The sequence below is a fragment of the Rhodovulum sulfidophilum DSM 1374 genome, assembly GCF_001633165.1.
GTDB classification, from domain to species: Bacteria; Pseudomonadota; Alphaproteobacteria; order Rhodobacterales; family Rhodobacteraceae; genus Rhodovulum; species Rhodovulum sulfidophilum.
In genome coordinates this window covers 3,350,001-3,463,866 of the sequence record NZ_CP015418.1, presented here as the reverse complement: position 1 = coordinate 3,463,866, position 113,866 = coordinate 3,350,001, and the positions used below count along the sequence as shown (strand labels likewise).

General features: G+C 67.9%; 100 protein-coding genes, 1 tRNA gene, 5 pseudogenes and 1 riboswitch (2 of these 107 only partly in view). Of the genes and pseudogenes, 55 read left to right on the top strand and 51 right to left on the bottom strand.

The window, feature by feature from the left end:
• The 5 genes from A6W98_RS16215 to ectA form a co-directional block, all read right to left on the bottom strand.
• Positions 1-565: the start of an ABC transporter substrate-binding protein gene (locus A6W98_RS16215; protein ID WP_042463240.1), read on the bottom strand. The gene continues 641 nt to the left of window position 1, outside the view; 565 of the gene's 1,206 nt are visible here — the first part of the coding sequence; it begins with the start codon at positions 563-565; its stop codon lies off the left edge, out of view.
• A 1,134-nt stretch (positions 566-1,699) separates the two neighbouring features.
• Positions 1,700-3,130: an aspartate kinase gene (locus A6W98_RS16210; RefSeq protein ID WP_231098295.1), complete on the bottom strand. Its 1,431-nt coding sequence runs from the start codon at positions 3,128-3,130 to the stop codon at positions 1,700-1,702.
• A 109-nt stretch (positions 3,131-3,239) separates the two neighbouring features.
• Positions 3,240-3,635 (bottom strand): ectoine synthase, encoded by a 396-nt coding sequence (locus A6W98_RS16205; RefSeq protein WP_042463237.1) that lies wholly within the window; start codon positions 3,633-3,635, stop codon positions 3,240-3,242.
• Between the two features lie 4 nt (positions 3,636-3,639).
• Positions 3,640-4,938: a diaminobutyrate--2-oxoglutarate transaminase gene (gene ectB, locus A6W98_RS16200; protein ID WP_042463235.1), complete on the bottom strand. Its 1,299-nt coding sequence runs from the start codon at positions 4,936-4,938 to the stop codon at positions 3,640-3,642.
• A 55-nt stretch (positions 4,939-4,993) separates the two neighbouring features.
• Positions 4,994-5,533, bottom strand: coding sequence for a diaminobutyrate acetyltransferase (gene ectA / locus A6W98_RS16195; RefSeq protein WP_042463233.1), 540 nt, complete (start codon positions 5,531-5,533; stop codon positions 4,994-4,996).
• Between the two features lie 262 nt (positions 5,534-5,795).
• Here ectA and A6W98_RS16190 point away from each other — a divergent pair, with 262 nt between their 5' ends.
• The 4 genes from A6W98_RS16190 (at position 5,796) to A6W98_RS16175 (ending at position 8,997) form a co-directional block, all read left to right on the top strand.
• The gene (locus A6W98_RS16190) at positions 5,796-6,278 is read left to right on the top strand and encodes a MarR family winged helix-turn-helix transcriptional regulator (RefSeq protein ID WP_042463232.1); all 483 of its coding nucleotides are present in this window, start codon (positions 5,796-5,798) and stop codon (positions 6,276-6,278) included.
• 268 nt (positions 6,279-6,546) lie between these two features.
• Complete coding sequence (locus tag A6W98_RS16185; RefSeq protein WP_042463230.1) at positions 6,547-7,176, top strand: ATP-dependent Clp protease proteolytic subunit; 630 nt, start codon at positions 6,547-6,549, stop codon at positions 7,174-7,176.
• Between the two features lie 169 nt (positions 7,177-7,345).
• On the top strand, positions 7,346-8,611 hold the full coding sequence (gene clpX, locus A6W98_RS16180; protein WP_042463228.1) for an ATP-dependent Clp protease ATP-binding subunit ClpX: 1,266 nt from the start codon (positions 7,346-7,348) through the stop codon (positions 8,609-8,611).
• A gap of 2 nt (positions 8,612-8,613) precedes the next feature.
• Positions 8,614-8,997, top strand: a complete 384-nt coding sequence (locus A6W98_RS16175) for a RidA family protein (RefSeq protein ID WP_042463225.1) — start codon at positions 8,614-8,616, stop codon at positions 8,995-8,997.
• Positions 8,998-9,383: 386 nt separating this feature from the next.
• Here the strand turns inward: A6W98_RS16175 and A6W98_RS16170 are convergent, their stop codons facing one another.
• A complete protein-coding gene (locus A6W98_RS16170; protein ID WP_042463222.1) occupies positions 9,384-9,659 on the bottom strand; it encodes a hypothetical protein in 276 nt (91 codons plus the stop codon).
• 214 nt (positions 9,660-9,873) lie between these two features.
• On the opposite strand from A6W98_RS16170, the gene A6W98_RS16165 reads away from it, so the two are divergent.
• Together A6W98_RS16165 and A6W98_RS16160 are read left to right on the top strand one after the other, a co-directional pair.
• Positions 9,874-10,332 carry a DsrE family protein gene (locus A6W98_RS16165; protein WP_042463220.1) on the top strand — a complete coding sequence of 153 codons (459 nt, stop codon included), beginning with the start codon at positions 9,874-9,876 and terminating at the stop codon, positions 10,330-10,332.
• A gap of 233 nt (positions 10,333-10,565) precedes the next feature.
• Entirely contained in the window at positions 10,566-11,030 is a 465-nt protein-coding gene (locus A6W98_RS16160) for a cytochrome b (RefSeq protein ID WP_168161836.1), read from the top strand.
• Here the strand turns inward: A6W98_RS16160 and A6W98_RS16155 are convergent.
• Entirely contained in the window at positions 11,014-11,799 is a 786-nt protein-coding gene (locus tag A6W98_RS16155) for an alpha/beta fold hydrolase (protein ID WP_042465288.1), read from the bottom strand. The two genes, A6W98_RS16160 and A6W98_RS16155, sit on opposite strands and share 17 nt — an antisense overlap.
• Before the next feature lie 501 nt (positions 11,800-12,300).
• On the bottom strand, positions 12,301-13,596 hold the full coding sequence (gene glyA, locus A6W98_RS16150; RefSeq protein ID WP_042463214.1) for a serine hydroxymethyltransferase: 1,296 nt from the start codon (positions 13,594-13,596) through the stop codon (positions 12,301-12,303).
• A 174-nt stretch (positions 13,597-13,770) separates the two neighbouring features.
• On the opposite strand from glyA, the gene A6W98_RS16145 reads away from it, so the two are divergent.
• On the top strand, positions 13,771-14,538 hold the full coding sequence (locus A6W98_RS16145; RefSeq protein WP_042465285.1) for an NAD kinase: 768 nt from the start codon (positions 13,771-13,773) through the stop codon (positions 14,536-14,538).
• Between the two features lie 149 nt (positions 14,539-14,687).
• Here A6W98_RS16145 and A6W98_RS16140 read toward each other — a convergent pair whose 3' ends face one another.
• The 3 genes from A6W98_RS16140 to prpE form a co-directional block, all read right to left on the bottom strand.
• Entirely contained in the window at positions 14,688-16,142 is a 1,455-nt protein-coding gene (locus A6W98_RS16140) for a sigma-54-dependent transcriptional regulator (protein ID WP_042463211.1), read from the bottom strand.
• Positions 16,139-17,668 (bottom strand): hybrid sensor histidine kinase/response regulator, encoded by a 1,530-nt coding sequence (locus A6W98_RS16135; protein ID WP_042463209.1) that lies wholly within the window; start codon positions 17,666-17,668, stop codon positions 16,139-16,141. The genes A6W98_RS16140 and A6W98_RS16135 overlap by 4 nt, the downstream gene beginning before the upstream one ends.
• 271 nt (positions 17,669-17,939) lie before the next feature.
• Positions 17,940-19,835: a propionate-CoA ligase PrpE gene (prpE, locus tag A6W98_RS16130; protein ID WP_042463206.1), complete on the bottom strand. Its 1,896-nt coding sequence runs from the start codon at positions 19,833-19,835 to the stop codon at positions 17,940-17,942.
• 189 nt (positions 19,836-20,024) lie between these two features.
• Between prpE and A6W98_RS16125 the strand changes: the two genes are divergently transcribed.
• The 6 genes from A6W98_RS16125 to A6W98_RS16100 all read left to right on the top strand — a co-directional run bounded on the left by A6W98_RS16125 (position 20,025) and on the right by A6W98_RS16100 (position 25,126).
• Positions 20,025-20,414: a cytidine deaminase gene (locus A6W98_RS16125; protein ID WP_042463202.1), complete on the top strand. Its 390-nt coding sequence runs from the start codon at positions 20,025-20,027 to the stop codon at positions 20,412-20,414.
• 1 nt (position 20,415) lies between these two features.
• Entirely contained in the window at positions 20,416-21,726 is a 1,311-nt protein-coding gene (locus A6W98_RS16120) for a thymidine phosphorylase (protein WP_042463198.1), read from the top strand.
• Complete coding sequence (locus A6W98_RS16115; protein WP_042463197.1) at positions 21,723-22,934, top strand: phosphopentomutase; 1,212 nt, start codon at positions 21,723-21,725, stop codon at positions 22,932-22,934. Before A6W98_RS16120 ends, A6W98_RS16115 begins: the two co-directional genes overlap by 4 nt.
• The gene (locus tag A6W98_RS16110; RefSeq protein WP_042463194.1) at positions 22,931-23,914 is read left to right on the top strand and encodes an adenosine deaminase; all 984 of its coding nucleotides are present in this window, start codon (positions 22,931-22,933) and stop codon (positions 23,912-23,914) included. The genes A6W98_RS16115 and A6W98_RS16110 overlap by 4 nt, the downstream gene beginning before the upstream one ends.
• The gene (upp, locus tag A6W98_RS16105; protein ID WP_042463192.1) at positions 23,907-24,539 is read left to right on the top strand and encodes a uracil phosphoribosyltransferase; all 633 of its coding nucleotides are present in this window, start codon (positions 23,907-23,909) and stop codon (positions 24,537-24,539) included. Before A6W98_RS16110 ends, upp begins: the two co-directional genes overlap by 8 nt.
• 65 nt (positions 24,540-24,604) lie before the next feature.
• Positions 24,605-25,126, top strand: a complete 522-nt coding sequence (locus A6W98_RS16100; RefSeq protein ID WP_042463189.1) for an SPOR domain-containing protein — start codon at positions 24,605-24,607, stop codon at positions 25,124-25,126.
• Between the two features lie 455 nt (positions 25,127-25,581).
• Here A6W98_RS16100 and A6W98_RS16095 read toward each other — a convergent pair whose 3' ends face one another.
• Together A6W98_RS16095 and A6W98_RS16090 are read right to left on the bottom strand one after the other, a co-directional pair.
• A complete protein-coding gene (locus tag A6W98_RS16095; RefSeq protein WP_042463187.1) occupies positions 25,582-26,598 on the bottom strand; it encodes a hypothetical protein in 1,017 nt (338 codons plus the stop codon).
• A 113-nt stretch (positions 26,599-26,711) separates the two neighbouring features.
• On the bottom strand, positions 26,712-28,343 hold the full coding sequence (locus tag A6W98_RS16090) for an AMP-binding protein (RefSeq protein WP_042463185.1): 1,632 nt from the start codon (positions 28,341-28,343) through the stop codon (positions 26,712-26,714).
• A gap of 320 nt (positions 28,344-28,663) precedes the next feature.
• Here A6W98_RS16090 and A6W98_RS16085 point away from each other — a divergent pair, with 320 nt between their 5' ends.
• The gene (locus A6W98_RS16085; protein WP_052678098.1) at positions 28,664-29,398 is read left to right on the top strand and encodes a Hint domain-containing protein; all 735 of its coding nucleotides are present in this window, start codon (positions 28,664-28,666) and stop codon (positions 29,396-29,398) included.
• On the opposite strand, the gene A6W98_RS16080 is transcribed toward A6W98_RS16085, so the two are convergent.
• From A6W98_RS16080 to A6W98_RS16055, 6 genes are all read right to left on the bottom strand, one after another.
• Positions 29,386-31,575 carry a 3-hydroxyacyl-CoA dehydrogenase NAD-binding domain-containing protein gene (locus A6W98_RS16080; protein ID WP_042463182.1) on the bottom strand — a complete coding sequence of 730 codons (2,190 nt, stop codon included), beginning with the start codon at positions 31,573-31,575 and terminating at the stop codon, positions 29,386-29,388. The two genes, A6W98_RS16085 and A6W98_RS16080, sit on opposite strands and share 13 nt — an antisense overlap.
• A gap of 11 nt (positions 31,576-31,586) precedes the next feature.
• Positions 31,587-32,798: an acetyl-CoA C-acetyltransferase gene (locus tag A6W98_RS16075; protein ID WP_042463180.1), complete on the bottom strand. Its 1,212-nt coding sequence runs from the start codon at positions 32,796-32,798 to the stop codon at positions 31,587-31,589.
• Positions 32,799-32,818: 20 nt separating this feature from the next.
• A complete protein-coding gene (locus A6W98_RS16070) occupies positions 32,819-33,454 on the bottom strand; it encodes a glutathione S-transferase family protein (RefSeq protein WP_042463178.1) in 636 nt (211 codons plus the stop codon).
• A gap of 422 nt (positions 33,455-33,876) precedes the next feature.
• Complete coding sequence (locus A6W98_RS16065) at positions 33,877-35,655, bottom strand: acyl-CoA dehydrogenase C-terminal domain-containing protein (protein WP_042463175.1); 1,779 nt, start codon at positions 35,653-35,655, stop codon at positions 33,877-33,879.
• 36 nt (positions 35,656-35,691) lie between these two features.
• Positions 35,692-36,093 (bottom strand): MerR family transcriptional regulator, encoded by a 402-nt coding sequence (locus A6W98_RS16060; RefSeq protein ID WP_042463173.1) that lies wholly within the window; start codon positions 36,091-36,093, stop codon positions 35,692-35,694.
• A 118-nt stretch (positions 36,094-36,211) separates the two neighbouring features.
• Positions 36,212-36,580, bottom strand: coding sequence for a MerR family transcriptional regulator (locus A6W98_RS16055; RefSeq protein ID WP_042463170.1), 369 nt, complete (start codon positions 36,578-36,580; stop codon positions 36,212-36,214).
• A gap of 341 nt (positions 36,581-36,921) precedes the next feature.
• On the opposite strand from A6W98_RS16055, the gene A6W98_RS16050 reads away from it, so the two are divergent.
• From A6W98_RS16050 to A6W98_RS16040, 3 genes are read left to right on the top strand one after another with little or no spacing between them, the layout of a single operon-like run.
• Positions 36,922-37,350, top strand: a complete 429-nt coding sequence (locus A6W98_RS16050; RefSeq protein WP_042463167.1) for a PaaI family thioesterase — start codon at positions 36,922-36,924, stop codon at positions 37,348-37,350.
• Entirely contained in the window at positions 37,347-37,847 is a 501-nt protein-coding gene (locus A6W98_RS16045; protein WP_042463165.1) for a PaaI family thioesterase, read from the top strand. The genes A6W98_RS16050 and A6W98_RS16045 overlap by 4 nt, the downstream gene beginning before the upstream one ends.
• A 1-nt stretch (position 37,848) precedes the next feature.
• Positions 37,849-39,204 (top strand): MATE family efflux transporter, encoded by a 1,356-nt coding sequence (locus A6W98_RS16040; RefSeq protein ID WP_042463162.1) that lies wholly within the window; start codon positions 37,849-37,851, stop codon positions 39,202-39,204.
• A gap of 36 nt (positions 39,205-39,240) precedes the next feature.
• On the opposite strand, the gene A6W98_RS16035 is transcribed toward A6W98_RS16040, so the two are convergent.
• A complete protein-coding gene (locus A6W98_RS16035; protein ID WP_042463159.1) occupies positions 39,241-40,284 on the bottom strand; it encodes a succinylglutamate desuccinylase/aspartoacylase family protein in 1,044 nt (347 codons plus the stop codon).
• Between the two features lie 98 nt (positions 40,285-40,382).
• A riboswitch (cobalamin riboswitch) is annotated at positions 40,383-40,579 on the top strand.
• A 156-nt stretch (positions 40,580-40,735) separates the two neighbouring features.
• On the opposite strand from A6W98_RS16035, the gene A6W98_RS16030 reads away from it, so the two are divergent.
• Positions 40,736-41,131 (top strand): cysteine-rich small domain-containing protein, encoded by a 396-nt coding sequence (locus A6W98_RS16030; protein ID WP_042463156.1) that lies wholly within the window; start codon positions 40,736-40,738, stop codon positions 41,129-41,131.
• Between the two features lie 12 nt (positions 41,132-41,143).
• On the opposite strand, the gene A6W98_RS16025 is transcribed toward A6W98_RS16030, so the two are convergent.
• Positions 41,144-42,004 (bottom strand): universal stress protein, encoded by an 861-nt coding sequence (locus A6W98_RS16025; protein ID WP_042463153.1) that lies wholly within the window; start codon positions 42,002-42,004, stop codon positions 41,144-41,146.
• A gap of 266 nt (positions 42,005-42,270) precedes the next feature.
• Here A6W98_RS16025 and A6W98_RS16020 point away from each other — a divergent pair, with 266 nt between their 5' ends.
• The 3 genes from A6W98_RS16020 (at position 42,271) to A6W98_RS16010 (ending at position 47,892) form a co-directional block, all read left to right on the top strand.
• Positions 42,271-43,995, top strand: a complete 1,725-nt coding sequence (locus A6W98_RS16020) for a cation:proton antiporter (protein ID WP_042463151.1) — start codon at positions 42,271-42,273, stop codon at positions 43,993-43,995.
• 86 nt (positions 43,996-44,081) lie between these two features.
• Positions 44,082-46,805 (top strand): HAD-IC family P-type ATPase, encoded by a 2,724-nt coding sequence (locus A6W98_RS16015; protein WP_042463148.1) that lies wholly within the window; start codon positions 44,082-44,084, stop codon positions 46,803-46,805.
• A gap of 160 nt (positions 46,806-46,965) precedes the next feature.
• Positions 46,966-47,892 carry an alpha/beta hydrolase gene (locus A6W98_RS16010; RefSeq protein WP_042463146.1) on the top strand — a complete coding sequence of 309 codons (927 nt, stop codon included), beginning with the start codon at positions 46,966-46,968 and terminating at the stop codon, positions 47,890-47,892.
• Positions 47,893-47,902: 10 nt separating this feature from the next.
• Here the strand turns inward: A6W98_RS16010 and A6W98_RS16005 are convergent, their stop codons facing one another.
• The 11 genes from A6W98_RS16005 to hutI form a co-directional block, all read right to left on the bottom strand.
• Positions 47,903-48,703, bottom strand: coding sequence for an amino acid ABC transporter ATP-binding protein (locus tag A6W98_RS16005; RefSeq protein ID WP_042463143.1), 801 nt, complete (start codon positions 48,701-48,703; stop codon positions 47,903-47,905).
• Between the two features lie 3 nt (positions 48,704-48,706).
• The gene (locus A6W98_RS16000) at positions 48,707-49,369 is read right to left on the bottom strand and encodes an amino acid ABC transporter permease (protein WP_042463141.1); all 663 of its coding nucleotides are present in this window, start codon (positions 49,367-49,369) and stop codon (positions 48,707-48,709) included.
• The gene (locus A6W98_RS15995) at positions 49,369-50,016 is read right to left on the bottom strand and encodes an amino acid ABC transporter permease (RefSeq protein ID WP_042463139.1); all 648 of its coding nucleotides are present in this window, start codon (positions 50,014-50,016) and stop codon (positions 49,369-49,371) included. Before A6W98_RS15995 ends, A6W98_RS16000 begins: the two co-directional genes overlap by 1 nt.
• 76 nt (positions 50,017-50,092) lie before the next feature.
• Positions 50,093-50,905: a transporter substrate-binding domain-containing protein gene (locus tag A6W98_RS15990; protein WP_042463136.1), complete on the bottom strand. Its 813-nt coding sequence runs from the start codon at positions 50,903-50,905 to the stop codon at positions 50,093-50,095.
• Positions 50,906-51,019: 114 nt separating this feature from the next.
• Entirely contained in the window at positions 51,020-51,568 is a 549-nt protein-coding gene (locus tag A6W98_RS15985; RefSeq protein ID WP_052678097.1) for a HutD/Ves family protein, read from the bottom strand.
• On the bottom strand, positions 51,565-53,259 hold the full coding sequence (gene hutU / locus A6W98_RS15980) for a urocanate hydratase (RefSeq protein WP_042463133.1): 1,695 nt from the start codon (positions 53,257-53,259) through the stop codon (positions 51,565-51,567). Before hutU ends, A6W98_RS15985 begins: the two co-directional genes overlap by 4 nt.
• A 21-nt stretch (positions 53,260-53,280) precedes the next feature.
• Complete coding sequence (locus A6W98_RS15975) at positions 53,281-54,423, bottom strand: acyl-CoA dehydrogenase family protein (protein WP_042463130.1); 1,143 nt, start codon at positions 54,421-54,423, stop codon at positions 53,281-53,283.
• Positions 54,416-55,612 (bottom strand): CaiB/BaiF CoA transferase family protein, encoded by a 1,197-nt coding sequence (locus tag A6W98_RS15970; protein WP_042463128.1) that lies wholly within the window; start codon positions 55,610-55,612, stop codon positions 54,416-54,418. Before A6W98_RS15970 ends, A6W98_RS15975 begins: the two co-directional genes overlap by 8 nt.
• Positions 55,609-56,403, bottom strand: a complete 795-nt coding sequence (gene hutG / locus A6W98_RS15965) for an N-formylglutamate deformylase (protein ID WP_042463125.1) — start codon at positions 56,401-56,403, stop codon at positions 55,609-55,611. Before hutG ends, A6W98_RS15970 begins: the two co-directional genes overlap by 4 nt.
• Complete coding sequence (hutH, locus tag A6W98_RS15960) at positions 56,400-57,920, bottom strand: histidine ammonia-lyase (RefSeq protein ID WP_155734829.1); 1,521 nt, start codon at positions 57,918-57,920, stop codon at positions 56,400-56,402. Before hutH ends, hutG begins: the two co-directional genes overlap by 4 nt.
• Positions 57,914-59,104: an imidazolonepropionase gene (gene hutI / locus A6W98_RS15955; protein ID WP_042463120.1), complete on the bottom strand. Its 1,191-nt coding sequence runs from the start codon at positions 59,102-59,104 to the stop codon at positions 57,914-57,916. Before hutI ends, hutH begins: the two co-directional genes overlap by 7 nt.
• Positions 59,105-59,177: 73 nt before the next feature.
• Here hutI and A6W98_RS15950 point away from each other — a divergent pair, with 73 nt between their 5' ends.
• Both A6W98_RS15950 and hutC read left to right on the top strand, forming a co-directional pair.
• A complete protein-coding gene (locus A6W98_RS15950) occupies positions 59,178-60,548 on the top strand; it encodes a formimidoylglutamate deiminase (protein ID WP_042463117.1) in 1,371 nt (456 codons plus the stop codon).
• 2 nt (positions 60,549-60,550) lie between these two features.
• Entirely contained in the window at positions 60,551-61,252 is a 702-nt protein-coding gene (gene hutC / locus A6W98_RS15945) for a histidine utilization transcriptional repressor HutC (protein ID WP_042463115.1), read from the top strand.
• A gap of 37 nt (positions 61,253-61,289) precedes the next feature.
• Here hutC and A6W98_RS15940 read toward each other — a convergent pair whose 3' ends face one another.
• From A6W98_RS15940 to A6W98_RS15915, 6 genes are all read right to left on the bottom strand, one after another.
• A complete protein-coding gene (locus A6W98_RS15940; RefSeq protein WP_042463113.1) occupies positions 61,290-61,727 on the bottom strand; it encodes a universal stress protein in 438 nt (145 codons plus the stop codon).
• 19 nt (positions 61,728-61,746) lie between these two features.
• A complete protein-coding gene (locus A6W98_RS15935; protein ID WP_042463110.1) occupies positions 61,747-63,042 on the bottom strand; it encodes a TRAP transporter large permease in 1,296 nt (431 codons plus the stop codon).
• A gap of 3 nt (positions 63,043-63,045) precedes the next feature.
• The gene (locus A6W98_RS15930; protein WP_042463109.1) at positions 63,046-63,708 is read right to left on the bottom strand and encodes a TRAP transporter small permease; all 663 of its coding nucleotides are present in this window, start codon (positions 63,706-63,708) and stop codon (positions 63,046-63,048) included.
• Between the two features lie 145 nt (positions 63,709-63,853).
• Entirely contained in the window at positions 63,854-64,876 is a 1,023-nt protein-coding gene (locus A6W98_RS15925; protein WP_042463106.1) for a TRAP transporter substrate-binding protein, read from the bottom strand.
• 358 nt (positions 64,877-65,234) lie between these two features.
• The gene (locus tag A6W98_RS15920) at positions 65,235-65,843 is read right to left on the bottom strand and encodes a TetR/AcrR family transcriptional regulator (protein WP_042463105.1); all 609 of its coding nucleotides are present in this window, start codon (positions 65,841-65,843) and stop codon (positions 65,235-65,237) included.
• A gap of 901 nt (positions 65,844-66,744) precedes the next feature.
• Positions 66,745-68,463 (bottom strand): FAD/NAD(P)-binding protein, encoded by a 1,719-nt coding sequence (locus tag A6W98_RS15915; protein WP_081251970.1) that lies wholly within the window; start codon positions 68,461-68,463, stop codon positions 66,745-66,747.
• Positions 68,464-68,717: 254 nt separating this feature from the next.
• Here A6W98_RS15915 and A6W98_RS15910 point away from each other — a divergent pair, with 254 nt between their 5' ends.
• The 7 genes from A6W98_RS15910 (at position 68,718) to A6W98_RS15880 (ending at position 80,826) form a co-directional block, all read left to right on the top strand.
• Complete coding sequence (locus A6W98_RS15910; protein WP_042463102.1) at positions 68,718-70,994, top strand: mechanosensitive ion channel domain-containing protein; 2,277 nt, start codon at positions 68,718-68,720, stop codon at positions 70,992-70,994.
• A 29-nt stretch (positions 70,995-71,023) separates the two neighbouring features.
• The gene (locus A6W98_RS15905; protein ID WP_042463101.1) at positions 71,024-72,016 is read left to right on the top strand and encodes a zinc-binding metallopeptidase family protein; all 993 of its coding nucleotides are present in this window, start codon (positions 71,024-71,026) and stop codon (positions 72,014-72,016) included.
• A 66-nt stretch (positions 72,017-72,082) separates the two neighbouring features.
• Positions 72,083-73,918: a c-type cytochrome gene (locus tag A6W98_RS15900; protein ID WP_052678096.1), complete on the top strand. Its 1,836-nt coding sequence runs from the start codon at positions 72,083-72,085 to the stop codon at positions 73,916-73,918.
• A gap of 159 nt (positions 73,919-74,077) precedes the next feature.
• On the top strand, positions 74,078-75,703 hold the full coding sequence (locus tag A6W98_RS15895; protein ID WP_042463099.1) for an MFS transporter: 1,626 nt from the start codon (positions 74,078-74,080) through the stop codon (positions 75,701-75,703).
• 211 nt (positions 75,704-75,914) lie between these two features.
• Positions 75,915-76,979 carry an HlyD family secretion protein gene (locus A6W98_RS15890; protein ID WP_042465272.1) on the top strand — a complete coding sequence of 355 codons (1,065 nt, stop codon included), beginning with the start codon at positions 75,915-75,917 and terminating at the stop codon, positions 76,977-76,979.
• A gap of 3 nt (positions 76,980-76,982) precedes the next feature.
• Complete coding sequence (gene rbbA / locus A6W98_RS15885) at positions 76,983-79,703, top strand: ribosome-associated ATPase/putative transporter RbbA (RefSeq protein ID WP_042463097.1); 2,721 nt, start codon at positions 76,983-76,985, stop codon at positions 79,701-79,703.
• Between the two features lie 4 nt (positions 79,704-79,707).
• Positions 79,708-80,826: an ABC transporter permease gene (locus tag A6W98_RS15880; RefSeq protein WP_042463094.1), complete on the top strand. Its 1,119-nt coding sequence runs from the start codon at positions 79,708-79,710 to the stop codon at positions 80,824-80,826.
• Between the two features lie 635 nt (positions 80,827-81,461).
• On the opposite strand, the gene glmS is transcribed toward A6W98_RS15880, so the two are convergent.
• Both glmS and glmU read right to left on the bottom strand, forming a co-directional pair.
• Positions 81,462-83,285: a glutamine--fructose-6-phosphate transaminase (isomerizing) gene (gene glmS / locus A6W98_RS15870; protein WP_042463089.1), complete on the bottom strand. Its 1,824-nt coding sequence runs from the start codon at positions 83,283-83,285 to the stop codon at positions 81,462-81,464.
• A gap of 36 nt (positions 83,286-83,321) precedes the next feature.
• Entirely contained in the window at positions 83,322-84,668 is a 1,347-nt protein-coding gene (gene glmU / locus A6W98_RS15865; protein ID WP_042463086.1) for a bifunctional UDP-N-acetylglucosamine diphosphorylase/glucosamine-1-phosphate N-acetyltransferase GlmU, read from the bottom strand.
• Positions 84,669-84,796: 128 nt separating this feature from the next.
• On the opposite strand from glmU, the gene A6W98_RS15860 reads away from it, so the two are divergent.
• Positions 84,797-85,468 (top strand): HAD-IA family hydrolase, encoded by a 672-nt coding sequence (locus A6W98_RS15860; protein WP_042463083.1) that lies wholly within the window; start codon positions 84,797-84,799, stop codon positions 85,466-85,468.
• Between the two features lie 3 nt (positions 85,469-85,471).
• Complete coding sequence (locus A6W98_RS15855) at positions 85,472-86,665, top strand: DegT/DnrJ/EryC1/StrS family aminotransferase (protein WP_042463080.1); 1,194 nt, start codon at positions 85,472-85,474, stop codon at positions 86,663-86,665.
• A gap of 352 nt (positions 86,666-87,017) precedes the next feature.
• On the opposite strand, the gene A6W98_RS15850 is transcribed toward A6W98_RS15855, so the two are convergent.
• Positions 87,018-87,368, bottom strand: a complete 351-nt coding sequence (locus A6W98_RS15850; protein WP_052678095.1) for a Rha family transcriptional regulator — start codon at positions 87,366-87,368, stop codon at positions 87,018-87,020.
• A gap of 328 nt (positions 87,369-87,696) precedes the next feature.
• Between A6W98_RS15850 and A6W98_RS20490 the strand changes: the two are divergent.
• Both A6W98_RS20490 and A6W98_RS22390 read left to right on the top strand, forming a co-directional pair.
• A pseudogene (locus tag A6W98_RS20490) lies at positions 87,697-88,115 on the top strand (transposase); the annotation flags it as partial.
• A gap of 1 nt (position 88,116) precedes the next feature.
• Positions 88,117-88,299, top strand: a pseudogene (locus A6W98_RS22390) (IS3 family transposase); the annotation flags it as partial.
• Positions 88,300-88,384: 85 nt separating this feature from the next.
• Here A6W98_RS22390 and A6W98_RS15835 read toward each other — a convergent pair.
• On the bottom strand, positions 88,385-89,869 hold the full coding sequence (locus tag A6W98_RS15835; RefSeq protein ID WP_042463072.1) for a DHA2 family efflux MFS transporter permease subunit: 1,485 nt from the start codon (positions 89,867-89,869) through the stop codon (positions 88,385-88,387).
• A gap of 223 nt (positions 89,870-90,092) precedes the next feature.
• Between A6W98_RS15835 and A6W98_RS15830 the strand changes: the two genes are divergently transcribed.
• From A6W98_RS15830 to A6W98_RS22385, 5 genes are all read left to right on the top strand, one after another.
• Positions 90,093-92,324 (top strand): TonB-dependent siderophore receptor, encoded by a 2,232-nt coding sequence (locus tag A6W98_RS15830; RefSeq protein WP_042463069.1) that lies wholly within the window; start codon positions 90,093-90,095, stop codon positions 92,322-92,324.
• A 4-nt stretch (positions 92,325-92,328) separates the two neighbouring features.
• Entirely contained in the window at positions 92,329-93,501 is a 1,173-nt protein-coding gene (locus A6W98_RS15825; protein ID WP_081251968.1) for an ABC transporter substrate-binding protein, read from the top strand.
• A complete protein-coding gene (locus tag A6W98_RS15820) occupies positions 93,498-94,565 on the top strand; it encodes a FecCD family ABC transporter permease (protein WP_231098294.1) in 1,068 nt (355 codons plus the stop codon). The genes A6W98_RS15825 and A6W98_RS15820 overlap by 4 nt, the downstream gene beginning before the upstream one ends.
• Positions 94,562-95,362 (top strand): ABC transporter ATP-binding protein, encoded by an 801-nt coding sequence (locus A6W98_RS15815; protein WP_042463062.1) that lies wholly within the window; start codon positions 94,562-94,564, stop codon positions 95,360-95,362. The genes A6W98_RS15820 and A6W98_RS15815 overlap by 4 nt, the downstream gene beginning before the upstream one ends.
• 225 nt (positions 95,363-95,587) lie before the next feature.
• Entirely contained in the window at positions 95,588-95,791 is a 204-nt protein-coding gene (locus tag A6W98_RS22385; RefSeq protein ID WP_072071710.1) for an N-6 DNA methylase, read from the top strand.
• Here A6W98_RS22385 and A6W98_RS15810 read toward each other — a convergent pair.
• A pseudogene (locus tag A6W98_RS15810) lies at positions 95,786-96,148 on the bottom strand (helix-turn-helix domain-containing protein); the annotation flags it as partial. The gene A6W98_RS22385 and the pseudogene A6W98_RS15810 overlap by 6 nt on opposite strands.
• A gap of 196 nt (positions 96,149-96,344) precedes the next feature.
• Between A6W98_RS15810 and A6W98_RS15805 the strand changes: the two are divergent.
• From A6W98_RS15805 to A6W98_RS21230, 4 genes and pseudogenes are all read left to right on the top strand, one after another.
• Positions 96,345-97,491, top strand: a pseudogene (locus A6W98_RS15805) (transposase).
• 394 nt (positions 97,492-97,885) lie between these two features.
• Positions 97,886-98,524 carry a TetR/AcrR family transcriptional regulator gene (locus tag A6W98_RS15800; protein WP_063491336.1) on the top strand — a complete coding sequence of 213 codons (639 nt, stop codon included), beginning with the start codon at positions 97,886-97,888 and terminating at the stop codon, positions 98,522-98,524.
• A 45-nt stretch (positions 98,525-98,569) separates the two neighbouring features.
• A pseudogene (locus A6W98_RS21235) lies at positions 98,570-98,686 on the top strand (IS5/IS1182 family transposase); the annotation flags it as partial.
• A gap of 98 nt (positions 98,687-98,784) precedes the next feature.
• A complete protein-coding gene (locus A6W98_RS21230; protein ID WP_042463060.1) occupies positions 98,785-98,991 on the top strand; it encodes a hypothetical protein in 207 nt (68 codons plus the stop codon).
• A 523-nt stretch (positions 98,992-99,514) separates the two neighbouring features.
• On the opposite strand, the gene A6W98_RS15790 is transcribed toward A6W98_RS21230, so the two are convergent.
• A tRNA-Ser gene (locus tag A6W98_RS15790) sits at positions 99,515-99,602 on the bottom strand.
• Between the two features lie 289 nt (positions 99,603-99,891).
• Between A6W98_RS15790 and A6W98_RS15785 the strand changes: the two genes are divergently transcribed.
• The 7 genes from A6W98_RS15785 to A6W98_RS15755 are packed head-to-tail and all read left to right on the top strand — an operon-like array spanning position 99,892 to position 106,111.
• Positions 99,892-100,611, top strand: a complete 720-nt coding sequence (locus tag A6W98_RS15785; RefSeq protein WP_042463058.1) for an SPOR domain-containing protein — start codon at positions 99,892-99,894, stop codon at positions 100,609-100,611.
• Between the two features lie 39 nt (positions 100,612-100,650).
• On the top strand, positions 100,651-101,814 hold the full coding sequence (locus A6W98_RS15780; protein WP_168161835.1) for a D-alanyl-D-alanine carboxypeptidase family protein: 1,164 nt from the start codon (positions 100,651-100,653) through the stop codon (positions 101,812-101,814).
• Position 101,815: 1 nt separating this feature from the next.
• The gene (tmk, locus tag A6W98_RS15775) at positions 101,816-102,442 is read left to right on the top strand and encodes a dTMP kinase (protein WP_042463056.1); all 627 of its coding nucleotides are present in this window, start codon (positions 101,816-101,818) and stop codon (positions 102,440-102,442) included.
• Positions 102,439-103,566: a DNA polymerase III subunit delta' gene (locus A6W98_RS15770; protein ID WP_042463053.1), complete on the top strand. Its 1,128-nt coding sequence runs from the start codon at positions 102,439-102,441 to the stop codon at positions 103,564-103,566. Before tmk ends, A6W98_RS15770 begins: the two co-directional genes overlap by 4 nt.
• Positions 103,567-103,572: 6 nt before the next feature.
• Positions 103,573-104,385: a TatD family hydrolase gene (locus A6W98_RS15765; protein ID WP_042463051.1), complete on the top strand. Its 813-nt coding sequence runs from the start codon at positions 103,573-103,575 to the stop codon at positions 104,383-104,385.
• Positions 104,382-105,182 carry an MBL fold metallo-hydrolase gene (locus A6W98_RS15760; protein ID WP_042463048.1) on the top strand — a complete coding sequence of 267 codons (801 nt, stop codon included), beginning with the start codon at positions 104,382-104,384 and terminating at the stop codon, positions 105,180-105,182. Before A6W98_RS15765 ends, A6W98_RS15760 begins: the two co-directional genes overlap by 4 nt.
• The gene (locus A6W98_RS15755; RefSeq protein WP_042463047.1) at positions 105,182-106,111 is read left to right on the top strand and encodes an AEC family transporter; all 930 of its coding nucleotides are present in this window, start codon (positions 105,182-105,184) and stop codon (positions 106,109-106,111) included. The genes A6W98_RS15760 and A6W98_RS15755 overlap by 1 nt, the downstream gene beginning before the upstream one ends.
• Positions 106,112-106,142: 31 nt before the next feature.
• Here A6W98_RS15755 and A6W98_RS15750 read toward each other — a convergent pair whose 3' ends face one another.
• The 3 genes from A6W98_RS15750 to A6W98_RS15740 form a co-directional block, all read right to left on the bottom strand.
• Positions 106,143-107,165, bottom strand: a complete 1,023-nt coding sequence (locus A6W98_RS15750; RefSeq protein WP_042463045.1) for an ankyrin repeat domain-containing protein — start codon at positions 107,163-107,165, stop codon at positions 106,143-106,145.
• Positions 107,166-107,331: 166 nt separating this feature from the next.
• Complete coding sequence (gene rpoH, locus A6W98_RS15745) at positions 107,332-108,228, bottom strand: RNA polymerase sigma factor RpoH (RefSeq protein WP_042463042.1); 897 nt, start codon at positions 108,226-108,228, stop codon at positions 107,332-107,334.
• Positions 108,229-108,384: 156 nt separating this feature from the next.
• Positions 108,385-109,425 (bottom strand): RluA family pseudouridine synthase, encoded by a 1,041-nt coding sequence (locus tag A6W98_RS15740; protein WP_042463040.1) that lies wholly within the window; start codon positions 109,423-109,425, stop codon positions 108,385-108,387.
• Here A6W98_RS15740 and A6W98_RS15735 point away from each other — a divergent pair.
• Positions 109,424-109,729: a DUF6476 family protein gene (locus A6W98_RS15735; RefSeq protein ID WP_042463039.1), complete on the top strand. Its 306-nt coding sequence runs from the start codon at positions 109,424-109,426 to the stop codon at positions 109,727-109,729. The genes A6W98_RS15740 and A6W98_RS15735 overlap by 2 nt on opposite strands.
• A gap of 19 nt (positions 109,730-109,748) precedes the next feature.
• Here A6W98_RS15735 and A6W98_RS15730 read toward each other — a convergent pair whose 3' ends face one another.
• Entirely contained in the window at positions 109,749-110,138 is a 390-nt protein-coding gene (locus tag A6W98_RS15730) for a DUF2147 domain-containing protein (RefSeq protein WP_042463036.1), read from the bottom strand.
• 154 nt (positions 110,139-110,292) lie between these two features.
• Between A6W98_RS15730 and hisA the strand changes: the two genes are divergently transcribed.
• From hisA to A6W98_RS15710, 4 genes are all read left to right on the top strand, one after another.
• Positions 110,293-111,012: a 1-(5-phosphoribosyl)-5-[(5-phosphoribosylamino)methylideneamino]imidazole-4-carboxamide isomerase gene (gene hisA, locus A6W98_RS15725; RefSeq protein ID WP_042463033.1), complete on the top strand. Its 720-nt coding sequence runs from the start codon at positions 110,293-110,295 to the stop codon at positions 111,010-111,012.
• 178 nt (positions 111,013-111,190) lie between these two features.
• Positions 111,191-111,952: an imidazole glycerol phosphate synthase subunit HisF gene (hisF, locus tag A6W98_RS15720; protein ID WP_042463031.1), complete on the top strand. Its 762-nt coding sequence runs from the start codon at positions 111,191-111,193 to the stop codon at positions 111,950-111,952.
• Complete coding sequence (locus A6W98_RS15715; RefSeq protein WP_042463029.1) at positions 111,949-112,272, top strand: phosphoribosyl-ATP diphosphatase; 324 nt, start codon at positions 111,949-111,951, stop codon at positions 112,270-112,272. The genes hisF and A6W98_RS15715 overlap by 4 nt, the downstream gene beginning before the upstream one ends.
• A gap of 80 nt (positions 112,273-112,352) precedes the next feature.
• On the top strand, positions 112,353-112,577 hold the full coding sequence (locus tag A6W98_RS15710; protein ID WP_042463027.1) for a hypothetical protein: 225 nt from the start codon (positions 112,353-112,355) through the stop codon (positions 112,575-112,577).
• Between the two features lie 27 nt (positions 112,578-112,604).
• On the opposite strand, the gene A6W98_RS15705 is transcribed toward A6W98_RS15710, so the two are convergent.
• The 3 genes from A6W98_RS15705 to A6W98_RS15695 all read right to left on the bottom strand — a co-directional run.
• On the bottom strand, positions 112,605-112,847 hold the full coding sequence (locus A6W98_RS15705) for an FmdB family zinc ribbon protein (RefSeq protein WP_042463026.1): 243 nt from the start codon (positions 112,845-112,847) through the stop codon (positions 112,605-112,607).
• A gap of 89 nt (positions 112,848-112,936) precedes the next feature.
• On the bottom strand, positions 112,937-113,419 hold the full coding sequence (locus tag A6W98_RS15700; protein ID WP_042463024.1) for an aminoacyl-tRNA deacylase: 483 nt from the start codon (positions 113,417-113,419) through the stop codon (positions 112,937-112,939).
• Positions 113,416-113,866, bottom strand: the final stretch of a protein-coding gene (locus A6W98_RS15695) for an aminotransferase (protein ID WP_042463022.1). The gene runs 926 nt beyond the window's last position; only the last 451 of its 1,377 coding nucleotides appear in the window; its start codon lies off the right edge, out of view — the gene reads right to left on this strand; its stop codon occupies positions 113,416-113,418. Before A6W98_RS15695 ends, A6W98_RS15700 begins: the two co-directional genes overlap by 4 nt.

The window sequence follows — 113,866 nt, the reverse complement described above, 5'->3', positions numbered from 1 at the left end:
TGAAGCGGCCCGGATGGGCACGGGCCCAGTCCAGGAGCGCGGGCATGGTCCGGGGCGGCTCGGCCAGCCGGGCGCCATCGTAATAGAACACCACCTGCGCCATCGCCCAGGGCGCCTCGAAGCCCTCGGTCGGGACGGTGAAATCGGCGGTGACGGCGGGCTTGCCCTCGGTATCGACGAAGCGCCAGTTGGGCAGATCCTCGGCCCACGGACCGTAAAGCAGCCCCGCCTCCTTCATCGCCGCGAAATTGGGACCGTTGAGCCAGATCAGGTCGATGGCGCCGCCGGTATCCTTGCCGGCGGTCTTTTCGGCCAGCACCCGGCTGACCGCATCGGCGGTATCGGCCAGCTTCACATGTTCGACCGTCACGCCGTAGCGCTCTCCGACCTCGCTGGCGGCCCAGCGGATGAAATCATTGGTGGCCGCGGCCCCGCCCCAGGCGTTCCAGTAGACGGTCTGCCCCTGCGCTTCGGACAGCAGGGCGGGCCAGTCGGCCGGGTCGGATGCGACGGCAGGGGCCGCCAGCAGGCCCAGCGTGACGGCAAGGGGGACGAAGCGGCGCATGCGGGGGTCTCCTCCAGGATGTCCGGGGCCTTGCGGATGTCCCGGCCGGTTATTTCTGACAGGGCAGGCGGCACGAACAGGCGCGTTCCCTGGGCCCCGTATCGACCGGCCCGCGATGAGGGGGCCGACTTTCCTCTGTCAGGGTAAGCGGACAGCGATGCATGACAAGGGGAGAGCGGGAGAGAGGGGAGGGGGCGACCAGCGGCGAACGCTTTCCCGGCGCGCGGATCTGGGTGGTTTCCCCAACTTGCGCCGAATTTGGCCCGACGCTAGAATTGTTCCAGAAAAGGGATCGTCGGCCGGGGTGCAGTCGTTCTTTCTGGGGTGTTTTGTCGAGTTTGGTGCGGTTTTTGCACAGCTTCGCCCGACGATTCCTTTTCTTTATTTCCCTTTTTTCCGATGCTCGCCGGGGTCTCTTTCCTGGGGGGACTGGCTTGGGGCCGGGACCACTGTTTTCGACCGGGGCGCGCGACTTGCCGTTCGGAAACGAGCGGTGACATGTCTGATCTCTTCCGGTTGAGCGACGCTTGGAGGGCACGTCTTGCCCTGATTGGCAAGGTCGCAGGGCAGGCCGCGCGCCGATTGGCAGCACGGTGTCCGTAGGGTTATATTAAATAAGGACAATAGGTTAGGCGTCTACTTGTCCCGAAGGCGCATGGCATGCGCGGAACAGTCAGTAGCCGATGAAAGCGCGGACTGCCGGAACATGAAGCCGCAGGCCATCTGCGACAGCATGGGGCGCCCGTGTCTTCCCGTCCGGAGGGTAGGTCGGCGATGAGATCTTGGCGCGGGCGTGGTTGAGCCGCCTGCCAAAGATGGACTGGCGGCTCGCGAACCGGGCTGCGACGCTGACCGGTTCCGGGGCACGCTACAGGACAAAGGGATACGCGCCTGCAGTCCGGGCTGAAAGCCCCCCAAGACAACCGCGACAGAGGGATTGCGGGGCGACCAAGGCCGCAACCGCATCGGGATTATCTTCGAAAGGCTAAGCAGGCCAAGGGACTGCATGATCGAGGGCTGGCGGCCCGTCGCGCACGGGTATGACCGCGCGGCCCAAAGGCCTGCCTCCGCCGGCGCTTTCGCCGCAGCCGCCCTCTATTGGCCATGAGGCCCGCCCGACCCCGGGCAGCCGGGTCAGGCGGCCATCGCCTCCTGCCGGCTGTCTTCTTCGACCAATGCGGCATGCAGGGCCCGGATCGCGGGCTCCATGTCCTCGCGCGGGACCACGAACTGGGCATCGACATCGCGCGTGGTCTGCTGCACGGCCACCGGCTCGATCCCGGCGGCATCGAGCGCCGCCAGACCGCGGGCCAGCACCTTGAGCCCCTTCAGGTCGCGCCCGATCGCCGCCACCACCCCCAGGTTGCGCGCGGTCAGCGTCGCGCCCGGGAACCGCGCCTCGAGGTCGTTCTCGACCCGGCGCACCAGCTTCAGCGGCGCATCGAGGTAATGGGTGATGGTATTGGCATTCGAGGTCTTGGCGACGATCCGCACCTGGTGCCGGGTCAGCACGTCGAGAATGGCGCTGTCATAGCCTTTCACGCCGACCATGTCCTGCTCGAACAGCTCCAGCGCATAGACGCCGAGCCCGGTCACCATCTCGACCCGCGGCGCCTCGCCCTCGGCATCGTCGATCAGCGTGCCCGGATCCTCGGGCTCGAAGGCGTTGGTGACGCGCAGCGGGATGCCCGCCTGCCGCAGCATCTTAGCGGCCTTCGGATGCACCGCCTCCATGCCCATGTTCGACAGCTGGTCGGCCACGTCGTAATTGGTGTGGCCCATCTTCACCACCGCGCCCTCGCCGACCAGTTTCGGATCGGCCGAGGAAAGATGGAACTCCTTGTGGATGATCGCCTCGCCCGCGCCGGTCAGGGCCGCGATCCGGGCGAAGGTGACCTCGGAATAACCGCGGTCGAATTCGGCCATCAGCCCCTCGGAGCATTGCGCATAGCCGGTCACGATCGGCATCTCGTGGAAGATGTCGACATCGCGCAGCCCTTCGACAATGCGTTCCTCGAGGGTGCATTCGGTCTCGTCGCGCCAGCCCGACAGGTCGACGAAGCGCGCATCGATCCCGCGGCGGCGCAGGAGCGCCGCGGTCACGAAGGCCGATTGCGCCTCGCCCAGCCCGGACAGCAGCTCGCGGATCAGCCCCATGTGATGGGCGAGCCGGAAATGGCCGTAGGAACAGAGCCTCTGCAGGTCGATCAGGCAGGAGCGCGCGCCCTCGATCCGTTCGCGCACGAAATCGTCGGCGGCGGCGATGTCGGCGGGATGGTCGAGCACCTTGCCATGGGCCTCGCGCATGGCGCCCGCCACGCGGTTCAGCGCGTCCGACCAAGCATGGTCGTTATCGGCATTGGCAAAGAGCCCGTAGACCCCGGGCTCGCCGGTTTTCTTCTGTTCAAGCAGCAGATCGGTGATGCCGCCGAAGGCCGAGACCACGAAGATGCGGCCGTAATCCGGGGCCTCGCGGCCGCGGGTGAAAAGCGTGTCCACGAGGTCGTGGACGCGGGCCATGGATGTGCCGCCGATCTTCTCGACGGTATGATGTCGCTTGGTCACTGTGGTTGCGCCCGCCGGGTTGCCCCGGGGGCGTCCTGTCATTGGGGCCGGTCTTGGGCCGACCTGCTGGTCGGCCCGGGGGGCCAACCTTGGGCCAGCCCCTGCGGGGTCAGTCGGCAAGCTCTTCCACGGGGGCATAGGAGCCGTCCTCGCGGTGAACCTCGGTGCCGGTGACCGGCGGGTTGAAACAGCAGGCCATCACCAGTTCCTCTTCGGCGCGCAGGGTGTGATGGTCGTGCTGGTCGAGCGCGTACATCACGCCCGGGCGGATCTGATAGGTCTCGCCCGAGGCCAGGTCGGTGATCGAGCCCTTGCCCGAGATGCAGTAGACGCTTTCGAAATGGTGCTTGTAGTGGAACGTGTGTTCCGAACCGGCCTGCAGGACCGTGATATGGAAGGAAAAGCCCATTCCGTCATCGGCCAGCAGCATGCGCACAGAGGTCCAGCGCGCATCCGAGACCGCGCGGTCGGTATCCTTGAGTTTGTGAAAATCGCGAACAATCATTGTCTTACTCCGCTGCCATGGCGAAAGGGACGCAGGCCTCCACGGCCGCGTCGAGAATATCAAGTCCCTTGCGGAACTGCTCCATCGGGATGGTCAGCGGTGCCAGCACCTTGACCACCTCGTCATGCGCGCCCGAGGTCTCGATGATCAGACCGCGCCGGAAGCATTCGGCGCAGATCCGTCCGGCGAGGGCGCCGTCGCCCAGATCGATGCCACGCATCATGCCGCGACCCTTGAGCGTCGCGCCGCCGATCCGGTTGCCGATCTGGCTCAGCCGCTCTTCGAGAACCTGCGATTTCAGCGCGACCTCGTTGCGCAGATCGTCATCGGCCCAGAATTTTTCCAGCGCGACGCGGGCGGTCACGAAGGCATGGCTGTTGCCGCGGAAGGTGCCGTTATGTTCGGCCGGCTTCCAGATGTCGTGTTCGGGGCGGATCAGCGCGCAGGCGAAGGGCAGCCCGAAGCCGGAAAGCGACTTGGCCAGGGTCACCATGTCGGGCTCGATGCCCATATGGTCGAAGCTGAAGAAGCTGCCGGTGCGGCCGATCCCGGCCTGGATGTCGTCGACGATGAAGAGCGCGCCGTGTTTCTTTGCCAGCCGCTCCAGCCCCTGGGCCCATTCGCAGGAGGCGGCATTCAGCCCGCCTTCGCCCTGAACCAGCTCGACGATGAAGGCGGCGGGGGCGTCGATGCCCGAGGAGGGATTCGACAGCATGGCGTCGAGATGCTCGAGCGTGTCGAGATCGCCCATCGAATTCTCGAACGGCATGTGGGTCACGTCGGGCAGGGGCACGCCGGCGCCGCCGCGCTTGCCGCCATTCCCGGTCAGCGCCAGCGCGCCCAGGGTCATGCCGTGAAAGCCGTTGGTGAAGGCGATCACATTGCGCCGCCCGGTCACCTTCCGCGCAAGCTTCAGCGCCGCCTCGACCGCATTGGTCCCGGTCGGGCCGGTCATCATCACCCGATGCTCCATGCCGCGGGGATGCAGGATGTGGTGTTCGAAGGCGGTCAGGAAGGCGGCCTTCTCCTCGGTATGAAGATCGAGCGCATGGGCGAGGCCGTTACCCTCCAGATGCGCGATCAGCGCGGCCTTCATGTCGGGATCGTTATGGCCGTAATTCAGCGACGAGCAGCCAGCCAGAAAGTCGATATAGGTATTGCCGTCGGCATCGGTCAGGGTCGCGCCCTCGGCGCGGGTGAAGCTGACGGGGAAATTGCGGCAATAGGAGCGGACCTCCGATTCGCGTCGGTCGTAAATGGTGGTCTCGGCAATGGTGGTTTCGGCTGTCTCAACAGTCGACATGGGAACGTCCTCGGGTTTCTGAAAAGGGAAAAAGGCGAAAGACGGAAAACAGGGGTCACGCGGCCCGGGACAGCGCCTCGACCAGACGGATCGTCACCATGTGCTCGGTGGCGTGGCGGCCGTCGAAATGCTCGCTCCGGGTGAAATGGGGCGTGTCCTCGATCCGGGCCCCGAGCCTGCGGGCAAAGCCGCGGAACAGTCCCCAGGAGGCGTCGTTGTCGCGGGTGATGGTGGTTTGCAGCCGCATCACGCCGTCGCAGGCATCGCGCTCCAGCAGGTCGAACAGCATCCGCCGCCCGAGCCCGCGACCGCGCGCCTTGTCCGACACCGCGACCTGCCAGACGAACAGCGTCTCGGGATCGTCCGGCAGCCTGTAGGCCGAGATCCAGCCCACCGCTTCGCCGTCCATTTCCGCCAGGATGCAGGTATCGGCGAAGTGGTCGCACTGGATCAGATTGCAGTACATCGAATTCTCGTCGAGCGGCTTGCAGGCGCGGACCAGAGCCCAGACCGCGGCCCCGTCCTCGCCGGTCGGCGGCCGGAAGGTAATGGGCGCGCTGGCGCGCCGGGAGCTGGACTGGATTGTGATAGCCATGGTTCTGCTGTCCTCCTTGTGGCTCGGGTTTCTGAATATAGTTAGTCTTGCGAAATTTCAACATGCCGATGCAAAAGGCACAAAATTTGGTAGAAAGCCGCTAAAATGAGCTAAGCAATGCGGATCATGTTTGGTTCCATCAACTCTTGATTGTGGTATTTGTCCCGGATCATTTTGTCATGCGAAGCTCATTGCCCTTGCGCCCGCCCGCGATTGGTGAAAATCGTTCCCCGTCAGTGGGCTGCCGGAATATGGAGGGGGCGTGAAAAGGTCCGAACTGAGCCTTGTTGCGTTGCGGCGCATCCTGAGGGCAACCGAGCTTTACGGCCGGGAGTTGGCGCGTGCCGCGGGTCTGACCGCGGTACAGATTCGTGTGTTGCAGATCGTGGCCGAGACCGGACAGAGCACGCCGAAGACCATCGCAACCCGGATGGGGGTGTCGCAGGCGACGATGACCACCCTGATCGACCGGCTGGTCGCCAAGGGTCTGGTCGACCGGCGGCGCTCCGAGGCCGACCGGCGGCAGATGATCATCGCCATCACCGCGCTTGGCCGCGAGTCGATCGACCGGGCGCCGGATCCGCTGCATGATCGCTACGTCATCGCCTTCGAGAAGCTGCCGGACTGGGAGCAGGCGATGCTGGTGGCCGCGCTCGAGCGGGTGGCGGCGCTGCTGGATGCAGGCAATCTCGATGCGGCGCCGGTTCTCGATCTGGGCGATATCCGGAAGACTCTGCCTGAATAATAGGCGCCGGCCCGGTCTGACCCGCGTCGCGATGTTGCAGCGCCCCGATCCCCGTGCTTTTCCCGGCCGTCCGTTTCGCCTGAATGCGCAGGCCGACACGGCGCGTATCGGGGCCGGTGGCAGCCGGGGCGCGGAAAGGAAAAGCGGCCATGGCCCTTGCAGGGGGTCTGGTGCGAAACTAAGACTCTTCCGACACGCGGGCTGACATGCCGGACACCTCCGGACCGGTCAGCACCCAACGGCCGAACGTACCCAGAGGCAGGCAACTATGACCGACATGATCGAGCATTACATGAACAACCTGGTGCCCATGGTGGTCGAGCAGACCTCTCGGGGCGAACGGGCCTATGACATCTTCTCGCGCCTCCTGAAGGAGCGGATCATCTTCATCACCGGCCCGGTCCATGACGGCATGTCGAGCCTGATCGTGGCCCAGCTTCTGCATCTGGAAGCCGAGAACCCGACCAAGGAAATCTCGATGTACATCAACAGCCCGGGCGGCGTGGTGACCTCGGGCCTGTCGATCTACGACACCATGCAGTACATCAAGCCCAAGGTCTCGACCCTGGTGGTGGGGCAGGCGGCCTCGATGGGGTCGCTGCTGCTGACCGCGGGCGCCGAGGGCATGCGCTTCTCGCTGCCCAATTCGCGCATCATGGTGCACCAGCCCTCGGGCGGCTATCAGGGCCAGGCGACCGATATCATGATCCATGCCCGCGAAACCCAGAAGCTGAAGGACCGGCTCAACCAGATCTATGTCAAGCATACCGGGCAGGATCTGGAGACCGTGATCGACGCGCTCGAGCGCGACAACTTCATGGATGCCGAGACCGCGAAGGAGTGGGGCCTGATCGACGAGATCGTCGAAAGCCGCAGCGCCCTCGAGGATGCGAAGTAACCGCCCTCACCCTGCGCGGGGCCCGACCGGCCCCGTTGCAAGGTGCGGAATTTGACATTGTGCCCCGCTGCGCCTTGCCCTACCCTGACGTGAGGCCGAGGCGACCGGGGGAGGCCAGGCGCTCCTGCCCGGTGCAGGACCGCACAGACGACGACCGCAGAGGACCGACATGGCGACGAATTCCGGCAGCGACTCGAAGAACACGCTTTACTGCTCGTTCTGCGGCAAGAGCCAGCATGAAGTGCGCAAGCTCATCGCCGGGCCGACCGTGTTCATCTGCGACGAATGCGTCGAGCTGTGCATGGACATCATCCGTGAGGAGACCAAGTCCTCGGGGCTGAAATCGACCGACGGCGTGCCCACGCCCCGCGACATCTGCGAGGTGCTGGACGATTACGTGATCGGCCAGATGCATGCCAAGCGGGTGCTTTCGGTCGCGGTGCACAACCACTACAAGCGGCTCAATCACGGCGCCAAATCCGCCGATATCGAGCTGGCGAAATCCAACATCCTGCTGATCGGCCCGACCGGTTGCGGCAAGACCCTGCTGGCCCAGACGCTGGCCCGCATCCTCGACGTGCCCTTCACCATGGCCGATGCGACCACGCTGACCGAGGCCGGCTATGTCGGCGAGGATGTCGAGAACATCATTCTCAAGCTGCTGCAGGCCTCTGAATACAATGTCGAGCGGGCGCAGCGCGGCATCGTCTATATCGACGAGGTCGACAAGATCACCCGCAAGTCCGACAATCCCTCGATAACCCGCGACGTGTCGGGCGAGGGTGTGCAGCAGGCCCTGCTGAAGATCATGGAAGGCACCGTTGCCTCGGTGCCGCCGCAGGGCGGGCGCAAGCATCCGCAACAGGAATTCCTGCAGGTCGATACCACCAATATCCTCTTCATCTGCGGCGGTGCCTTTGCGGGTCTTGAAAAGATCATCGCGCAACGCGGCAAGGGCTCGGCCATCGGCTTCGGCGCCGATGTGAAGGACAATGATTCGCGCGGCATCGGCGAGGTGTTCACCGAACTCGAACCCGAGGACCTGCTGAAATTCGGCCTGATCCCCGAATTCGTCGGCCGTCTGCCGGTGATCGCCACCCTGACCGATCTGGACGAATCCGCTCTGGTCCAGATCCTGACCGCGCCGAAGAACGCCCTGGTCAAGCAGTACCAGCGGCTGTTCGAGCTGGAAGACACCCAGCTGACCTTCACCGATGATGCCCTGTCCGCCATCGCCAAGCGTGCCATCGCGCGCAAGACCGGCGCGCGCGGCCTGCGCTCGATCATGGAGGATATCCTGCTCGACACCATGTTCGATCTGCCGGGCATGGAGGCGGTGCAGGAGGTCGTGGTCAACGAGGAAGCGGTCAATTCAGACGCCGCGCCGCTGATGATCTATGCCGATCAGAAGAAGGAAGGGAAGACCGCGGGCTGAGCGTGGCCCGCCGTCTGATCTCGACCGGATCTACCTTCGAGGACCGTATCGGCTATTCCCGTGCCGTGGTCGATGATGGCTGGGTTTTCGTGGCCGGAACCACCGGCTACGACTATGCCACGATGACCATGCCCGACCGGGTCGAGGCCCAATGCGCCAATGCGCTGGCCACGATCTCGGCGGCGCTGGCCGAGGCGGGCGCCTCGCTCGACGATGTCGTCCGTGTCCGCTACATCCTGCCCGATCCGGCCGAGTTTCCCGCCTGCTGGCCGATCCTCTCCGAGGCCTTCGCCCGGGCCCGGCCCGCGGCGACCATGGTCTCGGCCGGGCTGATGGAGCCCGAGATGAAGATCGAGATCGAGGTCACGGCGCGGCTGTCCGCCTGAGGTTGGAGCCTCTCGCCGCTTCCTGATGCGCCATGCCCAAGGGGCGTGCCTACCTGCCTATGGCCCCTGCGCAAGCCGTGAAGGGGGCTCATCGACTGTCCGGGCCTGCTTCCGACCTCGATGACCGGGGCCATCATTCCTGGGATGCTGGTGATCGCGATGTTTTCGCCGGGATTTTAAAGCCGGATCCCATCGGTGCCGGGGTGGGCCCCGTTCTGGCCTGGCACCCCGCCTGTGTTGTCTCGCGCCGGATCAAGGAACGCGACCCGCGCCGGTCGGTCCGGGCCAGACCCGAGCCTCTTCAGACCGGCCTGCCCGAATTCTGAGCCTTCTCCGCGGCCAAGGAGGCCTTCGGGTCGTGCCGCACAGCGCGGCTGGGGGCTGGGCTAAGACGTGCCTCGGGCCGCTTCGGGATGGGTTGCCAGAAAACAGTGCAGCACGGCGTAAAGCTCCCGCGCCCGCCCGGTATCGTCGCGATGGAGGGCGGCGCGGATATCCTCGCAGATCATTGCCTGTACCCGTTGCGGGCCGTGATGCAGATGCATCAGGTAATCGCCCAGAAGCGACGCATCCGCATCGGGCAGGTTCTCGTGTTCTGCAATGGCCGTGATCTCGTCGCGCGAGAGATCGGTCATGTCTTCGATATCGTCGAGTGAAATCATCCGCGTCGCGCCCCCTCCCGCATCGCGCTTGCCGTCGCGTCCTCGATGCCTGCGGGCCAGCCTAGCATGGGCCGCGCCCGGCCCGTTTGATCCGCATCAAGGCAGGCTTACGCAGCGTCATCGGCCGGGCCCGGCTTTGTGCCTTTGTCACCGCCCGCCGCGCGTCCATGCGCTATCACCTGTCCGCAGATCACCCCAGAAAGGGAGACGGGACATGACCCTCACGAAGACCTTCGGCAAGACCCTGACGATGGCGGCGCTCGGGTTGACGCTGGCATTTGCGGCGGCTCCGGCGTCGGCGAAAGACGTGCGCCGCCTCGTCACCGTGCTGACCGATGCCGCGCCGCAAACCCAGCTGATGGCGATGGTTCTGACGCTTCAGGCGCTTGAGCGCGGGGTCGAGACCGAGATCCTGCTTTGCGGCCCGGCGGGCGATATTGCGCTTGCCGAGCCGCCCGAGGCGGCGCTGGCGCCCCAGCCTCCGGCCGGTCTGAGCCCGCAGGCCGCGTTGCGGGCCGCGATCGGCAAGGGCGCGCGGGCCGAGGTCTGCGCGATCTACCTGCCCGGGCAAGGCGCCGGGCCGGAGGTGCTGATCGAGGGGGTGGGCGTCGCCCGACCCGGGGCCATGGCTCGCGATCTTCTCGACCGTCGCGCCCGGGTCTGGTCGTTCTGAGCCGGGCCGCCGGGGCCCGGGATGCTTCGCCAGGCCGCACTCCCGAAGGGGCGGAATTCCTTTACCCTGACGGGCATGGGCCCTGTCGCTGTTAGCGGGGGCGGGCGCCGGTAGGCCGATGCCCGTTCCTGTCGTTGCCGCCAGAGGCCATCTGTCGGCCGCCGGTCTTTGGGCGGTCGCTTCGGGAAACGGATCATCGGAGGTCGTCGATGTCGGTCACGGGCTATTCAAGGATGCAGATTCGCCTGCATTGGGTGGTGTTCGGTCTTGTCGTGGTGCAGTTCCTGTTCGCGGGCGGCATCGGGCAGGCCTTCGGGCACTATATCGAGACCGGCGAGAAGGGCGTCACCCTTCTGGTCGCGCTGCATATCCTGCTGGGGCTGGCGATCCTGGTCCTGGCCTTCTGGCGGCTGGGGCTGCGCTTTCTTCATGGCGTGCCCGCGCCCGATCCCAGCCATACGCCCGCACAGGTGATGCTGGCCCGGGTGATCCATGGCGCGCTTTACCTGCTGATGGTGGCGCTGCCCGCGAGCGGCATGCTGGCCTGGTCCCTGGGCTCGGAGCTGGCGGCGGGGGTGCATGCGGCGTTCCGGGTGATCCTGGTGCTGCTTTTGCTGCTGCATGTGGCGGCGGCGCTGATGGGGCAATACATCAAGAAGGACGGCACGCTGACGCGGATGCTCAGGCCCGAGGGCTAGGGGCCAGCTCGAGGAAGGCGCGCACCGCCGCTTCGAATTCCCGGGGCTTGTCGGCATGCAGCCAATGACCGGCGCCGGGGATCCTGGCGAAGCGGGCGGCGGGGAACAGCGCCTTGATCCGGTCCCGATCGCCGGGGCCGACATAATCGGACAAGGCGCCCGTCAGCATCAGTGTCGGGCCCTCGAAGCGGCCCTCGATATCGTCGGGCCAGCCGGTGATATAGGGCATCTCGGCGTCGAGCGTGTCGAGATTGAGCCGCCAGCGCGGCGGTTCGGCGCGCAGATCCAGCGATTGCAGCAGGAAGGCCCGGGTCGACGGGTCGGCGATATCCGCCGCCAGCGCCCGGTCGGCCTCGCCTCGCCGCGAGACGGCCGAGAGGTCGAGCCTGCGCATGGCCCGGATCAGCCCGGACTGGCTGTGGCCATAGGCGACCGGCGCGATATCGGCCACGATCAGCCGACCGACCGTTTCGGGCCGGGTCAGCGCCAGCATCATCGCGGCCTTGCCGCCCATCGAATGGCCGATGACATCGGCCTGCCCGCCTTCGGCCGCGATCACCTCGGCCAGATCGGCGGCCAGATCCGGGTAGCGATGGGTCTCGGTCCAGGGGCTGCCGGCATGGTTGCGCATGTCGACCGCGACCACCCGGCGGCTGTCCGACAGGCGGCGCGCGATGGCCCCCCAGTTGCGGGCAGAGCCGAACAGGCCATGGACGATCAGGAGGGGCGGGGCGGCGGAGCGGTCGCCGTGGATCTGTGTCGCGAGCATGGGGCCGGAATAGCCGAACCTCCCGCCCCCGGCCAGAGCGACCTGCGAACAGCTCCGGTGCGGGAGGGGACCCGTGGCCTGCAGCGGCAGGCGGACGGCAGGCCTGGCGGAAAGCCAGGCCATCATGCCGGTGCGGGCCGGTCGGAAGGGTCGGTCTCGGCGGCCCGGGCGCGTTGCCTTGCGCGCGCGGTGCTGCGCCTGGACGTGCTGTGACGCAGGAGGGGGCGGTGTCGGGGGCAGGGTGATAAGTGCGGGACGCCCGACAACCTTCAGCCGGAGGGGGGCTGACGGTCCGGCCCCGGGCAATGTGGCAGAGAACGTCGCGCAGGGGGCGGGACACGGGCCTGCCCGGTTGCGGCTGGGAACGGGGAACATGTCGGGCGTTGCCGGAGGGCATTGCGCCTGCCGCTCGTCCGGGCCGCGCGCGATGTCTTGCGGCACCGATGCCCCCAAAGGAAAAGGGGAGCCGAAGCTCCCCTTCCCGTGCCGATATCGCGTGGCTCAGAGCCCGGGATAGATCGGGAAGCGGGCGCAGAGTGCCTCGACCTCGGCCTTGACCCGGGCCTCGACCTCGGCATTGCCCTCTTCGCCATTGGCGGCAAGCCCGTCCACGACCTCGGTGATCCAGCGGCCGATCTGGGCGAATTCCGCCTCCCCGAAGCCGCGGGTGGTCCCGGCGGGGCTGCCCAGACGGATGCCGCTGGTGATGGTGGGCTTTTCGCTGTCGAAGGGGATGCCGTTCTTGTTGCAGGTGATATGGGCACGCCCAAGCGCCTTCTCGGTGGCATTGCCCTTCACGCCCTTGGGCCGCAGGTCGACCAGCAGCACATGGCTGTCGGTGCCGCCGGTGACGAGGCTCAGCCCGCCCTCGACCAGAGCAGCCCCCAGCGCCTTGGCATTCTTGATGACCTGTTCCTGATAGGTCTTGAAGTCGGGGCGCAGCGCCTCGCCGAAGGCCACGGCCTTGCCCGCGATCACATGCATCAGCGGACCGCCCTGGATGCCCGGGAAGATGGCCGAGTTGAACTTCTTGGCCAGCGCCTCGTCATTCGTGAGGATCATGCCGCCGCGCGGCCCGCGCAGGGTCTTGTGCGTGGTCGTGGTGGCGACATGCGCATGCGGGAAGGGCGAGGGGTAGAGCCCGGCCGCCACCAGCCCGGCGAAATGGGCCATGTCGACCATCAGCCAGGCGCCGACCATGTCGGCGATCTCGCGGAAGCGCTTGAAGTCGAGGATGCGCGGAATGGCCGAGCCGCCCGCGATGATCATCTTGGGCTGATGCTCCTTGGCCAGCGCCTCGATCTGGTCGTAATCGACTTCGAGATCGCTTTCGCGCACGCCGTACTGGACCGGGTTGAACCATTTGCCCGACTGGTTCGGGGCGGCGCCATGGGTCAGGTGGCCGCCCGCATCGAGGCTCATGCCGAGGATGGTGTCGCCGGGTTTCAAAAGCGCGGCGAACACGCCCTGGTTGGCCTGGCTGCCCGAGTTGGGTTGGACATTGGCAAAGGCCACGTCGAACAGCTTGCAGGCGCGCTCGATCGCCAGGTTCTCGGCGATGTCGACGAACTGGCAGCCGCCATAATAGCGCCGGCCCGGATAGCCTTCGGCATATTTATTGGTCATCACCGAGCCCTGCGCCTCCATCACGGCGCTGCTGACGATGTTCTCGGAGGCGATCAGCTCGATCTCGTCGCGCTGGCGGCCAAGCTCCAGGCCGATGGCGCGGGCGATCTCGGGGTCGCGGGTCGCAAGGTCTTCCTTGAAGAAGCCGCTATCTTGGGGATGGACATTCATGCTTTGGGTCTCCTCGGGGACAGCCTGGGCCGGATGACGAAAGTTCTATCGGAAGGCCGTGCATTGAAAAAGCCCGATCTGGCCCGGTTCGGCCCTTCCCCGGGCCCGGAGGCGGGCCTTGTGTTTCCGATCGGCGCGCGCGAAGACTTGGCCGGAAACGCGAGGGAACAGGACATGGCCGGACCGACGAGAATTGCCTTTCTGGCAAGCGAGACCGCCAGCGCCGAAGGCGCGCTCGACCGGCTGACGGCGCAGTACGGGCAATGCGCGCCGGAACAGGCCGAGGTGATCGTGGCGCTGGGCGGCGACGGGTTCATGCTGCAGACGCTGCATGCCACCCAGGGGTTCGATCTGCCGGTCTACGGCATGAATTGCGGCACCATCGGTTTTCTGATGAACGAGTATCACGAGGACGGGCTGGCCGACCGGCTGGCGGCGGCGGAGGAAGAGATCATCAACCCGTTGCGGCTGAAGGCGACGCGGCCGGACGGGACCGTGGTCGAGGCGCTGGCGATCAACGAGGTCAGCCTGCTGCGCGCCGGGCCGCAGGCGGCCAAGCTCCGGATCTCGGTCGATGGCAAGGTCCGGCTCGAAGAGCTTGTCTGCGACGGGGCGCTGGTGGCGACGCCGGCGGGCTCGACCGCCTATAATTATTCCGCCCATGGTCAGATCCTGCCGATCGGGTCGGATGTTCTGGCGCTGACCGCGGTTGCGCCGTTCCGGCCGCGGCGCTGGCGGGGCGCGCTGCTGCCCAAGCGGGCGACGGTGACGATCGAGGTGCTCGAGCCGGGCAAGCGGCCGGTGATGACAGAGGGCGACAGCCGCGGGGCAGGGGTGGTCAGCATGGTCGAGATCCGGTCGGAGGCGACGATCCGGCATCGCATCCTGTTCGATCCGGGCCACGGGCTCGAAGAGCGGCTGTGTCGGGAGCAGTTCCTCTAGCTCCTGCCTGCCGGGTCCTGTCCTGGCATTCAGAGGAGGCCTTTTTCTGATCCCTGCCTCCGGGGCCGCCAGCGGAGGCGCCCGACGATGCGCAACGAGCCGGGGCCGGGTCTTTCGATCAAGGTCTGCCGGGATCCGGAGGCGGCGCGTCAATGCGTGGCGTGCAGGTCCTTTTCCGGTTCATCGGCGGGGTCGTCCCGGTCCTTGCGCGCCCAGGCTTCGCGCTTGCGATAGAGGGTCGAGGGGGACACGTCGAGCACCCGTGCCGCACGCGGCAAGGAGCCGCCTTCGCGGGCGATCGTGCCCTCGATCACCATCTGTTCGATTTCCGCCAGCGTCCGTCCGATCAGATCCTCGACTTGGATCGGCTTGGCGGCGCCGCCGATCTCCTCGGGCATCCGATGTCCCGACGCGGTGATCCTGTCATGTTCCTGCTGCAGGGCGATCGGCAGCATGTCCAGCGTGATTTCCGGCCCCTGATTCAGCACCACCGCATGGCGCAGCACGTTCAGCAGCTGGCGGACATTGCCCGGCCAGGGAAGGCGCCGGAACAGGTCCGCGACCTCGGGCGCCAGCCGGTCGAAATTGTGCTCTTCCTCGGCCGAGAGCTTTTCAAGCGCCGATTGCGCGATCTCGACCACATCCTCGCCGCGTTCGCGCAGCGGCGGCAGATGGATCGGCACCACATGCAGCCGGTAATACAGGTCTTCGCGAAACCGGCCGAGCCGGACCTCTTCCAGCGGATCGCGGTTGGTGGCGCAGACGATGCGGACATTGACCTTGCGCGGATGCGAGGCGCCGATGGGCTGTACCGTCGAGGTTTGCAGGAAGCGCAAGAGCTTGGTCTGAAGCCCCATGTCCATTTCGCAGATCTCGTCGAGGAAGAGCGTGCCGCCATCGGCCACCGCCGCGGCCCCCGGCTTGTCCGCCAGCGCCCCGGTGAAGGCGCCCTTGAGATGGCCGAAGACCTCGGATTCCAGAAGATCGCGCGGGATCGCCGCGCAGTTCATCGGCACGAAGGGGCCGTCGGCGCGGGCCGAGGCCGCATGCACCGCCTGGGCGCAGATTTCCTTGCCGGTGCCGCTTTCGCCGGTGATGAAGACCGTGGCCTTCGAGCGGCCGACCGAGGCGATCCGGTCATAGACCGCTGCCATCTGCGGCGAGCTGCCGACGAAGCCCGAGGGCGGCTCGGGCGTGGTCCGGGGCGGCGCCGGGGCGGGGGCCGGGTCGGCCGCCGCGCGCTCGGCCAGCGCGGTTTCGACCGCATGCAGGAAACGCTGTTCGTTGAAGGGCTTGAGCAGGAATTCATAGGCCCCCGCGCGCATCGCCTCGACCGCGCGGTTGATCGAGCCGTTGGCGGTGACAACGATCACCCGGGTCTCGGGGGCGAGCGCCAGGAATTCCTGCAGCAGTTCCTGCCCGGGACGGTCGGGCAGCATCAGGTCGAGCAGAACGACCTGCGGCTTGAGCTCGCGGAAGGCGGCCAGCCCCTCTGCCGCGGTCGAGGCCGACACCACCTTGTAGCCGGCATTGCGCAGCACCGTCTCGTAGATCATCTGAAGCGAGGGCGTGTCCTCGATCAGCAGAAGCGGGGGGACACTCATGCGCCTGCCTTGTTGTAACGGCTGCCGAATTCGGCCTTGAGCGCGGTGCAGAGCGCCTCGATATGCTCGACGATCCGCGGACAGAGCCGTCCGACCTCGGTATTGTCCTGCCTGCGGGCGGCGGCGTTCAGATTTTCCGCAAGCGCCTGCAACGCGCCGTTGCCTACCGCGCCGGCCAGCGAGATCAGCACATGGGCCCGCGACAGAAGCAGGGTCCGGTCGCCACGCTCGAACGCCTCGAGCAAGCCGCCGCGCACGGTCTCGAGATCGTCATGCATCCGGATCAGAAGCTCGCGCCCGTCTTCGGGCCCGGCCAGCGCCAGCAGCCGGTCGAGATGCAGTGCGTCGAAGGGCGGGGGGCTATCGGAGAGCGGGGTGCAGTTGCAGGGGCGCCGGTTGAGCACCCCCATGATCGCCTCGCCGAGGGCGTCGAGGCTCATGATCGGCTTGGCCAGAATGCCGTCGGCGCCGGCGGCATAGATCTGGTCGCGATTGGCCGCGAGCACGAAGGCGGTCACCGCCAGCACCGCGGTTCCCGGGCCGTCGCCCTCGGCCGTGCGCAGCCGCCGGATCACGTCGATGCCCGACAGGCGCGGCATTTCGATGTCGATCAGCGCGAGGTCGAAACGGTGGGCCGCCAGCATTTCCGCCGCGGCCTGACCGTCCTTGACCAGAGTGCAGCGCGCCCCCAGCGTCTCGAGCATCTGCCGCATCAGCAGCTGGTTGGTCGGGTTGTCCTCGGCCAGCAGCACCTCGCAGCATGACAGGTCGGGCAGGTCGTGCAGGTCGCCCGTCGACTGCACACCGGGGGCCCAGGCCGCGCGCGGCAGGATCACCGAGACCTCGGCGCCGCCCTCGGCGAGATTGGCAAGCTGAAGCTGGCCGCGCACGCGCCGGGCCAGGTCGCGCACGATATGCAGCCCCAGACCGGTGCCGGGCTGGCTGCTTTCGGCCGGGCGCCCGGCGAATTCGAACAGCCGGGCCATGGCCGCGTCGGAAAAGCCCGGTCCGGTGTCGCGCACCCGGAAGCAGAGCGATTCCCGTGGCCCCATATGGGCCTTCAGCCGCACCGTTCCGGCCGAGGAATATTTCATCGCATTGCCGATGAGATTCGAGAGGATCCGTTCGAGCGCCACCGGATCGGTGCCGATGATGCCGGGCAGGTCGGGCTTGGTATCGAGCGTGAATGCCAGGCCGTGCTCCTCGGCATGGGCCTGCCAGCGCCCGGTGATGCGGTCGAGGAAGGGCTGCAGCGTGGTGTGGATCGGGGCCTCGATCTGGTCGAGCTCGTCGCCGGAGACCAGCGCCAGCGTCTCGTCGGTCAGGCGCGCCAGCTGTTCGGCGGCGCTTTGGACGCGTTTGAGCTGCAGCCTGGAATCCGGGTCGAGCGGGCCGAGCTCGGCAAGTGACAACCCGCCGAGAATATCCGAGATCGCCGCCCGCATGTCATGGCCAAGCATCGCGGCGCGCTTCTGCGCGCCATGCCCGGACTCGGTCAGTTCTGCGCGAAAACCGCGCTCCGCCAAGCCTAAGCCCTTGTCACCAGGGGCGGTGCGTTCCGGCATCGGCAACATTGCTGCACTCGCATGGGTTGCATTTCTATCTTATTACATCTCTTGGGGCCGTGTACCAACCTGTCTATTGGTCAGGTTTACCCGGTATCGCGGAAAATACTTGCAGTAATGGTAAAAAATACGAGAGCCAACGCAAGATTGTCCCTGCGTCGGCTTCAATTTCAGAGCTTTTTTCGATCCGGGGCCTGTTCCGGGGTCCGGTGTGGGGCCCCGGAACAGCGGCTCAGGCCGCCTGCGGATAGCCCAGCCGCTTCACCGCATCGGCGATTTCGTCGAGGATCGCCGGGTCATCAATGGTCGCGGGCATCTTGAAATCCATCCCGTCGGCGATCTTGGACATGGTTCCGCGCAGGATCTTGCCCGACCGGGTCTTGGGCAGCCGGTCGACGATGCAGGCCAGCTTGAAGGCCGCGACCGGGCCGATCTGGTCGCGCACCAGCCTGACGCATTCGCGGACGATCTCGCCATGGTCGCGGCTGCAGCCCGCATTGAGGCAGAGAAAGCCCATCGGCAACTGCCCCTTCAGCTCGTCGGCCACGCCGATCACCGCGCATTCGGCGACCTCGGGATGGCTGGCCAGCACCTCTTCCATCGCGCCGGTCGAGAGCCGGTGCCCGGCGACGTTGATGACATCGTCGGTCCGCGCCATGATATAGAGATAGCCGTCATCGTCCTTGTAGCCCGCATCGCCGGTTTCGTAATATCCGGGGAAATGGGCGAGGTAGGATTTCTCGAACCGCTCATGCGCGTTCCACAGCGTGGGCAGCGTGCCCGGAGGCAGCGGCAGCTTGACCGCGATCGCGCCCAAGGTGTTCGGGCCGACCTCGTGCCCGCCCTCGTCGAGGATGTGGATGTCATAGCCCGGCATCGGCACCGAGGGCGAGCCCACCTTCACCGGCAGCTTCTCGATCCCCAGCGGGTTGCCCGCGATGGCCCAGCCGGTTTCGGTCTGCCACCAGTGGTCGATCACCGGCACGCCCAGCATCCGCTGCGCCCATTTGATCGTGTCGGGATCGGCGCGTTCGCCCGCGAGATACAGCGCCTTGAGCCCGGTCAGGTCGTATTTGTTGACGAATTCGCCATTCGGGTCCTCGCGCTTGATGGCGCGGAAGGCGGTGGGGGCGGTGAAGAAGCTCTTCACCTTGTGTTCCGAGATCACCCGCCAGAACACGCCGGCATCGGGCGTGCCCACGGGCTTGCCCTCGAACACGATGGTGGTGTTGCCGTGGATCAGCGGCGCATAGCAGATATAGCTGTGGCCAACGACCCAGCCGACATCAGAGGCGGCCCAGAACACGTCGCCCGGGTCCAGGTTGTAGATGTTCTTCATGGTCCAGTTCAGCGCCACCAGATGGCCGCCGGTCGGACGCACCACCCCCTTGGGCTGGCCGGTCGTGCCCGAGGTATAGAGGATATAGGCCGGGTGGTTGCCCTCGACCGGCACGCATTCCGCGGGCTGAACGCCGTATTGGAAGCCGTGCCAGTTGACGTCGCGGCCCTCGGTCAGTTGCGCCACTTCCTGTTCGCGCTGGTAGATCACGCAGAATTCGGGCTTGTGGGTGGCCTGGTCGATGGCGCCGTCCAGCAGCGGCTTGTAATGCACCAGACGGCCCGGCTCGATCCCGCAGGAGGCGGCCATGATGCATTTCGGCTTGGCATCGTCGATCCGCACCGCAAGCTCATGCGCGGCAAAGCCGCCGAACACCACCGAATGCACCGCGCCCAGCCGCGCGCAGGCCAGCATCGCCTCCAGCGCCTCGACGATCATCGGCATGTAGATGATGACCCGGTCGCCCTTGGTCACGCCCTTGTCGCGCAGCGCCCCCGCCAGCGTCGCCACGCGGTTGCGCAGCTCGACATAGGTGATCTCGCGCTTGGTATGGGTGATCGGGCTGTCATAGATGATCGCGACCTGTTCGCCGCGGCCCTGTTCGACATGGCGGTCGACCGCGTTCCAGCAGGTGTTGACCATGCCGTCGTTGAACCATTCGTAATTCGGGGCATTCTCGTCGAACAGCGCCTTGGAGGGTTTCTCCACCCAGTCGATCGCCTCCGCGGCTTCCATCCAGAAGCCGTTGGGGTCCGCTTTCCACTGCTCGTAGACCTCGGCATATGACATGATTTTCCTTCCCTCCGCGTAGCTGGCGCAATTCTGTTACGCAGCGAGTTGCTGGGGCGCAAGATAGAAACTCTCGATTGCGCGAATGTTAGCGCAATCGCCCGCCAGCCGCGCGGAATCGTCGCGAGTCCGGCCGGGCTTGCATCGGTCGCGGCGGCACCGCAGATTGTCGTGGAAACGGAGGATCCGATGCCGCTACTGACCGCTGCCCGCGCAGTGCGCGAAAACGCCCATGCCCCCTATTCGCGCTTCAAGGTCGGGGCAGCCATTCTGGGGGCGGATGGACGGATCCATGTCGGCTGCAATGTCGAGAACGCGGCCTATCCCGAAGGCACCTGCGCCGAGGCCGGCGCGATTGCCGCCATGGTGGCGGCCGGCTGCCGCGAGATCCGCGAGGTGGCGGTGATCGCCGACAGCCCCGATCCGGTGCCGCCCTGCGGCGGGTGCCGTCAGAAGCTGGCCGAATTCGCCGCGCCTGGGGTTCCGGTGACGCTGGCCACGACCGGCGGCGCCAGCCGGGTCGTCACCGTTGCCGAGCTTTTGCCCGGGGCCTTCGCGCCCGCGCATATGGGCGACTGACATGGATGCACGCAGCATCATCGCGCGGGTCCGCGATGACGAAGCCCTGACCGACGAGGATCTGCGCTGGTTCGCCGAGGGCCTCGCCACCGGCGCGGTGACCGATGCCCAGGCCGGGGCCTTTGCCATGGCGGTGCTTCTGAACGGGCTGAGCGATCCCGGGCGGGTCGGGCTGACGCGGGCGATGCGCGACAGCGGCAAGGTGATCGAGTGGAACCTGCCGGGGCCGGTGCTCGACAAGCATTCCACCGGCGGCATCGGCGATTGCGTCTCGCTGGCGCTGGCCCCGGCGCTGGCCGCCTGCGGTGCGTTCGTGCCGATGATCTCGGGGCGGGGGCTCGGCCATACCGGCGGCACGCTCGACAAGCTCGAATCGATTCCCGGCTATCGCGGCGAGGTCTCGCTCGCCGGACTGAAATCGATCACCGCCCAGGTCGGCTGCGCCATCGTCGGCGCCTCGGACGACATCGCCCCCGCCGACCGGCGGCTTTACGCGATCCGCGATGTCTCGGGCACGGTCGAGAGCATCGACCTGATCACCGCCTCGATCCTCTCGAAGAAGCTGGCCGCCGGGCTCGAGGCGCTGGTGCTCGACGTCAAGGTCGGTTCGGGCGCCTTCATGAAGGACATGGACGAGGCCGAGGATCTGGCCCGCGCGCTGGTCGCGACGGCGCAGGGGGCGGGCTGCATGACGGCCGCGCTGATCACCGACATGTCCCAGCCGCTGGTGGGCGCGGCGGGCAATGCGCTCGAGGTGATCGAGGTGATGGAGACCCTGACCGGCACCGGCGTCACGCCCGCGCTCTGGGATCTGACCTGTGCGCTTGGCGGAGAGGTGCTGGCGCTGGGGGGGCTGGCCGCCGATGCCGCCGATGGCGCGCAGCGTATCGGCCGCGCGATCGAGAGCGGCGATGCCGTGCTCAAATTCGGCGAGATGGTCGCCGAGTTGGGCGGTCCGGCCGATTTCATCGAGCGCTGGCCCGACCGGCTGCCCGCGGCCCCCGTGCTGTGCGAGGTCGCGTCCCCCGCGGGCGGCATCGTGCAGGCCATCGACGGCGCGGCGCTGGGGCGCGCGGTGGTGGCGCTTGGCGGCGGGCGGCGGCGCGAGGGCGACCGGATCAATCCGGCGGTGGGGCTGGCCGAGATGGCGGCGCTGGGCGACCGGATCGCGCCGGGCGAGCCGCTGGCCATCATCCATGCCGCCAGCGAGACCGATGCCGAGGCGGTGGCCGGGCAGGTGCGCGCGGCCTTCACGCTGGGCGACGAGACGCCCGGGATCCCGCCTCTGGTGCAGCGGAGGCTGTTGCGATGACCCGGGCCTTCCTGGCGGTGATGGATTCGGTCGGCTGCGGCGGCGCGCCCGATGCCGCCGAGTTCTTCAATGCAGGCCAGCCCGATACCGGTGCCAATACGCTTGTCCATATCGCAAGGGCCTGTGCCGAAGGCCGCGCCGAGACCGGCCGCTCCGGCGCGCTGAAACTGCCTTATCTCGATGCGCTGGGGCTGGGGGCCGCGATCCGTCTGGCCTCGGGCGAGGGCGCGCCGGGGCTTGACGCCGAACCGCAGGGGCTCTGGGGCGCGGCGACCGAGGTCTCGCGCGGCAAGGACACGCCCTCGGGCCATTGGGAGCTGGCCGGGGTACCGCTGCCCTGGGACTGGAGCTATTTCCCGCGCGAGGTCCCGGCCTTTCCCGAAGACCTTCTGGCCGAGATCCGCCGGATCGCCGGAACCGGGGGCACGCTTGGCAATTGCCACGCCTCGGGCACCGAGATCCTCGACCGGCTCGGCGCCGAGCATATGCGGACCGGTTGGCCGATCCTCTACACCTCCTCCGACAGCGTCTTCCAGATCGCCGCCCATGAAGAGGTCTTCGGCCGCGCGCGGCTGCAGGCGCTTTGCGCGGCGATCGCGCCCCGGCTGCATGAGATGCGGATCGGCCGGGTCATCGCGCGGCCCTTCATCGGCACCCCCGAGACGGGGTTCACCCGGACCGCCCATCGCCACGATTACGCGATGGCGCCGCCTGCACCCACGCTGTGCGACTGGGTGCAGGCCGAGGGGCGGCGGGTGCAGGCCATCGGCAAGATCGGCGACATCTTCTCGATGCGCGGCATCGACGAGGTCCGGACCGGCCCCGATGCCGACCTGATGACCCATTGGGCCGATCTGATGGAAGAGGCGCCCGAGGGCAGCCTGACCTTCGCCAATTTCGTCGAGTTCGACAGCCTTTACGGCCATCGCCGCGACGTGGCGGGCTATGCCCGGGCGCTGGAATGGTTCGATGCCGCCCTGCCGCGCATCCTCGGACGGATGCGGCCCGGCGATCTGGTGCTGATCACCGCCGATCACGGCAACGACCCGACCTGGCGCGGCACCGACCATACCCGCGAGCGGGTGCCGGTGATCGGCGCCGGCCGCGGCACGCGCGCGCTGGGCCTGCGCGCCTTTGCCGATACCGCTGCCAGCATCGCCACCCATCTCGGCATTCCCCCCCAAGGCCCCGGACGGAGTTTCCTGTGACCGAGTTGCCCAAGATCGAATTGCACCACCACCTGGAAGGCGCGGCGCCGCCGGCCCTGATCCGCGACATGGCGCGGGCGCGAAACCTGGATATTTCCCGCATCTTCGATGCCGATGGCGGCTATGTCACCGGCGATTTCCTGCAGTTTCTGGACACCTACGAGGCCGCCTCCTCGGCGCTGAGGACGCCCGAGGATTATGCCCGGCTGACATCGGCCGTGCTGGAGGAGACCGCGGCCGAGGGGGTGATCTATCTCGAGACCTTCCTCGCGCCCGATTTCTGCGGCGGCTGCGATCTCTCGGCCTGGGTCGACCATCTCGAGGCGATCCGCGAGGCCGCCGGACGGGCCGAGGGGCAGGGCATCCTGCTGCGCGCCAATGTGACCTGCATCCGCCATTTCGGTCCCGACAGGGCGCGCGAGGCCGCGCTTTGCGCCGCCGAGACGGCGGGCGATTTCGTCGTCGGCTTCGGCATGGCGGGCGACGAGCGTCGCGGGCGGCCGCGCGATTTCGCCTATGCCTTCGACATGGCCCGCGAGGCCGGGCTGGGGCTGACCGTCCATGCCGGCGAATGGAGCGGTCCGGCCTCGGTGCGCGAGGCGCTGGCCGATCTCAGGGTCGACCGCATCGGTCATGGTGTGCGCGCCATCGAGGATCCGGGCCTTGTCGATCATCTGGTCGAGGCGGGCACGGTGCTGGAAATCTGTCCCGGGTCCAACGTGGCGCTGGGGCTTTACCCGTCGCTGGCCGCGCATCCGGTCGAGCGGCTCAGGCGCGCGGGCGTCAAGCTGACCGTCTCGACCGACGATCCGCCCTTCTTCCACACCACGATGCGGCGCGAATATGCCCGGCTGGCCGAGATCTTCGGCTGGGAAGACAGCGATTTTGCCGCGATGAACCGGGTGGCGCTTGACTCCGCCTTCTGCGATGCGGAGACCCGCGCAAAGCTCAAGACACGCCTGGAGGCCGCCGATGTATGACCATCTGACCGTCGTTACCCACCCGCTGGTGCAGCACAAGCTGACGCTGATGCGGGACAAGGCCACATCGACCGCCGAGTTTCGGCAGCTTCTGCGCGAGATCAGCCAGTTGCTGGCCTATGAAATCACCCGCGAGCTGGAAATGACCACGCGGCGGATCGAGACCCCGCTCCGCGAGATGGATGCGCCGGTGCTGGCGGGCAAGAAGATGGCGCTGATCTCGATCCTGCGGGCGGGCAACGGCCTGCTCGACGGGGTGCTGGAACTGGTGCCCTCGGCACGGGTGGGCTTCGTGGGCCTTTACCGCGACGAGGAAACCCTGCAGCCGGTGCAGTATTACTTCAAGGTGCCGCAGGATCTGAAGGACCGGCTGGTGATCGTGGTCGACCCGATGCTGGCCACCGGCAATTCCTCGGCCGCGGCGGTCGATCTGCTGAAGCAGGCCGGGGCCAATGACATCCGCTTCATGTGCCTGCTGGCCGCCCCCGAAGGGGTTGCCCGGATGAAGGAGGCCCATCCCGATGTGCCGATCGTGACCGCTTCGCTCGACGAGCGGCTGGACGAGCAGGGCTATATCATGCCGGGGCTCGGCGATGCGGGCGACAGGATGTTCGGCACGCGGTAGCTGAGTTCAGGCTTTACACCTTCCGGAGGCGGTGGCACGATTTCGGACAAACGGGTGAGATCGACATGCGCTTTCCGATATACTGTCAGGCCGTGACCGTCGCGCTTGCGCTTTGCGCGGGCGGTACGGGCGCGGTCCGGGCCGACCCGGTCGCCGCCGGGGCGGTGCCGCTGCAGCCGCCTCATGGCTATCGCGAGGTCTGGGAAGACGATCGCCTCAATCCGCTGCGCGGGCCGCGCACCGAATGGGGCGATGCCCAGATGCGGCGCGTCTGGACCGAACAGGTTCCGCAGCGCCTTGTCGATCCCGCCCGGCGGCCGGCCGTGGCAGAGGCGCCGGTGGCCGGTGTTGCAGCTCCGGGCCGTCGCTATATCCAGGTCGGGGCCTTTACCGAAGCCGGTGCGGCGGCAGAGGCGGTGGCGGATCTGCGCCGTCTGGGCCTGCCCGCGCGGCAGGGACGGATGATGGCCGGTGATGCGCTGGTGACGGTCATCTTCGCCGGTCCCTTCGGCGATCGCGACAGCATGGGCCGGGCCCGCGGCGCCCTGGTCGGGGCGGGCTACGCGCCGGTCGCGACCGGACGCTGAGGGCCCATCCGCCTGAGCGGCCCCATCCGGGCGGTCCAATCTGACGGTTGTTGAGGCCTTGGCCGCCAGACCGCCGCCGTCTATGGCCGATGCCGTTGCTTGGGCGCGAGCGGCTCGGGGCCTCCCGCCCGCCCGGGCCTGAAGCGGTGCCCCGGACCGTTTCCGAGACGGCCCTTTCTGCCCATGCCGCCACGCCCGGGATCATCCTGTCGAGGGGCCGCTCAGAGACGGCACGCCGGACGCCGGTTCTCTGCTCCGAGCCCGCGGGTCGCGGCAGCGGGGCGCGCGCTCATGTCGACATGCCTGGCCACCGGTCGCGGCTCTGCCGCGTGGCGCCAACCTCGCGCAGCTTCAGGAGGATGTCCGGCCGGGCGCTCGCCTTCCTGTCCATGACGGGATCGTTCCATGCCGGCGGGCGGAGCAGTCCGGCTCGGGCAGTCCGGCCCGTGCGGGGGTCAACCGCCGCAGATCGCCTGCAGGCGCAGCCAGTCGCCATCCGAAATCGGCGGATCGGTCTCGCGTCCGCGCAGCGGATCGCCCTCGATCAGGCCGCGCTGGCTTTCGCCGGTGACATCGAGTGCCAGCGCATAGGGGGTCGAGGGCAGGCCCGCCTCCCGGAACCGGGCCAGCAGCTCGGCCTCGGGCAGGGGGGCTTCGGGGGCGATCAGAACCTCGCGGGCATAATCCGACAGCGCCGCCTCGGGCAGGGTCCCGGTCGTCAGCAGCCGGAAGGTCGCCAGCGGCCCGGCCGCGCGCAACAGGTCGGCCAGCGGGTCGGACCGGGTGGCGCGCAGATCCTCGGTCAGGATGAAGCCCGCCACGGCGGCCACGTCCTCATGGTCCTCGACCAGTGCCCGGTTCAGCAGGATCAGCCCGCCGGGCAGATGCAGCGCCCGCGGCAGCCCGCCGGGCAGGACGCGCACCCGCTTGCCGCTGCCGGGCAGAAGCCGCGCGCTCAGCCGGTCGAGTGCGCGCTGGCCGCCCGCCCGCTCGCAGGGGGTTCCCGCGGCGCGGGCCATCCGCGCCAGCACCGCCTGGCCGATCTCGGCGCGGATCTCGGGCGGGGCGACAGCCACGGTCTGGCGCACCAGCGCGCCCGGCAGCCAGAACAGCGCCAGCGCGGCGATGCCCGCAGCCGTCGCCGCGACGATCCAGATCCGCAGCCGTCCGGGGCGCGGCCGGGCGCGGCCGATGGCCTTGCGCACGGTCTCGAGCGCGTCGACCATCAGATCGTCCTCGATCTCGAGGGTCTCGCCGCTATCGGCGCCGGGCGAGTAAAGCGCGGGCATCTGGCCGGGATTGAGCCGCTCGAGCGCGGCCAGCGACCAATGGGTCAGCACCCGTTCGGCACTGTCCGAGACCATCAGCGAGGCGTTGCCGAAGGACAGGATCACGTCGCGGCGCTGGGCCTCGGGGCTTTCGCGCCAGAGGCCCGGGCTTTCGAGGCGTTGGAATTTCTTGAGCGCCGTCATGGGCGGCTGGTCTTGCCTTCTGGTTGCGCGGGGTTTGCGGCCGGACGATAGCCCACCCGGCCGCGGCCCACAATGTCACAACGCCGGACTGCGGCGCCGGGCCGCCTGCGGGCCTAAAGCGCCTTGGCGACCTTTCTCAGCTCGAATTTCTGGATCTTGCCGGTCGAGGTCTTGGGCAGGTCCTGAAACACCACGCGCTTGGGCGTCTTGAAGCCCGCCAGCCTTTCGCGGGCGAAGGCGATCAGCGCATCCCCATCGACCTTGTGCCCATCCTTGAGTTCGACGAAGGCGCAGGGCACTTCGCCCCATTTCTCGTCGGGCTTGGCCACAACCGCGCATAAAAGCACATCGGGATGGTGCATCAACACGCCCTCGATCTCGACCGAGCTGACATTCTCGCCGCCCGAGATGATGATGTCCTTGGCCCGGTCGGCGATCTCGAAATAGCCATCCTCCCATTGATGGGCCAGATCGCCGGAATGGAACCAGCCGCCCTTGAAGCTCTCGCGGGTGGCGCGGGGATTTTTCAGGTAGCCCTTCATCACGCCATTGCCGCGGAACATGATCTCGCCCTGGTGCTGGCCGTCCATCGGCACCTGCTCCATGGTTTTCGGATCCAGAACGGTCACGTCCTCCATGAAGGGCATGGCCACGCCCTGACGCGCCTTCATCCGGGCCCGCTCCTCGGTCGGCAGCCCGTCCCAGTCCTCGGCCCGCCAAGTGCATTCCGTTGCCGGGCCATAGGTCTCGGTCAACCCGTAGACATGGGTGATGTTGAAGCCCAGCGGCTCGATCGCGGCGAGGGTCGCGGCGGCGGGCGGGGCGCCTGCGGTGAAGACCTCGACGATATGGTCGAAGTCGCGCCGCTCCTCGTCCCTGGCATTGACGATCATGTTCATCACGATGGGCGCGCCGCCGAAATGGGTCACGCCCTCATCGGCGATGGCGTCATAGATGGCGCGGGCCGTGATGTCGCGACAGCAGATGACGGTGCCGCCAAGCGCCGCGATCATCCAGGTGTGGCACCAGCCGTTGCAGTGGAACAGCGGCACGATGGTCAGGTAGGTCGGGTGCATCACCAGACGCCAGCTGACGATCTGGCCCATCGCGTTCAGATAGGCGCCGCGATGGTGATAGACCACGCCCTTGGGCCGCCCGGTGGTGCCCGAGGTGTAGTTCAGCGCGAGGCTTTCCCACTCGTCCTCGGGCATGATCCACTCGAAATCGGGATCGGCCCCGGCCAGCACGTCCTCGTATTCGGGGAAATCGCCGAAATCATGCACGCCCTCGGGGTCGTCGCCGACCTCGATGATGATCGGGCGTTCGCCTTCGAGATCCTCCAGCGCATCGGCCGCGAGCGGCAGGAATTGCGGGTCGACCAGCAGCACCTTCGCCCCGCCATGGTCGAGGATGTAGCTGACGGTATTGGCGTCGAGCCGGATGTTGATGGTGTTCAGAACCCCTCCGCAGGCGGGCACGGCCCAGGTCGCCTCGACCTGGGCGGGGACGTTCGGCAACAGCGTCGCCACCACGTCGCCGGGTTTCACCCCCATCGCGGCCAGCGCCGAGGCAAGCCGCGTCACCCGGTCATGGTATTGCCGGTAGCTGTAGCGCCGCTTGCCATAGACCAGCGCGGTCCGGTCGGGAAAGACCCGCACCGCCCGCTTGAGGAAAGACAATGGCGTCAGCGGCACATAATTCGCCGCACATTTCTCCAGACCGGTTTCATCGGACAGCCATCCCATGGCCCACCTCCCTCATTCGTTACGCGCTCCCGCTCCGATCTTGGCCAGAGCCTCCGCCGGAGGGAAGGGGTCTCGGCGCCGCCGAAGACCGGGGCCGCGCTTTTCCGCCGCCGTCCCTGCGGCGGGAAGGGCACGTCCTTGCCGCAATGCCGGCCGTATCGCGTCCCAATCGAGCCGGGTTTCTGGCTTAGAATCTTTCCAGTCGCGCCTTCGGCCCGACACGTCTTTGAACGCACCGCCTTGAACCTACCGCCTTGAATGCACTGCGCCGCCGGTCGGGATCCCGATCCGGCGAGGGCCCGGAACGGAGAGCAATCGCGATGGTCTTCAAGATCGACTTTCTCGGCACGCGGCCTGTTGCGGAACTGGTGGCGGCTGCCGGGGATGCGGCCGGAGCGTTGCCGCCGGTCGGCCTCGCCCGGGGCTTCCGCGCCGGGACCAGGGTCGCGACCCGCGAGGGATGCCGTCCGGTCGAGCTTCTAAAGCCGGGCGATTGCGTGCTGACCGTCGAGCGGGGCGCGCAGCCGGTCCGCAGGATCGAGCGGGGCTGTCTCTGGGAGGGGCCATCGGCCTGTCCGCCGCCGCTCTGGCCGCTCGAGGTGCCCGCCGGTGCGCTTGGCAACCGGCGCCGGCTGACACTGCTGCCCGAACAGAGGGTGCTGATCGACGCCGCCCATGCCGCCGAGACCCATGCCGAGCGCTTCGTGCTGCTGCCCGCGCGCATGCTCGCGGGCGTGATGGGGATCCGGCGGGTGGCGCCTCCTGCGGATGTCTGCGTCGTCTCGATCGCCTTCGATGCGCCCGGAAGCGTTTATGCCAATGGCGCGGCGCGGGTGCATTGTCGCTCCTGGCAGGGGGAGGGCGCCGGCGCGACGGACCGTCCGGAGGATCTTCGGCCCGAGATGCCCTGTTGCGGCATCACGCCCGGGCTGGACGAGGCCCGGCGGATCGTGGCGGCGCTGGAAGGCGCGCATGCCGGGGCGGCGATCCCGCCCCGGCTGCCCATGGTTCAGACCGTGCCCTTGCTTGACGCGCTGCTTCGTCACGCGGCCTGAGCATCGGGGGCGAAGCGGGCATAGAAGCTCTCGCCCTTGTCGGCCATCTCACGCAGCAGGGCGGGCGGCGCGAAGCGGTCGCCATGCCGCGCGGTCAGATCCTCGCAAAGCGCGACGGCCCGGCCCGGCCCGATCATGTCGAGCCAGGACAGCGGCCCGCCCGACCAGGGCGCAAAGCCCCAGCCGAGGATCGCGCCGACATCGCCTTCGCGGATGTCCATCAGCACGCCGTCCTCCAGCGCCCGCACCGCCTCCAGCACCTGGGCGAAGAGCAACCGGTGCTGTACCTCGTGCAGGTCCGGCTGATCCGCCGCGGGCGGGAACTTGGCGGCAAGCCCGTCCCAGAGCCCGGTCCGTTTGCCCGCCTCGTCATAGGCATAGAAGCCGGCCTTTGCCTTGCGGCCCAGCCGGCCCTCGTCGGCCAGCCAGAAGATCACCTCGTCCACGGCGTCGTCGGGATAGGCCTCTCCCATCGCGGCCTTCGTTGCCTTGGCGATCTTGACGCCGAGGTCGATCGAGGTCTCGTCCACCAGTTGCAGCGGCCCCAGCGGCATGCCGACAAGCTTGGCCGCGTTCTCGATCAGCGCGGGCGCGACGCCTTCGGCCACCATCCGGATGCCCTCGTTGATATAGGGGATGATGCAGCGGTTGGCGTAGAAGAAGCGCGCATCGTTCACCACGATGGGGGTCTTGCGGATCTGGCGCACGAAATCGAGCGCCTTGGCCACGGCCCTGTCCCCCGTGGCCTTGCCCCGGATGATCTCGACCAGCAGCATCTTCTCGACCGGGCTGAAGAAGTGGATGCCGATGAAGTCCTCGGGCCGGTCCGCCGCTTTGGCCAGATCGGTGATCGGCAGGGTCGAGGTGTTGGTTGCAATGATGCAATTCCCGTCCACCACGGCCTGCACCTTCTTCGTGACCTCTGCCTTGATGCCGGGGTCCTCGAACACCGCCTCGACGATCAGGTCTGCCCCTTTCAGCGCCTCGTAATCGGTGGTCGCGGTGATCCGGCCGAGGATTTCGGCCTTCTTCTCGGGGCTGGCCTTGCCGCGCTTGATGCCCTTGTCCATGTAGGCCGCGGTATAGGCGCGGCCCTTGTCGGCGGCCTCCTGGCTCTGGTCGACCAGCACCACCTCGATCCCGGCCTGGGCCGAGACCAGCGCGATGCCCGCGCCCATCATGCCCGCGCCGAGGATGCCGAGCTTCTTGACCGCCTGATCGGGCACGTCCCGGGGCCGGACCGCGCCCTTTTCCAGCGCCTCCTTGTTGATGAAGAGCGACCGGATCATCGCCGACGATGACGGGTTCATCAGCACATGGGTGAACCAGCGCGCCTCGATCTTCAGCGCGGTGTCGAAGGGTACCAGCGCGCCCTCGTAGACGGCGGACAGCAAAGCCTTGGCGGCCGGGTAGACCCCCTTGGTCTTGCCATGCACCATGGCCGAGGCCCCGAGGAAGGTCATGAAGCCCGCCGGGTGATAGGGCGCGCCGCCGGGCATCTTGTAGCCCCGCTCGTCCCAGGGCTTGACGATGTTCGGTTCGGACAAGACCCAGGCGCGGGCGGCCGCCACCGGGTCCTCGCAGACCTCGTCGATCAGGCCTGCGGCTTTCGCCTTCTTCGGGTCCGACAGCTTGCCTTCCAGCAGGAAGGACGAGGCCCCCATCGCACCCAGCTTGCGCACCAGCCGCGTGGTGCCGCCGCCGCCCGGGAAGATGCCGACCATGATCTCGGGCAGGCCGATCTTGGCCTTGGGATTGTCGGCGGCAAAGATCCGGTGACAGGCCAGCGGCAGTTCCAGCCCGATCCCCAGCGCGGTGCCGGGCAGGGCGGCGGCAATCGGCTTGCCGCCCTTGTTGCGATCGTCCATGCCCGCGCGCTCGATCTTCCGAAGCAGGCCGTGCAGCCGCATGGTGCCCTCGAAAAGCCCGCGCGCCGGGTCGTCGCCCGCCTCCTCTTTCATCCGGGCGATGATATTCAGGTCCATCCCGCCCGCGAAATCCTTCTTGGCCGAGGTGATGACCACGCCCGTCACGGCATCATCCGCAAGCGCGCTGTCGATATGGGCGTTGAGCTCCTCGATCCCGGTCAGGCTGAGGACATTCATGCTTTTTTCCGGCACGTCCCAGGTGATGGTCGCGATGCCGTCGGCATCGGTCTTGTAATGAAATTCGGCCATTCTCGCCTCCCTCAGACCCGTTCGATGATCGTTGCGGCGCCCATGCCGGAGGCGACGCAAAGCGTGGCAAGCCCGGTGCCCTTGCCGGTGCGTTCGAGCTCGTCCAGCAGCGTGCCGAGGATGATCGCCCCGGTCGCGCCCAGCGGATGGCCCAGCGCGATCGCGCCGCCGCAGGGGTTCACCACGGCAGGGTCGACATCGAAGGCCTGCATGAACCGCAGCACCACGGCCGCGAAGGCCTCGTTCACCTCGAACAGGTCGATGTCGGAAATCTGCATGCCGGCATCTTTCAGGATCTTCTCGGTCGCGGGCACGGGGCCGGTCAGCATGATGGTCGGATCGGTGCCGATCTTGCAGCTGGCCCGGATGCGCGCCCGGGGCGTGAGCCCATGCGCCTTGCCGAATTCGGCATCGCCGATCAGGATGCCCGCGGCGCCGTCGACGATGCCCGACGAGTTGCCCGCATGGTGGACATGTTCGATCCGTTCAAGATGCGGGTATTTCATCAGGGCAAGCTGGTCGAAGCCCGGCATCGTCTCGCCCATCTCCTTGAACGAGGGCTTGAGCGCGCCCAGCGTCTGCATGTCGGTGCCCGGGCGCATGTATTCGTCTCGCCCGAGGATGGTCAGCCCGTTCACGTCCCTGACCGGCAAGATCGATTTCGCGAAGCGGTCCTCCTCCCAGGATCTCGCCGCGCGCTTCTGGCTTTCGACGGCCAGCCCGTCGACATCGTCGCGGGAAAAGCCGTATTCGGTCGCGATGATGTCGGCCGAGATCCCCTGCGGCACGAAATAGGTCTTCATGGCAAGGCTGGGATCGACCGCGATGGCGGCGCCATCGCTGCCCATGGCAACCCGGCCCATCATCTCGACCCCGCCCGCGATATAGGCCCGGCCCGCGCCGGCGCGCACCTGGTTCGCGGCAAGGTTCACGGCCTCGAGCCCGCTGGCGCAGAACCGGTTGATCGACAGCCCCGGGATCGACTCGTCAAGCCCCGAGGCCAGCACCGCGCTCCGCGCGAGGCAGCCGCCCTGTTCGCCGACCTGGGTCGCATTGCCCCAGATCACGTCCTCGACGGCGTGGCCCTCGAGCCCGTTCCTCTCCTTCAGCGCGTCGAGAACCAGCGCCGAAAGCCGGAGCGAGGTCACCTCGTGCAGGCTGCCATCCTTGCGGCCCTTGCCGCGCGGGGTACGGACGGCGTCGTAGATGAAAGCGTCTGTCATTTGTCCTCCTCGTCGAACTCTCAGGCCCGGTCGGCGGGCGAGCCGGGCATCATGTCATAGGGGTGCTTCCAGCCGGGCAGGGCCTCGATCCGGCCGAGCCAGGCGTCGATGGCGGGAAAGGCCTTGCGGTCGAAGCCGAAGGGCTCGGGGTAGAACAGGTAGCCGCAGCAGGCGAAATCGGCCGTGGTGGGGCTGTCGCCGACCAGCCAGTCGCGGTCCTGCAAGACCCGCTCGAGCGTCTGCAAGGCGGCCTTCACCCGGCCCGACAGCCAGCGGATCGCCTCTTGCGGCCGTTTCTCCTCGGGCAGGAAGTTCATCAGGAAACGCAGGCTTCCGGCCTGGCCCGACATCTTGTGATTGTCCCAGAACATCCAGCGCAGCACCTCGCGCGTCTCGGCGGCATCGCGTCCGTCGAACCGGCCGCTTTGCTCGGCGGCCCAAAGCTGCATGGTGCCCGATTGCGTGAAGGTCACGCCCTCAGCGATCATGACCGGGACCTCGCCCATCGGGTTCAGTGCCAGGAAATCCGGGCTCCGTGCGCCGCCATTGAAGAAATCGACATAGACCGGTTCCCAGTCGAGACCGGCCAGTGTCAGGGTCAGCGCCGCCTTGTAGGCATTGCCGCTTTCACCGAAGCAATAGAGCCTGATCGTCATTCCGCGCCTTTCCTCTGTCTTGCGGTGCCGCGTTGCCCCGGCGCCCCGCCCGGTCGCGACGTCCTGTCATGGGTATTTTCGCCAAGAAGAAGCCCGAAACCTGTTTTCGGGAAACCCGATCTTAATCCGGCCGCGCGCAGGATCGGGGTGCGGTACAGGCTGGGGAGCCGATGACCGCCCAAGGAGAAGGCCCTCCATCCCGCGCCTGCACCCCGGTACCGCCCGGGGGTGCCGCCCCGATGGAGGGCCAGTCTCTTCCGCCTTCTTCTTGGTAAAAATACCCATGGCGCGACATCCACCGTCCGGGAGGATCGTCCGGGGCGGTGCAGGGCGCGCCGATATGGGCGCAAGCATTGGCGCAAGCGTTTCGGCATGTTCTCTGTCCGATGATGCGGAGGCGGGCGGCCCTGAGGCCGCGCCGATCAGAAATTCGCCGCGTCGAGAGCCATGACCGGCTCTGCCCCGCTGCGGATGCGCGCGAGATGCAGCGCCGTGGCGGGCAATTGCCGCGCCATGTAATAGCGCCCGGTCACCAGCTTCGCCTCGTGGAAGGCGGCATTGCCCTCCGCCGCGGCCAGCGCGGCCCGCGAGGCCACCGCCATTCTCGACCACATCAGTCCGAGGCAGACATGGCCGAAGAGATGCATGAAGTCGTAGCTTCCGGCGAGCGCGTTTTCCGGGGTCTTCATGCCTTCTGCCATGAAATAGGTCGCCGCCGCCTGCAGGTCCTTCGAGGCGGATTTCAGCGGGTCGAGGAAATCCTGCTTCAGTGCGGCATCGTCTTCATGTTCCGCGATGAAGGCCTTGACCAGCTCGAAGAAGGCCATCACCGCCTTGCCGCCATTCAGCCCGAGCTTGCGGCCGACAAGGTCAAGAGACTGAACCCCGTTGGTACCCTCGTAGATCATGGCGATGCGGGCATCGCGCACGAATTGCTCGGCGCCCGCGGCACGGGTGAAGCCGGTGCCGCCATAGGTCTGTTGCGCCAGCACCGTCGTCTCGAAACCCTTGTCGGTCAGGAAGCCCTTGATGACCGGGGTCAGGAGCGAGATCATCGCCTCGGCCTCCGGATCCTGCATCCGGTGGGCGCGGTCGATCATCTGCGCGCCCCAGAAGGTCAGCGCCCGGGCGCCCTCGACGAAGCTTTTCTGATCCATCAGGTTGCGGCGTACATCCGGGTGGACGAGGATCGGGTCGGCCGGTCCGTCGGGATTGGCCGGATCGCCCAGCGCCCGGCCCTGCAGCCGCTCCTGCGCGAAGGCCAGCGCGTTCTGATAGGCGACCGCGCCCTGCGCATAGCCCTGAAGCCCGACGCCCAGCCGGGCCTCGTTCATCATCGTGAACATGGCACGCATGCCCTTGTGTTCCTCGCCGATGAGAAAGCCGGTCGCCCGGTCGTAATTCATCACGCAGGTGGCATTGGCATGGATGCCCATCTTCTGTTCCAGCCCGCCGCAGGCCACGCCGTTGCGCCGGCCCGGAGCGCCGTTCTCGTCGGGCAGGAATTTCGGCACGATGAAAAGCGAGATGCCCTTGATCCCCTCGGGACCGCCGGGGATCCGTGCCAGCACCAGATGGACGATGTTCTCGGTCAGGTCATGCTCGCCGGCCGAGATCCAGATCTTGGTGCCGGTGATGGCGTAGGTTCCATCCTCCTGCGGCTCGGCGCGGGTCCGGATCAGGCCCAGATCGGTGCCGCATTGCGGCTCGGTCAGGTTCATCGTGCCCGACCAGGTGCCCGCGACCATCTTGGGCACGTAAGTGGCCTTCTGCTCGTCCGAGCCATGGGCGAGGATCGCCGACATCGCCCCGTGGCTCAGCCCCTGATACATGTTGAGCGCCATGTTGGCCGAGACGAACATCTCGCCCACCGCCGAGTTGATCAGATAGGGCATGTTCTGCCCGCCGACCTCTTCGGGCATGTCGAGCCCGATCCAGCCGCCAGCGCAGATCTGATCATAGGCGGCCTTGAAGCCCCCGGGCGTGCGCACCACCCCGTTTTCCAGATGGCAGCCCTCGGCGTCGCCGCTGGCATTCAGCGGCGCCAGGACCTCTGCGGCGAGCTTGCCGGCCTCGCCCAGGATCGCCCCGGTGAACTCGCGGTCGAGCTCGGCATAGCCGGGGATGCCGGAGCCGCCGATCTTAAGCACATCATGCAGAAGATACTGCATGTCCTCGGTCGGTGGGGTGTAGATCGGCATGCGTTCCTCCCTTGAACGTCATCCCAACCGCATCTTTCATTCGGCGGCGGGTTTCCTTTTTTCGAAGTGCTCCAGCTTCGCCTCTCCCCAGGCAAGCTGGCGTCTCAGTTCCGAAATGGCATCGTCCAGTTCGACACGTTGCCGCTCCATCGCTGCCAGCCTCTCGCGGGCCAGCTCGCAGGTGCGGCGAAACTGGGTCTCCTGTCCGTCGTCAAGATCGTAAAGATCCAGCATCTGCCGGATTTCCTCGAGGCTGAACCCGAAGCGCTTGCCACGCAGGATCAGCTTCAACCTCGCCCGGTCGCGCCGGCCATAAAGCCGCCGCTGGCCCTCGCGCAGGGGAGAGATCAACTCTTTGGACTCGTAGAACCGCAGGGTACGCGCGGTCACATCGAAAGCATCGCACATCTGGCGAATGGTCATCAACTCGTCGGTCATTGGTCGTCCGGATACATCACACAGATCCAAAATCTGCGCGCTTTTGCCATGGGATTCAAGTTTTGTTTACGCTTACGTAAACGTAACGCAACGTCGCAGGGGATAGAGGGGGAGGCGGTCAGGCCTGGCCGGTCGCGGCGGCGTCCCGCAGGGTCTGCAGCTCTTCGATCGAGGCGTCGAGCTGGGTGCGCTGATCGCGCAGCACCTTGAGCTGGCGGTCGGCCAGCCCGACCAGAGCCGCCATCTGCGCCTCTCTGCCCTGTTCGTCATAGATCAGCAGCCATTGCCGGATTTCCTCGAGGCTGAAGCCGAACCGGCGCGCCCTGAGGATCAGCGTCATGCGCGCCACTTCGCGCGGGCCGTAAAATCGAGACCGTCCGCTTTTTGTCGGGCTCAGCAGCTCGATATATTCGTAATAACGCAATGTGCGGGGCGTCACATCGAACCTGGCGCACATCTCTTTGAAATTCAGACGAACATCCGACATTGCCTCAAATCTACCAGCTATTTCTGTGCTAATAGCTAAGGCAATTCTGGGGGGCGGATCAATTCGGTTATATACCTCATCCGGCTTGTTTTTTCGCCTTTCGGGTCAGCGACGAACCTTACGCAGCGTTAACTTCTGCTTTCGGGTTCCATAAATCGGAACACCCTGTCCGGCCGGTCCATGGCAGGCATGCCGGGGCGGTCCGCACAGACCCGGCCGGGGCGCGCGCGGAACGTGGGTCGTCCCCCGCCCGACGGGTGCCGCCATCGCTGCGGGGGGCCGGATTTTGAGCTTGCAGGGATCGGGGGCAGACCCAATAACCGGCGCAGAGGGAGACCATCATGAGCGATCCGAAAACCGATCTCGCGCGCCGTTTCATCGAGGCCATTCCGCATTCCCACGCCCTGTCGATGCAGGTCGACGCGCTGGGCGACGGCCGGGCCGAATTGTCCATGCCCTATGATTCGCGCCTGGTGGGCGATCCGCATGGCGGCGTGATTTCCGGCGGCGCGGTTTCGGCGCTGCTCGACACCTGCGGCGGCACCGCCGTGATCAGCCATCCCGAGGGGCCGGGCCAGACCGCGACGATCTCGCTCCGTATCGATTACATGCGTACCGCGACCCCGGGCCAGCGGCTGGTGGCGCGGGCCGAATGCTATCACGTGACCCGCTCGGTCGCCTTCGTGCGCGCGACCGCGACCGATGACGACCGCGACCATCCGGTGGCGACCGCGACCGGGACCTTCACCGCCGACGGGGGTGCCGCATGAGCCGTCGCCCCCCCGAACCCGTGCAGATCGTCAAGCAGCGGCGCGATGCGGCGCTGGCGGCGCTGGTCGAGGGGCTGCCCTATGCGCGGTTCCTCGGGATCTCCTTCGACCGGCGCGGCGACGAGCTTACCGGGGTGATGTCGTTTCACGAGGCACTGATCGGCAATCCGGCGCTGCCCGCGCTGCATGGCGGCGCGACCGCGGCCTTTCTCGAGCTGACGGCCATTGTCGGCCTGTCCTGGGCGATGATCTGGGACGATCTGGAAAGCGGCAGGCTGGAGGCCGCGACGCTGACCCCCGAGACCCTGCCGCGCCTGCCCAAGACCATCGATTTCACGGTCGATTACCTGCGTCCGGGGCTGCCGCGCGACGCCTATGCCCGGGCCCGCGTCAACCGCTCGGGGCGGCGCTATGCCAGCGTCCATGTCGAGGCCTGGCAGGACAACCGCGCCCGGCTTTTCGCCCAGGCGACCGGCCATTTCCTGATGCCCACGTGACATGACGGAGGCCGTCGCCCGCCCGGACATGACGCCGCCCCTGCGCCTCGGACATCGCCGGGTGCTGGCCATCGCGCTGCCGATCGTGCTGTCGAATGTCACCGTGCCGATCCTGGGCGCGGTCGATACCGGCGTCGTCGGCCAGATCGGCGAGGCCGCGCCCATCGGCGCGGTCGGGGTCGGCGCGGTGGTGCTGGCCGCTCTGTACTGGATGTTCGGTTTCCTGCGGATGGGCACCACCGGGTTGACCGCACAGGCCCGCGGCGCGGGCGATGCGGCCGAGGTGGCCGCGATGCTGACCCGGGTGCTGATGATCGCGGCCGCCGCCGGGCTGGGCCTGATCGTGCTGCAGGGGCCGCTTTTCACTGCCGCGCTGGGGATTGCGCCCGCCAGCGCTGAGGTCGAGGGCCTTGCCAGCCAGTACATGGCGGTCCGGATCTGGTCGGCCCCGGCGACCATCGCGCTTTACGGGCTGACCGGCTGGCTGATCGGGCAGGAGCGGACCCGCGCGGTGCTGGCGATCCAGCTCTGGATGAACGGGCTCAACGTCGCGCTGGATCTGGTCTTCGTGCTGGCGCTGGGCTGGGGCGTGCCGGGGGTGGCCGCGGCCACGGTTCTTGCCGAATGGTCGGGGCTGATCCTGGGGCTCTGGCTGTGCCGCGCGGCGTTTCGCGATATCGCCTGGCGCGCCTGGGCGCGGGTCTTCGACCGGGCGCGGCTCCGGCATATCGCCGGGGTCAATACCGACATCCTGATCCGCTCGATGCTGTTGCAGGGGATCATGCTGTCCTTTCTCTTTGTCGGTGCGGGGTTCGGCGACGTGCCGCTGGCGGCCAATCAGGTGCTGCTGCAATTTCTCGAGATCACCGCCTATGCGCTTGACGGTTTCGCCTTTGCCGCTGAGGCGCTGGTCGGTCAGGCGATGGGCGCGCGCTCGGTCGCAGCACTTCGGCGCGGCGCGGTGCTGACCAGCGGCTGGGGGCTGGTCTCGGTGATCGGGCTGGCCGCGGCCTTCGCGTTCGGAGGCGGGGCCATCGTCGATCTGATGACGACCGCGCCCGAGGTGCGGGCCGAGGCGCGGGTGTATCTGCCCTATATGGTGGCCGCTCCGGTCGCGGGGCTTGCGGCCTGGATGCTCGACGGCATCTTCATCGGCGCCACCCGTACCGCGGACATGCGCAACATGATGGCCCTTTCCGCCGCGATCTACGCCCTTGCCGTGGCGCTGCTGGTGCCGGTCTTCGGCAATCACGGGCTCTGGCTGGCGCTTCTGGTGGCCTTCGTGGCGCGCGGCGTGACGCTGGGGCTGCGCTATCTCGCGCTCGAGGCGGCGGCGCGGAGCGGGCAGGGCGGCTAGGCCCTTCCCCCAGATATAGGCGTCGAAGTTGCGGGCCTAGAGGATCTCGTCCTCGTCGAAGAGCTGCCCGGCCGCGACCTCGCTGGCCCAGGCGCCGATCCGGTCCTCGGCGCGGTCGGCGGGCGCGATCGCGGCCAGATGAAAGACGGCATTGCCCTCGTTCACCACCGGCAGCATGGCCCGGCCGACGATGATGCCGGGCTCGGTGGCGCGGATCTCGGTCTCGATCTCGCCGAACGGGTCCGAGACCACCGCCAGCAGCTCGCCCTCGGCCACCACGTCGCCCTCGGACCGGTAGGTGCGCAGGAGCCCGCCCTGCGGCGCCCGGAGCCAGCGCGACACCCGGCAGTCGAGCGGCGCGCGCCGGGCCTTCGGCACGCCCTTGGCCGGGATCATGCCGCGGTCGAACATCACCCGCAGCACGCCCGCGAGCCCGGCCCTGACCGCGACCTCGTCGAAGCGCAGCCCCTCGCCACCTTCGTAAAGCAGTATCTGGACGCCCATTCGCGCCGCGGTCTCGCGCAGCGAGCCCTGCCGCGCCTCGGAGCTCAGCACCACCGGGGCGGCGAAGACCCGGGCCAGCCGGGCCAGCTCGGGATCGTCCGGCACCACGCGGACCTGCGGCAGGTTGGTGCGATGGACCGCCGCCGAATGCAGGTCGATGCCGATCTGGCAGCGGCCGACCACCTCCTCGACCAGCAGATGCGCAAGCCGCGCGGCCATCGAGCCGCCCGACGATCCGGGAAAGCAGCGGTTCAGGTCGCGCCGGTCGGGCAGGTAGCGCGACAGGTTGAGAAAGCCGAAGGCGTTGACGATGGGGATCGCGATCAGCGTGCCGCGCAGCGCGCCGAGCACCGGCAGGCTCAGGAGCCGGCGCACGATCTCGACCCCGATCACCTCGTCGCCATGGACGCCCGCGGTCACGAACATCGCGGGGCCGGGGCGGCGGCCATGAACGACATGGGCCGAAAGCGTGACCGGGGTGTGGTCGGACAGGACCGAGACCGGCAGGTCCACCGTGCGGCGGCTGCCGGGGGGCACGGTCTCGCGGCCAAGCGTGAACTCCGCGCGCGCCGTCATCTGGCTTCTGTCGGCAAGCAGCTCATCGTCACGCAATAGCGCCGGGCCGGGGGCGCTGGCAAGGGCCCTGCGGATTGACAGCGGCGGGCCCGGCCCCCATTGATGGTGGGCGTTCTGGTGCTTCCGCAAGGGAGTGAAAAGGGAAGCCGGTGCAATTCCGGCGCTGCCCCCGCAACTGTCAGCGGCGAGCCCCCGCCCCGAACCGCCACCGGAACCGGCATCGCCCGGGCCGGGAAGGCGGGCGGACCGGCCGAGACCCGCAAGCCAGGAGACCTGCCAGCGCGCCGAACCGCCCGCCCGGATGGCGTGCCCGGTCGCCCGGGCCGGGCGCCATTGCCGGGGCAAGCGGCCGCGATCCGCCTTCGCTTCGGGGGCGGGCCCGGCCTTCATCCTGCCGCTGACCGGCCCGGGGCTGGCCCGGCCGCGGCCGCCGACCGGAAGGAGTTGCGCCATGCAACCCAAGGACCTGACCGACAACGAGGCCTTCAAGGGCTTCACCAACAGCGCCTGCCCGTTCCTGCCCTGTCACAAGGGCGTGGCGCGCGAATTCAACTGCCTGTTCTGCTACTGTCCGCTGATCGCCTATGAATGCCCCGGGCCCTACCAGACCTATACCGATGCCAACGGGCTGACCCGCAAGGACTGTTCGGCCTGCACCCTGCCGCATGACGGCTATCTGCAATCCTGGAACTTCATCCAGCGCTGGCTGGAATATCCGCAGCCCTGGTCGGGCAAGCCGCAGACCGACCCGCCGGTCCGCCGCCCGCGCCCGCCGAAGCCCAACGATGCCGAGGAGATCCACCGGCGTCGCCGCGAGGCGGACGCGGCAGGGGACGGCGGGGACTGAGAGGACGGGGCTTCAGGCCGCGCCGGGCGGAACCGCCAGCACGTCGGCCGTGGAGCTGCGCAGAACCTGACGGGCGACGCTGCCCAGAACCATGGTTTCGAACGCGCCGCGGCTCTGGGTGCCGACCACGATCAGATCGGCCTCGGTCTCGGCCGCGGCGGCGAGGATCTCGGAGGCCGCGCTGCCGTTGCGGTGGCGCACCAGTTCGACCATCGGACCCTGCGGCAGGTCGCGCAGGAACGCGCTTAAGGCGCGTGCGGCCTCGGCCCCCGCCTCGCGCAGATGCGCCTCCCGGTCGTCCTCGCGGGTGGCGTGGATCCGCATCATGGCCGCTTCGGTCGCGTCGAAGACATGCAGCACCGAGCCGCGCAGCCGGTGGCCGAAGCCGAGCCCGCCAAAGCGCCGCAACGCGCCCCGCGAGCCCGGGGACAGGTCGGTCGCCAAGAGCGCGTGGCGATAGGGGCCGACGGGCGGCGCATTGGCCATCAGCACCGGGCAGGCGGCGGCGCGGATCGTGCGCTCGGCGGTGGTGCCGACGAAGACATCGCGCAGAAGCTGGCGCCGGTGCGGCCCGATCACCAGCAGATCGGCGCCAAGCTGGGGCACGGCCTCGATCAGCCCGGCAAAGGGATCGGCCAGCACGACATGGGCGCTGCAGTCGAGCCCGTCATGCGCGCGCAGCGTCTCCGCCTGTTGTTGCAGAAGCCCGGTCGCGGCCTCGCGCTCGGCCTCGACGATCCTGACCGGCAGGTCGTCATCGACCACATGCACAAGCTTCAGCGCGGCACCGGTCTGGCGCGCCAGAAGCGTGGCGCGGCGCAGGGCGCGGTCCGAGCGTTCGGAGAAATCGGTGCCCACCAATATGGTCTTCATCGCCAGCCTCCCTCCCCAGCCCACTGCCCGGCGCGCCTGTCCTGCGCGGATCACCCGGCCGCGGCCGCAAGCGGCACTGCGTCAATTCCGGCCAGGGTCGTTTACCTTTTCGAAGAAGTACTTATGTGAGCCCGGATCATTTTGAAAGACAAGGGCCCGCCCATGACCCTCTTGCCGCAGCCGCCCCCGCCCGCCGACATTTTCCTTCCCGTCGCCTTCGTCCTCGCGGGGCCCGATCGGGCACCTTTCCAGCGGAGGGCACACTGATGGAGGCGCTGCTGCATTCGCCCTTCGGCGAGGTCGCGACCCTTCTGGTGCTGGCGGCCGTCCTCGGCTTTGTCGGCCTCCTGCTGCGCCAGCCGCTGATCGTGAGCTTCATCGCGGTCGGGCTGGTCGCCGGGCCCTCGGCGCTCGACATCGTGCGCTCGTCGGACCAGATAGACCTTTTGTCGCAGCTCGGGATCGCGGTGCTGCTGTTCCTCGTGGGCATCAAGCTTGACGTCAAGCTGATCCGGTCGCTCGGGGCGGTGTCGCTTCTGACCGGGCTGGGGCAGGTCGCCTTCACCTCGGTCTTCGGCTACCTGATCGGGCTTGGGCTGGGGCTCGGCCATGTCACCAGCCTTTACGTCGCGGTGGCGCTGACCTTTTCCTCGACCATCATCATCGTCAAGCTGCTCTCGGACAAGCGCGAGATCGACGCGCTGCATGGCCAGATCGCGCTTGGCTTCCTGATCGTGCAGGATCTGGTGGTGGTGCTGGCGATGATCGTGCTCTCGGCGATCGGGATCGGCTCGGGCGAGGGCGGCGGCGATGGCACGGGCAATGTGCTGTCGGTTCTGGGCTTCGGGCTGGCCATGGTCGGCGCGGTGGTCCTGTTCGTGCGCCATGTCGCCGATCCGCTGTCCGAGCGGCTGGCCCGCGCGCCCGAGCTTCTGGTGATCTTCGCCATCGCCCTGGCCGCGATCTTCGCCGCGCTTGCCGATTTCGTCGGGCTCGGCATGGAGGTCGGCGGGCTGCTGGCCGGGGTGGCGCTGGCCTCGACCCCCTATCGCGAGACCATCGCCGCCCGGCTGGCGCCGCTGCGCGATTTCCTTCTTTTGTTCTTCTTCATCGCGCTGGGGGCCGCGCTCGACCTGTCGCTGCTGGGGGCGCATGTGCCCGGGGCGATCCTGTTCTCGCTTTTCGTTCTGATCGGCAATCCGCTGATCGTGCTGGCGATCATGGGGGCGATGGGCTACCGCAAGCGCACCGGCTTTCTCGCCGGGCTGACGGTGGCCCAGATCAGCGAATTCTCGTTGATCTTCGTCGCCATGGGGGTCTCGCTCGGCCATGTCGCGCCCGAGGCGCTGGGGCTTGTCACCATGGTCGGGCTCGTGACCATCGCCGCCTCGACCTACATGATCACCTATTCGCACCGGCTGTACGATCTCTGCGAGCCGGTGCTCGGCATCTTCGAGCGCCGCGGCACCCCGCGCGAGCCCGAGGCCGGGGCCGCGGCCGGCGCGGCGCGGGCCGGGGTCCTGATCTTCGGGCTCGGCCGGTTCGGCACCGCCATCGGGATGCGGCTGCAAAAGCGCGGCATCGACGTGCTGGGCGTCGATTTCAACCCGCAGGCCGTGCGCCGGGCCCGGACGCTGGGCATCGAGGCCTGCTATGGCGATGCCAGCGATCCGGAATTCCTGGCCGAACTGCCGCTGGCCGAGGCCGCCTGGATGGTCTCCAGCGTGCCGATCCTGCCCGGGGGCCTGACCCAGGAAGATACCCGCCGCACCCTGATCCAGCTTGCGCGCGGCGCGGGCTTTCGCGGCCGCATCGCGGTGGCCTCGCATAATGCGGCCGATACGCAGGATCTGCTGGGCGCGGGCGCCGATCTGGTGCTCGAGCCGTTCCAGGACGCGGCCGACCGTGCCGTCGAGCTTCTGACCGGCGCGCCCGAGACCGAGCGCACCGCGATCCCCGGGATCGGCAGCGAGGCGCCGCAGCCCGCCTGAGCCGCAGCCGTCCCCTGCGGGGGGCGGCAGACCGTATCGCGGCCGCAGAGGGCGGCTGCCCGACCGGATCGACAAGGGAGACCCCCATGCCAGACCGTTCCGACCGACCCTTCCACGCCCTGACCGCCGAGGAGACCCTGGCCGAGCTGTCGGCCGGGCCGGGCGGGCTTGCGCCTGCCGAGGCTGCCGAGAGGCTGGCCCTCCACGGCCCCAACCGGCTGCCCGAGCCGCCCGGCCGGAACGCGGTCCTGCGCTTCCTCGCGCAGTTCCACAACGTGCTGATCTATGTGCTGATCGTCGCCGCCGGGGTGACGGCCGCGCTGCAGCACTGGGTCGATACCGGGGTGATCCTGGCGGTGGTCCTGGTAAATGCGGTGATCGGCTTCGTGCAGGAGGGTCGGGCCGAGCAGGCGATGGCCGCGATCCGCGACATGCTGGCGCCGCGCTCGGCGGTGCTGCGGGGCGGGCGCCGGGTGACGGTCGAGGCGGCCGATCTGGTGCCGGGCGATGTGGTGCTGATCGAGGCGGGCGACCGGGTTCCGGCCGATCTCCGGCTGATCGAGGCGCGCGGGCTGCGGGTCGAAGAGGCGATCCTGACGGGCGAATCCGTCCCGGTCGAGAAGGCGGTGGCCGCCGTGGCGCCCGAGGCGGCGCTGGCCGAGCGTCTGCCGATGCTGTTCAGCGGCACGCTGGCGGCGGCAGGCACCGGGCGCGGCGTCGTGGTGGCGACCGGGCCCGCCACCCAGATCGGGCGGATCAGCGGCATGCTGGCCTCGGTCGAGACGCTGACGACGCCCCTGGTCCGGCAGATGGATCTGTTCGCGCGCTGGCTGACGGTCTTCATCCTGCTGGTGGCGGGCAGCCTGCTGGCCTACGGCTTCTATGTCGGCCACATGTCCTTTGGCGAACTGTTCATGGCGGTGGTCGGCCTGTCGGTCGCGGCCATCCCCGAGGGCCTTCCGGCGGTCCTGACGATCACGCTGGCGGTGGGGGTCCAGGCGATGGCGCGGCGCAATGCCATCGTCCGCCGGCTGCCCGCGATCGAGACGCTGGGCTCGGTCTCGGTGATCTGCTCGGACAAGACCGGCACGCTGACCCGGAACGAGATGATGGCGGCGCGGCTGGCGCTGGGCGAGGCCGAGCTTGCCGTCGCAGGCGAGGGCTACGCGCCCGAGGGGGAGGTGTGCCCGGTCGATGTCGCGCCCGGGCCCGGGAGCGAGGCCGGGAGCGGGGCCGCGACCGATCCCGAACTGCTGGCCGCGCTGGCAAGGGCGGCCGCGCTTTGCAATGACGCGGTCCTGCATGAGGAGGGCGGCGTCTGGCGGGTCGAGGGCGACCCGATGGAGGGCGCGCTGCTGGCGCTTGCGGGCAAGATCGGGCAGGGCGCCCGCGACCGAGCCCGCCGCGACGCCATACCCTTCGATGCGGCCCATCGCTACATGGCGGTGCTGGTCGACGCCCCGGAGGGCGGGGCCGAGCTGTTGGTCAAGGGCGCGCCCGAGGCGGTGCTGGCGCTTTGCGCCGACCGGATCGCGCCGGGCGGCGGCACCGTCCCCATCGTCCCCGCGCACTGGCATCGCAAGGTCGAGGAGCTGGCCGCCGACGGGCTGCGGGTGCTGGCGCTGGCGCGCCGGGCCATGCCTGCCGGGCAGGAGGGGCTCTCGCACGACGATCTCGCGGGGCGGCTCAGCCTGATCGGCCTGGTGGGCCTGATCGACCCGCCGCGGCCCGAGGCCATCGCGGCCGTGGCCGACTGCCATTCGGCGGGGATCCGGGTCAAGATGATCACCGGCGACCATGCCGCGACAGCCCGTGCCATCGCCGCCGAGATCGGGCTGAAGAACACCGACCGGGTGCTGACCGGCGCCGATGTCGAGGCGCTGGACGATGCCGAACTGGCTGCCGCGGCGACCGGTACCGACATTTTCGCCCGCACCTCTCCGGCGCACAAGCTGCGGCTGGTGACGGCGCTGCAGGCGCGGGGGCTGACCGTGGCGATGACCGGCGACGGGGTGAATGACGCGCCCGCGCTCAAGCGCGCGGATGCGGGCATCGCCATGGGCCTGAAGGGCAGCGCCGCCGCCCGCGAGGCGGCCGAGCTGGTTCTGGCCGACGACAATTTCGCCTCGATCGCGGCGGCGGTGCGCGAGGGCCGCACGGTCTATGACAACATCAAGAAGGTGATCAGCTGGACCCTGCCCACCAATGCGGGCGAGGCCCTGACCATCGTCGTGGCGCTGTTCGCGGGCATGATGCTGCCGATCACGGCGGTACAGATCCTCTGGGTCAACCTCATCACCGCAGTGACCCTTGGCCTTGCGCTGGCCTTCGAGCCATCCGAGCCCGGCACCATGCGCCGCCCGCCCCGGGCCCGGACCGAGCCGCTTCTGACTGGCGGGCTGATCTGGCATATCGTGCTGGTCTCGGGGCTTTTCGTGCTGGCGGTTTTCGGTATCTTTGCCTATGCGACCGAGCGCGGCCATGATCCGGCGCTGGCCCAGACCATGGCGATGAACACGCTGGTCGTGCTCGAGATCTTCCATCTCTTCTTCATCCGCAACATCCATGGCACCTCGCTGACCTGGACGGGGTTGCGCGGCACGCGGATCGTCTGGGCCTGCGTGCTGACGGTGACGGGGGCGCAAGTCGCGGTGACCTATCTGCCGCTGCTGCAACCGGTCTTCGGCACAAGGCCGGTTCCGCTGGAGGACGGGCTTTTGATCGTGGGTATCGGCGCGGTCTTCTTCGCGCTGATCGAAACCGAAAAGCAGATGCGGCTGGCCTTCCGAAGGGGGCAGCACGGGACCTGAAAAGGCCGGGTTGGCTGGGCGGGCGCCTCCACCGCGCGGCGCCGCATCCCGCCCGCCGGGTTGTCGCGGCCCCGTGCATTCGGTCAACCACAGGGCTAGGCTGGCGCGCGCCTGCCGGGGCCCGGATCAAGTCGGGACCCGGATCCAAAGGAGACATGTCATGCGCCTTTTCGCGCTTCTTTCGCTTTTCTGCCCCACCGTCGCCCTGGCCGGGCCGGTGCAGATCGAGGGCCCCGCGGGCCCGCTCGAGGCTGAGGCCCTGGCGGCGCCGGGGGCGCGTGCGGCGGTGGTGATCGTGCCGGGCTCGGGGCCGGTCGATCGCGACGGCAACGCACCGGCGCTGGGGCTGCACTCGGACAGCTACCGGCTTCTGGCCGAGGCCCTGCAGACGGCGGGCATCGCCTCGCTCCGGATCGACAAGCGCGGCTTCGGCGGCAGCGCGGGCGCCATCGCCGACCCGAATGACGTGACCATTGCCGCCTATGCCGGGGATCTGCGCCGCTGGGTGGCGCGCGCCGCCGGGCTTGCGCCCTGCGTCTGGATCGCGGGCCATTCCGAGGGCGGGCTGGTCGCGCTGGTGGCGGCCGAGGAGCCGCCCGAGGCGCTGTGCGGGCTGATCCTGATGGCCACGCCCGGCCGCCCGGTCGGGCAGCTGTTGGTCGAGCAGATGCGGGCGCTGCCGGGCAACGCGCCGCTGATGCCCGAGATCGAGGCCATGGTCGCGACGCTGGAGGCGGGCGGCCGCCGCGATCCCGAGACCTTGCCGCCGCCGCTCCGGCCGCTGTTCGGGGCCGGGCTGCAGGACTACATGGCCGATCTTTTCGCCTATGATCCGGCGGCGGTGGCCGCGGGCTGGCACGGGCCTGTGCTGATCCTGCAGGGCGGGGCCGACATGCAGGTGCAGCCAGAGGATGCCGGGCTGTTGGCGGCGGCGATGCCGCAGGCGAGGCGGGCCGACCTGCCCGGCGTGACCCATATGCTGAAGGCCGACCTGCCGGGCCGGCCCTATGCCACCTATACCGACCCCGCGCTGCCGCTGGCGCCGGGTGTCGTCCCGGCGATCCTGGAGGCGGTCGAAGGGCGGTGACGGCGCGGGGCTAGAAGTCGAGCGAGTTGCGTTCGCGATAGCCCTGCAGGAAGCTTGCCAGCCGCTGATCGGTCGGGTTCTGGAAGATCTCGCGCGGGGCGCCCGCGGCGACCAGCTCGCCGCGCTCCATGAACACCACCCGGTCGGCGACATGGGCGGCAAAGCCCATCTCGTGGGTGACGACGACCATGGTCATGCCCTCGGCGGCAAGCTGCTTCATCACCGCCAGAACCTCGCCCACAAGTTCTGGGTCGAGCGCGCTGGTCGGCTCGTCGAACAGCATGATCCGGGGCTGCATGGCGATGGCGCGGGCGATGGCCACGCGCTGCTGCTGGCCGCCCGACAGACGGCTGGGATGGTTGGCCTCCTTGTCGGCGAGCCCGACCTTGGCCAGCGCCTCGCGCGCGCATTCTGTCGCCTCGGCATGTTTCAGCCCGCGCACCCGTTCCAGCCCCTCGGCCACGTTCTGCAGCGCGGTCATGTGCGGCCAGAGGTTGAACTGCTGGAACACCATGCCGATATCGCGCCGCATCTCGCGCAGGCGCCGCCCCGACATCCGCCGCCCGCCCGGGGTCTCGTAGCCGATCAGCCGGTCGTCGATGCGCACCTCGCCGCTGTCATATTCCTCGAGGAAGTTGATGCAGCGCAGCAGCGTCGACTTGCCGGATCCGGACGGCCCGATCAGGCAGGTCACCTTGCCGGGCGGGATGTCGAGCGTGATGTCCTTCAGCGCCTGGAAGTCGCCGTAGAACTTGTTGACCGCGCGCAGATGCGCCGAGGCGGGAGTGGTGGCGGTGGGCTCGAGGGACATCGGTCAGCTTTCTTCGAGAAGATAGTGGGTGAAGCGGCGTTCGAGGCGGCGGCCGAACCGCGAGATCACCTCGACGAAGCCCCAGAAGAACAGCGCGAGGATCAGGATCGGCAGCACGAAGGCGAAGGTCTCGCTCATCATGGTCTGGGTCTGGAACATGATCTCGGGCACGGTGATCATCGACAGGATGACGGTTTCCTTGGTCAGGATGATCGCGAAATTCACCAGCGCGGGCAGGGCCGAGACCATCATCACCGGCAGCATGATGCGCCAGACGATGGTGCGCCCGGGCAGGCCGATGGCGCGGGCGGCCTCGATCTGGCCCTTGGGCACGGCATCGAAGCCCGCGCGCAGGATCTCGGTGAAATAGGCGGCGCCGTAAAGCGACAGGCCCAGCACGCCCGCGGGCAGCGCGTCGAGCCTCAGCCCGATCAGCGGCCCGCCATAGTACAGCACGAAAAGCTGGACCAGGAAGGGCGTGCCGCGGATGAATTCGACATAGGCCCGGATCGGCCAGCCGACCCAGATCCGGGGCCCGAAGCGGCGCGCCATTTCCATCAGGAAGCCCAGGACGAGCCCGCCCGCGGTGCCCAGCACCCAGGTCAGAAGCGTCAGCCCGAAGCCGGTCAGAAGGTCGGGGCCGTAGCGGTGCAGCATTTCCAGCATCAGACCGTCAGCCTCCGTTCCAGAAGCCGCCCGGCCGCGGCGATCACCAGGTTGATCGCGAGATAGAGGAAGGCGGCGGCGAGGTAAATCTCGAGATAGCGATAGGTCGAGGAGGCGATCGACTGGCTCATCCGGGTGATCTCGACGATGCCGACGACGGTCACCAGCGAACTGGCCTTCACCAGCAGGATCAGCTCGTTGACGATGGCGGGCAGGCCGATCTTGAGCGCCTGCGGCAGCAAGACCCTGACCCAGAGATTGCCCGGGCTCATGCCGATGGCCAGCGCGGCCTCGGCCTGGCCCTTCGGAATGGCGTTGATCGAGCCGCGCAGCACCTCGGCCAGATAGGCCGCGGCGCAGAGCCCGACGGTCAGTACGGCGGCGGCCAGAGGCGGCACGTTGATGCCGATGACCGGCAGCAGGTAATAGGCCACCAGCAGCTGGATCAGCAGCGGCACGCCCCGGAAGAAGCTGACATAGAGCCCGGCCGCGCGGCGCAGCGACTTGCGCTTCGACAGCGCCGCCGCACAGAGGATCGCGCCCAGGATCAGCCCCTGCAGGCAGCCCAGGACCGAGATCAGCAGCGTGTAGCGCGCGGCGCCCAGAAGCACCGGCAGGTTCTCGACGATGGTCTGAAAGGAAAACACGGGCGGACCGCTCCCTGGCTGGTGGGCGGGCCGACACCTGTCCGGCCCGCGTTATGCCTTCGGAAAGGCGGTCGGCTCAGAGCTCGGGCATTTCCTGCGGAAGCTCGGTCGCGGTGCCGAACCATTTCTCCTGGATCTTGGCCATCCGCCCGTCCTCCTGGATCTTGATCAGCGCCTCGTTGATCGCGGCGACCAGCGTGTCGCCCTCGCCCTGGCGCGCGACCCAGGCGAAATAGGTGGGCTTGCCGAAGGGCGGCTTGACCACCGAGAACTGTTCCGGCCGGCTCTTGGCGAGATAGTCGAGAAGCGGCGCCGAGCCCGCCACCGCGTCGAGACGGCGGGTCATCAGGTCGGCATAGGCCTCGTCGGGGGTGCCGTATTCCTTGATCTTGATGCCGCCGATCGTCTCGGCATAGGCCTCGAGCTGGGCCTGCTGGGCGGTGCCCTTCTGCACGCCCACGGTCTTGCCCTTGGCGTCTTCGGGCGTTTCCATGTCACCGCCGGTGCGCTGCACGAAGGCCACGGTCGAATCCGAGATCGGCAGGGTGAAGGCATAGCGTTCGGCGCGTTCGGCGGTCATCGTCACCGGGGCCAGAACGAAATCGAACTTGTCGACCTCGAGACCGGGCAGGATCGAGGTCCAGGGCAGGTCCTGATATTCGGGTGTCACGCCCAGCTCCTTGGCAACCTCATCGAAGAGGTCGCGGTCGAAGCCGACATATTCGCCCTTCTCCAGCATGTCGAACGGCGCGTAATGCATCTCGGTGGCGGCGACGATCTTGCCGGCGGCCTGGATGTCGGACAGCTGGTCGGCCAGCGCGCCCGACGCGCTCAGCGCCAGGGCACTGAGACCGAAAAGCGCGGATTTCATCGAAAGACGAAGCGTCATGTTTCTCTCCTGTTGGCGGGGCCGGTCGTGTCGGCCGGCGCCCCGCCCCGGAGGGCGCCGGAAATCTCGGGCCGGGCGCCGTGTATCCGGCGTCCCGGCAGGGTCATGCCCGGGTCATGGCACAAGTCGGAGGCTGACCGCCAGCATCGGCGCGTCCCCGACCGCTCCGCCCAGGTCCCGCCCCGGATCGGACATGAGCGCCTCGCCGGGTGCAAGGGCAAAACCGTCGGCGGTGACCGGGTTTTGCCGCGCGACCAGCACCCTGGTGTCGCGCGGGGCCGGTTCGCCTGCCGAAAGGGCATGGACCGCATGAGCGGCCCGGCCGCGCCGGGTCATGACGTTGATGTCGAGGATCGCGCCCGCGCTCAGCCGGGCCGTCACCGGGGCTTCGCCGGGGAAGGAGAGGGGGGCCGAGTCTTCGCCCAGCTTGACCTCTCCGGCCCCGAAATCGAGGATCATGCCCCGGCCCGCCAGCACCGTCAGGGTGCGGTCGATGCCGGGAAAGGCCGAGAACGGGCCGTCCGAGCCAACCTCGGCCAGGCTGATCCGCCACAGCATGTCGGAAAAGCCCGCGCCTTCTGGGAAGGCGGCAAGCTCCCAGGTCAGCCCGCCGCCGTTCTTCCAGGGCCGGGGCTCCAGATCGTTGCGGCGGATAGGCCTCATTTCAGGATGCCCGGCAGGGTCAGCCCGTATTCGCGGGCACAGTCGCGCGCGATCTCGTAGCCCGCATCGGCATGGCGCATGACGCCGGTGGCCGGGTCGTTCCAGAGCACGCGTTCGAGCCTGCGGTCGGCCTCTTCGGACCCGTCGCAGCAGATCACCATGCCGGCATGCTGGCTGAACCCCATGCCGACGCCGCCGCCATGATGCAGCGACACCCAGGTCGCGCCCGAGGCGGTGTTGAGCAGCGCGTTCAGCAGCGGCCAGTCGCTGACCGCGTCCGAGCCGTCCTTCATCGCCTCGGTTTCGCGGTTGGGCGAGGCGACCGAGCCGCTGTCCAGATGGTCGCGGCCGATCACGACGGGGGCCTTCAGCTCGCCGTTGCGCACCATCTCGTTGATCGCAAGCCCGGCCCGGTGGCGCTCGCCCAGCCCGATCCACATGATCCGCGCGGGCAGGCCCTGGAAGGCGATGCGCTCGCGCGCCATGTCGAGCCAGCGATGCAGCCCGGCATTCTCGGGGAACAGCTCCTTCATCTTCGCGTCGGTCTTGTAGATGTCCTCGGGATCGCCCGAAAGGGCGGCCCAGCGGAACGGCCCCACGCCCCGGCAGAACAGCGGGCGGATATAGGCCGGCACGAAGCCCGGGAAGGCGAAGGCATCCTCGAGCCCCTCTTCCAGCGCCATCTGGCGGATGTTGTTGCCGTAATCGAGGGTCGGGATGCCCGCATTCCAGAAGCCCACCATCGCCGCGACATGGTCCTTCATGCTGGCCCGGGCGGCCGTCGCGACGCCCTTGGGGTCGCTCTCCTGCCGGGCGCGCCACTCGGCCACGGTCCAGCCTTTCGGCAGATAGCCGTGGAACGGGTCATGGGCCGAGGTCTGGTCGGTGACGATGTCGGGCCGCCCGTTCGGCAGCGGCTCGCCCGCCTGCATCCGGCGCAGGATCTCGGGGAAGACATCGGCGGCATTTCCGATCAGCGCGACCGACTTGGCCTCTCCGGCCTCGGTCCAGCGCCCGATCATCGCCAGCGCCTCGTCGAGGCTGTGGGTCTTCTCGTCGCAATAGCGGGTGCGGATGCGGAAGTCCGCGTGATCCTCGTCGCATTCCACCGCCAGGCAGCAGGCGCCCGCCATCACCGCGGCCAGCGGCTGCGCGCCGCCCATGCCGCCAAGGCCGCCGGTCAGGATCCATTTGCCCCTGAGATTGCCGTCATAATGCTGACGCCCGGCCTCGGCGAAGGTCTCGTAGGTGCCCTGCACGATGCCCTGCGCGCCGATATAGATCCAGGACCCGGCGGTCATCTGGCCGTACATCGCCAGGCCCTTGCGGTCGAGCTCGTTGAAATGCTCCCAGGTGGCCCAGTGCGGCACGAGGTTCGAATTGGCGATCAGCACGCGCGGGGCGTCGCGATGGGTGCGGAAGACGCCCACGGGCTTGCCAGACTGCACCAGCATGGTCTGGTCGTCCTCAAGCGTTTTCAGCGTCTCGACCATCAGGTCGAAATCCTGCCAGGTGCGCGCCGCGCGGCCGATGCCGCCATAGACGACCAGCTCATGCGGGTTCTCGGCCACGTCGGGATGCAGGTTGTTCATCAGCATCCGCATCGGCGCCTCGGTCTGCCAGCTTTTCGCGGTGATCTCGGGGCCCGTCGGCGGAAAGATGTCACGGGTGTTGTGGCGCGGATCGGTCATGGATCGGGTCCTTTCGGAAGCTCAGGCCAGAAGACGGCCGGCAATGATGTTGCGCTGGATCTCGGACGAGCCCTCGTAGATGCGCATGATGCGCAGGTCGCGGGCATGGCGTTCGAGCGGGAAATCGTGGGTGAAGCCGTAGCCGCCATGGATCTGGAGCGCGGTATCGGCGATCCGGCCCGCGGCCTCGGAGGCGTAGAGCTTGGCTTTCGAGGCGGCGGTGGTGAAGCGCAGCCCCGCCTGTCGTTGCCGCGCGGCCTCGTGGCCCAGAAGCTCGGCGGCGGACAGCTCTGTCGCCATGTCGGCCAGCATCCACTGGATGCCCTGCCGGTTGGCGAGCGGCTCGCCGCCGATGATGCGGGATTTGGCCCAGTCGCGGGCCTCGGACAGGGCCGCGCGGGCGATGCCCACGGCCATGGCCGCGACCTCGGTCCGGCCGTTGTCGAGCACCTTCATCGCGGTCTTGAAGCCAGAGCCCTCGGGGCCGACGCGGTTGGCATCGGGCACGGTCACGTCGAGATCGAGCTCCCAGACATGGCCGCCCTTCAGACCCATGGTCTGCTCGACCCGGCCGGGCACGAGCCCCGGCGTGCCCTTCTCGACCACGAAGGCCGAGATCCCGCGATGGCCCGCCTCAGGGTCGGTCACGCAGAAGACGACGACGAAATCGGCAACGCCGCCATTCGAGATGAAGCATTTCCGGCCCTTGATATGCCAGCTGTCGCCGTCGCGTGTGGCGCGGCTGCGCATGTCGGCCGGGTCCGAGCCCGCATTGGGTTCGGTCAGCCCGAAGGCGCCCAGCATCCGGCCCTCGGCCGCCGCCGGCAGGAAGCGCGCGCGGATCGCGTCATCGCCGCCCAGCAACAGGCTGTCGGTCGCGAGGAAATGCGCGGTCAGCGCCGAGACGGTCGAGCCGCAGCCGCCCGCGACCGCCGCCACCGCCTCGAAAAGCGCATGCGCCGAGATGTCGGCGCCGCCCCAGCGCTCGGGCAGGTTCGCGCCCATCATGCCGGTCTCGGCCAGAGCCGCCAACTGGTCATGGACGAAGGCGCCCGTGCGGTCGGTTTCGGCCGCTTGCGGGCTCAGCACCTCGGCGGCGAACCGGTCCAGCATGTCGAGGAACTGGCATTCCTCGGCGCTCAGCAGATGGTCGAACTCACGCATCCTCGCACTCCCTGACAATTCCGGCGGCCACAAGTCCGGCGATCTGGCCCTGATCGAGACCGAGCCGCTCCAGCACCGCGCGGGTGCCCTCTCCCAGCGCGGGCGCGCCGGTTTCGGCCAGCGGCGCCTGGCCGTCGAAGCGGACCGGCTGGCCCACGACCGGGGCCTGTCCCAGCCGGGGATGGGGCAGCTCCGAGACCAGCCCGCGCGCGGTCGCATGATCCGAGCCAAGCTGGTCGGCAAGCGTCAGGATCGGGGCGGCGGGCACCTTGGCGGCGGCAAAGGCCGTCACCGCCTGGGCGGTGGGGCGAAGGCTGGTCCAGGCCTCGATCATCGCGCGGATCTCGGGCTCATGCGCGGTCCTGAGCTCGTCGGTCGCAAAGCGCGGGTCATCGGCCGCCTCGGGCCGCCCGATCGCGGTGCAAAGCCCCTCGAACTGGCGCGGGCTGAGAACGGCGATGACCACATGGCCATCCGCGGTGCGGAAGGCGCCGAACGGGGTCGAGAACGGGTGGCGGTTGCCGACGCGGGCCACCGGGGCGTTCGCGTAAAGATGAAGCGCATGGCTGGTCGGCAGCATCGCCACCAGACAATCGAGCATCGCGACATCGAGCGTCGCGCCCTTGCCGCTGCGGCCCCGGCCGACAAGGGCTGCGAGGATCGCGATGACGGCGTAAAGCCCCGCCGCGACATCGCCAAGCGCCTCGCCCACCTTCAGCGGTGCGCCGTCTTCCTCGCCGGTCGCGTCCATCCAGCCCGACATCGCCTGCACCACGATGTCATAGGCGGGAAGATCCGCCGCCGGTCCGGATTGCCCGAAGCCCGAAATCGCGCAATGGACGAGGCCGGGATTGTCGCGACGCAGATCCTCGGCGCCAAGCCCCAGCCGCGCGGCGACGCCGGGGCGGAAATTCTCGACCACCACGTCGCACCCGGCGGCAAGCTGGCGCGCCAGGGCCTGCCCCTCGGGTGCCTTGAGGTCCAGAACGACCGATTGCTTGCCGCGATTGGTCAGCGAGAACAGCGCCGATTCACCCTCGCGGAACGGGCCGATATGGCGGTATTCGTCGCCCCGGGGCGGCTCGATCTTGATCACCTCGGCGCCCAGATCGGCAAGGATCGCGGTCGCGAAGGGCCCGGCCAGAACCCGGGTCAGATCGAGGATGCGCAGACCGTCCAGCGGCTTCACGAGGACAGCTCCGGCGCCAGCGCCTCGATCCGGGCGAGGATCGCGGCCAGATGCGGGCGCAGCCGCGCGGCCTTGTCGGGGTCGAGCGCGAAGGGTGCGGCCTCGGCGGTCAGATGGGTCGATTGCGCCAGCTCCATCTGGATCGCGTGAACCCCGGTCTCGGGCCGTCCGTAATGGCGCGTGGTCCAGCCGCCCTTGAAGCGCCCGTTCTGCACATGGCTGTATCCTTCGGCCTTTGCGCAGACGCTTGCGGCGGTTACGGCAATGGCGGGCGCGCAGGTCGTGCCACTGGCGGTGCCGATGTTGAAATCGGGCAGGGTGCCCTCGAAGAGATAGGGAATGACCGAGCGGATCGAGTGGCAGTCATAGAGGATCGCGACGCCATGGCGGGCGCGGACCCGTGCGATCTCGGCCGCGAGGGCGGCGTGATAGGGGGCGTGGAATTCGGCCAGCCTACGGGCGGTCTCGGCCGCGTCGGGGGCTGCGGTCCAGATCGGTTTGCCGTCGAAATCGGTCAGCGGCACCAGACCGGTGGTGTTCTGCCCGGGATAGAGGCTTTCATCCTCGGGCGGGCGGTTGGCGTCGATCACGTAGCGGTGGAAGGTGGCGCGCACCGTCGTCGCCCCGGGCAGGAGCCCATCGTAAAGCTCGTGCACATGCCAGTCGGTATCGGTCAGCTCGCGCCCGCGGGCGTTCAGCCGGGCGAGGATGTCCTCGGGCACATGGGTGCCGGTATGGGGCAGGCCGAGGATGACGGGGCTGTCGCCGCGGGTGATCTCGACGGGGCTCATTCGGCCATCTCCAGCCCTGCGGCGGCCACCAGCACACCGGTTTCGATCAGGGCCTGCGCCCGGGCAAGGTCGGGCGCGAGGTAGCGGTCCTCGCCCATCGTGGCCACCTCGGCGCGGATCGCCTCCAGCGCGCGTTTCAGCGGTTCGGAGGTTGCCAGCGGCGCGCGGAACTCGATGCCCTGGCCCGCGCAAAGCGCCTCGACGCCGAGGATCACGGCAAGGTTGCGGGTCATCCCGCCCAGACGCCGCGCGGCATGGGCGGCCATGCTGACATGGTCCTCCTGATTGGCGCTGGTGGGGGTGCTGTCGACCGAGCAGGGCGCGGCCAGATGCTTGTTCTCGCTCATCAGTGCGGCGGTGGTGACCTCGGCGATCATCAGCCCGCTGTTCAGCCCCGGTTCGGGCGTCAGGAAGGGCGGCAGGCCGAAGCTGAGCGCCGGATCGACCATCAGCGCGACCCGGCGCTGGGCGATGGCGCCGATCTCGGCCACGGCAAGCGCGATCTGGTCGGCGGCAAAGGCCACGGGTTCGGCATGGAAATTGCCGCCCGAGACGATCGAGCCGTCCGACAGCACCAGCGGGTTGTCGGTCACCGCATTGGCCTCGGTTTCAAGCGTCTGCCCGGCAAAGCGCAGCAGATCGAGCGCCGCGCCCGTCACCTGCGGCTGGCAGCGGATGCAGTAGGGGTCCTGCACCCGGGCATCGTCCTCGCGGTGGCTTTCGCGGATCTCGCTGCCCTTCAGGAGCCCGCGCATCGCGGCTGCGACGTCGATCTGGCCGCGATGGCCGCGCAGGGCGTGGATCTCGGCGCGGGTGGGCGCGGTCGAGCCCATGATCGCGTCGGTCGACATCGCGCCGGTGACGATGGCGGCGCGCAGGCAGGCCATGGCGCGGAACCAGCCGGTCAGGGCCAGCGCGGTCGAGACCTGGGTGCCGTTGATCAGCGCCAGCCCCTCCTTGGCGCCCAGCGTGACGGGGGTCAGCCCGGCGCGGGCCAGCGCCTCGGCACCGGGCAGGGTTTCGCCCTCATAGATCGCCTCGCCCGCGCCGATCATGACCGCGGCCATATGCGCCAGCGGCGCCAGATCGCCCGAGGCGCCGACCGAGCCCTGTTCCGGGATCGCGGGGGTCACGCCCTTCTCGAGCATCGCCTCGATCAGCGCGACGATTTCGGGGCGGACGCCCGAGGCGCCGCGCCCGAGGCTGAGCAGCTTCAGCGCCATCACCAGCCGCGCGGTGGCGATGTCGAGCGGCGCGCCGACGCCGCAGCAATGCGACAGGATCAGGTTGCGCTGCAGCGTGGCGGTGTCCTCGGGCGGAATGCGGACCGAGGCAAGCTTGCCGAAGCCGGTATTGACCCCGTAGACCGCCTGATCGCCTTGGGCGGCGGCGGCGATGCGGGCGGCCGAGGCGGCGATGGCGGGGCCGGTGGTCTCGGCCAGCCGCGCGGGCGCTTCCTCGCGCCAGAGCGTTTCCAGTTGGGCGAGCGTGGTCTCGCCCGGCGTCAGAGTCAGCATTTGCATCCCTCGAAATAACGGGCGTGAAGCGGGTTGAAGCCGATCCGGTAGGTCAGTTCGGCCGGTTCGGCGATGTCCCAGACGGCAAGATCGGCGCGCAGGCCCGGCGCCAGCCGACCGCAATCGGTCAGCCCCAGCGCCCGGGCGCCGTTCGCCGTGACGCCGCGCAGGCATTCGTCCGGGGTCAGCCGGAACAACGTCGCGGCCATGTTCATGGTCAGCAGAAGCGAGGTCAGCGGCGAGGTGCCGGGGTTGCAGTCGGTCGCCAGCGCCATCGCGGTGCCGGCCTCGCGGAAGGCGGCGACGGGCGGCATCTGCGTCTCGCGCAGGGTGTAGAAGGCACCGGGCAGCAGCACCGCGGCCGCGCCCGCCCGGGCCAGCGCCGCGGCATCGGCGGCATCGGCATGTTCGACATGATCGGCCGACAGCCCGCCGCGTGCGGCCACCAGCAGGCTGCCGCCCAGATGCGAGAGCTGTTCGGCATGCAGCTTGCCCGGCAGGCCAAGTTCGTCGGCGACATCGAAGATCCGCGCCATCTGCGGCACCGAGAAGGCGATGCCCTCGCAGAAGCCGTCGACCGCGTCGACCAGCCCCTCGGCATGGGCGGCGCGCAGCCCGGCAATGGCGATCTCGTCGATATAGGCCTCGGCGCGGCCCTTGTATTCGGGCGGCAGGGCATGGGCCGCGAGCCAGCTGGTGACGATGCGGACCGGGCGCTCGCGGCCCAGCCGCCGCGCCGCGCGCAGCATCTTCAGCTCGTCCTCGACGGTCAGCCCGTAGCCGGACTTGACCTCGATGGTGCCCGCGCCCTCGGCCAGCAGGCAGTCGAGCCGGGGCAGGGCCGAGGCCACCAGATCGTCCTCCGAGGCCGCCCGCGTCGCGGTCACGGTCGAAAGGATGCCGCCGCCCGCCCGGGCGATTTCCTCGTAGCCGGCGCCTTCGAGCCGCATCTCGAATTCGCGGGCCCGGCTGCCGCCATAGACAAGATGGGTGTGGCAATCGACCAGCGCCGGCGTGACCAGGCGGCCGCCCAGATCCTCGACCGGGCCGCCCTCGGGGGCGGGGCCGTCGCCAAGCGCCGCGATGCGGTCGCCCTCGATCCTGAGCCAGCCGCGTTCGATCCGCCTCGGCGCATCCTCGCCGAGTGGCAGGATGGTCGCATTGGCAAGGGTGAGATCAGTCATTGTATCGCCTCCTCCTTGATTCGAGATTATATGTCTGCACATAATAATCAAGTCAAACTCGGAGGGTCAGGCGATGCAGAGGGTCTGGGCGCGGCATGCGCTTGTGATGAATTCCTGGGCGAAAGACGTGGAAATCGCCGTCGAAAGTGGCGGAAAGATCGCGGAATTGCGTGAAAACGTGGCCTGTCCGCCCGGCGCGACCGTTGTCGAGACGCTTCTGCCTGCCCCCGCGAACCTGCACAGCCATGCCTTTCAGCGGGCGATGGCGGGTCTGACCGAATCCCGCGGCCCCGATCCGCGCGACAGTTTCTGGACCTGGCGGCGGCTGATGTACCGCTTTCTCGACCGGATCGGTCCCGAGGATGTCGAGGCCATCGCCGCCTTCGTGCAGATGGAGATGCTGGAGGCGGGCTACGGCACCAATGTCGAGTTCCATTACCTGCATCATGGCCCGGGCGGCGCGCCCTATGCCGATCCGGCCGAGATGTCGGGCCGGATCGCGGCGGCGGCGGCGGTCTCGGGGATCGGGCTGACGCTGCTGCCGGTGCTCTATACCTATGGCGGGCTCGACCGGCGGGCGCTGGTCGCGGGGCAGGACCGCTTCGGCAACGACCCGGACCGCTTCGCGCGGCTGTTCGAGGGCGCGGCGGCCCATGTCGCGGCCCTTTCCCCCGATTGCCGGATGGGCGTCGCGCCGCATTCCCTGCGCGCGGTCGATGCGGCGGGGCTCGCCGCGGCCCAAGCGCTGGCCCCCGAGGGGCCGATCCATATCCATATCGCCGAGCAGCAAGCCGAGGTGGACGAGGTGCACGCGGCGACGGGCCTGCGCCCGGTCGAATGGCTGCTGGAGAATGCCCCTGTCGATGCCCGCTGGTGCCCGATCCATGCCACCCAGATGGAGCCCGCCGAGACGCTGGCGCTGGCCGCGACCGGCGCTGTCGCGGGGCTTTGCCCGATCACCGAGTCGAGCCTCGGCGACGGCATTTTCGACGGGGTGCGCTGGGCGCAGGCGGGCGGGCGCTTCGGCGTCGGCTCGGACAGCAATATCCGGATCTCGCTGAGCGAAGAGCTCCGCACCCTCGACTATTCGCAGCGGCTGCGCGACCGCACCCGGGCGGCGCTGGCGACCGGGGACCGCTCGACCGGGCGGGTGCTGTTTCAGGGCGCGGCCGAGGGCGGGGCGCAGGCGGCCGGGCGCGCAAGCGGCGGGCTTGCGGTCGGCAACTGGGCCGATCTGCTGGCGCTGGGCGACATGGGGCCCGACGGGATCGGCCGGCAGGGCGATCTGCTGCTCGATACCTGGATCTTCGCACGCGACGACCGCGCCGTCAGCGATGTCTGGGCGGCCGGGCGGCATGTGGTGCGGGGTGGGCGGCATATCCGCCGCGACGAGATCGTGGCGGGATATGCCGCCGCGATGCGCCGCCTCCGGGACGGGCTCTAGCCATGGCCGGAGACCGCGCCGCCTCGTGGCAGTCGATCCGCGACACGATCATGCTGCGGATCCGCGACCGCACCTATCCGCCGGGGGCCTTCATCCCGAACGAGGCCGATATCGCGGCCGAATTCGGCTGTGCCCGGGCGACGGTGAACCGGGCCTTGCGCGATCTGGCCGAGGAGGGCTTCCTCGACCGGCGCCGCAAGGCCGGAACCCGGGTGATCGAGGCGCCGCAGCGCAAGGCGACGCTGGAAATCCCCCAGATCCGGCGCGAGGTCGAGGCGCGCGGGCAGGTCTATGGCTACCGGCTTCTCGCCCGCGAGACCGGGCCCGCGCCCGGCGAGCTGCGCGCCCGGCTGAAGCTGCCCGAGGCGGAAGCGACGCTTTATGTCGAAAGCCTGCATCTGGCCGATGGCGCGGCGCACATGTTCGAACGCCGCTGGGTGGTCCTGAGGACCGTGCCCGGCATTGCCGCGGCCGATCTGGCCGTCGTCAGCCCGAACGAATGGCTGGTGCGCGAGGCGCCCTATACCCATGGCGGCATGGAGGTCCATGCCGAACCGGCCGGGCAGGCGGTGGCCACGGCGCTGGACTGCGCGCCCGCCGATCCGGTGCTGGTGATGGAGCGGCAGACCTGGCTTCACGAGGCGCCGATCACCTATACGCGCGAGCATTTCGCGCAAAGCTACCGGCTTTGTCTCGGGCTTTAGGGGGCTCTGGCTTCAGGGCGCGGGTCGCGCGTGCGGCTCAGACCACCAGCACCGGGCAGTCGGCCAGCCCCGTGACCTTGTGCGAGACGCTGCCCAGCAGGTAGTTCTCGACCGAACCGAGGCCGCGGCTGCCGATCACGATCAGGTCGTTCTCGTGTTCGCGGGCGAAGCGGATGATGGTGCGGGCGGGCGGCCCGGCCTTGATGAAGGCGCGGGCGCCCTCGGCCCCGGCCTCGCGCGCCAGCCGCTTGGCATATTCCGCCACCTCGCGGGCATAGCCGCGCATCGCGTCGTCCAGCGGCCCCGGCTCGTCCCTGCGGACCATCGACAGCGAGGCCTCGAGCATCGAATGGTGCCGGAAGACGGTCAGCACCGACAGCTGGGCGTCGCAGAGCCCGGCCAGCTCGACCGCCTGGCGCAGCGCGCGTTCGGCCCCGGCCGAGCCGTCATAGGGAACGAGGATCGACTTGAACAAACAGGTCTCCTTTCCGCCGTCACCCGGCCCCGCCGTGGAAGGCGAGGTCGCGGAGGAAAAGCGCAATCTGAGGGAAGAAGATCAGCGCCACCGAGACGCCGAGCAGGATCAGGATGAAGGGCGGCGTGCCCCGGATCACCTCCATGTAGGGCCGCTTGAAGACGGCGATGGCGGTGAAGATATCGCAGCCGAAGGGCGGCGTGGCCGAGCCGATGGCGACCTGCAGCGTGATCAGCGTGCCGACCAGGACGGGGTCGAGCCCGACATCCGAGACGACCGGCGCGAAGATCGGCACCAGGATCAGGATCACCACGATCGGGTCGACGAACATGCAGCCGATGAAGAAGGCCACCGAGATTGCGAACAGCACGCCGATCTGGCCCATCTGGTCGATGCCGACCGCCGAGAGGATGGCCTGCGGGATCTGGGCGAAGGAAATCACCCAGGAAAAGGCCGCGCCCGCCGCCACCAGGATGAAGACGACCCCGGTGATCAGCCCGGTCGACTTGGCGGTGCGGTAGATGTCGCGAAGGCCCATCTCGCGGAAGACGATGGTTTCGAGGATCAGCGCGTAAAGCACGCAGGCCGCGGCCGCCTCGGTCGGGCTGAAGATGCCGCCATAGATGCCGCCGATGATGATCACCGGAAAGCCCAGCGGCCAGAGCGCGGCGCGGACCGCGCGCAGCCGCGCGCCCCAGCTGACGCGGGGCTCGGTCGGGACCCCCTGGCGGACCGCATAGGCCCAGGAATACAGCGCGAACAGCAGGAGGATCAGCAGCCCCGGCCCGATGCCCGCGATGAACAGCTCGGCGATCGAGGTGTTCGAGACCACGCCATAGATGATCATCCCGATCGAGGGCGGGATCAGGAAGGCGATGTCCGAGGCATTGACGATGAGGGCCAGGATGAAGCTGTCGCCATAGCCCGCCTTCTGCATCCGGGGCCGCAGCGGGCCGCCGATGGCCACGACGGTGGCCTGGGTCGAGCCCGAGACCGCGCCGAACATGGTGCAGGCGGCGGCGGTCGAGATCGCGAGCCCGCCCTTCAGGTGGCCGACAAAGGCCATGACCATGTCGATCAGCCGGCCCGCGGATTGCCCGCGGGTCATGATGTCGGCTGCGAAGATGAACATCGGCACCGCGATCAGCGAGGCCGGGCGGATGCCCGCCATCATCTGCTGGATCATGGTCTCGAGCTGGCCGAGACCGCCGAACAGCGTGACGAAGCCCACAAGCGCCCCCGCGATCAGCGGGATCATCATCGGAAAGCCCAGAAGCAGCAGGACGATCATGATCGAGAAGATTGCAGCTGCCATTGCTCAGATCTCCGTCTCGTCGTCGTCATAGCCTTCCAGAACGGCCGTCGACAGGTACACATCGCGCGAGATCGCGTTCTTCACCGCGGTCAGAAGGTATTGCATTCCGGTCATGAACAGCCCCACCGGCACGATCACCAGCGTCGTCCAGACCGGGATCTGCAGGGCGGGCAGGACCCGGCCGCGCCCGGCCTGGGTCAGAAGATAGGCGACCGCGAACCAGCACAGGCCGAACATCAGCACCGCCGTGGTCAGCGCGATCACGATCATCAGGATCTTGCGCGCGCGGACCGGCAGCGCGTCATAGATCGCCGACATCCGGATATGGCGACCCTGGCGCGCGGCATAGCTGATGCCCGCGAAGGTGATCACCACGATCAGGACGCGGTTGAGCTCCTCGGTAAAGAAAAGGCTCGACTGGAACAGGTAGCGCCCGACCACATTGGCGACCGTGTTCAGCGCCATCAGCAGCACGCCCGTGGCCAGCAGCACGGATTCGACCCTGGCGATGGCGGCATCGATCTTTCCCAGCACCCCGGGAAGGGTCGAGACATAGGCGACCTCGTCGGGGTCGTCGGCGGCGGTGGTGTCGGTCTGGGACCGTGTCTGGGACTGGTTCTGGGATTTGGCTTGCGAGCGGGGCCGGAGAGATTGGTCCGAGGACAAGGGCAGCTTCCTTACGTTCCGCCCTGCGGGCGGGGGCCGGTGCCGGGCGGGACGGGGGCGAGAGGCGGGCCGTCCGGGCCGCCTGCGCATCTACGCAAGTGCCCGGGGGCCCGGCCCGGCCCCCGTCGGATCGGCTCGGGTCGGATCAGCTCTGGCTGGCCTGCTGGGCCGCCTCGAGATCCTCTTTCATCTGGTCGAGAATCCGCTTGCCGCTGTCGCCCGTCATCTCGAGGAACCTGGCCTGGACCTCGCCGGCCGCGTCCTTGAAGGGCTGACGCTCCTCCTCGGAAAGGGTGGTGAAGGTCATCGAGGGCTTGGCCTCCTTGATCTTCTCGACCGAGGCCTCGGTCAGGCCCTTCTGGTAGTCGATGATATGGGCGAAGGCCGCCTCGGCAGCCGCGCGGATCGCTTTCTTGTCCTCGTCGGGCAGCCCGTCGAAGAAGTCCTTGTTGGCCATCACCGCGGTGGTGAAGTTGTTATGCCCGATCCGGGTCACGTAATCGGTGACCTCGTACATCTTCGTCGACTCGACGTAGAACATCGGGTTTTCCTGGCCCTGGATGATGTTGGTCTGAAGCGCGCCATAGACCTCGCCCCAGGGCAGCGGCGTCGGCGTCGCGCCGAAGGCCTTGTAGCTTTCCACCAGAAGCGGGTTGGTCATGGTGCGGATCTTGACCTCGTCCAGATCGGCAGGCGTCGTGAACGGCTCCTTGGTGGTGATCGCAACCTCGCCCTCGGGGAACATGGTCAGAAGTTCCAGGCCCTGATCGGCGTAAAGCGCGGGGAACATCTCGTTGATGGCCTTGGAATTCTTGAAGAAGCTGGCCAGGGTCTCGGTCTCTTGCGGCAGCAGGTAGGGCACGAAGAAGACCTGTGCCTCGGGGATCAGCGAGCCGGTGAAGCCGGGCGACTGGTCGACGAATTGCAGGATGCCGTCCTGCGCCTGTTCCATGATGTCGGCGGATTCGCCGAGCGTGCCATAGGGAAAGAGCTGGATCTGGTGATCGGTATTGGCCTCGATCTCTTCCTTGAATTTCTGCGCGTAGATGCCCTGGACCTCGTCCATCGCCTCTTCGAAGGCATAGCGCCAAGTGTCGGCATGGGCCATGCCCGCGCCAAGCGCGAAGGCGGCGGCCGAAAAGGCCAGGATGCGGGTGCTGAATGTCATGTACTGTCTCCTCTGGTTGCTTGCGCACGGGCCGGCAGGCCCGAACCTTCGGGGCGGTCGGTGAACCGGAAGAGCAATGCGGCGCGCGATGCCGCCAATATCGGCGCTGTGGCCGTCACCCCTCCCGAAACGCGCCTTGTCCGGCTCCTCCGGGGGGCAATCCCCCGCTCCGGACATGTGGGAAAATCCATAACCCCGCGAAGCACCCCCGAACGGGGGTGTCCGCAGGCCGTTTCCCGCAACTTGGCGCGCCACCTGTCGGGCCCCAACGCGGCGCGCGGAAGGGCGGTTCCGGAAAAAACGAAAAAAATGAGGCGATGCCCCCCGGGGGTGGTGGTCCGGGGCGGTGCCTGGGGGCTCAGGGAGGCGCGCCGGTCCGGGCCGCCGGCAGGCCGTGTTGCCGCGCGACGGGCAGGGTGGCGGCCAGTATCGCCTCGGCCCCGGCGCGGGCATCGGCGACGGGATCTTCCGCATGGCCCAGATGCGCGGCGACGGCGGCGCCGTCCTTCAACAGCAGCAGCGCGCGGCTGAGTCCGCCCGGATCGGCCGCGCCGGCCTCGGCCGCCACGGCTTCGACCTGCCGGGCGAGGCGGCGCTTGTGTTCGGTCGCCAGGCGATGGATCGGATGCGCCGGATCGGGATATTCGGCGGCCGCGCGCAGAAACAGGCAGGATCGGAACCCCGGCTCGGCCACCCACTCGCCGAGGGCATCGTAAAGCGCCATGAGCCGGGCCCGGGGCGGTCCGGCCGCGTCCATCCGGTGGCGCAGCCAGGCCCGCACGCCGTCGTCGCGCCGCTGCATCGTGGCCAGGATCAGGTCGTCCTTGCTGCGGAAATGCCGGAACATCGTGGTCTTCGAGATCCCGGTCTCGTCCGAGAGGCGGTCCAGCCCGGTGGCGTGGAAGCCGTCGCGATAGAAGATGTCGAGTGCCTTTCGCACCAGTTCGTCGCGCTTGTCAGAACGCATGTCTGCTCCTTTCGGGGGCCGCGCGAAACGGCGGTCCCCGAACCGAACGGGCAGAGCGCGAAGTCGATCCCGCGCGACCGGTCGGCGCACGCAGACGTGAATGGGCCGCCGGGATCTGACCGGGCGCGCCATGCAGGAGGTCGCGGCCGGGAGCGAGGGACGGTTCTCGTCGCCCGAGGACGGCGCTGCGGACCGGGGGCGGCAGATCATGCCGTCTCGCCTTTCATGCTCGGTGGGGCGCGATCCGGGATCCGCTTCAAATGCTCCGTCTATACCGTTGATGTTAAGGTTACTCCACCGTGGTCCGATCCATGACCGCGTAGGAGCCGGCCTGCAGACCCCATGCCGGACCTTTCAGCGGGTCTTGTGCGTGGCTGGCCGATATCCTGACAGGCGCGCCTGCGGGGGAGGCAGTCGCGTCAAAGGCGTGGCCGAGACCGGGCCGCAGCCGGTTTCTGCCCCGTGCGATCAGGATCGCGCTGACGTGCTCGGTGCCGGTGGCGCGTGAGCTGCGCCAGCTTGTTGCGGAGCTGGTATGCAGGTCGTCGTGGCAGACCTTTTGGGCTGTCGATCCGGACAACGTCGTCAGCGGCGCGAGTTGAGCATATGTCCGCTCTTCCGGGGCAGATCTGTTCCGTTTCCCTCCTTGGTCCTGGTGCCGTCGGGCATGGCACAGGCTGTCTTCGCCCGTCTGACCGCGCGGGCGAAGGTGGTCGCGATGGGGGCTGGGCCAAGGCCTTCAATTTTGATCCCTTGTTCAGTGGGCGCGGGAGGCGGATTGGGCGCGCCGGGAGCCCGGCCGGCCCAGGCCTTCCAGCGTCACGCTGATCGCGGGCCTTAGTCATGATGGACGAGACGGGGGCCGAACCCGTCCTGGGGCGCGGATAGACACGTAGCCCACTCAGCCCGGGCTGGCAGCACGCGCAGCGCCGAGCGCGGCCCGGTCCAGGACACCCTCGGCCCAGCGATGGGCCGAGGCGCCGAAACAGTCATGGATCGAATCGACCGCGATCACGCTGCCGAGCGCGGCCCGGCCGAGCAGGCAAAGCCCGGCCTGGACCTGCCCGCGGCTGTCGACGACCTGTGCATCGGGCCGGGTGCGGATGCCAAGACCCTCGCCCACGGCCGCGACCCTTCCGGCATCGCGCAGCCCGGCAAGGACGGGCTCTTCCAGCCTCTCCAGCGCGGGCGAGGGCAGCACCGCGTTGATCATGACCGAGACCCGGGCGCTGTCATCCTTCTCGACCAGCTGCCAGCCCTCGGGCGTCAGCAGGATGTCGGGGGCGTCGACCGTCCGCAGATCGACGATCCCGGCCGCGATCAGGATCGACAGCTCTTCGGCCGTTTCGGCGGGCGGGCCGTAGGAATAGCGCTTGAGCCCCTCGTCGAAGCCGATCAGCGCCGCGATCGTCTCGGGGCTGGCGGTGCCGGGATTGACCGCCCGCCGAAGCGCGTTCTGCCAGTGCCGCCAGATCTGTCCGATGGCATAGCCCATTGCCGGAGGCCGCGTGCCCCGGGCCATGGCAAGCCCCTCGCGCAGCAATTCCGCTGCGTCCCGGCTCTCCTGCGAGGCCGGGGCTGCGCGTTCGGCCGCAAGCCAGGCCGCGACCCCGCCCGGATCGGCGCCCGCGGCCTCCAGCACCCGGCGGGCAGCGGGTTCGAGCGCGGCCGAGATGGCTTCGAGAGCGGCCTCGGGCGCGGCCCCCAGCGCGCGGTCCAGTGCGGCTTCGAAGGCACGGCTTTCCGCGGGCAGGGGCGCGAAACAGGCGTCGATCCCGGCGCTTGCGGGCTTGGGCCAGGGCGGCAGGCCGTCCAGCGAGAAGGGCAGGATGCGCGCGGGCTCGCGGCCCGAGGGCAGATAGCGCCCGTCCTCGAACCGGCCGCCGCGACCGAGCGTCAAAAGCCGCACAACATCGAGGGTCGAGAGCCCCAGCCCCCGGATCGCCACCGAGGCACCGGCCCAGTCCCCGGCTGCCTTCAGCAACCGGTCGGCCGGATAGGCGGGCAGAACGGCCGCCCCGGTCCGCCGGGCATGGTCCTGCCAGCGCGCAAGCTGAGGGTCGGGCGCGCTGCGGGGCTGGCCGGGCGCCAGCAGGACCTCGTCATAGGGGCCGAAACGCCCGGCCGCGCTTTCGAGATACCAGCCGGTGCCTGACCGCTCGAGCCGGAGGATCGCGGTTTCGTGCCGGCTGAGCGCGACCCCCTCGGGCAGGGTTGTTGCCAGCGTCCGGACCCTTGCCGCCAGATAGGCGCCAAGCTCGGCCCGGGCGGGAAACCGTTCGTCATCGGAGGGCGACATCAGCCAGGTCCCGAAGGAGGAGATCCGCGCAGGCGCGGGGCCGGGCGGGTCGATATCGACCGCCCGGATCGGGATGTTCAGAAGCATGAGCGGGCTTTGCCCCGGGGTGAAATTGGGGCCGGCGCCGGGCCATGGTCCGGGTTCGAAGATGTCTATCGCGACCGCGGAACCCGCCTGCGGCAGCCGGGCGGCCAGCGCCTCGAGCGCGCCGAGGCCGCGCGGGCCCAATCCTGCGATGGCAAGTCTCAGCGGACGCGACCGGGGGGATGTGGGGGCGGGCATGGCGGGGCGGGTTCCGGCGCGGTCGGTTGGCTTGGGCATCGGGGATCAATGCCCGAAGGGGGGCATCTGGTTCCCTCGCGGCCGGGGCGGCGGCCTCTTGCATCACGTTCCCGTGATCTTTGCAACGCCGGAGGGCTTCCGGCGTTCGGTCCCGACGACGCCTGCGCCCCGCATGACCCGAGACGAGACCTGACACCGGGTCAGGCAGACCCGCGCGGGGAAGATCCGACCCCATGCCGACAGGTGCCGACCGGGCCTGATGGCCAACCGACACAGAACCGACAGGGACATACGTGAACCGATTTTTCCGCCGCCTGTTTCCGCTTCTTCTCGCCACCTTGTTCCTGTCATCCCTGCCCGCACTGGCACAGACCGCGCCCGCCGCCGAGGATGCGCCCGGCGCCGAGGCACGGGCACTGATCGACATCCTCCGGAACGACAGCGCCCGCGAGGCGCTCATCGCCGAGCTGGAACAGGCCGCCGAGCGCGGGGCGGCGGATCAGGATAGGGCTGCGGCGCCGCCATCCGAGGCGGACGGGCAGGGGCTGGGACGCCGGGTCGCCGAGGCGACATCGGCCGCCGTCGAGGATCTCGCCGGGCGGATCGCGGCCGGATGGGCCGCGCTCGGCCGGGCCGGGCAGGCGTTCGAGGGGCTGGATGCCGGGACATTCGAGGCCTTCGGCGCCGCGATGCGCAACCTCCTGGCGGTCGTCGCGGCGACGGTCCTGGTGCAATTCGCCTTGCGCCGGGCGGTAAGGCCGCTGCACCGGAGGCTGGGGCGGACGGCGGCCGGGCAGGGGCTGCTGCGCAGGCTGGCCCCTGCGGCCCTGGCGGCGCTGCTCGATCTCGGCGCGCTGGTTCTGGCCTGGGCGGCGGGCTATGCCCTTGCGGCGGCCGCCATCGGCAGCGCGGGCACGGTCGGGCTGAACCAGTCGCTTTATCTCAACGCCTTCCTGGCCGTGGGGGTGGTGCGTCTGGCGCTTGACATCCTGCTTGCGCCGGGCGCGGCGCCGTTGCGGCTTTTGCCGGTCTCGGACCCGGGCGCAAGGCGGACGGCGGGGCTGGGCATGGCGATCGCGGGGCTTCTGGCCTATGGTCATCTGCTGGCGGTGCCGGTGGTGGCGCGCGATGTCTCGGCGCTGGCCGCGGCAAGTCTCGGCGCGCTGGTCACCGTGCTGGCGCTGCTGTCGCTCGGGGCGCTGGTGGTCCTCTATCGCCGTCCGGTCGCGCAGTGGATGCTGACCCGGCTGGCCCCGCCGGTTTCGTCTGCCCCCGGGACAGAAGACGCCCCCGAGTCCCAGACGGCGCCGGAAACCGGGGCGCCGCGCCGACATGGGCGGCTGGCGCTGGCGCTGGCACAGAACTGGCACTGGGCGGCGCTGGCCTATCTGGCGGTGCTGGCCGTGATCGTGCTGACCGGCCCCGATGGCGTCGTGCTGGCGGCGCTGGCGGGATCGGCCAGGCTGCTGGCGGCGCTGCTGCTGGCGGGCATCGTCTCGGGCGCGCTGGCCCGGGCCGCGGCGCGGGGCGTGCAGCTTCCGGAGCGCATCAGCGACCGCCTGCCGCTGCTGGAGCCGCGGCTGAACCGCGTGATCCCGGTGGCCATGGTGGCGCTGCGCTACCTGATCGTGCTGTCGGTGGCGCTTTTCGCGCTCGATACGCTCGGGGTGCTGGCGGTCGGGTCCTGGATGGAAAGCCGGTTCGGGCTGCGGGTGACGGGCGCGCTGAGCGCGGTCCTGCTCATCCTCGCGGTGGCCTATGGGCTCTGGCTGGCGCTGACCTCCTGGGTCGATTACCGGCTGGCTCCGGCGCCCGGCCGGGCGGCCTCGCCGCGCGAGGCGACGCTGCTGTCGCTGTTGCGCAACGCGCTGACGATCGTGATCGTGGTGCTGGCGGCGATGTTCTGCCTGTCCGAGATCGGGCTTGATATCGGGCCCTTGCTGGCCTCGGCCGGGGTGCTGGGGCTGGCCATCGGCTTCGGCGCGCAGAAGCTGGTGCAGGATGTCATCACCGGCGTCTTCATCCAGCTCGAGAACGCGATGAATGTGGGCGACGTGGTCAGCCTCGGCGGCACCACCGGCACGGTCGAAAAGCTTACGATCCGGTCGGTCAGCCTGCGCGACGTGAGCGGGACCTATCACATCATCCCGTTCTCCTCGGTCGACATGGTCTCGAACCTGACCCGCGATTTCTCGTATTACGTCTGCGACATGGGCGTCGCCTATCGCGAGGATGTCGACGAGGTGAAGGTGGCGATGGAGGATGCCTTCGCCGAGCTCGGGCGCGATCCCGAGGCGCGGGACGCGATCCGGGGCGATCTGGAATGGTTCGGGCTGAACAGCTTCGGCGACAGCGCCGTGGTCGTCCGGGCGCGGATCCGCACCCTGCCGGGCAGGCAATGGGGGGTCGGGCGGACCTATAACGGCATCCTCAAGCGGCTCTTCGACGAGCGCAATATCGAGATTCCCTTCCCGCATCAGACCATCACCTTCGCCGAGGCCAAGGATGGCCGCACCCAGCCGGTGCGGGTCATCAATGGCGAGGCGCAGGCGGCGGAACAGGGGGCGTAGCAGGGCGCGGGACCCGACGAGGAGAGACGATGCGGCGGCTTGGCTGCCCGTCCTGCGGGGCGGAGATCTGGTTTCACAACACCGCCTGCCTGAGCTGCGGGGCCGAGCTGGGCTTCCAGCCGGGGCGGGGGCTGGTTCCGCTTGGCACGTGCGGGGGGGCCGCTTGCGCCAATCGCGCGGTCATCGGTTGCAACTGGGTCGCCGCGGCGCCGGGCGGGCTGTGCCTGTCCTGCGCCCACAGCACGGTGGTGCCGGATCTGTCGGTGCCGGGCAATGACCGGCGCTGGGCCCGGATCGAGCGCGACAAGCGGATGCTGATGCGCCTGCTCGATGCGCTTGGGCTGCCGCTTCGCGACGCGGCCGGGGCGCCCGCCCCGGTCTTCGAGCTGCGCGGCGACCCGATCGGACCGGCGCCGGGGCCTAAGGTGATCACCGGCCATGCCCATGGCACGATCACGCTCAACATCGCCGAGGCCGACGATGCCGAGCGCGAGCGCATCCGCGCCGAGATGGGCGAGCCCTACCGCACGCTTGCGGGCCATCTCCGTCATGAGGTCGCCCATCACTACTGGGATCTGCTGGTGGCGGAGAACCCGGCCGCGCTCGACCGGCTGCGGCCGGTCTTCGGCGACGAGCGCGCCGATTACGGGGCGGCGCTGGAGCGGCACTACCGCGAGGGCCCGCCGCCGGGCTGGGAGGCGACCCATGTCACCGCCTATGCCACCGCCCATCCCTGGGAGGATTTCGCCGATACCTGGGCGCATCTCTTCCACATCCTCGACAGCATGGAAACGGCGCTGGCCTATGACCTGGTCCGCGATGACGGCCTGCAGGGGCTGGAGGTCGCGGCCCTGGCCGCGCTGCCGGTCGAGCGGCTGGCAGAGCCCTGGATCGCGCTTTCGGTCGCGCTGAACGCGGTCAACGAGGCGATGGGGCATGGCCGTTTCTACCCCTTCGTGCTGAGCCCGGCGGTTCTGGAAAAGCTCGAGGCGATCCGGCGGCTTCTGCCCGTCGCGGGCTGAGCGCGGGAACTGCGGCGGGTCTCGTGCGTTTTGAGCCCGACATCCCCGCAGCGAGGAGAGATTTCCGTGCGCAGCCCCTTCACCACCGGCCCCTTCAAGTCCGGCTCCCGCCTTCTGATCGGTTTCGGCGCGGTGCTGCTGGCGCTGGGGCTCGGCGGGGCGGCGGCGATGCATTTCGGGCTGGTCCCGGTCTCGGCCCGGCCTCCGCATAACGCGCTGACGACCGCGGTGCTGCATGACACCTTCCGGGCCTCGGTCGCACGCGGCGCGCGCGAGGTAGGGTCGGCCCCGGATCTGACCGATCCGGGGCTGATCGCGCTCGGTGCCCGGCATTACGGGCAGGTCTGTTCGTCCTGCCATGGCGGCCCGGGGCTCGGTCAGAGCCCGGTGGCGCTGTCGATGCGGCCGCGCCCGCAAAGCCTGCCCGCCGTGGTCGACGGCTTCTCGGCCTCGGAGCTTTACGTGATCCTGCGCGACGGGGTCCGGTTCACGGCGATGCCGAGCTGGCCCTCGGACGGCAATTTCAACGAGATCTGGGCGGTCGTCGCCTTCCTGCGGCAACTGCCCGAGATGACGCCCGAGGCCTATCGTGCGGCGACCGTGGCGGATGTCGCGGGGACCGGCGCGCCACCGGCCATGGCCTGGACCCGCCGGGGCCCGCAGATGCCGGTTAAGCTGCATGACGAGGCGGCCCCGATCGAGGACTATCTCTATGCCGCGCCCTCGACCGGCTGGCGCCCGATCGGGCTGCAGGACGTGCCGGTGGCCTATTGCGCGGCCTGTCACGGCGCCGACGGCACCGGTGCCCCGACCGGGGGCCAGGCGCCGAACCTTGCCATCCTCGATGCCGACACCATTGCCGCGCGGCTGCGGGCCTATGCCGAGGGCACGCGGGAAAGCGGGATCATGGCGACGGTTGCCAGCAGCCTGTCGGGGCCGCAGATCGAGGCGCTGGCCGCCTATTACGCCGATCTGCCCGACCGCACGCTGGGCGCGCCGGATCGGGGCGATCCCGAGCGGGGCGCGGTGCTGGCGCGGCGGGGCGACTTTGCCCGGGCGCTGCCGGCCTGCGGCGCCTGCCATGGCGGGACTGCGGGCGCGTCCGGGCTTGGCGTGCCGCGACTGGCCGGACAGGGCGCGGCGTTTCTCGAACGCCGTCTCGACAGCTTCGCCGCCGAAGACGGCCCCGACCGGCAGGGATGGAACCCCATGCCCGCCATCGCGAAGGCGCTGAGCCCGGACGAACGCGCCGCCGTCGCGACCTATCTGGCCGGTCTTCCGGCCGACGACCCGTTGATCCCGGCGCGGCCGCCGGTCCCGGCCGAAGCGGGGGCGGATGACGAGGCCGCAGAGCTGCTGCTGCGCTGCACCGCCTGCCATGACCCCGGTCCCGCGCTGGGCGCCGACCGCGATCTCTCGCCCAATCTGACGCTGCAATCCGCGGCCTATCTCGACCATCAGATGGCGCTTTTCGATGCCGGGCGGCGGCCGGTCGGGTCGATGCAGCAGGCGGCCCACGAGATGACCGCCGAGCAGATCGGGCGGCTGTCGGCGGCGCTTGGCGCCGCGCCGGCCGCGCGCTCGGGCCTCGACCCGGAACGCGCGCGGCGTCCCGATTTCGAACTGGCCGGGGCCGGGAAGCTGGCCGAGAAGGGCGATCCGGCGCGGGGGCTGCCCGCCTGCCTCTCCTGTCACGGCGCCCGCCCCACCGCTGCGGTCGGGCTGCTGCCGCGGCTTGACGGCCAGCGCGCGCGCTATCTCGAGGACCGTCTGGACTATTTCGCCGGGGATGCGGCGCCCGAGGTTCTGGCCCCGATGACCGAGATCGCCGCGCGGCTGACCGGGGACGAGCGCGCGGCCCTTGCCGACTGGTTCGCCGCCCGGCCGCCTCTGGCCAAATGAGGACCGGTCCGCCTGCCCGGGCGGGTATGGGCGGCGCGAACCGGCAGGCAGGGGCCGCCCGGGCGCCCGGGAAACGCCGTCGACCCTTGCCGGACCACCCTTTGCGCCCTACCCATCGGGAACCCCCCAACGGTAACCCCCTGCGCCGAAAGCCCCGCCGTGCCCGACCGCCCTTCCGCTCTCGCCCCGTTCCGCAAGGCCACCTACCGCAACCTCTGGCTCGCCTCGAACATTTCGAATTTCGGCGGGCTGGTGCAGACCGTGGGGGCCGGCTGGATGATGACCGAGCTGACCCATTCGCCGGTCATGGTGGCGATGGTCCAGGCCTCGAACACGCTGCCGATCATGCTGTTTTCGCTGATCGCGGGGGCGCTGGCCGACAGTTTCGACCGGCGCCGCATCATGCTGACGGCACAGATCTTCATGCTGGCGGTGTCGGCGGTGCTGGCGGCGGCGGCCTTTCAGGGCGCGCTGACGCCCTGGCTGCTGCTGGCCTTCACCTTCCTGATCGGCCTCGGCAGGGCGCTTTACAACCCGTCCTGGCAGGCCTCGGTCGGCGATATCGTGCCGCGCTCGGATCTGCCGGCGGCGGTGGCGCTGAACAGCATGGGCTTCAACCTGATGCGCAGCGTCGGCCCCGCCGTGGGCGGGCTGATCGTGGCGGCGGGAGGGGCGGCTGCGGCCTTCGCGGTCAATGCGCTCAGCTACCTGCCGCTCTGGCTGTCGCTGTTCCTGTGGCGCCCGGCGCTGGCCGAGCGCCGCTTGCCACGCGAGGCGCTGGGCCCGGCGATCTCGGCCGGGCTGCGCTATGTGTCGATGTCGCCGGTGCTGCTTCGGGTGCTGTTCCGGGGCTTCCTGTTCGGGCTGTCCGCGGTGGCCTTGCTGGCCTTGCTGCCCATCGTCGCGCATGAGCTGCTGGGGGAGGGCGCCTTCGGCTACGGCGTTCTGCTGGGCTGTTTCGGGACCGGCGCCATCGGCGGCGCGGTCTCGAGCGCGCGTCTGCGCGACCGGTTCCCGAACGAGGCCATCGTGCGCGGCGGCTTTCTGGGCTTTGCGGCGGCGCTGACGGGGCTGGCCTTCTCGCACGAGCTCTGGATCTCGGGGCTGCTGCTGCTGCCCGCGGGGGCATCCTGGGTGCTGTCCTTGTCGCTGTTCAATGTCTCGGTGCAGCTCTCGACCCCGCGCTGGGTGGTGGGCCGGGCGCTGGCGCTTTACCAGACCTGCACCTTCGGCGGCATGGCGGCGGGCAGCTTTCTCTGGGGGCAGGTCGCGGCCGGGGCGGGGCTTGCCGAGGCGCTCTGGGCCGCGGCGGCGGTGCTGGTCCTGGGCGCGCTGGTCGGGCTGAGGCTGCCGCTGCCGAATTTCGGCACCGAGGATCTGGCGCCGCTGGGCCGCTTCGTCGAGCCGCAGCTCGGGGTCGATCTCAGGGCGCGGTCGGGTCCCATTGCGATCACGGTCGAATATGACATCGCCCCCGGCGACGTCGATGCCTTCCTTGCGGCGATGACCGAACGGCGCCGGATCCGGATCCGCGACGGCGCGCGGCAATGGGTGCTGCTGCGCGATCTCGAACGGCCGACGGTTTGGGCCGAAAGCTACCATGTCGCGACCTGGGCCGAATACCTGCGCCATCATGAACGCCGCACCGTGGCGGATGCCGAGGTCAGCGACCGGCTGCTGGCGCTGCATCGCGGGGCGGGCAAGCCCAGGGTGCGGCGCATGATCGAGCGGCAGACGGTGCCACGCCGCGACGAACTGCCGCTGAAGCCCACCGATATCGCCTGAGATCCGCATCGCGGTCGGGACCCGGCGGGCGGTGCCGTCGCGTCGGAGCCCGGATACACCCTGAAGATGACCGGGTGCGGAGCTTGCCCCTGCCGGTCCCGCATGCAACACATCCTTGTTGAGCGAGAAGCGGCCGGTGCAGCCCGGGACCTTGCGCGTGCGTCAGATGCGGGCGGGGCAGGCGGGCAGAGGCCGCGCGAAGGTGATCCCGATGAGCGACCGACAGATCTTTTCCGACTTTTCAGACAGTCCTTTTCCGCGCAATGCGCTCCGCGGCCTGTTCGGCCCCGCATTTCTTGCGCTGACGCTGGCCGTCGCGGCCCCGGTTCCGGCCCAGGCCGATGGCGGACTTGCGGGGCTGTGGCAGAGGTTTTTCGGCCCGGCCGAGACCGGCGGCATTTCCAGTTCGAACGGGCGGCTGGAGGCGCAAAGCGTCGATGTCGCCACCAAATATGCAGGCCGCGTCGCGGCGGTCGAGGTCGAGGAGGGCGCGACGGTCGAGGCGGGGGCGGTGATCGCCCGGATCGACGATCGCGATACCCGGGCGCAGCTGCTGGGCGCACGGGCGGCGGTCCTGCGCGCCAAGGCCGCCCGCGAGCTGGCCGAGGCCAGCGTGATGCAGGCGCAAAGCGCGCTTGACGTGGCGCGGACCAATCGCGCCCGGGTCGAGCGGCTGCATGCCGACGGCCATGCCAGCGACAGCGCCAATGACGACGCCAGGAACGCCTTCACCTCGGCCGAGGCCGCGCTGGCGATGGCCCATGCCCAGGTCAGCGATGCCGAGGCGCTGATGGCCTCGAGCGAGGCCGAGGTCGACCGGCTGGAAATCGCGCTGGACGATCTGACGATCCGGGCGCCGATCCGCGGGCGGGTGCTGTACCGGCTGCACGAGCCCGGCGAGGTGGTGGCGGCGGGCGCGCCGGTCGTCACCCTGCTCGACCTGACCGATGTCTACATGAACATCTATCTGCCCGCGCCGACGGTGGGGCTGATCTCGGCCAATGACGAGGCGCGGCTGATCCTCGATCCGATCCCGCAATATGTGGTGCCGGCCCGGGTGACCTTCATCTCGCCCGAAAGCCAGTTCACCCCGAAAAGCGTCGAGACCATTGCCGAGCGCGAGGACCTGGTCTTCCGCGTCAAGCTGACGATCCCGCGCAACCTGCTCGAGCGCTTCGAGGATCAGGTCAAGACCGGCGTCCGCGGCCGTGGCTTCGTGCGCACCGCGCCCGAGACGCCCTGGCCGGCCGACCTTCAGGTCCAGCTTCCGGACTAGATCATGGCACCGGTTCCGGAGCACTCTCCCGGGGCGGGCGGCATCGCCGCCGAGATCGCCGGGCTGACCCACCGCTATGGCGGCAAGGCGGCGCTTTCGGGCATCGGGCTTGCCGTGCCGGCCGGCTGCATGACCGGGCTGATCGGCCCTGACGGTGTCGGCAAGTCGACGCTGCTGGGGCTGGTCGCGGGCGTCCGGCGGTTGCAGGAGGGACAGCTGCGCGTGCTTGGCCGCGACATGTCCGACCCGGCCGCCCGGCGCGCGCTTGCGCCGCGGATCGCCTATATGCCGCAGGGGCTGGGGCGAAACCTCTATCCGACGCTGTCGGTGCGCGAAAATCTCGAATTCTTCGGGCGGCTCTTCGGGCAGGGCGCGGCCGAACGCGGTCACCGGATCGGGATGCTGCTGGAGGCCACCGGCCTTGCGCCCTTTCCGGACCGGCCCGCGGGCAAGCTGTCGGGCGGGATGAAGCAGAAGCTCGGCCTGTGCTCGGCGCTGATCCATGACCCGGACCTGCTGCTTCTCGACGAGCCGACGACCGGGGTCGACCCGCTGTCGCGGCGCCAGTTCTGGGAGCTGATCGACCGCATCCGGGCCGAGATGCCGGGCATGAGCGTGCTGGTTGCCACGGCCTATATGGAAGAGGCGGATCGCTTCGAGTGGCTCGCGGCGATGAATGCGGGGCAGGTTCTGGCCTCGGGAAGCCCGGCCGAGCTGAAGGCGAAGGCGGGTGCCGCGACGCTGGAAGAGGCCTTCGTGCGGCTGCTGCCGGACCGGCCCGAGGCGCCGCCGCTGGTGTCGCGCCCGCTTGGCGAGGGCAGCGGGCGCGTCGCCATTGCGGCCCGCCACCTGACCCGGCGTTTCGGCGACTTCACCGCCGTCGACGATGTCAGCTTCACGATCCCCGAGGGCGAGATCTTCGGTTTTCTCGGCTCGAATGGCTGCGGCAAGTCGACGACGATGAAGATGCTGACCGGGCTGCTCGATCCGAGCGAGGGCGAGGCCGAGCTGTTCGGCCGCAAGCTGCGCGCCTCGGACATCGAAAGCCGGATGCGGATCGGCTACATGTCGCAGGGCTTCTCGCTGTATTCCGAACTGACGGTGCGGCAGAACCTCGAGCTGCATGCCGATCTCTACCATCTGCCGAAAGAGCGGCGCGGTCCCCGCGTCGACGAGGTGCTGGCCGAGTTCGAGCTCGACAGGCTGGCCGACCGCCTGCCCTGGGATCTGCCGCTGGGCCAGCGCCAGCGCCTGCAGCTGGCCGTGGCCACGCTGCATGCGCCGCAGGTGCTGATCCTCGACGAACCGACCTCGGGGGTCGATCCGGTGGCGCGCGACGCCTTCTGGCGCACGCTCATGTCGCTGTCGCGCGACAAGGGCGTCACGATCTTCATCTCGACCCATTTCATGAACGAGGCCGAGCGCTGCGACCGGATCTCGCTGATGCATGCGGGGCGGGTGCTGGATGTGGGCACCCCCGCCGAGATCGTCGCCCGGCGCGGCGCGGCCTCGCTGGAAGAGGCCTTCATTTCCTGCCTCGAGGCCGAGCTGGCGCCCGACCAGACCGCTCCGGCCGCCCCGGTCGCGGCGCCGCAGACGGAAACCGTGCCGCGCTTTGGCGGGCTGACCCGGCTCTGGGCCTATTGCTGGCGCGAGACGCTCGAGCTGATGCGCGACCCGATCCGGGTCTTCTTCGCCCTTGCCGGGCCCGCGATCCTGCTTTTGACGATGGGCTACGGCATTTCCTTCGATGTCGACCGGCTGAGCTTTGCCGTCCGCGATCAGGATCGCAGCCCGGAAAGCCGCGAACTGGTCGAGCAGTTCACCTCGATCCGGCAATTCGCCGAGACGGAAAATCTGGGCGGACCGTCCGATCTGGGCGACCGGATGGCGCGTGGCGATCTGACGGTGGCGCTGGAAATCCCCGACGAGTATGGCCGCGATCTCAGGCGTGGCGATGTGCCCGAGGTCTCGCTCTGGATCGACGGGGCGATGCCGTTCCGGGCCGAGACCGCGCGCAGCTATACGCTGGGGCTGATGTCGGATTATGCCGGGCGCCGCGCGCCGGGGGCCGGGCCCGCGGTCGGCATCGAGAACCGCTTCCTGTTCAACCAGGCCTTCAAGAGCGCGCATGCGATGGTGCCCTCGATGATGATGGTGATCCTGATGCTGATCCCCGCGATCATGTCGGCGATCAGCGTGGTGCGCGAGAAGGAGACCGGCACCATCGCCAATTTCCGGTCCACCCCGGTCACCCGGATCGAGTTCCTCCTGGGCAAGCAGCTGCCCTATCTGGCGATCGCCTGGGCGAGCTTCTGGATGCTCTATGCGATCGGGCGCACGGTGTTCGGCGTGCCCTTCACCGGCAGCCTGCCCGCGCTGGCCGCATCCTCCTTCCTCTATGTCTTCGCCACCACGGGGTTCGGTCAGTTGATCTCGGCCTTTACCCGCAGCCAGGTCGCGGCGGTCTTCGCGACCTCGGTGCTGTCGATCATCCCGGCGGTGAACTTCTCGGGGCTGATCCTGCCTGTGGCCTCGCTCGACACGCCCGGGCGCCTGGTCGGGCAGAGCTTTCCCAGCGCCTGGTATCAGGCGGTGACGAACGGCACCTTCCTCAAGGGCTTCGGCTGGGCCGAGATCGCGCCGAATGCGGCCGTGCTGGCGGGGTTCTGCATGATCTATCTGAGCCTCGCCATCCTCGGGCTGCGGAAACAGGAGGCCTGAGCCGATGCGAAGCCTGCTCAACACCTTGCGCCTGATGCTGAAGGAACTGCGCGCGATCCGCCGCGACCGGGTGATGGCGGTGCTGATCCTCTATGTCTTCACCGTCGCGACCTGGATGGTGGCGAATGCGGCCTCGACCGAGATCCGCGATCTGGCGGTTGCGGTGGTCGACGAGGACCGGAGCCCGCTGTCGCACCGGCTGACCGACGCGATCCGGCCGCCGCTGTTCCAGGAGGCGCCGGTGCTGTCGCCCGAGGCGGCCGCAGCGGCCCAGCTTGAGGGGCGCTATGTCCTGGTGCTGTCGATCCCGCCCGATTTCGAGCGCGACCTGCGCTCGGGCCATGCGCCCAAGCTGATGCTGCTGGTCGATGCCACCGCCATGGCCCAGGCCGGCAACGGCGCCACTTTCCTGCAGCAGTTGCTGGCTGATGAATTGCAGGACTATGCCGATCCCGGCGGCGACGGCACGGCCCCGGTCGACGTGGTGTTTCGCAACCGCTTCAACCCGAACCTGACCGCGACCTGGTTCACGTCGGTGATGCAGCTGATGAACAACGTCACCATCCTGACACTGATCCTGTCGGGCGCGGCGATGATCCGCGAGCGCGAGCAGGGCACAATCGAACATGTGCTGGTGATGCCGGTCCGCCCCCACGAGATCGTGCTGTCGAAGATTCTGGCCTCGGGTCTCGTCATCCTGCTGGCCTCGGTCGCGAGCCTGGTGACGGTGATCCACTGGGGGCTCGGCGTGCCGCTGACGAATTCGCTCGGGCTCTATGTGCTGGGCGCGGCGGTCTATGTGGTCGCCGTCGGCAGCATCGGGCTGCTGCTGGCCACCTTCACCCGCAACATGGGGCAGTTCGGGCTGCTGGTGATCCCGGTCATCATCGTGATGCTGCTGCTCTCGGGCGGGGTGACGCCGCTCGAATCCATGCCGGACTGGATGCAGGCGGTGATCCGGACGGTCAGTCCCGCGCCGCATTTCGTCGCCTTCGCGCAATCGGTCCTGTATCGCGATGCGGGTTTTGCGCAGGTGGCGGGCGAGCTCTTGCGGATGGCGGCGATGGCGGCGCTGGCGCTGGGCGTGGTGCTGGTGCGGTTCCGCAAGGTGCTGTCGGGCTGAGCCGGACCCGCGCCGCCGGTAGCCGGGGGGACAAGGAGATTGGGTTTCTGATCTGCCCGGGAGCGGGCCCCTCCAGGTCGTTCGAGACCGCGCGGCGGCCTGTTTCATGCTTCCGGATAGCACGCGGGGACCTGAGGGGACGGCATTTGCGGTCGAGCGAGGCCAGATGGGGCGGCTTTTGGCGGTTCTGTCCGTAATCCCGAGGCAAGACGCGGGTGGATGAATGACGGGTTCCGGGCCGGATAGTCTTCCTCGGCAAAAACGGGGTAGATGGAAGGACGCGCCCGCCGCCCATGGGCCTCTGAAGGCGCTTTGCAACCGGTTCATCCGCTTGAAGGTCGTCGCCAGGACCCTCGGTGCGCTTGCCGGGCCTGGCATGGGCGCAGCCACCCCGACGCGCCGTGACCGGAAACTCCAGGGGCAGCGCCTCCGGATCAAGGGCCTCTTCTTCATGCGGGCGGTGCCCGATCGCCAGCCGCCAGGACAGATGCGGCGCGCTGCCAGCTGCGTTGCAGCGACCGTCATGTTCCGGTAACGGGACCCGACCCAAGGAGGTCTGTCACAAGCCGCGTGCCGGTGCGAAACAACTGTGATCTATTGGCAGGTCACACCGGCGCGTTGTGGCGGAGAGGTCCCTATTCGACGGTCACCGATTTCGCCAGATTGCGGGGCTGGTCGACATCGGTGCCCTTGGCGACGGCGGTGTGATAGGCCAGAAGCTGCACCGGAAGCGCATAGAGCATCGGCGCGAAGAGATCGGACGCCTCGGGCATGATCAGCGTCTCCCAGACGCCGCTCCCGGCTTCGGCCGCGCCGCGGGCATCGGTGATCAGCAGCACCGGGCCGCCACGCGCCATCACCTCCTGCATGTTCGAGACCGTCTTGTCAAACAGCCGGTCATGGGGCGCCATCACGATCACCGGTACGGTCTTCTCGACGAGGGCTATGGGGCCGTGCTTGAGCTCGCCGCTGGCATAGCCCTCGGCATGGATATAGCTGATTTCCTTGAGCTTCAGCGCGCCTTCCAGCGCCAGCGGGTACATCGCGCCACGGCCCAGGAAAAGCACGTCGGTGGTCTCGGCCAGGCGTTCGGCCAGACGTCGGATCGGCTCGTGCAGTGCCAGTGCCGCGTTGAACCGTGCCGGCATCGCCTGCAGCGAGGCCAGGTGCCGGGCCAGGTCCGCCGGCGCGAGCCGCCCGCGCTGCCGCGCGGCGTCGAGCGCGACCAGCGCCAGAACGGCCAGCTGGCAGGTGAAGGCCTTGGTCGACGCGACGCCGATCTCGGCGCCCGCGAGGATCGGCAGTGCCAGGTCGCTTTCCCGCGCGATCGAGCTTTCGGGGACATTCACCACCGAGACGATCCGGTCGGCCCGGCCCGTGCAGTAGCGCAGCGCGGCCAGTGTGTCGGCGGTTTCGCCCGACTGGCTGACGAAGATCGCCAGCGTGCCTTCGGGGATCGGCGGCTCGCGGTAGCGGAATTCCGAGGCCACATCGACATCGACCGGCAGCCGGGCCAGCCGCTCGATCCAGTATTTGGCGGTGAGGCAGGCCAGATAGGCGGTGCCGCAGGCGACCATGGTGATCCGGGTGACGCCAGAGAAATCGATGCCGCCGCCGGGCAGGGTGATCTCGGTGCCTTCTTCGCCCAGATAGTGCTGCAGGGCATCCCCCAGCACCGCGGGCTGTTCGGCGATCTCCTTGGCCATGAAATGCTTGTAGCCGCCCTTCTCGATCCGGGTGGCGTCGATCTCGATGGTGCGGATCTCGCGCAGGACCAGATCGCCCGCGGCATCGAAGATCTCGGCGCCCGCGCGGGTGACCACGGCGCGGTCGCCCTCTTCGAGATAGGTGATGCGGTTGGTCAGCGGCGCCAGCGCGATGGCATCCGAGCCCACGAACATCTCGCCCTCGCCATGGCCGATCGCGAGCGGCGAGCCCTTGCGCGCGGCGATCATCAGGTCGTCTTCGCCCTCGAACAGGAACAACAGCGCGAAGGCGCCTTCCAGCCGGTCAAGCGCACGGGCGGCCGCCTCGCGCGGGGCCATTCCCTCGTCGAGATAGGTCTGGGTCAGATGCGCCACGGTCTCGGTATCGGTATCGCTTTCGAAACCGATGCCGCGGGCGCCAAGCTCGTCGCGGAGCGTGCGGAAATTCTCGATGATGCCGTTATGGACCACCGCGACCCGGCCCGCGCGCTGGGGATGCGCATTGGCGAGGGTGGGGGCGCCATGGGTGGCCCAGCGGGTATGGCCGATCCCGGCCTTGCCGGGCAGCGGCTCATGGACCAGCAGGTCCGAGAGGTTGACGAGCTTGCCCACCGCCCGCCGGCGGTCGAGCCGGCCGGCATTGACGGTGGCGATCCCGGCGCTGTCATAGCCCCGGTATTCCAGCCGCCCGAGGGCCGCCACCAGCAGGGGCGCGGCCTCGTGATCGCCCAGAACGCCGACAATTCCGCACATGCGATTAACTCCGTACAGGGCGGGAGATCCCGCCTATTAGCCCTTGCGCTTCGCCTTTTCGGCCCGAAGCCGGTCCATTAGCCGCCGCGCGAGCCCCGGCTTGACCTGCTGGCGCGCCCGGCCAAGCGCCAGCGCGTCCTCGGGCACGTCCGACGTGATGACCGAGCCCGAGGCCGTCATGGCATGGGCGCCGATACTCACCGGGGCCACCAGCATCGTGTCCGAGCCGATGAAGGCATGGGCGCCGATCTCGGTGCGGTGCTTGAAGACGCCGTCGTAATTGCAGGTGACGGTGCCCGCGCCGATATTGGCCCGCTCGCCGATGGTGGCGTCGCCGATATAGGTCAGGTGATTGACCTTGGCGCCCTCGGCCACCTGCGCATTCTTGATCTCGACGAAATTGCCGACCCGCACATCCTCGGCCAGCTCGGCGCCGGGACGCAGCCGGGCGAAGGGGCCGACCACGGCGCCGCGGCTGACATGGCAGCCCTCGAGATGCGAGAAGGCCCGGATCCGGGCGCCGGATTCGACGGTGACATCGGGACCGAAGATCACGTTGGGCTCGATCACGGCATCGCGGCCGATCACGGTGTCGAAGGCGAAGAAGACGGTTTCGGGCGCGACCAGCGTCACGCCGTTCTCCAGCGCCTCGGCTCGCGCGCGGGCCTGGAAGGCGGCCTCGGCCGCGGCCAGATCGGCGCGCGAATTGACGCCCAGCGTCTCGGCCTCGTCGCAGATCACGACGCCCGCCGACAGCCCGCGCGCGCGGGCCAGCCCGACCACGTCGGTCAGGTAGTATTCGCCCGCCGCATTGTCGTTCGAGAGCGCGCCGATCAGCTCGAACAGGGTTGCGCAATCGGCAGCGATCACCCCCGAATTGCACAAGGTCAGGGCGCGTTCGTCCTCGGTCGCGTCGTTATATTCGACGATCCGGTCCAGCGTCTCGCCCGCCATCACCAGTCGCCCGTAGCGCTTGGGATCGGCGGCATGAAAGCCCAGCACCACCACCGCATGCCGGGCGCGGGCGGCCGCCATCGCCTCGAGCGTCCCGGGCCGGATGAAGGGGGTGTCGCCGTAAAGCACGATCGCATCGCCCGAAAATCCCTCAAGCGCGGGGCGGGCCTGGGCCACGGCATGGCCGGTGCCAAGCCGCTCGGTCTGTTCGGCGACGGCGACCTCGGGGTCGATGTCGAGGGCTGCGGCGCGCACCGCCTCGGCCTGATGCCCGGTCACGACAACGGTCCGGGCCGAGTCGAGCGCGCGGCCCGCCGCCATCGCATGGGCCAGAAGCGGTGCCCCGGCGACCTCGTGCAGCACCTTGGCGCGGTCGGACATCATGCGGTTGCCCTGGCCGGCGGCCAGGAGGATCAGGGCGGTGGGCATGGGGGTCTCTGCTCTTTCCTTTTTCTCGCTCCCCTTTTATCGCGGTTCCTGCGGTTCGCAACCTGCGGCCGGTTCACTTGGCATTTCGCTCTGTTACAGGGGCGGCGAACGGAAGAAAGAGGTGGCGTATGCGGACGGTGATCTTCGATCTGGACGGCACATTGGCCGATACCAGCCGCGATCTGATCGACGCGGCCAATGCCTGTTTCGAGGCGTTGGGGCAGGGCCGCCCGCTCGATCCCGAGGCCGATGCGGCCACCGCCTTCCTCGGCGGCCGGGCGATGCTGCGGCTCGGCTTCGAGCGGCTGGGCCGGATCGGCGATGATGCGCCGGTGGCCGAACAGTTTCCGCTGCTTCTCGATCATTACGCGGCCGGGCTCGACCGCCATACCCGGCTTTATCCCGGCGCCGTCGCGGCGGTCGAACGGCTGCGCGAGGCGGGTATCGGGGTCGGGATCTGTACCAACAAGCCCGCCGCCTTGGCCGAAGAGCTGATGACCCGGCTTGGCGTGCGCGGGCTTTTCGCCTCGCTCGTCGGTGCCGATACGCTGCCGGTGCGCAAGCCCGACCCTGCGCCCTATGCGCTGGCGGTCGAGCAGGTGGGCGGGCAGGTGGGCCGCTCGATGCTGGTCGGCGACAGCGGCACCGACCGTGCGACCGCGCGTGCCGCGGGCGTCCCTTGCGTGCTGGTCAGCTTCGGTCCCGCCGCCGACGAGATGTCCGCGCTGGAGCCCGAGGCGCTGATGGCCGATTATGCCGAGCTTGACGGCCTCGTGGCAAAGCTTCTGCCCGCGGCCTGAGCCATGGTGCCGCGTTTCTCCCGCAGCTTCACCCAGCAGGAGCCGCTTTCCGAGGCGGCGATCGAGGCGGCGGTCGCGGTGCTCCGGCACGGGCGGCTGCATCGCTACAACCTGACCGAGGGCGAGGCGGGCGAGGTCGCGCTGCTCGAAGAGGCGTTCGCGGCCTTCACCGGCGCCCGTTTCGCGCTGGCGGTGGCCTCGGGCGGCTATGCGCTGGCCACCGCGCTGCGCGCCTTGCAGGTGGGCCCGGGCGAGCCGGTCCTGACCAATGCCTTCACGCTGGCGCCGGTGCCGGGCGCGATTGCCAGTCTGGGCGCGCGGCCGGTGCTGGTCGAGGTCACGTCCGATCTGGTGATCGACCTTGGTCATCTCGAGGCGCGGATCGCCGGGACCGGGGCGCGGGTGCTGCTCTTGTCGCATATGCGCGGCCATATCTGCGACATGGACCGGCTCATGGCCATTTGCGACGGCGCCGGGGTCGCGGTGATCGAGGATTGCGCCCACACCATGGGGGCTGCCTGGAACGGGGTGGCTTCGGGGCGGCATGGCGCGATGGCCTGTTATTCGACCCAGACCTACAAGCACCTCAATTCGGGCGAGGGCGGGCTGCTGATCTCGGACGATCCCGAACTGATGGCGCGCGCGATCCTGCTGTCGGGCTCCTACATGATGTATCCGCGCCACCGCGCGGCGCCGGGGCCCGAGCATTTCGAGGGGCTCCTGGCCGAGATGCCGAATGTCTCGGGGCGGATGGATGCGCTTCGTGCCGCGATCCTGCGGCCGCAACTGGCCGAGCTGCCGGACCGGGTCGCGCGCTGGGCCGAATTGTACCGCGCGCTCGAGGCAGGGTTGCGGGGCTGCCCGGGGATCACGCTGATCGAGCGGCCCGCCGCCGAGCGTTTCGTCGGCTCGTCCTTCCAGTTCCGCCTGCCCGGCTGGCCGCCCGAGCGCATCGCGGATTTTCTGGGGCGGACCGCTGCGCGCGGGGTCGAGCTGAAATGGTTCGGCGCCGAGCAGCCGCAGGGTTTCACCTCGCGCTATGTCCATTGGGGCTATGTCGCGCCCGAGCCGCTGCCGCAGACCGACCGGGCGCTGGCCGGGCTGATCGATCTGCGGCTGCCGCTGACCTTTTCGCCCGCCGATTGTCACGAGATCGCGGCGATCCTCGTCGAGGAAATCGCTGCGGATCGGGCCTAGTTTTTCCGGTTCTCCGGCATACGGGGTTGATTGCTGGCGGATTGGCCTCATTTCCGCTCCGGCGTTTGGGATTGATGAGATGAGCCAGCCCCGGCCCGCTTTCCTCAAAAAGCGTCGTAGGGACGGGGCTGGCGGCGGTCGAGGTAACAGACCAGTCTGGCAGTCGGCGGGATCAACTTCGCCAGCTTCGAAAGCCCCTTCGGCGTCACGCGCATCTGTTCGGTGATCTTCTCGGAGCCGTCGGAGAGTGGTGGACTTGTGCAGAAACAAGCCCTGATCGCACTTCGTCTGATAGCCCAGCCAGTTCGCCGCGCCGGGGCGGCGGTAGATTCAGCCGTTCTGCGCCAGCCAGTCAAAGGAGTTTCTTGGGCCGAACGCCAAGCGTCTTGACTGCTTCGGTGATGTTCAGGCTACCCGCTGCCTTGGTCGGGCGATGATGGGCTTCGACATCTTCGCGCATGTCGGCGATCTGCACCGTTTGCCGGTCGTTCCGTTCGACCTGGTCTGCCCAGGCACATGCCGGCTCGGCTGAGCTGATGGGGTCCGGCAGTGCCGATGCCTTCTCTTCGAGCTCCTGCCAGCGATCCACGAGGCGGGCCGTGAACTCGGGCGAGAGCCGCGCGACCACCACGTAGCTGTCGCGCTTTTCCAGATGATAGACTTCGGTGACGTAGGCACGGTTGTTCCAGGCGGCAATTTGCATCTCCTCCGACGGAGGACGTCCGATGATGCCTCGATCCGCCAGCCGTTCGACGGTTGGCTTGACGTCGCCGTGCCGCACCTCCAGCAGGTCCGCAATCTCGCCACGATGAGATGGTTAGGGGCTGCTGCCACGATGCTGCAAGGTTGATACTGCACTCTCTGTCAGGGCGCGGGCTTCCTGCCAGAGGCGTCGGTTTCCCAGTCGGAGAAGAGTCCGCCGCGCACGGTATCGACGATCACCTTGGCGGCGAAGTCGGCGGCGCAGGTGCAGGGCAGTGAACCGTGCCGGTTTTGCCGGAGGCTCCAACTCCTGAGTAGGATGGGGCATCATGAGCAAGACGACGAACAAGTTTTCGCCCGAACTGCGCGAACGTGCGGTGCGCCTGGCCCTCGACAATGAGGGTCAGCATGGATCGCGCTGGCAGGCAGTCATGTCGAGTTCCGCGAAGATCGGCTGTGCGCCCCAGACCCTGAATGAGTGGGGCAAGAAGGCCGAGGTCGACAGCGGCCAGCGCGCTGGCATCCCAGCCGACTTGGCAGAGAAGATGAAGGCGCTGGAACGAGAGAACCGGGAGCTGCGCCAGACCAACGAGATCCCGCGCAAGGCGAGCGCATATTTTGCGATGATCGAAGGCGGTGCGGCATTGCTTCGAGCAATGCCTGAGATGCTCGACCGCCGGTCGAAGTGATGGTCGGGTTCATCGACGATCATCGTGGTGAACATGGGGTCGAGCCGATCTGCAAGGTTTTTCAAGGTGGAAGTCATCCAGCGTCGCGGCCCTTGGCGCAGCTTCGAGGCAGTCGAATATGCCGCTCTCGAATGGGTCGACCGGTTCAACAACCGCCGGCTGCTCGAGCCGATCGGGAACATTCCGCCGGCGGAAGCTGAGGCAAACTTCTACGCAGCTCTGGAAACTGAAGACATGGCCGCGTAACTAACCGAAATCAGCCTCCGGCAAACCCGGCGCGGTTCAAGGCTAGCTTTCGCTGTGTTTCAATCGAACACTCGCACCGCTGTCACTGCCTGCGTGATGAGAGCGCGACCACTCCGGCTGCCACGAGGCCTAGAATTCCAGCGAACCCAGCCGCGAGGGAGAAGCCCTGCGTGAAGGCGCCTGCCAGTATCTCGTGGAACGCCCCGGAAGCGACAGGGAGCGTCGATGGAACCTCATGCCGTTGAACGGCGACGGCCGCGATAGCGGCGACATCGTCAACGCCGGATTGCGCAAGCACGCTCTTCAGCGACGCGACGGCCCGTGCGCTCATGATGGTTCCAAGAAGGGCTATGCCAATGGTCATTCCGCCTTGCCGCAGCGCATTCATCGTTGCCGAAGCTGCTCCCGTCCGCTCACGAGGAGCGCTTCCCATCGCTGCAGCGCCGGTTGAGGGCACCGCCAATCCCAGCCCGATCCCGAGCAAGGCAAAGACAGGGGCCACCATGCCATAAGGGGTCGACGGCGTGAAGGAGACCATGACCAGCATCGATCCGCCGAGCAGAACATAGCCGGCGATCATCACGCGATTCATACCGAAGCGCCGCGTGAGTTTGCCGAAGACGGACGAGCCCGCGAGCATTGCGGCAAAGACAGGGGCCATACGCCAGCCCGTCTCCGTGGCCGTCCAGCCCTGCCCGCGCTGCAGGAAGAGAGAGAACAGGAACAGACTCGTATAGCCCGAGAAGCCCAGCACGAAAGAGGCGAAATTGGCCGATGCGAAGGCTTTCTGACGAAGCAGGTCGACCGGCAGAACCGGCCGGGCAGTCCGCATCTCGACGGCGATGAATGCAAGCAGGGCCAGCGCGGAAATGACCATCGGCACGGTGGTGACCGGAGCGCTCCAACCCGAATGCCCCGCATTGATCAACGACAGCGTCAAGGTACCAAGAAAGACGATGCTCAGAATTTGCCCGACAGGATCGAGGGCGGCGTGGTCCGGATGAGAGCTTTCCTCGATCCCCACAAGCCCCAGCCCGAGCGCAACGATGCCCAGCGGCAGGTTGACCAGAAAGATGCTTGGCCAGCCGGCGTAATCGACCAGCAAACCGCCCATCATCGGCCCGAGGATCAGCGAGATCGCGTTGAATGACGACCAGCCGCCGATGACATGGGCACGTTTCACCGGGTCGGGAAAGGCCTGGGTCAGGATGGAGAGCGCGCCGGGGATCACGAGTGCGCCCGCAAGGCCCTGGAAGGCGCATCCAGCGATCAGCGTCGCAAGAGAATCGGCCGTCGCGCAAATGGCCGACCCCAAGGTGAAGAAGGCCACACCAATGAGCCATGTGCGCTTGCGCCCATAGCGGTCTGCGAGTGGCCCGGCAGACAACATGAATGCCGAGAGGCAGAGCGTGTATGCCCCCACCACCCATTGAAGACCGGACAGGCTGGTTTCCAGGCTCGCCTGAATCGCGGGAAGGGCGACGCTCACGATGCTGATCGCGAGCGTCGCCATGAACGTTCCCAAATACACGGCGGCAACGGCCACCGCCCTTCTTGATACCGACATGATCTCACTAACCCTCTGATTAAAAACATGATGTATAACTTTAACCGACCGTCGGTCAATTGATTTGCGTCGCTTCATCCCCTCAGCGGCCACGAGGGTGACCGGGCCCCACCCTTGCGGCGGAGTGCGAATGAAAATGAGTCGCAATGTCATTGACCGACGGTCGGTCGTAGTCTATGCGCACAACCTGAGCAAAAAAGTCAACTTATCTTGGACCGATTCCATGGCGAGCTACGATCAAAGCGTGCCTTCCGGCACATCCCGCCCCCCGCGACCGGCAATAAACTACTATCTGGGCACGTCTGTGCTGTGCCTGTTGCTTGCCACTCCTGCGCTCTCCCAAGAGACGAAGCCTCGCAAGGACGGCAACGCATCGGATCTGAAGGCCTTCACGCTCGAGCCGATCGTCATCGACGTACAAGACGGCGATGCCGGCGTCGTTGCGAAGACCTCTCGCGTGGGGATGAAGGCCGATGCGTCGATCCTCGAAACGCCGCAATCGGTATCGGTCATCACGCGCGACCAGATGGATACCCAGAACCCCGCCAACACCAGTTCCGCGTTGCGCTACACGGCCGGGGCGACGAGCGAGGCTTTCGGCGCGTTCGGCAGCTATGTCGACATCACCCGCATTCGCGGGATCAAGGCCGACTATTACCTTGATGGGTTGAGGATCATCAGCAACTCCGGCAGCTGGTTGCCCCAGGTCGACCCCTTCACCCTCGACAGCGTGGAGGTGCTTCGCGGACCGTCATCCGTATTGTACGGTCAGGGAACGGGTGGCGGCATTGTCAATCAGGTCAGCCGACGACCGCAGGACGAAGCATCGCATGAAGTGAGCCTTCAGTTCGGCAATTTCGCGCGCAAGCATATCGGAATTGATACAACCGGCCCGCTGAACGAAGACCGAACTCTTCTGTTTCGTTTCACGGCGAGCGGCCTCGATACGAATGGGCAAATCGACGACACGAAACACCGCCGCCTGTATCTTGCCCCTGCCCTGACCTGGCGTCCCGACGACAAAACATCGTGGACGGTCATGGGCACCTATTCCTACGAGCCCGAGATACCCGACTATATCAGCCTGCCAGCCGTTCTTCTGGGATTGAACAACAGCCCATATCGCGAAATCAAGAGGCGCCGAAATTACAACGACATGAATTTCGCCGATTCCACGCGAAAGCAGACCTCGGTCAGTTCGTTCTTCGAACACGAGTTCGATAACGGTTGGAAATTCACATCCAACTCACGCTACATGCATGTCGATTCCAACCTCAAGCGCAGCACCGTATATGGTTTTTCGGACGTCGGCGGCGTTCCCTTCCTGAAAGGCTATTACGAAGACGCCCCCGCCGAATCCACCACATTCTCCACTGACAATTTCCTCAGCGGCGAATTTGATATTGGCCCTACGCAACACAAGGCGCTGGTCGGTTTTGACTACTCGTTCGGAACCATCAAAAACGAGCTGTATACTGACGGGCCCATCCTTTTCGATCCCTATTCAGACGACCACAACCCGGGCAAGATCCCCGATTTCTCGGCCAGCCGCGCCGCACCATGGAAAGTCGATCGCGATTTCAACCGCGGCGGCATATACCTGCAGGACCAGATCTCCTGGGACAATTGGCTGTTGACGCTTGGGGGACGTCGCGACTGGTTCACCAGCGACGACGAGACGTGGAGCTACTCGCTGACCTCGCGCGTCACGAATTATGACGATAGCGCCTGGAGCAGGCGGATCGGCCTGAGCTATCAATTCGACAGCGGCCTGGCACCCTATGTAAGCTATTCCACCGCATACGATCCGCTTCTTGAAAACGACTGGAAGGGAAACCCCTTCAAGCCGGTCGAGACGAAGCAAACCGAGATCGGCATCAAATACAGTCCGGAAGGCTCGAACATGCTGCTGAGTGCGGCGATCTTCGAGCTCAAGCAGACCAACGTCAAGACAGCCGATGCGCTGCATCTGGGGTTCAATACGCAAACCGGCGAGGTTCGCACGCGCGGCATCGACCTGCAGGCAGCGATGGAGGTCACGCCGAACATCAATGTCATTGCGGGATATACCTATCTGGACAATGAAATCCTCGAGGATACCCGTCATGAGGGGAACTCCCTGACGCAGGTTCCCAAGCACAGCGCCTCCGCCTGGGTCGATTATCGCTTCAACGAAGGAGCTTTGGCGGGTCTCAAGATCGGCGGCGGGGTGCGTTATCAGGGCTCGACCTTCGGAGATCCGACCAACAGCTTCAAAGTTCCCGCCGAAACGCTCGTCGATTTGGGGTTGAGCTACGATTTCGCTCAGGTGTCGCCCAAATTCTCCGGCGCCCTGCTCAATGTCAATATCGGCAACTTGTTCGACAAGGACTACGTTTCAAGCTGCACGTCGCAACTCTATTGCTTCGCCGGCGAACGGAGAACCGTTTCCGCATCGCTTTCCTATCGCTGGTAACCTCATGCAAGAAAGCTATCTTTCGCGCCGAAACATGGTGCGGGGCGGTCTGGCAATCGCGGCCTTGTGCCTCGGTTCCGCGCCCCGCGCCGCCCGATCCGACCGACAGCGCGGCTCGTCCGTCTCCATCACTGACATCGATGGTCGGACGGTCGCCATCACAAGACCGATAAGGCGGCTGCTTCTTGGCAATGGTCCGCTCGCTTATGTGATGGCGGTGCTGCAACCCGAAAACCCCTTCGCCAATGTGGTCGGCTGGGGAAACAATTTCCGGGCCGCCGATCTGGACGGCTACAATGCCTATCTGCGCAGGTTTCCCGATATCGACCGGATCCCCTCCTTCTCCAGCGGAACGCTGGAGTCGATCGGTGCCGAACTGGCGATCTCGCTCGAACCCGATGTCGTGGTGATGAATCTGAGTTCGAAACATGCCGCCCTTGCCTCGGGCTTGATGGCAAGATTGGCGCATGTCGGGATTCCCGTGCTGTTTGTCGATTTTCGCACCAGGATGTTCGAGAACACGACCCGCAGTATCCAGATCCTGGGCGAGTTGCTCGAGCGGCAGGATCGCGCGGCCCGCTTCCTGCAATTTCGTCAGGAGCAGATCGACCGGGTCATCGAGCCGCTGGCGAAGGTTCGGTCACGGCCGCGTGTGATGGTCGAGCGCGCGGCAGGAATGTATGACGACTGCTGCCTCACCTATGGCGACGGCAATTTCGGCGAGCTGATCAGGGCGGCCGGCGGGGACAACCTTGGCGCACATTTTCTGCACGGGTCTTTCGGCACCCTGCACCCCGAGCAGGTTATCGAGTCCGATCCCGACGTCGTTCTGGTTACGGGAGCAAACTGGTCCCTCTATTCTCCGGCCGGGGATTGGGTCAATCTCGGACCGGGCGCCGATCCCGTCGAAGGACAGAGCCGCCTGCACCGCTTGATGCAGCGGCCGGCCTATCGCTCGTTGCGGGCGGTGACTGCAGGGCGGGTTCATGCGATCTGGCATCCGTTCTACGACAACCCCTATTATTTCATTGCGCTGCAGCGCGTCGCGAAATGGCTTCACCCGGAAGTTTTCGCCGCACTCGATCCCGAGGACACGTTTCGCGAGCTGCATGCCCGGTTCCTTCCGGTGCCTTATGAATCAGGCTACTGGCTTAGCCTGGAGGGGGGCGCATCGTGACGGAACCTCTCGTGGAAACTCCGCCCGTATCGCCCCTGCAAAGCCGAAATCTATACCTCCGGCTTACCAGACGGCGGCTGACCCTGCTGACGGGCATCGGGCTGCTGACCGTCATCTGCTTCCTGATCGACCTCTCGATCGGTCAGGCGCATTATAGTTCCCTCGAAGTCCTGTCCGCGCTCTGGGATACGGACGCTCCGCTGTCCGTTCGCGTCATCCTTTGGGACATACGCCTGCCGGTCGCGCTGGCGGCCCTGGTCGTCGGCGCCAGCCTCGCGGTCGCCGGGGTGCAGATGCAGACGGTTTTGGGCAACCCGCTCGCAAGCCCCTTCACGCTTGGGTTGTCGGCGGCAGCGAGCTTTGGCGCGGCTCTCGGCCTGATCCTCGGAGTAAGTCTGTTGCCGGCTTCGGCCGTCGCCTTCGCCGTGCCGGCCAATGCTTTCCTGATCTCCATGGGCGCGGCCTTGTTCATTCACCGGCTCAGCCAGAAGCGCGGCATCACGACGGAAATGATCGTGCTGCTCGGAACGACCCTGGTCTTCACGTTTACCGCGCTGCTCCAGGCATTGCAGTATGTCGCGCCCGATCAGGCGCTTTCCGCTGTCGTGTTCTGGACGATGGGAAGCCTGTCGCGCGCCAACTGGCTCAAGCTGGGCATAATGAGCATCACTCTTGCGCTTGTCTCGCTTGCCTTCGCCAAACAGGCCTGGGCGCTGACTGCGCTGCGCCTCGGCGAGTCCCGCGCAACCAGCCTTGGCGTCCCGGTTGCCCGGTTGCGACTGCGGGGCATTCTGCTCGGGAGCCTTCTGGCCTCTGTTTGCGTCTCCTTTGTCGGCACCATCGGTTTCGTCGGGCTGGTCGCGCCCCATATCGCCCGCATGCTGGTCGGCGAGGATCAGCGTTTCCTGCTGCCGACCTCCGCATTATGCGGTGCGTTGATGCTGTCGGCCGCGTCAGTCCTGAGCAAGTCGCTCATTGCCGGCCAGACGCTTCCGATCGGCATCGTCACGTCCCTGGTTGGGGTGCCGCTGTTCTTCACCTTGATAATGAGGGCGAAGCGATGACGGGTCTCCTCAATCTGTCGGAAGTCTCGGTCTCCTTCGGCAAACGGCCGATCCTGCAGGACATCAGCTTCGGTCCCCTGGAGAGCGGAAGCGTCACCGCATTGCTTGGCTCCAATGCCGCGGGCAAATCGACCCTGTTGCGCCGGATCGCGGGCGAGCTGAAAGGCCCCGGTCGTGTCGAGATCGCGGGCCAGCCTGTCGAATCCTGGCCCGCCTATCACCGCAACCGCCCCGCCCATGTCCCCCAGGACATCTCGATGGGCTCGTCCTTGCGCGTGTTCGAGGCGGTGCTTCTGGCGAACAAGCAGGGCGGGGGCTGGTCGGTCGATGACGAGGAGCTGGATGTCGTCACGCATATGCTCGATACTCTCGGCATCAACAGCCTTTCTGACCGCGAGCTTGCCGCCCTCAGCGGCGGACAGCGCCAGTTGGTGTCCATTGCGCAGGCTCTTATTCGCGAACCGCGCGTGTTGCTGCTGGACGAGCCGACAAGCGCACTGGATCTGCAAAACCAGTTCGAGGTGCTGGATCTGCTGCGCCGATTGGCTCGGGAATGGTGCATGTGCGTGGTGGTCGCAATCCACGATGTGAACCATGCCTTGCGCTTTGCCGATTGTGCTGTCGTCCTTCACGACAGACAGGTGGAGGCCAATGGTTCGCCCGTCGACGTTCTGACTCCCCCCCTGTTGGGGAAGGTCTATGGCGTCGAGGCGCGCATGGAGACGTCGTCGCAAGGGCATCCATTCCTGATCGTGGAGCGCTCGATCAGAAATCCGCTTGGCGAGGAGCATGACTGAGTTGCCCAGCCGACTTATCCTTCTGACCATGCCCGGCATCCAGGCGCGCGGACGGTTCGGTAGGGTGTTCCTGCTCTGCTCCCTAGCGATCGCCGTACATGCAAGTTCCGCACTGTTATGGATGGGCTGTAAGCGTTGCATCTGACCCCGCCTAACACGGTGCTCATGAGCCATGTACCATCTTGGCGCTACGCGCCAAGATGGTAGGCCACCGGCTCTGGCACGGTGATCCCGTCCCGCGGGGTGCTCATCCGCGGCAAGAAGAAGGCTGATCTGCGGGAGAAAATTCTCAAGCGTGGCTATATCAAAGTGATCACCGGCCTCCTTGAAAATCTCTTTTACGGCTCCGGCATCTCAGTCTTGATCATCGTGCTGGACAAATTCCAAGCTTGGGCCTCCCCCACTGATTTGGCCCACCGTAGAGTTTAGGATACGGAGGATCGGAGAGACCCGCACGCCCTCGAGCGCCAGCATCGCCTCAAAGCGGTTGCAGCCATCGGCCGGATGCTCGAACGACAGCGCCTTGATCCGCTCGACTGTCTCGGGCGGGGTCGTTTGCGGGTGGGTCTTGTGGATCGGCGGAAGATCCTTCAGTCCCTCGAAGCCGTGGGTATGAAACCGGCGTTTCCACTCGTAGAAGCTGGTCCGGTCCATGCCGCGCTGCCGACAAGCTTCGGCGACGTTGCCGAGCTCCTTGGCCAGTTCCAGCACACTCATGCGGCTCTGCGCGACCTTCGTCTTCGCGTCACGAGCCCTGAGTTTCGTCGCTTTCGGTGTTCCATCCATGGCTGGGTCCTCCTTTTCCAAAATAGCATGGAAAGAAGATGGACATCTCCGAAGACCTCTTGCGGCTGAGTGGACAGCATGTTTCACTGGTCGTGTCGTGTCGTGTCGTGTCGTGTCGTGTCGTGTCGTGTCGTGTCGTGTCGTGTCGTGTCGTGTCGTGTCGTGTCGTGTCGTGTCGTGTCGTGTGGAGGGGATCATGGCGACGCAGGCGGGGTTCTGGAGCGTCGATGACCGGCTGGCGGAGATCTCGGCGAGAGGTGACCCGCCCGAGACCCTGAGCGCCACGGTGGATTTCGAACGTTTTCGACCAATCCTGGAGCGCGCCGCCGGCAGCCCTCGTCGCCCGAAAGGCGGCCGCCCCTCGCTGGACGTGGTGCTGAAATTCCGGATGCTGGTGCTGCTGAGCCTGAATGCGACCGAGCGCATGGTTCGGGACCGGTTGAGCTGGATGCGGTTCTGCGGTCTGGGCATCGCCGATACCGTGCCCGATGCGAACACGCTCTGGGAATGAGCCGGATCGGAAAACAGCGTGGGGCGCTGTTTTCCCGGCGAATGCGAGGCGCTGATCAAGGCCGATGCGCTCGACGAGCTGTTGCAGGACCTCGATCGTGCGATCAACCAGTCGGGGATCATTCCCCGGGCCGGGCAGAATGAGCCATTGATGCGCCATTGGTTCGAGCACAATGGCGAATGATGCCAGCCTCATCGCGGCGCCGCGCCAGCGCAATTCGGATGGTGAGAAGGCGGCCATCAAGGCGGGTAGGACCGCGCAAGAGATCTGGCCGGACAAGCCTGCGAAGACGGCGCAGAAGGACACGGATGCGCGTTGGACCGTCAAGTATTCCAAGGCGAAGGTCCGTGCGGACGGCAGTAAGCCGGTCGACCTCGCGATCCCGGCCTTCGGCTACAATAGCCATATCTCCATCGACCGGCAGAACGGGATCATCCGCCGTCAGATCGTGACGGACGCAGCTCAGCATGACGGAACCCGACTGCGCGAGGGACTGATCCAGAAGGCCAACACCGGGCGCCGGGGCTGGGCGGATACCGCCTATAGGTCGGCCGAGAACGAAGCCTGGCTCGCCGCCAACGGCATGAAGAGCGAGATCCATCGCAAGAAGCCCCGAGGCCGCCCCATGTCGAAACGGAAGTCGAGGGCGAACGGCCACAAGTCGGCCGTCCGCTCGAAGGTCGAGTATGTCTTCGGGCACCAGAAGGATCGGATGGGTCTTTTCATGCGCACCATCGGCTTCGCTCGCGCCTGGGCGACGATCACCTTGGCCAACATGGCCTACAACATGGGCCGATTGCGGGGGCTGCTCAGCCGAAGTGCGGCCGCCTGAGCCCGAAGAGCGCCGAAAACCGCCACCCCCCATCTGAACAAACCGCGATAGCGGGCGCACGAGGCTCCTGTCAGGCCTCTTCCCCGCCAATCTCGATGGTTCTCGGAGGTGTCCAGGTTAAGTGGACACACAACATCCGCAAGATCCTCGCCCATCTCAGGGCTCTCTTGCTTCTGTTGCTCACCATGATCCGGGCTCAAGCCGCCCGGCCAGATGATCACAGACGCGCCCTCGCGGCGGCGTGATCACATTGTTCAGGGGGGCTCCTTCAGGGAGGACTACTTTTCAGGGGGCGGGCCATGCAGGTGAGACTTGCAGGAACAAATAGTGTTATCTATCGAGCTATACGGAGACGGATAAACGTTAGGCTACCTGTTTGGAGAAGCAAGGGCATATGAGATACAAGCCCCAAAAAAGAACATCCGAAATTTCCGGTTCGCCCAGAACCAAACCCGCTGAAGTTAGGCTGGATGAACTGATGTCGGCGGCAGAAAAGCTGTTTCTGTCGCAAGGGGTCGAGGCAACGACGGTAAACGAAATTGTCGAATCCGCCAACGTAGCCAAGGGTACATTCTACCATTACTTTTCATCCAAAAATGAAATTTTGGAGGCTTTGGCGAAACGCTACACAGAACATTTCTTGAAGTCTGTACAGGAGGCTATTGATGGCTGCTCCCCGGATGATTGGGAGGAACGGCTTCGCGTATGGATTCATGCCAACATCGAAACCTATGTAAAGACATACCGCATACACGATATCGTTTACACGGCTCACCACCATCATGACCGCGCCAACCAAGCGAAGAGCGCAATATTGGATCAGTTGCTGGAAATCATAGAAGGAGGCAGGTTGGCTGGTGTCTGGGCGCCGAACCAACCGAAAATAGTGGCGTTGTTGATCTATTCAGGTGTTCATGGTGCGACCGATGACATCATCGCATCTAAAACAGAAGACTGCACATCCTTTGCGCGGAGTGTTTCCGATGCTTGCCTGCACATGCTGCCGCGGATCGGCGTTGTTGCAGAGTTCTAACGTCTGAGGATTTACTGCGCGAATCCAGGTGGTTACACGGACCGCATGAGCAAACCATCTCCCGCCAGCTATCGCACGACGAACTGGTTCAGCTACAACGCGTCGCTGCGCAAGCGGGGATCGCCGCTGCTCTGGGTCGAGAAGGACATGACCTGGCTCGCGACGGGCGGGCTTGTTGCACAAAGCGGTAAGGAGGATTCATTGCGCGCATGTATCGACCCACTGAAAGGCCTTCCCCATGCCACTGAAAGGCCTTCCCCATGCCCCTGAACCCCGACACGCTGATCTTGCCCGAAGAGACCGAGATCCTGCTCAGCGCGCTGAAACTGACAGATGGAAAAGTGGAGCAGCTCCTGCCGCTCACGGAGATCGTTCCGGGAGGCGAGGCGCAAAGCTTCCTGGGCCTCGCCTCACCTCACGATCCCGAACGCACGCCTTTCCCGGAAACACCTGCGCCGGGTCCTTGAACGCCGCTCCCGAACCAACCCCGAGATTTCCTGCCCCGAGACATGAGCATTGATCCACGCACAGACGGGCCCTCGGCCTGGAGTTCCGACCAGGAACTTGCCCGGCTCCGTGCGGCACTGCAGGTCGTGGCACATTTGGTGATCGATGACCCTGTCTATGCTCCGCTTTTCGAACGTTTGGAAGAAGAGATCCGTCAGGAAGAGGAAGATCTTGCCAACGGGGCGCAGGCGCGGGCCCGTGCGCTGCTTGCCCGGACCGGCGCGGGCCTCAAAACGAGATCGGCGCGAGGCGATCGGCCAACGAACCACCCTGACCATAGCGGGCAGGCACGCGCTTGCGCAAACTCCATGTCGCGCCACGCAATATCACCGCCATGCACAGTCCTCGTCTAGCGCACCAAATGAGAGAAGAATGTGGGGCAAATTGTGTAGCAAAACAAGGCGCCAGAACGCGGCGTCACTCATGTGTGTGAGGTAAATTGCTGAAATGAAAGGGAAGATAAGTTCACAACGCGAGGTTAAATGGCGGATGAGGTGGGATTCGAACCCACGGAACCTTTCGGTTCGCTGGTTTTCAAGACCAGTGCCTTAGACCGCTCGGCCACTCATCCTTATGTGTCTGCATCTGTCTGCGGCGGCTTCCGACCGGGCTCCCGGGGAGGCGGCCGGAGATCCGGACAATGCAGGTCAGACTTACCCGCTCGGCCCCGGGGCGACAACTGCCTTCTATGCGCGGGGAGCTTCGGTGAAAACGCGACGCGGGGGCGGGCGCGCCTTTCCTTGCGGGCGCTCTGCGGCTATGCTTTGCGACATCGTCCCGAGGCGCGGGCCTGCCTGCCCGGCGCGCGGGGGCGCGAAGACGACGCAGCATGGCGAACATGCGCGAAAGAGGGGCAAGGCATGCAAGCTTACCGGATCGCGCGGGTGGTGCTCCTTCTGGGCGTGGCGGGCGGTTTGTCCGCCTGCCAGGGCGCCGGTTTCGGGCTTTTCAAGAAAGACGACACCGAAACCATGCCTGTCCGAGCCGAATCTTCCGCCGCGGCGGCGGCCGAAGGCGAGGAGGCCGAGGCGCCCGAGGTCTTCCATGTCGAGGAGGCCGGGCTCTGGGACGGGCGGCCCTCGCTGGGCGGGATCTGGGTCGCGCATCCCGATGCGGCCGATCCCGAACGGGTGCTGATCCGAAATTCCGAAACCGGCCAGTCGGTCACGGGGGCGCTGTTCCGGCGCGAACGCGAAAATCCGGGGCCGCGGCTTCAGGTGTCCTCGGAGGCCGCGGCCCGGATCGGGCTGCTGGCCGGGCAGCCGACCGAGATCTCCGTCACCGCGCTCCGGCGGGTGCCGGCTCCGGAGGCGGGAGGCCGGAAGGCAGTGCCCGCCGAGGCGGATGCGGGTGGCCGTTTCGTGCAGGTGGCCACGCTTGACAGCGCCGACCGGGCGGAGGCGACCGCCGCGCGGCTGGACAAGGCCGGGCTCTCGGCCGAAATCCGCGCGCCGGATCCGGGCGGGCAGGGGCTCTGGCGCGTCGTCGCCGGTCCCGCTAAGACCGAAGCCGACCGGGCGGTGCTGATCGAGGCGGTGCGCGGGCTGGGCTATGACGATGCCTATGCCGTCAACCGCTGAGCCGTCCCCGCGACGCCGGACCCAATGCGAGAGGTGACCATGCGACCGACCTTCCTGTCCGCCCTTGCCGGGGCCCTTTCCCTGCTGGCGCTTGCCGCGCCGGCCCAGGCCAATTTCGAGACCCGGGCGGGCGCTGCCTATGTCGTCGACCAGTCGACCGGCACCGTGCTCTTGTCGAAGAATGCCGATCAGCCGGTGCCGCCGGCCTCGATGTCCAAGCTGATGACGCTGAACATGCTGTTCGAGGCGCTGCGCGACGGCCGGGTGACGCTCGAGACCCAGTTCTCGGTCTCGTCCAGGGCGATGGCGATGGGCGGCTCGACGATGTTTCTCAACGAGCGCGACCGGCCGACCGTCGAGGACCTGATCCAGGGCATCATCGTGCAGTCGGGCAACGATGCCTGCGTGGTGGTGGCCGAGGGGCTGGCGGGCACCGAAGAGGCCTTCGCGCGGCTGATGACCGAGCGGGCCCAGGTGCTGGGCATGACCAACTCGACCTTCGCCAATGCCAGCGGCTGGCCGCATCCGAACCAGCGCATGAGCATGCATGATCTGGGCATTCTGGCGATGCGGCTGATCGACGAGTTTCCCGAATATTATGGCTTCTTCGGCGAGCAGGAATACGACTATGACGGCCGCGCGCCGCAGAACCGGTTCAACCGCAACCCGCTTCTGAAGCTCGGGATCGGCGCCGACGGGCTGAAGACCGGCCATACCCAGGAGGCGGGCTACGGCCTCGTGGGCTCGGCGCTTCAGAACGGGCGGCGGGTGACCTTCGTGGTCTCGGGGCTGGACAGCGCCGAGCAGCGCGCCGAGGAAGGCGAGCGGATCATTAACTGGGCATTCCGGCAGTTCGTCCAGCGCGACGTCCTGCGCCGGGGCGAGCGGCTGGCCGAGACCGATGTCTGGATGGGCGAGATCGAGAAGGTCGGCCTGGTCGCGCGCGACGATCTGGAAGTGCTGCTGCCCGCCATCGTGCGCGACACGGTCGAGGCCGAGGTGCATTACCACGACCCGGTGTTGGCGCCGATCGAGGCCGGCCAGGAGCTGGGCGAACTGGTGATCCAGCGCCCCGACATGGAACCGCTGAGGGTGCCGCTGGTGGCCGAGCGCGCCGTGGCGCGGGGGGGCTTCGTGCCGCGGCTGCGGACCGCGACCGAGGTGATTCTGCGCTGGGCCGAAGAGAAGGCCGCCGACCTCTGACATGGACAGGTCGGCGCGGTTCATCAGCTTCGAGGGCATCGACGGCTCGGGCAAATCGACCCAGGCGCGCCTGCTGGCCGAGCGGTTGCGCGGCCAGGGACGCGAGGTCGTTCTGACGCGCGAGCCCGGCGGCAGCCCGGGGGCGGAACAGATCCGGCGGCTGGTGCTCGAGGGTGACCCCGACCGCTGGTCGCCCGAGACCGAGCTTCTGCTGTTCACGGCGGCCCGGCGCGACCATCTGGAACGGACGGTCCGTCCCGCGCTCGGTCGCGGCGCGGTGGTGATCTGCGACCGCTTCGCCGATTCCACCCGGATCTATCAGGGCATCACCCGGGGCGATCTGCGCGCCACGGTCGACCGGCTGCACGAGCTGATGATCGGCTGCGAGCCCGACCTGACCTTCATCCTCGACATGGCCCCCGCGACCGGGCTTGCGCGCGCCAGGGGGCGCAACGGCTCCGAGGAACGGTTCGAGGATTTCGGCGAGGCGCTGCAGGCCCGCGGCCGCCAGGGCTTCCTGGATCTCGCGGCCGAGTTTCCCGGTCGCTGCCGGGTGGTCGCGGCCGATCGCGCGCCCGAAGAGGTCGCTCGCGACATCGCCCGGCTGGCTGACGAGGCGCTGGCATGAGCGGGACCGAGCTTCCCGAGCCCGACCGGATCGAGGGCGCGCCGCATCCGCGCGACACGGTCCGCCTGATCGGGCAGGGCGCCGCCGAGGCCGCCTTTCTCGACGCCTTCACCGGCGGTCGGATGCATCACGGCTGGCTGATCACGGGGCCGCGCGGGGTGGGCAAGGCGACGCTGGCCTGGTCGGTCGCGCGCTTTCTGCTGACCCGGCCCGCGGCGGCAGAGGGGGCGGGGCTTTTCGGGGCCGCGCCCGCGCCTGACAGCCTTGCGGTTCCGGCCGATCACCCGGTCGCGCGGCGGATGGCGGCACAATCCGAGCCCGGGCTTTTCGTGCTTCGGCGGGGGCCCAATGACAAGGGCAACGCGCTCTCGGCCGAGATCCGGGTCGACGATGTGCGGCGGCTGAAATCCTTTTTCGCGCTGTCCTCGGCCGAGGGCGGACGGCGGGTGGTGATCGTCGACACCGCCGACGAGATGAATGCGAGCGCGGCCAATGCGCTGCTGAAGCTGCTGGAAGAGCCGCCCGCGAATACGACGCTGCTGCTTGTCAGCCATTCGCCCGCACGGCTTCTGCCGACGATCCGGTCGCGCTGCCGCGAGCTTCGGCTGGGGCCGCTCGGGCCTGCCGAGATGGCAGAGGCGCTGGCGCAGGCGGGGCAGGATGACAGTCAGGGCGCGGCGCTGGCCGAACTGTCGGGCGGCTCGGTGGGCGAGGCGATCCGGCTGGCCCGGAATGACGGTCTTGCGCTTTACGCCGATCTGGTGGCGCTTCTGGCGGGGCATCCCCGGCTCGACCGGATGCGGCTGCTGAAATTTGCCGAAAGCACGGCGGGCCGGGGCGCGGAGGGGCGTTTCGATCTGGTCCTGAGGCTGATCGAACTGGCGCTGGCCCGGCTGGCCCGGACCGGCGCCACCGGCAACCCGCCGCCAGAGGCGGCCGCGGGCGAGGCGGCGCTTCTGACCCGGCTGGCCCCCGATGCCGCCGCCGCCCGGCTCTGGGCCGAAGCCGCGCAGGACCTGATCGCGCGCGCCCGCCAGGGCCGGGCGGTGAACCTTGACCCCGCTTCCCTCATCCTCGATACCGTTCTCAGACTGGACGAGACCGCCGGCCGACTGGCCGCCTGAGGCGAGATGAGCGACACCGAGACCCCCCAAATCACCGACAGCCACTGTCACCTCGACTTCCCCGACTTCGCGAATGAACTGGACCAGGTGGTGGCCCGGGCCGAGGCCGCGGGCGTCACCCGGATGGTGACGATCTGCACCCGCCTGAGGCAGGAGCCGCAGGTGCGCGAGATCGCCGAGCGTTACGCGCCCGTCTTCTACGCCGCCGGCACCCATCCGATGAGCGCGGCCGAAGAGCCGATGGCCACCCTCGACGAGCTGCTGGCGCTGACGAAACATCCCAAATTCGTCGGTATCGGCGAGACCGGGCTCGACTATCACTACAGTGCCGACTCGGCCCAGGTGCAGAAGCAGAGCCTGCGGATCCATATCGCCGCCGCGCGCGAGGCCGGGCTGCCCCTGATCATCCATTCGCGGGCCGCCGATGACGACATGGCGCGGATCCTCGCCGAGGAATACCGCAACGGCGCCTATTCCTGCGTGATGCATTGTTTCAGCTCGTCGCCGGAACTGGCCCGCGCCACGCTCGATCTGGGCTTCTACCTGTCGATGTCGGGCATCGCCACCTTCCCCAAATCGGCCGAGATCCGCGAGATCTTCGCGGCAGCGCCGCTCGAGCGGATCCTGGTCGAGACCGACTCTCCCTATCTGGCGCCGCCGCCCCATCGCGGCAAACGCAACGAGCCCGCCTTTGCCGCCCATACCGCGCGGGTCGGGGCCGAGGTCTTCGGGCTCGAGCCTGCCGAATTCGCGGCCCGGACCCAGGCCAATTTCGACCGGCTCTTCGCCAAGGCCGCCGGCTGGCGGGACGCGGCGTGAGCGCCGAGCTGCGCTTCACCATCCTGGGCTGCGGCTCGTCGGGCGGTGTGCCGCGGCTGGGCGGGCATTGGGGCGCCTGCAATCCCGACAATCCGAAGAACCGCCGCCAGCGCTGCTCGATGCTGGTCGAGCGCGAGACCGCGGCGGGCGTCACCCGGGTGCTGATCGACACCTCGCCCGATCTGCGCGCGCAGCTGCTGCAGGCGGGCGTGGGCGAGATCGACGCGGTGGTCTACACCCATGCCCATGCCGATCATGTCCATGGCATCGACGACCTGCGCCAGATCGTCTTCAACATGCGCAGGCGACTGCCGGTCTGGGCCGACGGGCCGACCCAGGAGGCGCTGATCGCGCGCTTCGGCTATGCCTTCATCCAGCCCGAGGGCTCGCCCTATCCGCCGATCCTCGATCTGCACCCGATCGACGGGCCGGTCACCGTTCTGGGGGCAGGGGGGCCGGTCACGCTGATGCCGTTCCGCGCCCGTCACGGCGCCATCGACGCGCTGGGCTTCCGGATCAAGGGCCTGGCCTATCTGCCCGACGTGGCCGAGCTTTACGAGGAAAGCTGGCCGATGCTGGAGGGGCTCGAGATCCTGGTGCTGGATGCGCTGCGCTATGAGCCCCATCCGACCCATCTGAACCTCGAGACCGCGCTTGGCTATATCGAGCGCGCTGGGCCCTGGCGCGCGGTGCTGACCAACATGCATATCGATCTCGACTATGACCGGCTCGAGGCCGAGACCCCGGACAGCGTGACCCCTGCCTATGACGGCATGGTGCTGCGCCTGGCCGATTGATGGAAGCGCTGATCGAGGTCATCCTTCCGGTCTTTCTGGTGCTCGGTTTCGGCTATGTCGCCGTCTGGCGCGGGCTGTTTTCCGATGCCGGCGTCGACGGGCTGATGAAGTTCACCCAGCATTTCGCCATTCCCTGCCTGTTGTTCCGCGCGGTCTCGACGCTCGATCTGGGGCAGAATTTCGACTGGCGGCTGCTTCTGAGCTTTTATACCGGGGCGCTTACGGGCTTTGCGGCGGGGCTTCTGGGCGCGCGGCTCATGTTCCGGCGGACCTGGGAGGACAGCGTCGCGATCGGCTTCATCGGGCTGTTCTCGAATTCGGTCCTGCTTGGCATCCCGATCACCGAACGTGCCTTCGGCGTCGAGGCGCTGACCCCGAACTATGCCATCATCGCCGTGCATTCGCCGATCTGCTACGGCGTCGGGCTGACCGCGATGGAGATCGTGCGCAATCGCGGCGCGGGGCTGGTGCGGACCTCGGGCGCGATCTTCCGGGCGATGTTCCGCAACGCGCTGGTGATCGGCATCGCGCTGGGGCTGGCGGTCAATCTGGGCGGCATACCGGTGCCGCTGGTGGTTCAGAACGCGGTCGATCTGATGGTGAAGGCGGCGCTGCCGGCCGCGCTGTTCGGGCTGGGCGGGGTGCTGGCCCGCTACCGCCCCGAGGGCGATCTGCGCACCGTTCTGTTCGCCTGCGCCGTGTCGCTGGTGCTGCATCCGGCGGTGGTCTGGGGCATGGGCACGATGCTGGGCCTGTCGACCGGACAGTTCCGCTCGGCGGTGCTGACGGCGGCGATGGCGCCGGGGGTCAATGCCTATATCTTCGCCAACATGTATGGCGCTGCGCGCCGGGTCGCGGCTTCGGCGGTGCTGTTCGCGACGCTGGGCTCGATCCTGACGGTCTGGGTCTGGCTGGCGCTGATGCCCTGAGCCGGGTGGGCTGCGCTGCCGCTGTTTGCGGTCAGGACCGGGGCGGCCAGTTCCGGATCGTGCGCATCGCGATCTCGACTTCGCCCCGGTAGAGCTCGCCCAGCCCGTCAAAGGCGAGATGGTGGCCGAGCTGGCTTTCGAGATAGGGCAGGACGCCCACACCCCGGGCATCCAGCGCCTGGGGGGCGGCCCCGTGACGGAGCAGGCAATCGACCATGGCATGGTCGGCCGCGGCGATCTGCAGCGGCAGGCGGCCCGGCGTGAACCAGGGCTCGGAGCGCTCGTCGAAGGGGCGGTTCGGATCGGCGCCAAGCGCCAGCAATGCCTCCAGCACCGGCGGCGAGCCTTCCAGCACGGCGCGATGCAGCGGGGTCCAGCGATAGGCCCCGGTTTCGGCCTCGATCCGGGCCCCGGCCTCGACAAGCAGCCGCGCCAGCTTGGCCGTGATCTCCGGCGGCTCCCAGGGGCGGGGATAGACGCCAAGTTCGTGCAACGGCGCGTGGCCACCGGCAGAGCCCGCATTCGGGTCGGCGCCGGCGGTGATCAGCTGGCGCAGCACCGCGGGCGAGCGGTGTTCGACCGACAGCGCCCGGCCAAGCGCGGTCTCGCCGCGGCTGCCGTGACGGGCATTGGGATCGGTGCCGCGCAGGGCCGCGCCGAGCCGCGCGAGGTTGCCGGTGGCGATGGCGTCGAACAGCGCCTGAGCGGGGCCGGGCAGCAGCTCGTGCCGCGCCTCGGGCGTTCGGAGCGCGGCCAGCAGGATCGCGTTCTGGCGGCGCAGGGCTGCGGACAGGGTCTGCAGGCGCCCGGTGTCGCCGCAGCGCTCGGCCGCCGCATGGGCGGCCCGGAGCCTGGCATTCAGATCCCGGAAGGCCGGACCTTCGGTGAGCCGACATCTTTCTGCGGCAATTTCACGTAGGAGGTCTGGCTGCAGCCCCCCATCGGCCACAGCCCTGTTTCGCAATTCGGCCGAAATCGCCTCGAAGCTGTCAATATCCGCCCTCGTTGCCGCCTCGGCGAGCCGGTCGAGGTCACGTTGAATGCCCGAAACCATTTCCACACACCAGATACACGGGGCAGGCAGCCCGACTGCGCCCGCGATAGTTGTGGAATGGGGCGTTTTTTCTGAACAAATGAGACGAATTTTAGGCGCTTCCGGCCCGCTCCGGTCCGGCTCATGTCAGACCGGGGCAGGCCGTGTCGGACCCTGTCAGGCCGTGTCAGGCCTGGGCGAGCAGACCTTTCTGGCTGGCGAGTTCCTTCATCCGCTTTTGCAGCTTCTCGAAGGCCCGAACCTCGATCTGCCTGATCCGCTCGCGGCTGACATTGTAGACCGTCGACAGATCTTCCAGCGTCACCGGCTGTTCCTGAAGCCGGCGCTGCATCAGGATGTCCTTCTCGCGGTCGTTCAGCACATCCATCGCCTCGGTCAGAAGCGCGCGGCGGCTGTCCAGCTCGTCCTTCTCGGCATAGGCCTCGGCCTGGTTGGCATCCTCGTCCTCGAGCCAGTCCTGCCATTCGGTGGTGGTGTCGCCATCGCTGCCGACCATCGCGTTCAGCGAGGCGTCGCCGCCCGAGAGGCGCCGGTTCATGGCGATGACCTCGGTCTCGGTGACGTTCAGGTCATGGGCGATCCTCTGCACGTTCTCGGGCCTCAGGTCGCCGTCTTCCAGCGCCCCGATCCGGGCCTTGGCCTTGCGGAGGTTGAAGAACAGCTTCTTCTGGGCCGAGGTCGTGCCCAGCTTCACGAGGCTCCAGGACCGCAGGATGTATTCCTGGATCGCGGCGCGGATCCACCACATCGCATAGGTCGCAAGCCGGAAGCCCTTTTCCGGGTCGAAGCGCTTGACCGCCTGCATCAGGCCGACATTGGCCTCCGAGATCACCTCGGCCTGGGGCAGGCCGTAGCCGCGATAGCCCATGGCGATCTTGGCCGCGAGCCGCAGATGCGAGGTCACCAGCCGATGCGCCGCCTCCGTGTCGTGGTGATCGACCCAGCTCTTGGCCAGCATGTATTCCTCTTCCGGCTCCAGCAGCGGGAATTTGCGGATCTCCTGCAGGTACCGGTTCAGGCCCTGTTCCGGGGACGGGGCGGGAAGGTTGGCATAGTTGCTCATTCTGGTCCCTGTTGCTCCTGCATCTTTCCTAGGCACGTAATGATCGAACCGTTCGGTTCAAGCGCCGCTGCCCTCTATCATGGCACGGACGATGTGCGGAAATCCGTCGAAAAAAGGTCAATGCTACATCCGCTCACGCATCTGTGCGGCAACGGGTCAGCTTCCGAGCCTGCGCATCAGCTCCGCCATGTCGGCGGGCAGCGGCGCGGCAAAGCGCAGGGTCTCGCCGGTCTCGGGATGGACGAAGCCCAGGGTCGCGGCATGCAGCGCCTGGCGCGGGAAGGCGGCCGCGGCGGCGGCCGCGTCGCGGCCCATTGCCTTTTCCGACAGCCGCCGCCGCCCGCCATAGACCGGATCGCCGATCAGCGCATGCCCGGCATGGGTCATGTGCACCCGGATCTGGTGGGTGCGGCCGGTTTCCAGCCAGCAGGACACCAGCGCCGCCGCCGGGGGCGTGCCGAAGGGGGTGACCACCCGGACCCGGGTCACCGCATGGCGCCCGCCCGCGGCCAGCACCGCCTGGCGCTGACGGTCGGTGCGGTGGCGCCCGATCCGGGTCGCGATGCGCAGCACCCCGCCGGGCTCGAAACTCGCCCCCGCGACGCCCCTCAGGCGCGGGTCCGAGGCGTCGGGCAGGCCATGCACGATGGCGCTGTATTGCCGCTCGACGGTATGGGCCGCGAATTGCGCGGCGAGGGCGGCATGGGCCTTGTCGGTCTTGGCCGCGACCAGAAGGCCGCTGGTATCCTTGTCGATCCGGTGGACGATGCCCGGCCGCCGCTCGCCGCCGATGCCCGCGAGGCTGTCGCCGCAATGGGCCAGCAGCGCGTTGACCAGCGTGCCCGAGGGGCTGCCCGGCGCCGGATGGACGACAAGCCCCGCAGGCTTGTCGATCACGATCAGCGCGTCGTCCTCGTAGACCACGTTCAGCGGGATGTCCTCGGCCAGCGTGGCGATCTCGGCGGGCTCGGCCAGCTCGATCTCGAGCCGCTCGCCCTCGGCCACCTTCGCCCGCGCATCGGTCAGGGCCGCGCCGCCGCGCCGCACCGCGCCCGCGGCGATCAGCTTGGCCAGCCGCGAGCGGGTCAGCCCGGCCTGCTCTGGCACATCGCGGGCAAGCGCCTTATCAAGGCGGCCGGGCGGGGCCGGGCCGATGATGACGGCAAGGCGGCGAGGCGAGGAGAGCGGCGTGGACATGGATGACAAACCCGAACCGGAGGCACTGCCCCCCGATCTCAAATTGCTGCGGATGCTGGTCACCCTTTTGATGGTGACCATGATTGGCGGCTTTCTAGTGATCGTCGCGCTCTTTGTCATCCGGATGCCGGGGCAGGACGAGACATTGCCGCTGCCCCCGGCGCTGACGCTGCCCGACGGGGCCGAGGCCGAGGCGGTGACGCGCGGCCGCGACTGGGTGGCGATCGTCACCCGCGACGATCGGATCCTGATCTACGATGCCGCGACCGGCGCCCTGCGCCAGACCGTCGAGATCCGGCACTGAGCCGGGCCGGGCGCGGTGGCTATTTGACCCGCTTCCAGCGCCCGCCATCGCGGCAGATGCCGATGACGCAGCCCGAGACCGACAGGACATCGCCCTCGAGCGCCATCTTGGAATTGTAGGTCTTGTCGCGGTCGGGGGCCCAGACCTTGCCCTTGCCGTAGCGGCCCCCGCCCTGGGGTTTCATGTCCCAGACGATCTGCCGCCCGATGGTGTCGGTTTCGATCTGGCGGCCCTTGCTGTCATAGGCGCGGATCAGCGTGCCGCAAAGCGAGGCCCCGCAGGGCGCGATCCGGATATGGCCGAAATGGCCGGTATCGTCGAGCGGGGTCTGCCAGACCCCTTCGACCGGGTCCGCAAGGGCGGCGGTGGCGGCCAGCGTCAGGGCCGCGATCGGGATTGCGATGCGCATCGTGCTCCTCCCAAAGCATATGGAGCGAATCTGGCAGGGTGGCCGCGTTCCGGCAAGGGCGATGTGATGCGGGCGCACTGCGTGGCGTGCCGTTGCAATCTTCGGGCGTTCCTGCCACAGAACCGGGGCCCGGAGCCGCAGAAGGACAATGCCCATGATCCTCTATCCCGCCATCGACCTGAAGGACGGCCGCTGCGTGCGGTTGCTGAGAGGCGACATGGACAAGGCCACGGTCTTCGGCGAGGACCCTGCCGCGCAGGCGCTGGCCTTTCAGAAGGCGGGCTGCGACTGGCTGCATCTGGTCGATCTGAACGGGGCCTTCGCGGGCGCGCCGGTCAATGCCGATGCGGTCGAGGCGATCCTCGCCGCGGTCGAGGTTCCGGCCCAGCTGGGCGGCGGCATCCGCGACATGGCGACCATCGAGATGTGGCTCGGCAGGGGGCTTGCCCGGGTGATCCTCGGCACCGTGGCGGTCGAGAACCCGGACCTCGTGCGCGAGGCCGCGCGGGCGTTTCCGGGCCGGATCGCGGTCGGGATCGACGCCCGCAACGGCCGGGTCGCGACCAAGGGCTGGGCCGAGGAAACGGACGTGATGGCGACGGATCTGGCAAAATCCTTCGAGGATGCCGGGGTCTCGGCTATCATCTACACCGATATCGACCGCGACGGCGCAATGGCGGGGCCGAACGTGGCCGCGACCGAGGCGCTGGCCCGCGCGGTCTCGATCCCGGTGATCGCCTCGGGCGGCGTCTCGTCATTGGCCGATCTCATGGCGCTTCGGGCGACGGGGGCGATCTCGGGGGCGATTTCGGGACGGGCGCTTTACGACGGCGCGATCGACCTCGCCGGAGCATTGGCTGCGCTGAAAGGCTGAGGCGAGGGGGGCGCTGCCCCCCGTCCTTCGGACTCCCCCCCCGGGGTATTTCTGCCAAGAAGAAGATGCTCCTGTTCCTTCTTCTTGGCGAAAATACCCCGGGGTGCGGGGCAGAGCCCCGCCCGGGACGCTTTCCACCGGTGCGGCGGCGGGGTATGAGGGCGCGAAAGGAGCCGCCATGCTGAAGATCCGTATCATCCCCTGTCTCGACGTGGCCGAGGGGCGCGTGGTCAAGGGGGTCAATTTTGTCAATCTCGTCGATGCGGGCGATCCGGTCGAGGCCGCCAAGGCCTATGACGCGGCCGGGGCGGACGAGCTCTGTTTCCTCGACATCCATGCCACCCACGAGAATCGCGGTACCATGTTCGATGTCGTGCGCCGGACGGCCGAGCAGTGTTTCATGCCGCTGACCGTCGGTGGCGGGGTGCGGACGGCCGAGGATGTGCGGGCGCTGCTGCTGGCGGGGGCCGACAAGGTCAGCTTCAATTCGGCGGCGGTGGCCGACCCCGACGTGGTGCATCAGGCGGCAGACCAGTTCGGCAGCCAGTGCATCGTGGTCGCCATCGACGCCAAGACCGTGAGCCCCGGCAAGTGGGAGATCTTCACCCATGGCGGGCGCAAGCCCACCGGCATCGACGCGGTCGACTTCGCAAGGACCGTGGTCGCCAAGGGCGCGGGCGAGATCCTGCTGACCAGCATGGACCGGGACGGGACGCGGGCGGGCTTCAACCTGCCGCTGACCCGCGCGATTTCCGATGCGGTGGATGTGCCGGTGATCGCTTCGGGCGGGGTCGGCACGCTCGATCATCTGGTCGAAGGGGTCACCGAAGGCGGGGCCAGCGCGGTTCTGGCCGCTTCGATCTTCCATTTCGGCGAATTCACCATCGGCGAGGCCAAGGCCCATATGGCCGCCGCCGGCATCCCCGTGAGGCTGACATGACCGGACCCGAGCTCGAGGCGCTGGCGCGCCTTGCCACCACCGTCGAGGCGCGCAAGGGCGCCGATCCCGACACGTCCTGGACTGCCAAATTGTTCTCGAAGGGGCCCGAGAAATGCGCCGAGAAATTCGGCGAGGAGGCGGTCGAGGCGATCATCGAGGCGGTCCGGGGCGACCGTGCCCGGCTGACCGCCGAGGCGGCGGATGTGGTCTATCACCTGCTGGTGATGCTGGCGGCCCGCGACGTGAGCCTGGCCGATGTCGCGGCCGAGCTGGCGCGGCGCGAGGGCGTCAGCGGGATCGCCGAGAAGGCATCGCGCTGAGCTTTGCCCGGGGACGGGCGCATGGGCGCGACCCCAAGCCGCGCTTGCCTGTACCCGCGCGCGGTGCCACTTTCCGGCGCATGGACAAGGACAGCAAACAGCCTTCGACAGGGCGGATCGCCTGGGGCGTGGGCATCGCGGTGACGCTGGTCACCCTTCTCATGACCGACTGGGGCTATCTCACGGCGGGCCCGGTCCATACCGTGAGCTCGATCGCGGCGGCGGTCTTCTTCGGCTTTCTGGCGGCGCAGAGCGCGATCTTCGGGATCGAGTTCCGCGAGAAGCGGCGCCGGGAAAAGGACTGAGCAGCAGTCGGGAGCCCGGGCGGGCGGTCAGACGCCGCTCTTCTTGCGCTCGCTTTTCGAGTAATTGCTGAAATGGCCTTCCTTCCTGGCGAGGCTTCGAGCCCCCTTCAGGAGCTTTGCGCTTTCGCCCGAAGCGGCGATGCGCGACAGCAGGCGTTTGACCTCGGGGCTGCCGCAATCGGGGCAGGCCGGGGTGCTGTCGTCGCTGAGGCTGCGCAGAAGCTCGAATTCGGCCTCACAGGCGGTGCAGCGGTAATTGTAGATCGGCATCGTCGGGTCCTCTTGCGCGCGCGTTTCGGGGCCCCTCCATCCTGACGGCTTCGCGGTCCGGGTCAATCCGCAGCGGTGCCGCGCCCCCTTCAGCCCCGTTCGGCGCAGAGATCTGCCGCCTGCGCCCCGGCGACAGCCAGCGCATCGGCCGGGGCCAGCGCCACCATCAGCCCGCGGCGGCCGCCGTTCAGCACGATTTCGGGCACATTCAGCGCGCCTGCCTCGAAGGCCAGCGGCGCGCGGCGCTTCTGACCGAAGGGGCTGATGCCGCCGGTATGAAAGCCGGTCAGCCGTTCGGCCTTGTCGGGCGGCATCATCTGCGCCGATTTGGCGCCGAAGGCCGCGGCCACCTTCTTCATCGACAGCGTGCGGTCCGACGGGATCACCGCGCATGCGGGCTTGCCGTCGATCTCGACCATCAGGGTCTTGAGCACCCGGCCCGGCTCGGCGCCGATGGCTTCGGCCGCGTGCAGCCCGATCCGGTCCTGCCCGGCGACATAGTCGTATTCGATGGGGCGGAACGCGACGCCCGCGCGTTTCAGCGCCTGGGTCGCGGGGGTGGCGGTGCTCACGCCTCCGCCCCGAGCCCGGCAAAAACCTCGCCCAGCGCGGCCTCCAGCTTCGTGAACATCTCGTCCATCTGGCCCTCGGTCAGGATGAAGGGCGGGCACAGCACGATGGACTGGCCCAGCGGCCGGCAGATCAGCCCGTGATCGGTGCAGGTATTGGCGATCCGCTCGCTGACGGAAAGGGTCGAGGGGAAGGGGGTCTTGGTGGGCTTGTCGGCGACGGCTTCCAGCGCGCCCATCAGACCCTTGCCGCGAAACTCGCCGATATTGGGGTTCTCGGCCAGCCGGTTCATGCCCTCTTCGAACAGCGGCGTCAGGCGGCGGACGTTTTCCAGGAGCCCCTCGTTCAGGATCACGTCGATGGCCTTCAGCGCGATGGCGCAGCCGACCGGATGGCCCGAGGCGGTGAAGCCGTGCGGGAATTCCTCGACCGCCTCGGAGGCCCTGTGC

Coding starts and splice junctions, on each gene's coding strand:
- A6W98_RS16205 (WP_042463237.1), bottom strand. CDS start 3,635: ATGATTGTTCGCGATTTTCACAAACTCAAGGATACCGACCGCGCGGTC.
- ectB (WP_042463235.1), bottom strand. CDS start 4,938: ATGTCGACTGTTGAGACAGCCGAAACCACCATTGCCGAGACCACCATT.
- ectA (WP_042463233.1), bottom strand. CDS start 5,533: ATGGCTATCACAATCCAGTCCAGCTCCCGGCGCGCCAGCGCGCCCATT.
- A6W98_RS16185 (WP_042463230.1), top strand. CDS start 6,547: ATGACCGACATGATCGAGCATTACATGAACAACCTGGTGCCCATGGTG.
- clpX (WP_042463228.1), top strand. CDS start 7,346: ATGGCGACGAATTCCGGCAGCGACTCGAAGAACACGCTTTACTGCTCG.
- A6W98_RS16170 (WP_042463222.1), bottom strand. CDS start 9,659: ATGATTTCACTCGACGATATCGAAGACATGACCGATCTCTCGCGCGAC.
- A6W98_RS16165 (WP_042463220.1), top strand. CDS start 9,874: ATGACCCTCACGAAGACCTTCGGCAAGACCCTGACGATGGCGGCGCTC.
- A6W98_RS16160 (WP_168161836.1), top strand. CDS start 10,566: ATGCAGATTCGCCTGCATTGGGTGGTGTTCGGTCTTGTCGTGGTGCAG.
- A6W98_RS16155 (WP_042465288.1), bottom strand. CDS start 11,799: ATGCTCGCGACACAGATCCACGGCGACCGCTCCGCCGCCCCGCCCCTC.
- glyA (WP_042463214.1), bottom strand. CDS start 13,596: ATGAATGTCCATCCCCAAGATAGCGGCTTCTTCAAGGAAGACCTTGCG.
- A6W98_RS16145 (WP_042465285.1), top strand. CDS start 13,771: ATGGCCGGACCGACGAGAATTGCCTTTCTGGCAAGCGAGACCGCCAGC.
- A6W98_RS16140 (WP_042463211.1), bottom strand. CDS start 16,142: ATGAGTGTCCCCCCGCTTCTGCTGATCGAGGACACGCCCTCGCTTCAG.
- prpE (WP_042463206.1), bottom strand. CDS start 19,835: ATGTCATATGCCGAGGTCTACGAGCAGTGGAAAGCGGACCCCAACGGC.
- A6W98_RS16125 (WP_042463202.1), top strand. CDS start 20,025: ATGCCGCTACTGACCGCTGCCCGCGCAGTGCGCGAAAACGCCCATGCC.
- A6W98_RS16120 (WP_042463198.1), top strand. CDS start 20,416: ATGGATGCACGCAGCATCATCGCGCGGGTCCGCGATGACGAAGCCCTG.
- A6W98_RS16115 (WP_042463197.1), top strand. CDS start 21,723: ATGACCCGGGCCTTCCTGGCGGTGATGGATTCGGTCGGCTGCGGCGGC.
- upp (WP_042463192.1), top strand. CDS start 23,907: ATGTATGACCATCTGACCGTCGTTACCCACCCGCTGGTGCAGCACAAG.
- A6W98_RS16100 (WP_042463189.1), top strand. CDS start 24,605: ATGCGCTTTCCGATATACTGTCAGGCCGTGACCGTCGCGCTTGCGCTT.
- A6W98_RS16095 (WP_042463187.1), bottom strand. CDS start 26,598: ATGACGGCGCTCAAGAAATTCCAACGCCTCGAAAGCCCGGGCCTCTGG.
- A6W98_RS16090 (WP_042463185.1), bottom strand. CDS start 28,343: ATGGGATGGCTGTCCGATGAAACCGGTCTGGAGAAATGTGCGGCGAAT.
- A6W98_RS16085 (WP_052678098.1), top strand. CDS start 28,664: ATGGTCTTCAAGATCGACTTTCTCGGCACGCGGCCTGTTGCGGAACTG.
- A6W98_RS16080 (WP_042463182.1), bottom strand. CDS start 31,575: ATGGCCGAATTTCATTACAAGACCGATGCCGACGGCATCGCGACCATC.
- A6W98_RS16075 (WP_042463180.1), bottom strand. CDS start 32,798: ATGACAGACGCTTTCATCTACGACGCCGTCCGTACCCCGCGCGGCAAG.
- A6W98_RS16070 (WP_042463178.1), bottom strand. CDS start 33,454: ATGACGATCAGGCTCTATTGCTTCGGTGAAAGCGGCAATGCCTACAAG.
- A6W98_RS16065 (WP_042463175.1), bottom strand. CDS start 35,655: ATGCCGATCTACACCCCACCGACCGAGGACATGCAGTATCTTCTGCAT.
- A6W98_RS16060 (WP_042463173.1), bottom strand. CDS start 36,093: ATGACCGACGAGTTGATGACCATTCGCCAGATGTGCGATGCTTTCGAT.
- A6W98_RS16055 (WP_042463170.1), bottom strand. CDS start 36,580: ATGTCGGATGTTCGTCTGAATTTCAAAGAGATGTGCGCCAGGTTCGAT.
- A6W98_RS16050 (WP_042463167.1), top strand. CDS start 36,922: ATGAGCGATCCGAAAACCGATCTCGCGCGCCGTTTCATCGAGGCCATT.
- A6W98_RS16045 (WP_042463165.1), top strand. CDS start 37,347: ATGAGCCGTCGCCCCCCCGAACCCGTGCAGATCGTCAAGCAGCGGCGC.
- A6W98_RS16040 (WP_042463162.1), top strand. CDS start 37,849: ATGACGGAGGCCGTCGCCCGCCCGGACATGACGCCGCCCCTGCGCCTC.
- A6W98_RS16035 (WP_042463159.1), bottom strand. CDS start 40,284: ATGACGGCGCGCGCGGAGTTCACGCTTGGCCGCGAGACCGTGCCCCCC.
- A6W98_RS16030 (WP_042463156.1), top strand. CDS start 40,736: ATGCAACCCAAGGACCTGACCGACAACGAGGCCTTCAAGGGCTTCACC.
- A6W98_RS16025 (WP_042463153.1), bottom strand. CDS start 42,004: ATGAAGACCATATTGGTGGGCACCGATTTCTCCGAACGCTCGGACCGC.
- A6W98_RS16020 (WP_042463151.1), top strand. CDS start 42,271: ATGGAGGCGCTGCTGCATTCGCCCTTCGGCGAGGTCGCGACCCTTCTG.
- A6W98_RS16015 (WP_042463148.1), top strand. CDS start 44,082: ATGCCAGACCGTTCCGACCGACCCTTCCACGCCCTGACCGCCGAGGAG.
- A6W98_RS16010 (WP_042463146.1), top strand. CDS start 46,966: ATGCGCCTTTTCGCGCTTCTTTCGCTTTTCTGCCCCACCGTCGCCCTG.
- A6W98_RS16005 (WP_042463143.1), bottom strand. CDS start 48,703: ATGTCCCTCGAGCCCACCGCCACCACTCCCGCCTCGGCGCATCTGCGC.
- A6W98_RS16000 (WP_042463141.1), bottom strand. CDS start 49,369: ATGCTGGAAATGCTGCACCGCTACGGCCCCGACCTTCTGACCGGCTTC.
- A6W98_RS15990 (WP_042463136.1), bottom strand. CDS start 50,905: ATGACGCTTCGTCTTTCGATGAAATCCGCGCTTTTCGGTCTCAGTGCC.
- A6W98_RS15985 (WP_052678097.1), bottom strand. CDS start 51,568: ATGAGGCCTATCCGCCGCAACGATCTGGAGCCCCGGCCCTGGAAGAAC.
- hutU (WP_042463133.1), bottom strand. CDS start 53,259: ATGACCGATCCGCGCCACAACACCCGTGACATCTTTCCGCCGACGGGC.
- A6W98_RS15975 (WP_042463130.1), bottom strand. CDS start 54,423: ATGCGTGAGTTCGACCATCTGCTGAGCGCCGAGGAATGCCAGTTCCTC.
- hutG (WP_042463125.1), bottom strand. CDS start 56,403: ATGAGCCCCGTCGAGATCACCCGCGGCGACAGCCCCGTCATCCTCGGC.
- hutH (WP_155734829.1), bottom strand. CDS start 57,920: ATGCTGACTCTGACGCCGGGCGAGACCACGCTCGCCCAACTGGAAACG.
- hutI (WP_042463120.1), bottom strand. CDS start 59,104: ATGACTGATCTCACCCTTGCCAATGCGACCATCCTGCCACTCGGCGAG.
- A6W98_RS15950 (WP_042463117.1), top strand. CDS start 59,178: ATGCAGAGGGTCTGGGCGCGGCATGCGCTTGTGATGAATTCCTGGGCG.
- hutC (WP_042463115.1), top strand. CDS start 60,551: ATGGCCGGAGACCGCGCCGCCTCGTGGCAGTCGATCCGCGACACGATC.
- A6W98_RS15935 (WP_042463110.1), bottom strand. CDS start 63,042: ATGGCAGCTGCAATCTTCTCGATCATGATCGTCCTGCTGCTTCTGGGC.
- A6W98_RS15925 (WP_042463106.1), bottom strand. CDS start 64,876: ATGACATTCAGCACCCGCATCCTGGCCTTTTCGGCCGCCGCCTTCGCG.
- A6W98_RS15920 (WP_042463105.1), bottom strand. CDS start 65,843: ATGCGTTCTGACAAGCGCGACGAACTGGTGCGAAAGGCACTCGACATC.
- A6W98_RS15915 (WP_081251970.1), bottom strand. CDS start 68,463: ATGCCCAAGCCAACCGACCGCGCCGGAACCCGCCCCGCCATGCCCGCC.
- A6W98_RS15905 (WP_042463101.1), top strand. CDS start 71,024: ATGCGGCGGCTTGGCTGCCCGTCCTGCGGGGCGGAGATCTGGTTTCAC.
- A6W98_RS15890 (WP_042465272.1), top strand. CDS start 75,915: ATGAGCGACCGACAGATCTTTTCCGACTTTTCAGACAGTCCTTTTCCG.
- rbbA (WP_042463097.1), top strand. CDS start 76,983: ATGGCACCGGTTCCGGAGCACTCTCCCGGGGCGGGCGGCATCGCCGCC.
- A6W98_RS15880 (WP_042463094.1), top strand. CDS start 79,708: ATGCGAAGCCTGCTCAACACCTTGCGCCTGATGCTGAAGGAACTGCGC.
- glmS (WP_042463089.1), bottom strand. CDS start 83,285: ATGTGCGGAATTGTCGGCGTTCTGGGCGATCACGAGGCCGCGCCCCTG.
- glmU (WP_042463086.1), bottom strand. CDS start 84,668: ATGCCCACCGCCCTGATCCTCCTGGCCGCCGGCCAGGGCAACCGCATG.
- A6W98_RS15860 (WP_042463083.1), top strand. CDS start 84,797: ATGCGGACGGTGATCTTCGATCTGGACGGCACATTGGCCGATACCAGC.
- A6W98_RS15855 (WP_042463080.1), top strand. CDS start 85,472: ATGGTGCCGCGTTTCTCCCGCAGCTTCACCCAGCAGGAGCCGCTTTCC.
- A6W98_RS15850 (WP_052678095.1), bottom strand. CDS start 87,368: ATGCAAATTGCCGCCTGGAACAACCGTGCCTACGTCACCGAAGTCTAT.
- A6W98_RS15835 (WP_042463072.1), bottom strand. CDS start 89,869: ATGTCGGTATCAAGAAGGGCGGTGGCCGTTGCCGCCGTGTATTTGGGA.
- A6W98_RS15830 (WP_042463069.1), top strand. CDS start 90,093: ATGGCGAGCTACGATCAAAGCGTGCCTTCCGGCACATCCCGCCCCCCG.
- A6W98_RS15825 (WP_081251968.1), top strand. CDS start 92,329: ATGCAAGAAAGCTATCTTTCGCGCCGAAACATGGTGCGGGGCGGTCTG.
- A6W98_RS15815 (WP_042463062.1), top strand. CDS start 94,562: ATGACGGGTCTCCTCAATCTGTCGGAAGTCTCGGTCTCCTTCGGCAAA.
- A6W98_RS15800 (WP_063491336.1), top strand. CDS start 97,886: ATGAGATACAAGCCCCAAAAAAGAACATCCGAAATTTCCGGTTCGCCC.
- A6W98_RS21230 (WP_042463060.1), top strand. CDS start 98,785: ATGCCCCTGAACCCCGACACGCTGATCTTGCCCGAAGAGACCGAGATC.
- A6W98_RS15785 (WP_042463058.1), top strand. CDS start 99,892: ATGCAAGCTTACCGGATCGCGCGGGTGGTGCTCCTTCTGGGCGTGGCG.
- A6W98_RS15780 (WP_168161835.1), top strand. CDS start 100,651: ATGCGACCGACCTTCCTGTCCGCCCTTGCCGGGGCCCTTTCCCTGCTG.
- tmk (WP_042463056.1), top strand. CDS start 101,816: ATGGACAGGTCGGCGCGGTTCATCAGCTTCGAGGGCATCGACGGCTCG.
- A6W98_RS15770 (WP_042463053.1), top strand. CDS start 102,439: ATGAGCGGGACCGAGCTTCCCGAGCCCGACCGGATCGAGGGCGCGCCG.
- A6W98_RS15765 (WP_042463051.1), top strand. CDS start 103,573: ATGAGCGACACCGAGACCCCCCAAATCACCGACAGCCACTGTCACCTC.
- A6W98_RS15755 (WP_042463047.1), top strand. CDS start 105,182: ATGGAAGCGCTGATCGAGGTCATCCTTCCGGTCTTTCTGGTGCTCGGT.
- A6W98_RS15750 (WP_042463045.1), bottom strand. CDS start 107,165: ATGGTTTCGGGCATTCAACGTGACCTCGACCGGCTCGCCGAGGCGGCA.
- rpoH (WP_042463042.1), bottom strand. CDS start 108,228: ATGAGCAACTATGCCAACCTTCCCGCCCCGTCCCCGGAACAGGGCCTG.
- A6W98_RS15735 (WP_042463039.1), top strand. CDS start 109,424: ATGGATGACAAACCCGAACCGGAGGCACTGCCCCCCGATCTCAAATTG.
- A6W98_RS15740 (WP_042463040.1), bottom strand. CDS start 109,425: ATGTCCACGCCGCTCTCCTCGCCTCGCCGCCTTGCCGTCATCATCGGC.
- A6W98_RS15730 (WP_042463036.1), bottom strand. CDS start 110,138: ATGCGCATCGCAATCCCGATCGCGGCCCTGACGCTGGCCGCCACCGCC.
- hisA (WP_042463033.1), top strand. CDS start 110,293: ATGATCCTCTATCCCGCCATCGACCTGAAGGACGGCCGCTGCGTGCGG.
- hisF (WP_042463031.1), top strand. CDS start 111,191: ATGCTGAAGATCCGTATCATCCCCTGTCTCGACGTGGCCGAGGGGCGC.
- A6W98_RS15715 (WP_042463029.1), top strand. CDS start 111,949: ATGACCGGACCCGAGCTCGAGGCGCTGGCGCGCCTTGCCACCACCGTC.
- A6W98_RS15710 (WP_042463027.1), top strand. CDS start 112,353: ATGGACAAGGACAGCAAACAGCCTTCGACAGGGCGGATCGCCTGGGGC.
- A6W98_RS15705 (WP_042463026.1), bottom strand. CDS start 112,847: ATGCCGATCTACAATTACCGCTGCACCGCCTGTGAGGCCGAATTCGAG.